This window comes from Arthrobacter sp. EpRS71, from assembly GCF_001512285.1.
Lineage (GTDB): Bacteria > Actinomycetota > Actinomycetes > Actinomycetales > Micrococcaceae > Arthrobacter.
The window spans coordinates 57,672-173,014 of sequence record NZ_LNUV01000002.1 but is presented as its reverse complement, the minus strand read 5'-3'; the positions used below and the strand labels follow the sequence as shown (position 1 = coordinate 173,014).

The 115,343-nt window shown below is 61.2% G+C and carries 104 protein-coding genes, 1 tRNA gene, 1 other RNA gene and 1 riboswitch (2 of these 107 cut by a window edge); of the genes, 39 read left to right on the top strand and 67 right to left on the bottom strand.

Features of this window, described 5'->3' with window-relative positions:
- Together AR689_RS02755 and AR689_RS02750 are read left to right on the top strand one after the other, a co-directional pair.
- A protein-coding gene (locus AR689_RS02755) for a nicotinate phosphoribosyltransferase (RefSeq protein WP_062066447.1) crosses the window boundary here: on the top strand, positions 1–705 show its 3' portion. 624 nt of this gene lie to the left of the window's left edge; the window shows 705 of its 1,329 coding nt (coding positions 625–1,329); its start codon lies beyond the left edge, outside the window; the stop codon is at positions 703–705.
- A complete protein-coding gene (locus AR689_RS02750) occupies positions 705–1,331 on the top strand; it encodes an isochorismatase family protein (protein WP_062066444.1) in 627 nt (208 codons plus the stop codon). Before AR689_RS02755 ends, AR689_RS02750 begins: the two co-directional genes overlap by 1 nt.
- 73 nt (positions 1,332–1,404) lie before the next feature.
- Here the strand turns inward: AR689_RS02750 and AR689_RS02745 are convergent, their stop codons facing one another.
- The 8 genes from AR689_RS02745 to AR689_RS02710 form a co-directional block, all read right to left on the bottom strand.
- Entirely contained in the window at positions 1,405–3,180 is a 1,776-nt protein-coding gene (locus tag AR689_RS02745) for a DEAD/DEAH box helicase (protein ID WP_062066441.1), read from the bottom strand.
- A 112-nt stretch (positions 3,181–3,292) separates the two neighbouring features.
- The gene (locus AR689_RS02740; protein ID WP_062066438.1) at positions 3,293–3,631 is read right to left on the bottom strand and encodes a DUF3039 domain-containing protein; all 339 of its coding nucleotides are present in this window, start codon (positions 3,629–3,631) and stop codon (positions 3,293–3,295) included.
- A gap of 8 nt (positions 3,632–3,639) precedes the next feature.
- Positions 3,640–4,422, bottom strand: coding sequence for a glucosamine-6-phosphate deaminase (gene nagB, locus AR689_RS02735; RefSeq protein WP_062066435.1), 783 nt, complete (start codon positions 4,420–4,422; stop codon positions 3,640–3,642).
- Between the two features lie 86 nt (positions 4,423–4,508).
- A complete protein-coding gene (locus AR689_RS02730; RefSeq protein ID WP_062066431.1) occupies positions 4,509–6,080 on the bottom strand; it encodes a hypothetical protein in 1,572 nt (523 codons plus the stop codon).
- Complete coding sequence (locus AR689_RS02725; protein WP_062066428.1) at positions 6,062–6,970, bottom strand: ABC transporter ATP-binding protein; 909 nt, start codon at positions 6,968–6,970, stop codon at positions 6,062–6,064. The genes AR689_RS02730 and AR689_RS02725 overlap by 19 nt, the downstream gene beginning before the upstream one ends.
- A 40-nt stretch (positions 6,971–7,010) precedes the next feature.
- Positions 7,011–8,111, bottom strand: a complete 1,101-nt coding sequence (locus AR689_RS02720) for an NADH:flavin oxidoreductase/NADH oxidase (RefSeq protein WP_062066425.1) — start codon at positions 8,109–8,111, stop codon at positions 7,011–7,013.
- Positions 8,111–9,112 (bottom strand): tetratricopeptide repeat protein, encoded by a 1,002-nt coding sequence (locus tag AR689_RS02715; protein ID WP_062066422.1) that lies wholly within the window; start codon positions 9,110–9,112, stop codon positions 8,111–8,113. Before AR689_RS02715 ends, AR689_RS02720 begins: the two co-directional genes overlap by 1 nt.
- Positions 9,113–9,150: 38 nt before the next feature.
- Positions 9,151–10,932 (bottom strand): DUF8094 domain-containing protein, encoded by a 1,782-nt coding sequence (locus AR689_RS02710; protein ID WP_062066419.1) that lies wholly within the window; start codon positions 10,930–10,932, stop codon positions 9,151–9,153.
- A 202-nt stretch (positions 10,933–11,134) separates the two neighbouring features.
- Between AR689_RS02710 and AR689_RS02705 the strand changes: the two genes are divergently transcribed.
- Positions 11,135–12,442 (top strand): AI-2E family transporter, encoded by a 1,308-nt coding sequence (locus tag AR689_RS02705; RefSeq protein WP_062066416.1) that lies wholly within the window; start codon positions 11,135–11,137, stop codon positions 12,440–12,442.
- A gap of 74 nt (positions 12,443–12,516) precedes the next feature.
- Here the strand turns inward: AR689_RS02705 and AR689_RS02700 are convergent, their stop codons facing one another.
- A complete protein-coding gene (locus AR689_RS02700; RefSeq protein ID WP_062066413.1) occupies positions 12,517–13,311 on the bottom strand; it encodes an alpha/beta hydrolase in 795 nt (264 codons plus the stop codon).
- A gap of 18 nt (positions 13,312–13,329) precedes the next feature.
- On the bottom strand, positions 13,330–13,674 hold the full coding sequence (locus AR689_RS02695; protein ID WP_062066410.1) for an Rv1322 family protein: 345 nt from the start codon (positions 13,672–13,674) through the stop codon (positions 13,330–13,332).
- A gap of 57 nt (positions 13,675–13,731) precedes the next feature.
- Between AR689_RS02695 and nucS the strand changes: the two genes are divergently transcribed.
- The 3 genes from nucS to AR689_RS02680 all read left to right on the top strand — a co-directional run bounded on the left by nucS (position 13,732) and on the right by AR689_RS02680 (position 16,176).
- Positions 13,732–14,427, top strand: coding sequence for an endonuclease NucS (gene nucS / locus AR689_RS02690; RefSeq protein WP_062066408.1), 696 nt, complete (start codon positions 13,732–13,734; stop codon positions 14,425–14,427).
- A gap of 44 nt (positions 14,428–14,471) precedes the next feature.
- Positions 14,472–15,719 (top strand): N-acetylglucosamine-6-phosphate deacetylase, encoded by a 1,248-nt coding sequence (locus AR689_RS02685; RefSeq protein WP_062066404.1) that lies wholly within the window; start codon positions 14,472–14,474, stop codon positions 15,717–15,719.
- Between the two features lie 253 nt (positions 15,720–15,972).
- Complete coding sequence (locus AR689_RS02680; protein ID WP_017199737.1) at positions 15,973–16,176, top strand: cold-shock protein; 204 nt, start codon at positions 15,973–15,975, stop codon at positions 16,174–16,176.
- Positions 16,177–16,353: 177 nt separating this feature from the next.
- On the opposite strand, the gene AR689_RS02675 is transcribed toward AR689_RS02680, so the two are convergent.
- From AR689_RS02675 to argS, 25 genes are all read right to left on the bottom strand, one after another.
- The gene (locus AR689_RS02675) at positions 16,354–18,870 is read right to left on the bottom strand and encodes a bifunctional lysylphosphatidylglycerol flippase/synthetase MprF (protein ID WP_062066579.1); all 2,517 of its coding nucleotides are present in this window, start codon (positions 18,868–18,870) and stop codon (positions 16,354–16,356) included.
- Positions 18,852–20,150: an alpha/beta hydrolase gene (locus AR689_RS02670; protein WP_062066577.1), complete on the bottom strand. Its 1,299-nt coding sequence runs from the start codon at positions 20,148–20,150 to the stop codon at positions 18,852–18,854. Before AR689_RS02670 ends, AR689_RS02675 begins: the two co-directional genes overlap by 19 nt.
- Positions 20,151–20,155: 5 nt before the next feature.
- Complete coding sequence (locus AR689_RS02665; RefSeq protein WP_024817278.1) at positions 20,156–20,587, bottom strand: DUF2550 domain-containing protein; 432 nt, start codon at positions 20,585–20,587, stop codon at positions 20,156–20,158.
- A 10-nt stretch (positions 20,588–20,597) separates the two neighbouring features.
- Positions 20,598–20,882, bottom strand: coding sequence for a F0F1 ATP synthase subunit epsilon (locus AR689_RS02660; protein ID WP_062066401.1), 285 nt, complete (start codon positions 20,880–20,882; stop codon positions 20,598–20,600).
- 1 nt (position 20,883) lies between these two features.
- Positions 20,884–22,335, bottom strand: coding sequence for a F0F1 ATP synthase subunit beta (gene atpD, locus AR689_RS02655; protein WP_024817280.1), 1,452 nt, complete (start codon positions 22,333–22,335; stop codon positions 20,884–20,886).
- An 84-nt stretch (positions 22,336–22,419) separates the two neighbouring features.
- Positions 22,420–23,310, bottom strand: coding sequence for a F0F1 ATP synthase subunit gamma (locus AR689_RS02650; protein WP_062066398.1), 891 nt, complete (start codon positions 23,308–23,310; stop codon positions 22,420–22,422).
- A 76-nt stretch (positions 23,311–23,386) separates the two neighbouring features.
- Positions 23,387–25,024 (bottom strand): F0F1 ATP synthase subunit alpha, encoded by a 1,638-nt coding sequence (atpA, locus tag AR689_RS02645; protein WP_011775259.1) that lies wholly within the window; start codon positions 25,022–25,024, stop codon positions 23,387–23,389.
- Positions 25,025–25,109: 85 nt separating this feature from the next.
- Positions 25,110–25,937, bottom strand: coding sequence for a F0F1 ATP synthase subunit delta (locus AR689_RS02640; protein WP_062066395.1), 828 nt, complete (start codon positions 25,935–25,937; stop codon positions 25,110–25,112).
- On the bottom strand, positions 25,937–26,494 hold the full coding sequence (locus AR689_RS02635; RefSeq protein ID WP_062066393.1) for a F0F1 ATP synthase subunit B: 558 nt from the start codon (positions 26,492–26,494) through the stop codon (positions 25,937–25,939). Before AR689_RS02635 ends, AR689_RS02640 begins: the two co-directional genes overlap by 1 nt.
- 50 nt (positions 26,495–26,544) lie before the next feature.
- Positions 26,545–26,763, bottom strand: a complete 219-nt coding sequence (atpE, locus tag AR689_RS02630) for an ATP synthase F0 subunit C (RefSeq protein WP_011775261.1) — start codon at positions 26,761–26,763, stop codon at positions 26,545–26,547.
- An 80-nt stretch (positions 26,764–26,843) separates the two neighbouring features.
- Positions 26,844–27,644 (bottom strand): F0F1 ATP synthase subunit A, encoded by an 801-nt coding sequence (atpB, locus tag AR689_RS02625; RefSeq protein WP_011775262.1) that lies wholly within the window; start codon positions 27,642–27,644, stop codon positions 26,844–26,846.
- Between the two features lie 81 nt (positions 27,645–27,725).
- Positions 27,726–28,061 carry a hypothetical protein gene (locus AR689_RS02620; RefSeq protein ID WP_062066390.1) on the bottom strand — a complete coding sequence of 112 codons (336 nt, stop codon included), beginning with the start codon at positions 28,059–28,061 and terminating at the stop codon, positions 27,726–27,728.
- Positions 28,048–28,539, bottom strand: coding sequence for a Cg1360 family ATP-synthase-associated protein (locus tag AR689_RS02615; RefSeq protein ID WP_062066387.1), 492 nt, complete (start codon positions 28,537–28,539; stop codon positions 28,048–28,050). The genes AR689_RS02620 and AR689_RS02615 overlap by 14 nt, the downstream gene beginning before the upstream one ends.
- 119 nt (positions 28,540–28,658) lie before the next feature.
- A complete protein-coding gene (locus tag AR689_RS02610) occupies positions 28,659–29,771 on the bottom strand; it encodes an MraY family glycosyltransferase (RefSeq protein ID WP_062066384.1) in 1,113 nt (370 codons plus the stop codon).
- 280 nt (positions 29,772–30,051) lie between these two features.
- Positions 30,052–31,008, bottom strand: coding sequence for a glycosyltransferase (locus tag AR689_RS02605; protein ID WP_062066381.1), 957 nt, complete (start codon positions 31,006–31,008; stop codon positions 30,052–30,054).
- A complete protein-coding gene (locus AR689_RS02600) occupies positions 31,009–31,794 on the bottom strand; it encodes a WecB/TagA/CpsF family glycosyltransferase (protein ID WP_062066378.1) in 786 nt (261 codons plus the stop codon).
- Positions 31,791–32,705 carry an L-threonylcarbamoyladenylate synthase gene (locus tag AR689_RS02595; protein WP_062066375.1) on the bottom strand — a complete coding sequence of 305 codons (915 nt, stop codon included), beginning with the start codon at positions 32,703–32,705 and terminating at the stop codon, positions 31,791–31,793. Before AR689_RS02595 ends, AR689_RS02600 begins: the two co-directional genes overlap by 4 nt.
- 12 nt (positions 32,706–32,717) lie before the next feature.
- Entirely contained in the window at positions 32,718–33,590 is an 873-nt protein-coding gene (prmC, locus tag AR689_RS02590) for a peptide chain release factor N(5)-glutamine methyltransferase (protein WP_062066372.1), read from the bottom strand.
- Positions 33,591–33,636: 46 nt separating this feature from the next.
- A complete protein-coding gene (prfA, locus tag AR689_RS02585; protein WP_014922181.1) occupies positions 33,637–34,710 on the bottom strand; it encodes a peptide chain release factor 1 in 1,074 nt (357 codons plus the stop codon).
- A 257-nt stretch (positions 34,711–34,967) separates the two neighbouring features.
- Positions 34,968–37,082, bottom strand: a complete 2,115-nt coding sequence (gene rho, locus AR689_RS02580; protein WP_062066369.1) for a transcription termination factor Rho — start codon at positions 37,080–37,082, stop codon at positions 34,968–34,970.
- A 305-nt stretch (positions 37,083–37,387) separates the two neighbouring features.
- Positions 37,388–38,362, bottom strand: coding sequence for a homoserine kinase (gene thrB / locus AR689_RS02575; protein ID WP_062066366.1), 975 nt, complete (start codon positions 38,360–38,362; stop codon positions 37,388–37,390).
- A gap of 2 nt (positions 38,363–38,364) precedes the next feature.
- Positions 38,365–39,468, bottom strand: a complete 1,104-nt coding sequence (gene thrC / locus AR689_RS02570; protein WP_062066363.1) for a threonine synthase — start codon at positions 39,466–39,468, stop codon at positions 38,365–38,367.
- Complete coding sequence (locus AR689_RS02565; protein ID WP_062066360.1) at positions 39,469–40,785, bottom strand: homoserine dehydrogenase; 1,317 nt, start codon at positions 40,783–40,785, stop codon at positions 39,469–39,471. It abuts the gene before it with no gap.
- Positions 40,778–42,250 carry a diaminopimelate decarboxylase gene (gene lysA / locus AR689_RS02560; RefSeq protein WP_062066357.1) on the bottom strand — a complete coding sequence of 491 codons (1,473 nt, stop codon included), beginning with the start codon at positions 42,248–42,250 and terminating at the stop codon, positions 40,778–40,780. Before lysA ends, AR689_RS02565 begins: the two co-directional genes overlap by 8 nt.
- Before the next feature lie 4 nt (positions 42,251–42,254).
- Complete coding sequence (argS, locus tag AR689_RS02555; RefSeq protein ID WP_062066354.1) at positions 42,255–43,919, bottom strand: arginine--tRNA ligase; 1,665 nt, start codon at positions 43,917–43,919, stop codon at positions 42,255–42,257.
- Between the two features lie 233 nt (positions 43,920–44,152).
- On the opposite strand from argS, the gene AR689_RS02550 reads away from it, so the two are divergent.
- From AR689_RS02550 to AR689_RS02525, 6 genes are all read left to right on the top strand, one after another.
- Complete coding sequence (locus AR689_RS02550; RefSeq protein WP_062066352.1) at positions 44,153–44,647, top strand: FMN-binding protein; 495 nt, start codon at positions 44,153–44,155, stop codon at positions 44,645–44,647.
- Between the two features lie 5 nt (positions 44,648–44,652).
- Entirely contained in the window at positions 44,653–45,525 is an 873-nt protein-coding gene (locus AR689_RS02545; RefSeq protein WP_062066350.1) for an FAD:protein FMN transferase, read from the top strand.
- Entirely contained in the window at positions 45,522–47,024 is a 1,503-nt protein-coding gene (locus AR689_RS02540; protein WP_062066348.1) for an FAD-dependent oxidoreductase, read from the top strand. The genes AR689_RS02545 and AR689_RS02540 overlap by 4 nt, the downstream gene beginning before the upstream one ends.
- Positions 47,025–47,133: 109 nt before the next feature.
- Positions 47,134–47,206 (top strand) — tRNA-Arg (locus AR689_RS02535).
- A 158-nt stretch (positions 47,207–47,364) separates the two neighbouring features.
- Positions 47,365–48,405: a M4 family metallopeptidase gene (locus tag AR689_RS02530; RefSeq protein ID WP_231745422.1), complete on the top strand. Its 1,041-nt coding sequence runs from the start codon at positions 47,365–47,367 to the stop codon at positions 48,403–48,405.
- An 81-nt stretch (positions 48,406–48,486) separates the two neighbouring features.
- Positions 48,487–48,789 (top strand): protealysin inhibitor emfourin, encoded by a 303-nt coding sequence (locus AR689_RS02525; RefSeq protein WP_062066346.1) that lies wholly within the window; start codon positions 48,487–48,489, stop codon positions 48,787–48,789.
- A gap of 113 nt (positions 48,790–48,902) precedes the next feature.
- On the opposite strand, the gene AR689_RS02520 is transcribed toward AR689_RS02525, so the two are convergent.
- Entirely contained in the window at positions 48,903–49,871 is a 969-nt protein-coding gene (locus AR689_RS02520) for a GlxA family transcriptional regulator (RefSeq protein ID WP_062066343.1), read from the bottom strand.
- A gap of 81 nt (positions 49,872–49,952) precedes the next feature.
- Between AR689_RS02520 and AR689_RS23265 the strand changes: the two genes are divergently transcribed.
- The 3 genes from AR689_RS23265 (at position 49,953) to hrpA (ending at position 55,257) form a co-directional block, all read left to right on the top strand.
- On the top strand, positions 49,953–50,123 hold the full coding sequence (locus AR689_RS23265) for a hypothetical protein (RefSeq protein WP_175538583.1): 171 nt from the start codon (positions 49,953–49,955) through the stop codon (positions 50,121–50,123).
- Positions 50,124–50,282: 159 nt separating this feature from the next.
- Positions 50,283–51,275 carry a helix-turn-helix transcriptional regulator gene (locus tag AR689_RS02515; RefSeq protein ID WP_062066340.1) on the top strand — a complete coding sequence of 331 codons (993 nt, stop codon included), beginning with the start codon at positions 50,283–50,285 and terminating at the stop codon, positions 51,273–51,275.
- Between the two features lie 13 nt (positions 51,276–51,288).
- A complete protein-coding gene (hrpA, locus tag AR689_RS02510; RefSeq protein WP_062066337.1) occupies positions 51,289–55,257 on the top strand; it encodes an ATP-dependent RNA helicase HrpA in 3,969 nt (1,322 codons plus the stop codon).
- A 64-nt stretch (positions 55,258–55,321) separates the two neighbouring features.
- Here the strand turns inward: hrpA and AR689_RS02505 are convergent, their stop codons facing one another.
- The 3 genes from AR689_RS02505 to AR689_RS02495 are packed head-to-tail and all read right to left on the bottom strand — an operon-like array spanning position 55,322 to position 57,815.
- Positions 55,322–55,750 (bottom strand): HIT family protein, encoded by a 429-nt coding sequence (locus AR689_RS02505; protein ID WP_062066334.1) that lies wholly within the window; start codon positions 55,748–55,750, stop codon positions 55,322–55,324.
- Positions 55,747–56,901: an NAD(P)-dependent alcohol dehydrogenase gene (locus tag AR689_RS02500; protein WP_062066331.1), complete on the bottom strand. Its 1,155-nt coding sequence runs from the start codon at positions 56,899–56,901 to the stop codon at positions 55,747–55,749. The genes AR689_RS02505 and AR689_RS02500 overlap by 4 nt, the downstream gene beginning before the upstream one ends.
- Positions 56,898–57,815 carry a sulfurtransferase gene (locus tag AR689_RS02495; RefSeq protein ID WP_062066327.1) on the bottom strand — a complete coding sequence of 306 codons (918 nt, stop codon included), beginning with the start codon at positions 57,813–57,815 and terminating at the stop codon, positions 56,898–56,900. Before AR689_RS02495 ends, AR689_RS02500 begins: the two co-directional genes overlap by 4 nt.
- Before the next feature lie 71 nt (positions 57,816–57,886).
- On the opposite strand from AR689_RS02495, the gene AR689_RS02490 reads away from it, so the two are divergent.
- Entirely contained in the window at positions 57,887–58,969 is a 1,083-nt protein-coding gene (locus AR689_RS02490) for a PLP-dependent cysteine synthase family protein (protein WP_062066324.1), read from the top strand.
- Here AR689_RS02490 and AR689_RS02485 read toward each other — a convergent pair.
- Complete coding sequence (locus AR689_RS02485; RefSeq protein ID WP_062066321.1) at positions 58,966–59,619, bottom strand: MBL fold metallo-hydrolase; 654 nt, start codon at positions 59,617–59,619, stop codon at positions 58,966–58,968. The genes AR689_RS02490 and AR689_RS02485 overlap by 4 nt on opposite strands.
- Positions 59,620–59,713: 94 nt before the next feature.
- Between AR689_RS02485 and AR689_RS02480 the strand changes: the two genes are divergently transcribed.
- Complete coding sequence (locus tag AR689_RS02480; RefSeq protein WP_062066318.1) at positions 59,714–60,181, top strand: Fur family transcriptional regulator; 468 nt, start codon at positions 59,714–59,716, stop codon at positions 60,179–60,181.
- Here the strand turns inward: AR689_RS02480 and AR689_RS02475 are convergent.
- From AR689_RS02475 to AR689_RS02455, 5 genes are all read right to left on the bottom strand, one after another.
- A complete protein-coding gene (locus AR689_RS02475; RefSeq protein WP_062066315.1) occupies positions 60,178–61,068 on the bottom strand; it encodes a metal ABC transporter permease in 891 nt (296 codons plus the stop codon). The two genes, AR689_RS02480 and AR689_RS02475, sit on opposite strands and share 4 nt — an antisense overlap.
- Entirely contained in the window at positions 61,069–61,902 is an 834-nt protein-coding gene (locus tag AR689_RS02470; RefSeq protein ID WP_197412793.1) for a metal ABC transporter ATP-binding protein, read from the bottom strand. It abuts the gene before it with no gap.
- Between the two features lie 136 nt (positions 61,903–62,038).
- Positions 62,039–63,040: a metal ABC transporter solute-binding protein, Zn/Mn family gene (locus AR689_RS02465; protein WP_062066309.1), complete on the bottom strand. Its 1,002-nt coding sequence runs from the start codon at positions 63,038–63,040 to the stop codon at positions 62,039–62,041.
- Positions 63,041–63,138: 98 nt separating this feature from the next.
- Positions 63,139–64,209, bottom strand: a complete 1,071-nt coding sequence (locus tag AR689_RS02460) for a hemolysin family protein (protein ID WP_062066306.1) — start codon at positions 64,207–64,209, stop codon at positions 63,139–63,141.
- A complete protein-coding gene (locus AR689_RS02455) occupies positions 64,206–65,606 on the bottom strand; it encodes a hemolysin family protein (protein ID WP_062066303.1) in 1,401 nt (466 codons plus the stop codon). The genes AR689_RS02460 and AR689_RS02455 overlap by 4 nt, the downstream gene beginning before the upstream one ends.
- A 486-nt stretch (positions 65,607–66,092) precedes the next feature.
- Here AR689_RS02455 and AR689_RS02450 point away from each other — a divergent pair, with 486 nt between their 5' ends.
- The 6 genes from AR689_RS02450 (at position 66,093) to AR689_RS23830 (ending at position 73,659) form a co-directional block, all read left to right on the top strand.
- A complete protein-coding gene (locus tag AR689_RS02450; RefSeq protein WP_062066301.1) occupies positions 66,093–69,887 on the top strand; it encodes a multifunctional oxoglutarate decarboxylase/oxoglutarate dehydrogenase thiamine pyrophosphate-binding subunit/dihydrolipoyllysine-residue succinyltransferase subunit in 3,795 nt (1,264 codons plus the stop codon).
- 90 nt (positions 69,888–69,977) lie between these two features.
- Positions 69,978–70,625, top strand: coding sequence for a GDSL-type esterase/lipase family protein (locus tag AR689_RS02445; protein WP_062066298.1), 648 nt, complete (start codon positions 69,978–69,980; stop codon positions 70,623–70,625).
- 2 nt (positions 70,626–70,627) lie between these two features.
- Positions 70,628–71,929 carry a serine hydrolase domain-containing protein gene (locus tag AR689_RS02440; RefSeq protein WP_062066295.1) on the top strand — a complete coding sequence of 434 codons (1,302 nt, stop codon included), beginning with the start codon at positions 70,628–70,630 and terminating at the stop codon, positions 71,927–71,929.
- Positions 71,930–72,009: 80 nt separating this feature from the next.
- On the top strand, positions 72,010–72,858 hold the full coding sequence (locus AR689_RS02435; protein ID WP_062066292.1) for a DUF4097 family beta strand repeat-containing protein: 849 nt from the start codon (positions 72,010–72,012) through the stop codon (positions 72,856–72,858).
- Positions 72,858–73,472: a PadR family transcriptional regulator gene (locus AR689_RS02430; protein ID WP_062066289.1), complete on the top strand. Its 615-nt coding sequence runs from the start codon at positions 72,858–72,860 to the stop codon at positions 73,470–73,472. The genes AR689_RS02435 and AR689_RS02430 overlap by 1 nt, the downstream gene beginning before the upstream one ends.
- A 112-nt stretch (positions 73,473–73,584) precedes the next feature.
- A complete protein-coding gene (locus AR689_RS23830) occupies positions 73,585–73,659 on the top strand; it encodes a 50S ribosomal protein bL37 (protein ID WP_369299106.1) in 75 nt (24 codons plus the stop codon).
- Between the two features lie 85 nt (positions 73,660–73,744).
- On the opposite strand, the gene rsrA is transcribed toward AR689_RS23830, so the two are convergent.
- Both rsrA and AR689_RS02420 read right to left on the bottom strand, forming a co-directional pair.
- Entirely contained in the window at positions 73,745–74,005 is a 261-nt protein-coding gene (rsrA, locus tag AR689_RS02425) for a mycothiol system anti-sigma-R factor (protein ID WP_062066287.1), read from the bottom strand.
- Positions 74,002–74,799 carry a sigma-70 family RNA polymerase sigma factor gene (locus AR689_RS02420; protein ID WP_062066284.1) on the bottom strand — a complete coding sequence of 266 codons (798 nt, stop codon included), beginning with the start codon at positions 74,797–74,799 and terminating at the stop codon, positions 74,002–74,004. Before AR689_RS02420 ends, rsrA begins: the two co-directional genes overlap by 4 nt.
- A 181-nt stretch (positions 74,800–74,980) precedes the next feature.
- Here AR689_RS02420 and AR689_RS02415 point away from each other — a divergent pair, with 181 nt between their 5' ends.
- The 7 genes from AR689_RS02415 to AR689_RS02385 all read left to right on the top strand — a co-directional run bounded on the left by AR689_RS02415 (position 74,981) and on the right by AR689_RS02385 (position 82,231).
- Positions 74,981–75,496, top strand: a complete 516-nt coding sequence (locus AR689_RS02415; protein ID WP_062066281.1) for a DoxX family membrane protein — start codon at positions 74,981–74,983, stop codon at positions 75,494–75,496.
- Positions 75,497–75,502: 6 nt separating this feature from the next.
- Positions 75,503–76,885: a 3-phosphoshikimate 1-carboxyvinyltransferase gene (gene aroA, locus AR689_RS02410; protein ID WP_062066279.1), complete on the top strand. Its 1,383-nt coding sequence runs from the start codon at positions 75,503–75,505 to the stop codon at positions 76,883–76,885.
- 2 nt (positions 76,886–76,887) lie between these two features.
- Entirely contained in the window at positions 76,888–78,003 is a 1,116-nt protein-coding gene (gene rsgA, locus AR689_RS02405) for a ribosome small subunit-dependent GTPase A (protein ID WP_062066276.1), read from the top strand.
- Positions 78,004–78,058: 55 nt separating this feature from the next.
- Positions 78,059–78,871, top strand: a complete 813-nt coding sequence (gene hisN / locus AR689_RS02400) for a histidinol-phosphatase (RefSeq protein WP_062066273.1) — start codon at positions 78,059–78,061, stop codon at positions 78,869–78,871.
- Between the two features lie 180 nt (positions 78,872–79,051).
- Positions 79,052–79,165, top strand: a riboswitch (SAM riboswitch).
- A gap of 31 nt (positions 79,166–79,196) precedes the next feature.
- Entirely contained in the window at positions 79,197–80,606 is a 1,410-nt protein-coding gene (locus AR689_RS02395) for an aminotransferase class V-fold PLP-dependent enzyme (protein ID WP_062066270.1), read from the top strand.
- A 77-nt stretch (positions 80,607–80,683) separates the two neighbouring features.
- Complete coding sequence (locus AR689_RS02390) at positions 80,684–81,508, top strand: class I SAM-dependent methyltransferase (protein WP_231745421.1); 825 nt, start codon at positions 80,684–80,686, stop codon at positions 81,506–81,508.
- Between the two features lie 9 nt (positions 81,509–81,517).
- On the top strand, positions 81,518–82,231 hold the full coding sequence (locus AR689_RS02385; RefSeq protein WP_062066268.1) for a metal-dependent transcriptional regulator: 714 nt from the start codon (positions 81,518–81,520) through the stop codon (positions 82,229–82,231).
- Between the two features lie 18 nt (positions 82,232–82,249).
- On the opposite strand, the gene AR689_RS02380 is transcribed toward AR689_RS02385, so the two are convergent.
- The gene (locus AR689_RS02380) at positions 82,250–83,710 is read right to left on the bottom strand and encodes a DHA2 family efflux MFS transporter permease subunit (RefSeq protein ID WP_082697753.1); all 1,461 of its coding nucleotides are present in this window, start codon (positions 83,708–83,710) and stop codon (positions 82,250–82,252) included.
- Positions 83,711–83,741: 31 nt separating this feature from the next.
- Here AR689_RS02380 and AR689_RS02375 point away from each other — a divergent pair, with 31 nt between their 5' ends.
- A complete protein-coding gene (locus AR689_RS02375; protein ID WP_231745417.1) occupies positions 83,742–84,110 on the top strand; it encodes a hypothetical protein in 369 nt (122 codons plus the stop codon).
- Between the two features lie 144 nt (positions 84,111–84,254).
- On the opposite strand, the gene ssrA is transcribed toward AR689_RS02375, so the two are convergent.
- The 13 genes from ssrA to AR689_RS02310 all read right to left on the bottom strand — a co-directional run bounded on the left by ssrA (position 84,255) and on the right by AR689_RS02310 (position 94,544).
- Positions 84,255–84,623: a transfer-messenger RNA gene (ssrA, locus tag AR689_RS02370) on the bottom strand.
- A gap of 99 nt (positions 84,624–84,722) precedes the next feature.
- Complete coding sequence (smpB, locus tag AR689_RS02365; protein ID WP_017198498.1) at positions 84,723–85,193, bottom strand: SsrA-binding protein SmpB; 471 nt, start codon at positions 85,191–85,193, stop codon at positions 84,723–84,725.
- Between the two features lie 76 nt (positions 85,194–85,269).
- Positions 85,270–86,685, bottom strand: a complete 1,416-nt coding sequence (locus AR689_RS02360; protein WP_062066259.1) for a M23 family metallopeptidase — start codon at positions 86,683–86,685, stop codon at positions 85,270–85,272.
- Positions 86,686–86,740: 55 nt separating this feature from the next.
- Positions 86,741–87,655, bottom strand: coding sequence for a permease-like cell division protein FtsX (gene ftsX / locus AR689_RS02355; protein WP_024817336.1), 915 nt, complete (start codon positions 87,653–87,655; stop codon positions 86,741–86,743).
- Entirely contained in the window at positions 87,652–88,416 is a 765-nt protein-coding gene (ftsE, locus tag AR689_RS02350) for a cell division ATP-binding protein FtsE (RefSeq protein ID WP_017198501.1), read from the bottom strand. Before ftsE ends, ftsX begins: the two co-directional genes overlap by 4 nt.
- A gap of 188 nt (positions 88,417–88,604) precedes the next feature.
- Positions 88,605–89,723 (bottom strand): peptide chain release factor 2, encoded by a 1,119-nt coding sequence (prfB, locus tag AR689_RS02345; RefSeq protein ID WP_062066567.1) that lies wholly within the window; start codon positions 89,721–89,723, stop codon positions 88,605–88,607.
- Between the two features lie 83 nt (positions 89,724–89,806).
- A complete protein-coding gene (locus AR689_RS02340) occupies positions 89,807–90,265 on the bottom strand; it encodes a pilus assembly protein TadG-related protein (RefSeq protein WP_082697752.1) in 459 nt (152 codons plus the stop codon).
- Positions 90,262–90,651 carry a hypothetical protein gene (locus AR689_RS23495; protein WP_502685997.1) on the bottom strand — a complete coding sequence of 130 codons (390 nt, stop codon included), beginning with the start codon at positions 90,649–90,651 and terminating at the stop codon, positions 90,262–90,264. Before AR689_RS23495 ends, AR689_RS02340 begins: the two co-directional genes overlap by 4 nt.
- 127 nt (positions 90,652–90,778) lie before the next feature.
- Positions 90,779–91,204: a TadE family protein gene (locus tag AR689_RS02330; RefSeq protein WP_062066253.1), complete on the bottom strand. Its 426-nt coding sequence runs from the start codon at positions 91,202–91,204 to the stop codon at positions 90,779–90,781.
- A 7-nt stretch (positions 91,205–91,211) separates the two neighbouring features.
- Positions 91,212–91,448 carry a hypothetical protein gene (locus AR689_RS02325; protein ID WP_062066560.1) on the bottom strand — a complete coding sequence of 79 codons (237 nt, stop codon included), beginning with the start codon at positions 91,446–91,448 and terminating at the stop codon, positions 91,212–91,214.
- An 80-nt stretch (positions 91,449–91,528) separates the two neighbouring features.
- Entirely contained in the window at positions 91,529–92,470 is a 942-nt protein-coding gene (locus AR689_RS02320; RefSeq protein WP_062066250.1) for a type II secretion system F family protein, read from the bottom strand.
- Positions 92,467–93,321, bottom strand: a complete 855-nt coding sequence (locus AR689_RS02315; protein WP_062066247.1) for a type II secretion system F family protein — start codon at positions 93,319–93,321, stop codon at positions 92,467–92,469. Before AR689_RS02315 ends, AR689_RS02320 begins: the two co-directional genes overlap by 4 nt.
- Positions 93,321–94,544 (bottom strand): TadA family conjugal transfer-associated ATPase, encoded by a 1,224-nt coding sequence (locus AR689_RS02310; RefSeq protein WP_062066243.1) that lies wholly within the window; start codon positions 94,542–94,544, stop codon positions 93,321–93,323. The genes AR689_RS02315 and AR689_RS02310 overlap by 1 nt, the downstream gene beginning before the upstream one ends.
- A gap of 290 nt (positions 94,545–94,834) precedes the next feature.
- On the opposite strand from AR689_RS02310, the gene AR689_RS02305 reads away from it, so the two are divergent.
- From AR689_RS02305 to AR689_RS02270, 8 genes are all read left to right on the top strand, one after another.
- Positions 94,835–97,564 carry a GH25 family lysozyme gene (locus AR689_RS02305; RefSeq protein ID WP_231745416.1) on the top strand — a complete coding sequence of 910 codons (2,730 nt, stop codon included), beginning with the start codon at positions 94,835–94,837 and terminating at the stop codon, positions 97,562–97,564.
- A gap of 259 nt (positions 97,565–97,823) precedes the next feature.
- Positions 97,824–99,170 carry a hypothetical protein gene (locus tag AR689_RS02300; RefSeq protein ID WP_062066240.1) on the top strand — a complete coding sequence of 449 codons (1,347 nt, stop codon included), beginning with the start codon at positions 97,824–97,826 and terminating at the stop codon, positions 99,168–99,170.
- A gap of 146 nt (positions 99,171–99,316) precedes the next feature.
- Entirely contained in the window at positions 99,317–100,114 is a 798-nt protein-coding gene (locus AR689_RS02295) for a hypothetical protein (RefSeq protein WP_231745415.1), read from the top strand.
- Between the two features lie 83 nt (positions 100,115–100,197).
- The gene (locus AR689_RS02290; RefSeq protein WP_062066557.1) at positions 100,198–100,725 is read left to right on the top strand and encodes a hypothetical protein; all 528 of its coding nucleotides are present in this window, start codon (positions 100,198–100,200) and stop codon (positions 100,723–100,725) included.
- Entirely contained in the window at positions 100,725–103,808 is a 3,084-nt protein-coding gene (locus AR689_RS02285; protein ID WP_062066232.1) for a chitobiase/beta-hexosaminidase C-terminal domain-containing protein, read from the top strand. Before AR689_RS02290 ends, AR689_RS02285 begins: the two co-directional genes overlap by 1 nt.
- Positions 103,809–104,021: 213 nt before the next feature.
- Positions 104,022–104,777 (top strand): glycosyltransferase, encoded by a 756-nt coding sequence (locus AR689_RS02280; protein ID WP_231745414.1) that lies wholly within the window; start codon positions 104,022–104,024, stop codon positions 104,775–104,777.
- Complete coding sequence (locus AR689_RS02275) at positions 104,774–105,802, top strand: lysylphosphatidylglycerol synthase domain-containing protein (RefSeq protein WP_062066226.1); 1,029 nt, start codon at positions 104,774–104,776, stop codon at positions 105,800–105,802. Before AR689_RS02280 ends, AR689_RS02275 begins: the two co-directional genes overlap by 4 nt.
- A 92-nt stretch (positions 105,803–105,894) precedes the next feature.
- Positions 105,895–108,138, top strand: a complete 2,244-nt coding sequence (locus AR689_RS02270) for a glycosyltransferase family protein (RefSeq protein WP_062066223.1) — start codon at positions 105,895–105,897, stop codon at positions 108,136–108,138.
- Between the two features lie 184 nt (positions 108,139–108,322).
- Here AR689_RS02270 and AR689_RS02265 read toward each other — a convergent pair whose 3' ends face one another.
- The 6 genes from AR689_RS02265 to AR689_RS02240 form a co-directional block, all read right to left on the bottom strand.
- Positions 108,323–109,054, bottom strand: coding sequence for an ABC transporter ATP-binding protein (locus tag AR689_RS02265; protein ID WP_062066220.1), 732 nt, complete (start codon positions 109,052–109,054; stop codon positions 108,323–108,325).
- Positions 109,055–109,912, bottom strand: coding sequence for an ABC transporter permease (locus tag AR689_RS02260; protein WP_062066217.1), 858 nt, complete (start codon positions 109,910–109,912; stop codon positions 109,055–109,057). It lies immediately after the preceding gene.
- A gap of 2 nt (positions 109,913–109,914) precedes the next feature.
- Positions 109,915–111,921, bottom strand: coding sequence for a glycosyltransferase (locus tag AR689_RS02255; RefSeq protein ID WP_082697751.1), 2,007 nt, complete (start codon positions 111,919–111,921; stop codon positions 109,915–109,917).
- Entirely contained in the window at positions 111,918–113,102 is a 1,185-nt protein-coding gene (gene glf / locus AR689_RS02250; protein ID WP_024817355.1) for a UDP-galactopyranose mutase, read from the bottom strand. The genes AR689_RS02255 and glf overlap by 4 nt, the downstream gene beginning before the upstream one ends.
- A 185-nt stretch (positions 113,103–113,287) precedes the next feature.
- Positions 113,288–114,274: a Gfo/Idh/MocA family protein gene (locus AR689_RS02245; RefSeq protein WP_062066214.1), complete on the bottom strand. Its 987-nt coding sequence runs from the start codon at positions 114,272–114,274 to the stop codon at positions 113,288–113,290.
- A protein-coding gene (locus AR689_RS02240) for a DegT/DnrJ/EryC1/StrS family aminotransferase (RefSeq protein WP_062066211.1) crosses the window boundary here: on the bottom strand, positions 114,274–115,343 show its 3' portion. It continues 22 nt past the right edge of the window; only the last 1,070 of its 1,092 coding nucleotides appear in the window; the start codon falls outside the window, past its right edge; its stop codon occupies positions 114,274–114,276. The genes AR689_RS02245 and AR689_RS02240 overlap by 1 nt, the downstream gene beginning before the upstream one ends.

The following is a 115,343-nucleotide window of genomic DNA, read 5'->3' as shown; positions in this document are numbered from 1 at the left end:
ACGCTCCTTCATGACACCGAGCGTGAAGCCTTTGAGGCACAGATCGCGACCTTCGGCCCCGGCACATCGCTGTTGGTGGATACCTACGACGTGGAGACGGCAGTGCGCACCGCCGTCGAATTGGCCGGCGACAAACTCGGCGCTGTCCGGCTGGATTCCGGCGACCTCATTGCGCAGGCTCAGTGGGTCCGGCAGCTACTTGATGAACTCGGCAACGTCAACACCCGCATTGTGGTTACCTCGGACCTCGACGAATTCGCCATTGCGGCCCTCCAGTCAGCCCCCGTGGACTCGTACGGAGTGGGTACGTCGCTGGTCACTGGATCCGGCGCTCCCACGGCCAGCATGGTCTACAAGCTGGTCAGCCGCACCAACGACGCCGGCGAGTTCATTTCCGTTGCCAAGACCGCCAAGAACAAAGCAAGCGTCGGAGGACGCAAATACGCTCTCCGAAAGCTCAACGAGCGTGGCCGCGCCACCCAGGAAGTCGTTGGAATCGGCCACCGCCCCGAAGATGACGGCAACGACCGCGAGCTGCTGCACCAATTCGTCAAGAACGGCGAAGTGCTGCCAGGGTGGACCGGACCTGAAGGCGTCATCCGGGCCCGTGAACGGCACGCGGCCACCATGGCCGAACTGCCCGCCGTCGTGAACCGCCTCCAGCGAGGCGAGGCTGCCATCCCCACCATCTACGAGGAGAACTGATGTCCAGGGCCTTGATCATCGTCGATGTTCAAAATGACTTCTGCGAGGGCGGAACGCTCGCCGTTGAAGGCGGCGCCGCTGTAGCAAGTGCCATCACGGAGTACGTGGATGCCAACCAGCAGCACTTCGACCACATCGTGGCCACGCAGGACTGGCACATAGAGCCCGGCGACCACTTCTCAGAGGACCCGGACATGGTGGATTCCTGGCCTCCGCACTGCAGGGCCAGAAGCAAAGGTGCCGAACTCCACGAAGACCTGGATCCCGACTACATCCACGCCTACTTCCGGAAAGGGCAGTACACCGCCGCCTACTCCGGCTTCGAAGGCGTTTTGGCTCCCGAAGACGACGTCCCCACGGGCGACCTCAAGGCAGGAACGGCCACCGTCGAGGTCCTCGATGAAGACGCGATCGGGCTCGACGACTGGCTGCAAAGCCACGACGTCGAGGAAGTGGTGGTGGTGGGACTTGCAACGGACTACTGCGTGAAGGCCACGGCGCTGGATGCTGTTCAGGCCGGATACTCCACCACGGTGATCGCTGAGCTCACAGCCGGAATCGCCGAGGACCTTAGCGATGCTTATGACGAAATGGAAGCCGCCGGCGTCGACGTCGAACGCGACTGAGACCGAAGAGGCTGAAGACACCGCAAGGGCGCCGCAACCGCGGCGCCCTTGCGCATTTCTGCTCTTGGTCCAGCTACTTCCGGCCGATAAACCAGTCCTGAAGCTTGCGCAGGCGGGCCTGCAGTTGCTCCTCGTTCGCTTGGGCGACAGCCGGGCCACCACATACTTCACGCAGTTTTGTATGAACAACTCCATGCGGTGTGCCGGTCCTGGCGGACCAGGCAGCCACGTTCTTGGCCAGTTCATTGCGAAGATCCATCAGCATCCTGTGGTCAGGGATGGCCGGAGATGCGGCCGCTGCCAACGGTGACTGACGCTTCTTGCGCGACTGCTGTTCGTGCTGGCGTTGACGCAGCAGCGTACCGACCTGTTCGGCGTCGAGAAGTCCTGGTATGCCAAGGAAGTCCAGTTCCTCATCAGAGCCGATATCAGCTCCGGTACCAAACTCACCGCCATCAAAAAGGACGCGGTCGAAGGACGCCTGGGAGTCCAAAGCTTCGAACTTTCCCTTGGTGAGCTCGTCCGAGGCCTTGTCCTCGCGGTTGGCCTCCGCCATGAGGTTCTCTTCAGGGTTGAAAAGACCGTCCTCGTCCTTCTCCGGGCGGTCAAGGGCGTGGTCGCGCTCGGCCTCCATGGTGTTGGCCAGGATCATCAGGGGCGGAACCGATGGCAGGAAGACCGACGCCGTCTCGCCCCTCTTGCGGGCACGCACAAAGCGGCCCACAGCTTGGGCGAAGAACAGCGGCGTGGACGTTGAGGTGGCATAGACACCCACGGACAGGCGGGGAACGTCCACGCCTTCAGACACCATGCGAACAGCCACCATCCAGCGCTGGTCCCCCGCGGAGAATTCCTCGATCTTGCTTGACGCCTTGGAGTCATCCGAGAGAATCACCGTGGGTGACTGGCCCGTTATTTTCTTCAGCTGACCGGCATACGCACGTGCGTCATCATGATCCGTGGCGATCACCAGTCCGCCGGCGTCCGGCACGGTCCGCCGGACCTCGCCGAGACGTTTGTCCGCAGCAGCCAGGACCGCAGGGATCCACTCACCGGTAGGGTTCAAAGCCGTCCGCCATGCCTGCGAGGTGATGTCCTTGGTAACAGCAGCCTCCCCCAGGGAAGCCGCCATCTCGTCACCGGCGCTGGTCCGCCAGCGCATCTGGCCCGAGTAGGCCATGAACAGAACGGGACGCACCACGTGGTCCCGCAGCGCGTTGCCGTAACCGTAGGTGTAGTCAGCCTTGGAACGGCGGATGCCGTCGCGGTCCTCGGCGTATTCAACAAAGGGAATCGGCGATGTGTCCGAACGGAACGGTGTACCCGTCAAGGACAGGCGCCGCGCGGCAGGATCAAAAGCCTCGCGCAGTCCGTCTCCCCACGACAACGCTTCGCCGCCGTGGTGGATTTCGTCCAGGATCACCAAGGTGCGGGCTGCTTCGGTCTTCGCACGGTGCAGCATGGGCTTGCTGGCTACCTGCGCGTACGTGACCGCAACGCCCACGAAACCACGGCCGTGCTGGCCATCGGAGTTCTTGAAGTTGGGATCAATCGCAATGCCCACTTTTGCTGCTGCGTCAGCCCACTGCCGCTTCAGGTGGTCAGTGGGCGCAACGATGGTGATCCTGTTGACCACTCCGCTATCCAGCAGGGTGGTGGCAATGCGCAGCGCAAACGTGGTCTTACCAGCGCCGGGGGTAGCCACAGCGAGGAAGTCCTTGGGACTACGGGTCATGTAGAGGTCAAGCGCCTCCTGCTGCCACGCACGGAGCTTGGGTGCGGTACCCCATGCGGCGCGTTCCGGGTACGCCGGAGGCAGGGACGGTCCACCAAAAAGTGTTTCTGTCATGCTGACTCCCCCGGCCTGATGGCAGCGACGATGATCTCCTGCTTTCCGGGCACACCAAGGGAAGCCGTGAACCGGTGATGATCAGACAGGGCCGGTGTTCTCTGCCCACCCACTACTTGGAGTTGCCCGGGCCGCCGTTGTTTCCACCGTCATTGCCGGGGCGGAGGCCTTCGTAAATCTCCTTGCACTCCGGGCAAACCGGGAACTTCTTGGGATCGCGTCCCGGCGTCCAGACCTTGCCACAGAGGGCAATGACGGGCTCGCCGGACAGGGCCGACTCCATGATCTTTTCCTTGCGGACGTAGTGCGAAAACCGCTCGCGGTCGCCGGGTTCCACTTCCTGGCGCGTTTCCTCGCGCTCAATGGTGGCAGTGGACGTTCCGGCTCCGGAAAGCTCTCGCATGGGGTCGTTTTCGAATGGATCCGGAGGAAGCGTAGTCATGCCAAACATCTTACCGTCTACAGTCCCTGCCACTCCGGCTTGTTGTCATAGGTGTGCCGATAATAATCGGCCAGTTTCAGCGAAGACGCGGCCGCCTCGTCCACCAAAATCGTGGCGTGAGGGTGCATCTGAAGGATGGATGCAGCGCAAATGGCAGCTACCGGCCCCTCTACGAAGTCCCGGACAGCCTGGGCTTTCTGGGCGCCTGTTGCGACCAACACCACATGGCGGGCGTCCATGATGGTCCCCAGCCCTTGGGTGACCACATGATGGGGAACGTCATCGATGCTGTCGAAGAAGCGGGCGTTGTCCTTCCGCGTCTGCTCGATCAGCGTCTTGATGCGCGTACGGGATGCCAGCGAGGACCCGGGCTCATTGAAGCCAATGTGCCCGTCGGTCCCCACCCCGAGTATCTGGAGGTCCACTCCGCCCACAGCTTTGATGGCGTCCTCATATGCCTGGCATGCGGCCTCCAGGTCCTCGGCCGCACCATCGGGTCCGTGGACGTTCTCCGGCTTGATGTTCACCCGGTTGGTGAATTCGCGCCGGATGACCTCACGGTAGGACTCAGGATGCCCTGCTTCGAGCCCGACGTACTCATCCAACGCGAAACCATGCGCCTGGCTGAAGTCCAACCCCCCGGCCTCGTAGCGGCTGGCCAATTCGTCGTAAATGGGCAACGGGGACGAGCCCGTTGCCAAGCCCAGCACCGCATGGGGCTTACGGCGGACCAACGATTCGATGGCATCGGCGGCAAGTGCACCGATCTGTTTGGTGCCAGGGAGAATGACAACTTCCATCGTCACGGCCTTTCTAGTTGTGGTCTTCGAGCTATCTGACCAAGAGGTTATCCCATGTCCCACCTATGGACATGGTTGTTACACGACTATCGGTTCACGCTGAGCTGGGCGAACATCTCAGGACCCCGGGCGTCCAGCCATTTTCCGCCGAGGCGGACGCCCGCCGCGAACAGGATGAGGCCCAGCACCGGGCCAACAGCCAAATTGATCCATCCGGCTTCCGGACCACCGCTGAACGCCTGGACTGCCACCAGCGCAAGCTCCGGGACGAGCAGAAGGGCCAGAAGTCCCATACCAACGGCCTGGACTGCCAGCGTCTGCGCGACATTTCCCGGTGGCTTCTTGAAGGGGCTGTCCCCCGGCAAAGGCACGGCGATGTTGTATCGGGCCGAGATCACCGATGAGAGTCCAAGGCCGGTAAAGAGAGTGCCCAGCGACAAACCCAAAAGGTTCGGGAGCCATTGCCACTCCCCGGTAACGAAGAGCGGCCCTATGGTGAAAACGACCACCACCGGGAGTGAGATTGCCAAGCACGCCAGCGCCCGGCCAAGGCGGTCGTCCAGGCCCCGGATCCCCGCAGAGAGATGAAGTGCAAAAGCTGTGTTGTCGTAGGAGACATCAGCGCAGATGGACCAGGCCATGACAAAGGCGGTCACCGGACCCAGAATCATGAGCAGGCCGTAGCTGCCGCTCTGTGATCCGCTGAAGAAAAAGAGGACAGGGAACAGCGGAACAATGACCAGGGATGCCGCATATCGTGGATCCTTCATCCAATAGATCAAAGCACGGGCAGCAACTGCGCCTGCCGGCGTTCCCGGGAGAAGGCCGAACAGCCCAAGTTTTCCGCCCCTCTTTGACGAGCCTCCGGAGTACGGGGGCGTCACCAACGCCCGCTGCAGCAGAACATGCCAGCACAGAAGCAGGCCGGCAATGGTCGCTGCCGAAATCAGGAATTTGAGCCCTGCGGCGGCCACATTGCCGGATTCCAGATCTCCGCCCAGAGACCATGCGGCACCCAGCGGCGTCCAGGAAACAGCCCGGGCCAGGCCGGGCAGGTAGTCAGCACTTCCGCGAACACCGTCAAAGATTCCCAGCATGATGGGACCCAGCAGCACCAGCGGGATGAACACAATGATGCTGCTGAGGTCTTTGAAGCGCCGAGACGCCGCAAGACCGGCCGTCGCTGTGGTGACCACCTTGGACAGGACGATGCAGGTAACGGCACCCAGAACGGCTCCCAACAAGGCCCCTGCCACTGCCGGAAAACTACGCCACCAGGTCCCCACCGTACCCAAGGCAGCCAGCAAAGTGGCCAACCCGGGAATGCCGATGAAGCCTGCGATGGCGAGCCCCGTCAGGAGCTGCCCCGGCGGAATGGCGAAGGTGGTGAAACGGGCGGGGTCCAGGGTCATGTCCGCCGCCGAAGCAACGAGCGGAATGATGGCCCAACCCAGGACGGCGGCCGCTCCACCCAATACCACTACAGTGTGGGCGATCTCCGGATCAGCCCACCGCAGCGCTATGAGGCCTCCAACAAGGAGGACCAGCAATCCCAATGCATAAAGTAGCCCCAGGGCCATGCCCACCAACTGCCAAGGGCTGCGCTTGAACCCGTTAAGGAGCAGGCGCCACTTGAGGCCTAGAAGGTGCGCAACCATTCCAATCCCTCCGTCCGATGTCCGCCGCCCACCAACTGCACGAAGCGTTCCTCCAACGTTGAGCCATCCCGGACTTCGTCCACGGAGCCCGCCGCCAGGACACGGCCGCCGGCCACCACTGCGACGTGACTGCACATGCGCTGAACAAGGTCCATGACGTGACTCGACACAATGACCGTACCGCCTGAGGCGACGTATCCCTCCAGGATTCCGCGGATATTGGCAGCAGAGACGGGATCCACGGACTCGAAGGGCTCGTCAAGGACCAGCAGGCGGGGTGCGTGAATCAGGGCAGAGGCCAAGGCTATTTTCTTGGTCATACCTGCTGAGTAGTCAACAACCAACGTGCCGGCGTCCGCCTGAAGATCAAGGGCAGCCAGCAGTTCAGGAACCCGGGCACCCACCACTTCACGGTCCATGCCGCGGAGCAGACCGGAATAGGTGACCAGCTGTTCGCCGGTCAGCCGGTCAAACAGACGAACCCCATCAGGCAGGACGCCCATGAGCTTCTTGGCCTCCAGCGGTTGTGCCCACACGTCCACCCCATGGATCAAGGCCGTGCCGAAATCCGGCCGCAGCAGGCCGGTGGCCATGGACAACGTGGTGGTCTTGCCGGCACCGTTAGGACCAACCATCCCGTAGAAGGAGCCCGAGGGAACCTCCAGGCTCACGCCATCGACAGCGATTTTCTCGCCGAACCGTTTGGCCAGGCCGCGAATGGACAGGGCAGCCAAAGGTGCACCGCCAAGGGACTCATGGGGCGTCGGCAGGGAGGCCTCTTGTGGCGGGGCAGCGAGTGGTGTGGCAGCCTGTGGCGGTGCCACTTGTGGTGGAGCAGAAGCTTGTGGCGGCTCGGACGTGGACGTGGGTTCATGGCGTGGTTCCGTCATGGACCCAGCCTAACCGTGCCAAGGTAAACCTGAGGAGGTCCTAGAAGCCGTGGCGGGGAACGGCCCGCTGGTACTGCGGAACCCACGGAATATCATGGCCTAATTCGTAGGCGGCCCTGAGCCACCAGTGCGGATCACGTAATGCGGCACGAGCCATGAAAACGGCATCGGCCCTTCCGTTGGCCACAATATCCTCCGCCTGCGTGGGGCTCGTCAGCAAGCCCACCGCTCCGGTGAGGACCCCGGCGTCGTTCTTTACCTGCTGGGCGAACCCTGCCTGGTAGCCGGGCACCGCCCTGATCTGTTGATGCGCCACTGCACCCCCACTGGAGACGTCCACCAAGTCAACACCCCGCTCAGCAGCGGCGCGGGCCAGGCGCACAGAGGCCTCCACGTCGACACCGCCCTCGGCCCAGTCCGAGGCGGAGATGCGGAGCAGCAGCGGCATGGAGTCAGGAATGACGTCCCTGACCGCATCCACCACCGCGAGCATCAGCCGGTTCCGCCCTTCCTCGCTGCCACCCCAGCCGTCCGTCCGTGTGTTGATGAGCGGGCTTTGGAACTGGTGAAGGAGGTACCCATGGGCACCGTGGATCTCCACGGTGTCGAAACCCGCAGCCACCGCACGGCTGGCAGCGGCGGCAAAGTCGCCCACAACACCCTGGATATCCTCTTCGCTCATCACCTCCGGTGGAGCATAGCCGTCAAAAGGATCGCTGCTTGGTCCAACGGTGGCCCAACCTCCGTCGCGCTCCGGAACCGAGCCTGATTGATCGGAAAATGGCCAATACGTGGAGGCCTTGCGTCCCGCGTGGGCGAGTTGAGCACCGATCTTGGCGTCGACGGCACCATGCCGGTGGACAAAGGCCACCATCCGCTCCCAACCGGCAGCCTGTTCATCGGAGTACAGACCGGCGTCCAGCGGGCTGATCCTGCCAGCGGCGTTCACCGCAGCTGCCTCGGTCAGGATCAACGCGGCACCGCCGGCCGCAAAAGACCCCAAGTGCATCAGGTGCCAGTCGTTTGGGACGCCTTCTCCGGTCTCCGGGTGGCAGCTGTACTGGCACATAGGCGATACCCAACCGCGGTGCGGAACGGTGAGGGATCGCAGCCGGAGCGGCGTGAACAGCGCGGACGGCACTAGAAGAGCACCCTCGCGAGCCCCTGGCGGGCCTTCGCCACTCGCTCGTCCTGGGTCCCGACAACTTCGAATAGCTCAAGGAGGCGGACGCGGGCCGTCTCCCGCTCGGGACCGAAGTTCCTGCCGATGAAAGTGATGATGCGGTTGAAGGCGTCGTCAATGTGACCGCCGGAGATGTCGAGGTCCGCAACACTCAACTGGGCCTGGAGGTTCTCAGGTTCTTTCGCGGCGAGGTCGCGGAGGGTCTCCGCCTCGGGTGCGGAGAGCTTGTCCAACCGTGACATCAGCTCAACTTGGGCCAGACCGGCTTTCGCATCAGCGTCTGCGGGCTGATCGAGAAGAGCCTGCTTGTAAGCCGCTACTGCTGCGGCGTAGTCGCCGGCCTCGATCGCGTCAATGGCTGCCTGGTGAAGTGGCGGAAGTGGTGCGGGCTCGGCATCCTCCCCCGCCGCCGCAGCGTCACCCATGCTGCCGGTGACCCCGTTGGCTGCAGCTACCTTAAGAAGTTCCTCCACCAGATTACGGATCTGCTGGTCATCGGCGGGCCCCTGGAAAAGCGGGACGGGCTGTCCCTTCACCACAGCAACCGCTGTGGGGACCGCCTGAACCTGGAAGGCCTGCGCCAACTGCGGGAAAGTGTCAACGTCGGCCGCAGCGAGCACCAGGCGGCCACCGTAGCTCTCCACAACGCGTTCGGCTGCATCGAGGACGGCGGGTGACTCCGGCGCGTAGCTCGACCAAAGGATGAAGAGCACGGGGATCTGCGCAGACAGCTGCACCAGATCCTGGAAATTGGATTCGTTGGCATCCACTCGAAGGGGCGCTTTGCCGTTGTCGCCACCTTGCGGGGTGCCACCGGCAGGCGATCCGCCGTCCGCCGAAGCAGAGGGGGCGGGCGCGGGCGGGGCGGCCGGGCGGCGCAATGACGACAAGTCAACGGCACCGCGAAGATTGAGCTGGCTGGCAGCGGCTGGAGTGGGTCGGTATCCGGGCGAACTCATACCGTCCACTCTAGCCGCTGCCCTGCCATGGGTATGTCCTACTTGAAGCTGGCTCCGATCAAGCCACGGGTAGCAGCCACGAGCTTCATGGGGTCTGCAGAACCTGCCGGCGGAATGTATACGGCCACGGATTCGGCGAAGTTCAGGACCATCCCCGTGGTGGTTTCTTTCCCACCGGCAAAGACCGCGGAATCGTCCTCAAGAAGAAGCTTGTCGCCTGCGGCCTTGGGCGTGCCCTCGAAGGCGAAGTCCAGGCGACCGACAACCACTGCACCGCCGTCGGCAGTCCGCAGCACCACAGTCTGGTCGGTGACCGGCGTGTGGGTGAACTTGAAGTTGGCGCTGGTTCCGTTCTTCACGGTGTCCGCCTGGTAAGCCAGTGCCCCTGCGATGTACGGGGAAGACTGCCCATCGGCCAGCTTGCTGCGGTTGGGCGACTCCGGGTTGGTGAGCATCTCGCTCAGGATTTCCAAAGCCTCGTTGCCGCTGTAGGCCAGCCCCGTACTGTCACTGGCCGGTACAGGCTCCGTGCCCTTGCGAGGTACCGGGAAGGACGGGAAATTGGTGCCGGGCTGAAGCGGCGCGCTGCCCCACAGCTTGTAGTTTTCGCGGGGTGAAAGCTGCACGAGTGTCAGGACCTGCGGCACAACGTTCCCCTCGCCCTGCGTGAGGGCGAAAACTGTCCGGGGCCAGTCGCGTTTGGTGCTGATAACGCTGCTCTGAAGCTTGGTGGCGCGGACCGGCATCCGCGGTTCGTAAGCGGACACCGTGGACCGGATCTTGTAATTCTGCGTCCGGATCTGAAGTTCCATCTTGTCCACGCGCGGAGCCAGCTTTGCCGCGTCCTTGGCCGCATCAGCTGCGTCCACGGTGCTTGCTACCTGCTCAAGGATCCTCTGCAGCTGGGATTCCAGCATGACCGGCGTTCCACCGTCGGCAGGAGCAGCGGCAGAGGATGTGGGCGTAGCCTCGGGAGTTGTCGTGGCTTGGGCAGCGATGGCTGTCCCTCCCACCATGACTGCTGCCAGTGTGGCTGCCAGAGCGGTGATTCGGAGGGCAGGACCTTCGGTTCCGGCGCCACGACGACGGCCTTCGTCACCCGTAGGCGACTTAACCTCAGGAGTCTGCGTTGTGGCCGGCTGGATCGGCAGGGTGGTGGTTTCTCCACCATCGCGCGGCTCATGGTCGTCGCCGTCTTTGCGTCGATTACCGAGGGCTTTGGCGATGAACGGCAACGCCGCTCCCACCAGGATGATGATGATGCCCAGAACAATCAGCGGCACTGCCCAAGGGGTGGTGGCGTTGTTCGGGAACGTCATGGAAATCGACGACGGCGCGGGCTGAGTACCGTCGCCGGCTACCAGCAGGGACCACTCGCCGTCAGCGGGAGGATTCCACGTGTAGTCCAGGTCACCACTGGCGTCCTCAGTGCTGACCCACAAGTCGGATCCAGCCGGGGAAGGCGCCGTGGCCTCGCCGTCCGCCGAAGTTACTTCCAGAGACTTCTGGTCAGCGGAGACGCCGGTCAGCGTGTTGTGGGCGGTCTCACCGACCCACGCTTCGACGTCGTCCGGGCGTCCGGTGGCGACAATGAAGTTGCCTTCACCCTGGATCTTGATCTTCACCGGCCCGTCATGGAGTGCAATCAACTTTTGGTCGATCACGGTCAGCGGGGCAGCTTTGGTATCGCTCGGAACCGAAGCCGTCACGGTTTCAGCGGGGGCCCAGAAAGTCAGCTGGCCAATACCGGCCAGCATCGTCAGCAGGCCCAGCAGCACCAGCAAGGCTGCAGTCTTCAAACGCACAGGATCACCTATCATCAGCGGTCGTTGAACTTCAAGGGTAACCGTTTTGTTATCAGAGAGTCAGATCGGGGTGATCTCCCCAACATCCCGAAAAGCCCGTCACCGCGCCGCTCCGGCGCCATTCCGCCGTCCTGATAGTGTGGCGATGATCATGATATCCGGGCCTTCCAACGCCTAAGTCCACCCTGTACCACCACTGAAAAGGCAGCTAAACCGCGTGAAAGACCACATGGAGCCCCGTCCCGTCGATAAGTCCGGGTCAGGTGCGGTGGATTCCCCTGCCAAGGGTGCCGCCTCCGATGGCACCGCTGGGACGGTTCCGGTCCGCACCGGACGATGGGCTGCCATCAGCCGAAGGCTACGTCAGCCCATCCCCGGAGCCCGGAACCGGGTGCGCTTCGAGATGCCCCCCGAAACTGAGGACGACGAAGGCAACGAAGGCTTCCGGCCAGAGGACGACCACGGCTTCGGCGCCCCGGGCCCCCGGATATCATCCCAACATCCTGTCTATGTCGGGTTCATGGGTACCGCCGGCGTCGGCATTGCCCTGGCAGTGTTCTACATAGCCAGCAACACCACCCAGCTCATTTTGTGGATCGTGGCCGCACTGTTCATCGCTCTGGGACTTGATCCCGTGGTCCGATGGCTTGAAGGCCGTAAAGTCCCCCGCCCCGCCGGCATCCTCATCTCCGTCTCGGCGCTAGTGCTCGCGGTGGCTGGATTCTTTGCAACATTGATCCCCACCATTGTTGAACAGGTATCGGAGATCGTCAGGCAAGCCCCCGAATGGATCAGGAGCTTCCTGGACTCGGACTTCTTCCGCAACGCAGACAGCCAATTCGGAGTACGGGACCGCATCACCACTGAGCTGGACAAGTTCGTCAAGGACCCTGAGGCGATGGGTGGCATCTTCGGCGGTGTGGTCGGTTTTGGTTCCACGGTGGCCAATGGCCTGTTCGGCTCACTCATCGTCCTGGTTCTGAGCCTTTACTTCCTGGCAGCCCTCCCCTCCATGAAGAAGTGGGCTTACCGGCTCGCGCCCCGGTCCCGCCGCCCACGTGTCGAAGCACTGTCCGAGGCGATCACGGATTCTGTGGGTAACTACGTCATAGGCCAGGTCTGCGTGGCACTTTTGAATGCGATCTTCGCCTTCATCCTGATGACCATCCTTGGCATCCCCTTCAGCGTCCTGCTTGCCTTCGTCGTTGCCTTGCTTGCGTTCATTCCGTTGGTAGGCGGCATGATCGCCGCTGTGGTGGTCATCCTGGTAGCACTCACCGCAGGCTGGCAGACGGCCGTCATTTACGCGATCGCTTACTTCGCTTACCTCCAGTTCGAGGCATACTTCATCTCCCCGCGCATCATGCAACGGGCAGTGGCGGTACCGGGTGCGGTGGCAGTGATCTCGGTCATTGCCGGCGGCAGCCTGCTCGGGGTGCTTGGCGCGCTGATCGCCATTCCCACGGCAGCAGCGATCATGCTGCTGATCAAGGAAGTGTTCATCGTCCGCCAAGACCGGCACTAACACTTCTACTCTCCGGGCCAGGCACCTGAAACCGGGCTAGCTGGTTGCTACCGGGCTAAGCACCTGAAACCGGGCTAGCTGGTTGCTACCGGCCCCGCCCACTCCCGAGGCAGACCGTCCGCTCCGGCACCCGCCGGAGTGACGTCGTCGACGATTTCATTCAAGACTCGCGCTGCGTACTTCTCGCCCACCCAGAGGTGCTTGGCGCCGTCGACGCCCACAAGCCGGGCCTGCGGCACCACAGCGAACCGCTGGGCTGCTTCCGCCGGCTGCAGATAATCGTCGTGCTCCGGCACCAGCACCGTGAGCGGTTTCCCGGACTCGGCCCACTCCTTGAGGTGCACGTCCGTGGCCCGGTGCAGCGGTGGCGACAACAACACGGCACCTTCGATCTCCGAGGCGACCGGCTCCACCGCCCCGTACATCAGGGCCAGTTCAGTGCCGAAGGACCACCCCACCAGCCAGCGGTGCGGCAAGCCGCGTTCAACGGCGAACCGCACAGCGGCCTCGACGTCGTACCGCTCACCAATGCCTTCTTCGAATTCCCCGTCGCTGGTGCCGCGCGGTGATTGTGTGCCGCGCGTGTTGAACCTCAGAACGGCAACTCCGGCCAGCGCCGGAAGCCTGTACGAGGCCTTCCGGTAAACGTGCGAATCCATGAACCCGCCATGCGTCGGCAGAGGGTGCAGCGTGACCAACGTGGCGGTAATTTCCCCCGATTCCGGGAGCGCAAGCTCACCCCGCAGTACCTTGCCGTCTTCGGTGGTGAACTCCACATTCTCGCGGCGGGCGGGGAGGACCGTGGAAGCACGGATCTCCGAGGGCGCATCCTGCGGGGTGAACACGAACGAGGCGGGATCGAAAGTCATGGTTCCAAGCCTAGCGAATCAGCGGTAACGGTACGTCCGGCCCGTCCAGCAGTTGGTGTGCCAGTGCCTGCGTTCGGCAAGCCCTGCGGCCTGTCCAAACAGATGGCTGTCAGACCACACCACCAAGTGGGCAATGCCCGGGACGATGGCGGTGGAGCAGCCAGGACAGATGTATTGTTTTTCCGCTTTCTTGGCCGTCATGGTCCGTACCATCCAGTCGCCGTCAGGCGCACTCTCGCGCCGGGCAATTCCGCCGCGGGCCCGCTCCAGGTCCAGTTCCGGCGTCGGTTCCGCCCATTTGCCTCCGGCATTGCCGGAGCGTGTGCTGGACGCGTTGCGACGAGGACGGTTGGAGCGGGGCATGCTTCCATTCTGCCCCAGCCAACCTGTTGTAGAGGGTGAGACGGTAATGTGGAGCGGGTGCGACTCGTCATAGCCCGTTGTTCTGTTGATTACGTTGGCCGCCTTAAGGCCCATCTCCCCCTCGCCACCCGGCTGCTGTTGGTCAAGGCTGATGGCTCGGTGCTGGTTCATTCCGACGGCGGCTCCTACAAGCCGCTGAACTGGATGAGCCCTCCGGCCACGCTCCGGGTAACCACACCGGAGGAGACGGACGTGGAGGAAGGCGTGGTGGAACAGTGGACCGTCCAGTCCGCTAAAACCGATGACCGCCTCATCATCAATATTTATGAACAACTGCACGACACGTCACACGATCTCGGCACCGACCCCGGCCTGATCAAGGACGGCGTGGAAGCGGACCTGCAACGGCTCCTTGCAGAGCAAATCGAACTGCTGGGATCCGGCTACTCCCTGATAAGGCGTGAGTACTTCACCGCAATCGGGCCCGTGGACATCCTGGCCAGGGATTCGAACGGTGCCACGGTGGCTGTTGAGCTGAAACGCCGGGGCGACATTGACGGCGTCGAGCAGCTCACGCGCTACCTCGAATTGCTCAACCGGGATCCCCTGCTGGCACCGGTACGTGGCATTTTTGCAGCACAGCAGATCAAGCCACAGGCGAAGGTGCTTGCCAACGATCGCGGCATTGACTGCGTTACGTTGGATTATGACGCCATGCGCGGCGTGGATGACAGCGAGTCACGGCTCTTCTAGGGGCTCCCCTCAGCGGGTGTGCGGCAGACCACTAGAATCAAAACATGACTGCCGCATCCCCCTTTCCCACCTCCTCTGCGCCAAGCCACCAAATCATCAAAGGAACGCTTGTCAGCGACGGCGAGGTGGTGGAAGACGGCCTGGTTGCGGTCGACGGCGACAGGATCGCCTATGCAGGGCCAGCCAGTGGCTTCGACCCCGAAGAGTTCGACGGTTTTCACAGCGCCGTCCGCCTGGGTATCCCGAGCGGGAGCTATCTCTTCCCAGGCCTCGTCGATGTGCACTGCCACGGCGGCAATGGCGGTGACTTCCCTGGCGGGGAAGAAGCTTCGGCGCGCAAGGCCGCGGATTTCCTTCATCGATCAGGAACTACAACGTTCCTTGCAAGCATGGTCACCGCTCCCCGGGAAGACCTCCTCCGGGGCATCGAGCTCTACGTAAAGCTCGCGGATGAGGGGCTTGTAGCCGGCATTCACCTTGAAGGCCCCTTCCTTTCCCACGCCCGATGCGGCGCCCAGAATCCGGACTACCTGTTGGAACCGGACCTGGAGCTCATGGACGAGCTGGTGGCCGCCGCCGCAGGCAAGCTGACCACCATGACTTACGCCCCGGAGCTTCCGGGCGCAGCTGCGTTGGTGGACCTGATGACTTCCCATGGCGTCACCCCTTCTTTGGGCCACACAGACTGCGACGACGCTACAGCCGCAGCGTCGCTGGCTGCGGCCCGCGAGGGACTCGAGTCAGCAGGGTTCGACGGCGTCAGCTCACTACCCACCGTGACGCACCTCTTCAATGGGATGCCGCCCATGCATCATCGCGCTCCGGGTCCCGTGGCAGCGTGCCTGCGCATGGCCCAGGAAGGAAAGGCCGTGGTTGAACTCATTGGGGACGGAACCCATCTGGACCCGAGCACAGTGGCCACCGTCTTCCAGCTGGTGGGGGCCGGAAACATCGTCCTGGTAACGGATTCCATGGCCGCCGCAGGATTGTCCGATGGCAGCTACATGCTCGGCCCGTCCCCCGTTACCGTCAGCGACGGCGTGGCCACACTCGATGCCACCGGATCCATCGCCGGGGGCACCTCCACCCTTCTGGAAGTCGTCAGCAAAACGGTGGCAGCCGGCGTCGAACTTCCTGATGCGATTTGTTCCGCCACTGCGGTACCAGCGGCTGTTCTTGGTCTTTCCGACGAAATTGGCGGGCTCCGCCGGGGACTGCGTGCCGACGTCGTTGTAACTAACCAGGATCTGGAACTGACGGGCGTAATGCGCAATGGGCAGTGGTTGTCCTAGTTGTCAGACGTTACCTTCTTTTTACCGAAAATTTTCCTGAATTGGCCAAAAGACCGTTGACCTCCGGAAGAGCACATGAAAGTGTTGTAGCAGTCTTTGTGTAGGTGGTTTTCATGCTCGCAAGACCAGTTGCGAGCGTGAAGCTCCTGCGAATCAATCAGGCTCCGGCCTCGTTGGTATTCAGGTCTTCTCGCGGAGTAACAAAACCGGTACGAGGTGTATCGGACTGAAGTTCCACAATGAGGAGATATACATGGCACTGGGAACCGTCAAGTGGTTCAACGCCGAAAAGGGTTTCGGCTTCATCACCCCGGATGACGCGGATGGCGACGTTTTCGTTCACTATTCCGAGATCCAGACCGGTGGCTTCAAGACCCTCGATGAGAACCAGCGCGTTCAGTTCGAGATCGGTCAGGGAGCCAAGGGCCCCCAGGCAACCGGCGTTACGGTCGTCTAGTCTTACCCGTTGATCCCTGCGTTTTGCAGAGACAACAAAGCGTTGACCCCGGCTTTCGAGCCGGGGTCAACGTGTCTTAAAGCCAGAAATCCCCGCCGCCGTCCAGGGCTTCTCAACAACGACTATTACTAACCATGAAGAAACACCAAAAGGGCCCTTCGAATTGGCGTTGACAATTCAACCAACCAGGCTTCGGAGCAGCCGCGCGGAATGCCGGACTGACAATCCCGGAAGGTACGCCCTGCTGAGCGCACGTCCTATTGCGGGAAGATGCAGTGGGTCTTGGTAATACATGTATAGGGTTCTGTACTCGGGCTGGAATCTGGACTTAAAAGACGCCAGGGACCGGAATCCGTAAACGGGTTCCAAGGCCTGACCCACCACCTGAAGTATTCCGGCCAAGCCATTGGAACGCTGGTCTATTTCGCCCTCTTCCCGGGCCAAGGGAGAGCCGGATAAGGAAATCAGTTCCACGGAATCCCGCAAGTGCAAAACCGCTGAAGCGATCAGGAACTCCATGACCCCCGGGAAAGCGTCGCCTCGCCGCCTCATAAAGTCCAGCGTCCAACTGACAACCGCGCCGTCTTCATAAACGGGTAGCCAACTCGTCACGCCAAAGACAAATCCCGTGCCATCCACCGCAACGCAACACAGGACGTCCTCATCATCCAACTCGTCCAGGCCGCCCATGGTGAAGCCCATCTCCGGGATCCTCTTTTGGGCCGCCCACTCTTCCGAGACTTCACTCACCTGGGCACGCACCCCGTGGGAGAGTTCGGAGTACCGGCCCCAGTTGGCCGTGATCCCCATCTTGGCGGCGCGGTTCAGGGACGTTCTGACGTTCTGCCACTCCTTGCCCCTGAATTCCAAGCCCCGGATCCGAAGCCGGGTTTCCTGGGCCACCGAGACGCGGCGGAATCCGCGGGCGTTGAGCATGGGCCATAGCTCGTCCGTGCAGGAATAAAGGCACGGTGTCAACGCTTGTTGGGAGCAGTAATCCAAGAAACCTTTGGCGGTGAACTCATGGTGCTCCCGCGCTCCGAAGGGCCCGGCCAACGTCAATGCCACGTGGCTATGTTGTTGGTAGGCCACTCCCCCGTTGCCTTCCGGAGCGAACCAGTACTTGTTTGGCTCCCAGAGCGCCATCCATGAGAGTGAGTCGCCACCCCTCTTCACCAGGGCACGGGCCGCCTGACGCGACTGGCCGTCAAGTCCGCCAGTGTGATGGCCACGGATCAGCAGCACCCACACGCCGAGCAACGCTACGAGCCAAAACAAGGTGCCCGAATAGGAAAAGAGGAAAACTTCCAGAACATCACGCTCAGCGAAGACCTTGCGGTAGACACCGGGCAGGGGAACGGGGAGATACTGCCTGGCAAGTTCAGCCGCCAAACCCAGCAGGCCGCCGTCGCGAACCAAGCCACCGGAGGCCAACCACACCACTGTGTATGCCAGGCCCAATCCTCCCCCGGTCAGCCCGACCAGCCAGAAAACCTTCCGGCGCAGACCATCGGAAGTCTCCACCCGGAAATGGCCCCGGTACGCGAACAGCAACAGTGCCAAGGCCAAAGGAACCAGGACCAGCGGAATAATGTGAACCACGGCCGAATTAAGCATGCCCACATGTGGGCGCCCGGCCGGCCGCGGAATACCGGCAAAAAGCCCAAGGTAGACCGTGGACAACACCACCACCACCAGCTGCACGCCGATTGCGATTCCCAACGCCAGCCGGCGTCCCCGCCTCATTCCGTCGGCACAAATCAGGAGCAAGACGACGGGGACAACAGCCAGCGCCAATCCGAACGGTCCTGTGTAACCTTGGCGGGCGATCTCAAGGCAGGCAACGTCGATGGTTCCCCCGCAATTGCTCTCCAATTGGCTCAAGGTAGGCAGTGGGTTGAGGATAACGTCCCGCAACAGAGCCAATGGTCCGGATGGGCTCTTGGCCGCAGCCGTGACGATGGGACCCACAGCGAAAATTGCCATGGTCAGCGAAAGTAGGTTGCGGATTTCCCTGCTGGTTGACCTGTGGAGGTGGAGATGGCCTTGGCTGCTTTGCATCCACCAGCCGGTGAGCAAGCCCATCAGCGCGCCCAAGAAACCCACCACAGTCTCTGCGTGCCCTACGTACAGCACCAACAGCAAGGAAACAGCGAGCACCACGGTCCGTAGGCGCCGCTGCCATAAGGTGGGCATCAGCGCACTGGCGGCCAGAACACTGGCGAGGACGGCACCGTAGGGTCCGATCAGGCGGATGCCGGCCATCCCTGAAAGCCAACCGTCGCCGAGGTACTGCGCAACTTGGGTCACGAGGAGAAACGCTGATACGCAGGCGAACTGTCCGCCGAAGAACACCACTGCCGCTTTGGCGGAGCCCAGGTGTCGCTCTGCCAGGCCGAGGAGGAACAGAACCATCAGAACGGCCGTGACATAGGCCAACGGATTGGTGGTAAAGAACAGAGACGTCCAGATTGACCACCATTCCCCGGTCCGCAGCCCCTCCAAGGACACACTGGCAAAGGGAAGCCACGGCTGCGCCGGACCCGACAGAAGACTTCCGGACACCAAGGACAGACCCACAAAAAGGGCGAGTACGGCCAGTGTGAATGGCGTCGATCGCAGATGCCGGCCAGCTTGCCCCAACGCTGGCTGAATGACGCCTTTCAGGTCAAGGCTCACCGCGGCAACTCCCAGCGGGCGGCCAGGAAGTCCAGTCCCCCGGGCATGCCACGTATCACTGCGTCCCACGAATGCCCGGCCTGAGGAATGGAATGTTCCTCGGTTTCAAAGCCGGCGTTTCTTGCAGCGTCAGCGAGTTCATGCATGTAGTCAGTGAACTCATGATCGGCCTCACCTGAAACCAGATACACGCCACTTCCAGAAAAATCGCGTTGTTGCATCAGCACCAAGGGCGTCCTGGACTCGAAAGCCTCAACATCACCATCAAACGAGTCCGATATCGTCTTGCTTCTGTCTTTGGCCAGGGCTGGTTCCCTCTCGGCGGCGAAGGGAAGAATAGACGCGAACAGGTCCGGGTGGGAGGTCCCCATCTGCATGGCGCAGGTGCCGCCAAAGGAGAAGCCGCCTACGGCCCACTGCTTGTGATCACTCGAGACATTCAGCGTCTCCGTGATCCAGGCTGGTACATCCTTCGAAAGATAGGTATCCACGGAAGCTATCTTGCTGTCCATACACATGGTGTTGGCATTGGCTGAGCCATTGGGATCCACAACTACTGTGACAGGGGCGATCCCCTGGTGCGTTTCGGCGAACTGGTCCAGCAGGGAACGGAGCTGGCCACCAGTCAGCCAGTCCGCAGGACCGCCTGGTTGGCCGGCGAAGAGGACAAGCACGGGCAAGTTGGGACGCTCTGCCGTCTGATAGGCGGGCGGCAAGTAGACGTATGCCTCGCGTGCGTCGAAGCCGGACGCCGTACCGGGAATGTCAGCTTTGCGCAGAATGCCGCTTCGGGGCATGGACTCCGGGGCCTTCCATGCTGACAGGGCAGGGCCGGGCTTTGCATCCGGAGTGCGTTTGAGGCTTGATTCGAGGGGTTGTATGCGCGCCACCGCAGTGCCCAGCAGGTCCGAGACCGTGTTGTTCAGCCCGAAGTAGAGATTTATCTGGACCACGCTCAACAGCAGAACGCCCAGCATCGCCGCTACGCTGAACGAACGTCCGCGCCAGGAATTTCGGGGGAACCGTGCAACGCACAGGAAAAGGGCGGCCACAGCCGGGACCGCCCAGGCGACAGTCTGAAACGGCAGGTTCTCCGAGAAGGTGGCCATCAGATCCACAAGGATCCAATGAACCAGCGCCACTACACCTATCGCCACCAGCAAGCTGGCGGGGACGAGCAGCAGCCAGGAACGTCGTCGCCGCCATAGGAGGTAGGCTCCGCCGGCCGCTCCACAGACGATGCTGAACCAGAGGAACGGCCCATCAACGAGGCTGACGTCCGAAAGAAAATCCATGGCGCCTAACGCCAGGTTCCGACGCCGATGACCGGCCCTGCTTCAAGCCAGGACGACAAACCAGCGTAGGCATCAAAGTTCATGGCGAGCATGAACTTCTTGCCTTCATACTGCAGTTCAACCACCACGACGCCAGGCTGAATCCGTACGAGCTCATCTTCCGTGGGCTGGCGGCGTCCCAGCAATTCAAGGGAACTGCGCGTGAACTTGTGCTTGGGAATGACGCTCAGAGACATCAGGCGGAACCACTCGAGCTCGTTGTCCTGATAACGACAAACCCCCATCTGCCAGCTGTTTCCAGCCATGCAAATGGAGGCGTCGACCGTGCCCAGGGCGCGCCGCAGATTGAAGCGACGCACCCCGAAAAGGCACAGTGAAATGATCAGCAACGTAAACGCTGTTGCCAAGGCGATGAACGGAATAAGGGAATCGTCCATCAAGGTCGTGCTATCGGGTCCCCGCTGTAGCCGCTTCGCCCAATTTGGCGTTGTCAGCAACAATCACCACGCGATCGTTGTCGACGGAGAAGAAACCGCCGTCAACAACCACTGCAATGCGATCACCGGATACCGGCTGGATTGCCAGCTCACCCGCGGCCATGATGGCCAGAAGGGGCGCGTGGCCCGGCAGGATTCCGATTTCACCATCACTGGTGCGGGCCTTCACCATCTTGGCCGCACCGGACCACACAAAGTGGTCCGCTGCGACAATCTCAACCTCGAGCTCAGCCATACTACTTGGTCTGTTCCTGGATCTTAGCCCACTGACGCTCGACGTCATCCAGGCCGCCGACGTTGAAGAACGCCTGCTCTGCGATGTGGTCCAGCTCGCCGTCACAGATGGCGGTGAAGCCTTCAACAGTGTCCTTGATGGACACGGTGGAGCCCTCGACGCCGGTGAACTGTTTGGCGGTGTAGGTGTTCTGGGAGAGGAACTGCTGGATACGACGTGCACGCGACACGACGATCTTGTCCTCTTCAGACAGTTCGTCAACACCGAGGATGGCGATGATGTCCTGGAGTTCCTTGTTCTTCTGCAGGATCTGCTTAACACGGACAGCCGTGTTGTAGTGGTCCTTGCCGATGTACTGGGGATCCAGAATACGGGACGTGGACGTCAGCGGGTCAACGGCCGGGTACAAACCACGGGAGGCGATTTCACGGGAAAGTTCCGTGGTCGCGTCGAGGTGTGCGAAGGTCGTTGCCGGAGCCGGGTCGGTGTAGTCATCAGCCGGCACGTAGATGGCCTGCATCGACGTGATGGAGTGACCCTTGGTGGAGGTGATGCGCTCCTGGAGCAGACCCATCTCGTCAGCAAGGTTCGGCTGGTAACCCACAGCAGACGGCATACGGCCGAGCAGTGTGGAAACTTCCGAACCTGCCTGCGTGAAGCGGAAGATGTTGTCGATGAAGAGCAACACGTCCTGGTTCTGAACATCGCGGAAGTACTCCGCCATGGTCAGGGCAGACAGCGCCACGCGAAGACGCGTTCCCGGCGGCTCATCCATCTGGCCGAACACAAGGGCGGTGTCCTTAAGAACGCCTGCCTCTTCCATTTCAACCCAGAGGTCGTTACCTTCACGGGTACGCTCGCCAACACCGGCGAATACGGAAGTACCACCGAAGTTGCGGGCAACACGGGTGATCATTTCCTGGATCAGAACGGTCTTGCCAACGCCGGCGCCGCCGAACAGGCCGATCTTTCCACCCTTGATGTACGGGGTGAGAAGGTCGATGACCTTAATGCCGGTCTCGAGCATCTCCGTGGAGCCCTCGAGGGAAGCGAAGGACGGAGCCTTGCGGTGGATCGGCCAGTAGGCGTCCGCCTTGATCTCGGACTCGTCAACGTCCAGCGGCTTGCCGAGAACGTTGAAGATGTGGCCCTTGACGCCGTCGCCGACAGGCACGGAGATGGGAGCACCGGAGTCCCGCACGGTGGTGCCGCGGACCAGGCCGTCGGTCGCCTGCAGGGAGATGGCGCGAACGAGGTTGTCACCCAGGTGCTGGGAGGTCTCGAACGTGATGGTCTTCGTCTGGCCGTTGAGAGTAATCTCAGTGGTCAGAGCGTTGTAAATCGAGGGGATTGCGTCAGCCGGGAATTCGACGTCGACAACCGGACCAATAACACGGGCAATGCGGCCGGTGGCACCGGCCGTAGCTACGTGTTCGGTAGCAGTGGCAGTCATCTCTCTCACTTCACTCAGTAGATGGCGTGGATTTAAGTTTATCTGTTTGGTGCAGGTGCGGCTTCGAGCCGAATCCGATGCAGGCTAAGACGCGAGGGCGTCTGCGCCGGCCACGATTTCGGAAAGCTCCTGCGTAATCTCGGCCTGGCGGGCCGTGTTGCGAAGGCGCGTGTACTTCTTGATCAAATCGGTAGCGTTGTCACCGGCCGACTTCATAGCGCGCTGGCGGGCTGCGAGCTCGGAAGCTGCTGCCTGCAGCATGGCTGCGAAGATGCGGGACTCGATGTAACGCGGAAGCAGTGCGTCGAGCACCTGCTCTGTTTCCGGTTCAAACTCGTACAACGGCAACAGCTCGGATTCCGAGGCTGCTTCCTCTTCGACGACCTCCAGCGGGAGCAAACGGATAACCGTGGGCTCCTGCGTCACCATGGACTTGAAGCGGGTGTAAACAACGTGGATTTCGTCCACGCCGCCCTCTTCGAAGTCATTGGAGAAGTCTTCAAGAAGTGCAGCTCCGACTTCCTGCGCGGTTTCGAATTCCGGTGCGTCCGTGCCACCAGTCCATACGCGGGCGTAGGACCGGTTGCGGAAATCGAAGTACGCCTGCGCCTTGCGGCCAACCAGGTACGCCTTGACTTCCTTGCCTTCTGCGTGAAGAAGCTCGGTGAGACCTTCAGCCTGCTTGAGCACGCTCGCGGAGTAAGATCCTGCAAGGCCACGGTCCGATGTAATGATCAGGACTGCGGCGCGGCGGATCTGCTCCGGCTCGGTGGTCAGCGGGTGGTCGATTTCGCTCTGAGTTGCGACAGCAGAAACGGCGCGGGTAATCGCGTTCGCGTAAGGCAGTGAAGCTGCTACGCGGGCGCGGGCCTTACCGATGCGCGAGGTAGCGATCAGTTCCATCGCCTTGAAGATCTTGCGCATCGACGTCGTCGAGCTGATCTTCTGACGGTAGACCCGAATCTGGGCTCCCATACTTATCCTTTCCTAAGTTCCCGATGTGCTGCCCTGCCGGGGCCCTTTCGGACCCCGGCAGAGCAGGTGATCGGAACTAGCGCTTCTGCTTGACGATCTTTTCCTGGTCGACGTCGCCGCCGGAGATCGCTGCGTGCTCCTCGTGGCCAGCGCCAACCAAGTGGTTGTCGCCCTCGCCGAAGAAGCCCTTCTTGAAGGAAACAATGGCTTCCTTCAAGGCTGCAGCGGTGTCGTCATCCAGGACGTTGGTCTGAGCCAGCGTGGTCAGGATGGAGGACTTGTGCGTGAGGTGCTCCAGGAACTCGGACTCGAAGCGGCTGATGTCCTCAACCGGAACGTCATCCAAGTAACCGTTGGTGCCGGCCCAGATGGAAACAACCTGGTTCTCAACAGGGAACGGTGAGTACTGGCCCTGCTTCAGCAGTTCCATCAGGCGTGCACCACGGGTCAGCTGCTGACGGGATGCAGCATCCAGGTCAGAGGCGAACATGGCGAATGCCTGCATGTCGCGGTACTGAGCCAAGTCCAGCTTCAAGGTACCGGAGACCTTCTTCATGGACTTGACCTGTGCAGCGCCACCCACGCGGGAGACGGACACACCAACGTCAACAGCAGGACGCTGGTTGGCGTTGAAGAGGTCCGACTGGAGGAAGATCTGACCATCGGTAATGGAGATCACATTGGTCGGAATGTAAGCGGAAACGTCGTTTGCCTTGGTTTCGACGATCGGAAGACCGGTCATCGAACCCGCACCGAGCTCGTCGGAGAGCTTGGCACAACGCTCCAGCAGGCGGGAGTGCAAGTAGAAAACGTCACCCGGGTATGCTTCGCGTCCCGGCGGACGACGCAGCAGCAGTGATACGGCGCGGTAGGCTTCGGCCTGCTTGGACAGGTCATCGAAGATCACCAGAACGTGCTTGCCGCCGTACATCCAGTGCTGGCCGATGGCCGAACCTGCATACGGTGCCAAGTACTTGAAGCCAGCGGGGTCAGATGCCGGAGACGCCACGATGGTGGTGTACTCCAGTGCGCCGTGGTCCTCGAGGGTCTGACGGACGGCCGCGATGGTGGAAGCCTTCTGGCCAACACCAACGTAGACGCAACGAACCTGCTTGGTGACATCTCCCGAAGCCCAGTTGGCCTTCTGGTTGATGATGGTGTCCACAGCGATGGCAGTCTTGCCGGTCTGGCGGTCACCAATGATCAGCTGACGCTGACCGCGGCCGATCGGGATCATGGCGTCGATAGCCTTGAGACCGGTCTGCATCGGTTCGTGAACCGACTTGCGTTCGGTAACGCCCGGGGCCTGAAGTTCCAGTGCACGGGTGGCTTCAGCCTTGATCTCGCCGAGATCATCGATGGGCTGGCCCAAGGGGTCAACAACGCGTCCCAGGAAGGCGTCGCCAACCGGAACGGACAGGATCTCACCGGTACGGTGAACTTCCTGGCCTTCTTCAATACCGGTGAAGTCACCGAGGATAATGACACCGATCTCGCGGACGTCAAGGTTCTGGGCCAGGCCCAGCGTGCCATCTTCGAAGCGAAGCAGCTCGTTCGCCATGACCGAGGGAAGACCCTCAACACGGGCGATGCCGTCACTTGCGGTGGTCACACGACCAACCTCTACGCGCTCTGCGTTACCGGGTTCGTAGGACGCCGCGAACTCGTTCAACGCATTACGGACGTCGTCGGCGTTGATGGTCAATTCGGCCATCTGCAGTCCCTGCTCTCCTGTTTTCGTGATCATCGTTGCTCACGATGACCGGGTTTTATATCAGTTAAGTTGTGCTTTGTCTTCGCTAGCCAGCGAGCTGGCGGCGGAGCTCAGTCAGACGGGCGATAACCGAAGCGTCAAGCACTTCGTCACCCACCTGGACCCGGATTCCACCGATCAGTGCGGGGTCAACATTGACGTTGACCTTCAGTTCGCGGCCGTACAGGGCATCCAGCCCGGCCTGCAGACGACTGGCCTGCGTTTCCGTCAACGGACGGGTAACGCTGACAGTTGCAATCCAGCGCTGCTGACGCTTGGCTGCAAGCTTGGCGAATGAATCGACGAGCTTGCTCGGCTTGACACCGCGCGGCTGCGTAACTGCCTGGCTGATGAGAACTTTTGCTTCCTCGCTGATGCCAGGAACAAGTTTCTCAGCCAGTGCAATCTTCGCCGCGGGAGATGCCTGCGGCTCAGACAGAGCACGTTGTACTTCGTGGCTGGAGGCGACGGTCTGGTTGAAGGCAAACAGATCGTTTTCCAGCTCTTCCAGCCCCGTGATACCGGAGGCAGAAACGGCCGACTTGTTTTCAGCTACGGCAATGACAACCGTGGCGGCAAGCGTCTCGAGTGCATCGCCGATATCGCGTGCCGATGCCCAGCGCGAGCTGGCCAATCCGCCTGCAATTTCAGCAGCATCAGCGGAGACTTTTCCGCCAACCAGCTGCTTGACCAGCGCCGACTTCTCGTCACCGGAACGGGACGGGTCAGTCAGGGCGCGGCGCAAGCCAGCCGAGCTGTCCACCGTTCCCAGGATTCCGAAGAGGTCCTTAGCCAACTGCAGCGAGGCGAAGGGAAGCTTGGCTTCCAACTGCGCCAGCGCTGTGGTCAGCGATTCGCTCGATATACCTGCCATTACTTAGCTGCACCTGCGCTCTGGGTCTCCAGATCTGCCAGGAAACGGTCCACTACGCGTGCGGAGCGCTGGTCGTCGGTGAGTGCTTCCCCGACGATGCGGCCTGCCAACGTGGTAGCCAAAGTGCCAACCTCGGAACGAAGCGAGACAACAGCTGCCTGGCGCTCCGATTCGATGGCAGCGTGTGCCTGCTCGGTGATGCGTGCAGACTCTGCTGCAGCCTTTGCCTTCAGGTCCGCGAGGATCTGTGCGCCCTCGGCGCGTGCTTCTTCGCGGATGCGGTTGGCTTCGGCACGGGCATCGGTGAGCTGCTGCTTGTACTCTTCAAGAGCTGCAGAAGCTTCCGCCTGGGCCGCTTCGGCCTTTGCAATGCCACCTTCGATTGCTTCGGCGCGCTCTGCGAAGGTCTTCTCGAACATCGGGACAACAAACTTGACCACGATGTACATGAGGACCGCAAAGCCTACGAGGACTACGCCCATTTCCCAGACGTTGGGAACGAGCGGATTAGCCTCCGCAGCGCCTTCAGTGGCGGCTGAGATGATCAGCTGATTCATATTTCACCCGTCCTATCTACTCGTGCTTGGGATTCGCTTGGTTCTAAGGACTAGGAAAGAACGAAAGCGAAGACCAGGCCGAGGATGGCGAGAGCTTCAGTCAGTGCCAGACCAAGGAACGCGATCGGCTGCAGCACACGCTGAGCTTCCGGCTGACGTGCAACACCGTTGATGTACGCGGCGAACACGAGACCCACACCGATACCACCGCCGATGGCCGAGAGACCGTAGCCGATGAGGTTGAGGGAGCCGTTGATGGTGCCTTCCATTTTTTCTTCCTTTCAAGATGCCGCCCGTGCGGCAGGTTGTTTGGGTTGCTTCATCCCCGCGAGGGGAAGTTTTTGGGAGCCTAGTGGCTGTCGGCGTGCAGGGCGCCTTCGATGTAGATCGCGGTCAACAGTGTGAACACGTAAGCCTGCAGGGCCATGATCAGTGCTTCGAGCATGTACATGGCTACAGCACCTACCAGGACCAGTACCGATGCACCCTTGAGCAGGACGTTCTCCTGCATGACGAGGAACTCGATGCCGGAACCGGCGAGCATGACGATCAAGTGACCGGCCAGCATGGTCGCAAACAGACGGAGGCTGTGCGTGACCGGGCGGACCAGGAAGTTGGAGATGATTTCGATCGGTACCACGATGGGCAGGATGTACCACGGGACGCCGGAAGGAACGGTGGCGAGCTTGAAGTACTTCAGGCCGTTCTTCTTGATGCCGATGATGATCCAGGTGAAGTACACGATGCCGGCCATGACGTAGGCGCCGCCTACGTGCGAGAAGCTCGGAAGCTGGATCACCGGGATGGCGCCGTAGATGTTGTTCACCAGAATGAAGAAGAACAAGCTGAACAGCAGCGGCACGTACTTGATGAAGTCCTTGCCGCCGATGATGTCCTTGGCGATGCCGTTACGGACGAAGCCGTAGGCCATCTCGCCTGCGAACTGCAGCTTGCCGGGAACCAGCTGCTGCTTACGTGCAGCGAGGATGAAGAATGTAGCGATAATGACGACCGAAAGGATCACCAGCAACATCTGCTTGGAGAAGCCATCGTGCGCACCCCAAGGCAGGATTGCCGGCAGGTGCATTTCGTCGATTCCGGGTGGGGTGAATGACCCCGAATCCTGGGCGGGGAGCGCAAGCGCGATCAACGCGTTTCCTCTCTGCTGTGTCCATCATTGGGCATTGGGTGGAATCCGGACGCGTTGGACGCATCTGTATTCCTTGTGAAATTATTTGGCATTACTGTCCCCGTCCGTGGACGGACCGCTGTCTGCGTTGCTCTCGCCAGAAGAGGAGCTTTGCCTGGTGAGGCCGTGCATATGGGAAAGATAGAACCCTCCTGCGGCTCCCAGCAGAGCGCCAAGGAGCACAATCCAGCGGGTCCCCCACAGATTATCCAGACCCCAGCCTATCAAACTCCAGACAATGATCCCGCCAATGATGTAGCTGAAGACGGCAATGCCGGCGTTGTATCCACCGTCGTTTCCGGCTTCTGCAGATTCACCGCGGTTGACAGCTTGCTGAGCATCGACGGCCGGACGTGAATAGCGCTTACGCGGAGACATCCGGGCCACCTTTCTGCTCATCAGGATCGTTGTAGATCTGCAGGCGGGCCTTGCTGAAGGCGTAGATTTCGGCGGCTTGCCAGAAGACAACCGTGACCACGGCACCAATAAGGAACCACCGGCCGTGGAGCCATTCCGGGGCGCCGAGGACAAATAGCACAACGGCAAACCCAACCACCTTGATGAAATATGTCGCAACAAAGAGGCCGATTGCGCCGGAGGGATTGTTACGGCCAACAAGGTGACCGATCAGAAGGCTGATTCCAAAAAAGAGCATGACCAGCACGGCACCGAACGCTACTGAGAGCGCGCCCTGCCCGCCATTCATGAAGGCCGCAATCACGCAGGTGATGGCGGTGGCCGCTACGGCTGCAGCTGCGCTGATGACAAGCAACCGGAGCCACAACGAGGACGGTTTACCGACGGATCCAACACCACGTTTACCGGACGGGCGTCCGGCTTCGGCGTTGGATGTCATGGGGATACCAATCCTCGTGGCACAGGTGCCATATTCTCAAAGTGGGGTTACGGGCGAGTGACTGTCCGCAGAAAGAATTCTACATGAGATAGAACTGTGACCATAACCAGCCGTCTCAACTACTCCCCCGGCCGCGCCGAGTTCCGGGTGAAGTAAGGCCACGCCGTCACGGCAGCCATGACAAGCGCTGCCACGATGAGGACTATGAGCACGATTTGCCAGGGGAACACGGCGAAGGCAACGCCGCCAAAGGCGAGAATGCACGTCCAGACGTAAAGCATGACGACGGCGCTGCGGTGCGAATATCCGAGGTCCACCAACTTGTGGTGGAGGTGCCCGCGGTCAGCCGACCAAGGCGACTGGCCCCGGGCTGTCCTGCGCACGACGGCCATCCCCAAATCAAGGAGGGGAAGCGACAACACGGCGAAGGGCAGCAAGATGGGGACGATGGTGGGGATACCGTTGGCGCGGTCGTAAAGGCCGGATCCGATCTGTCCTGTTGCCACCACACCGGCGGAAGCCATGAGCAAACCAATAAGCATGGCCCCGGAGTCGCCCATGAAGATCTTGGCCGGGAACCAGTTGTGCGGCAGGAACCCGATGCAACTGCCCACAAGGATGGCCATCAGGAGTGTTGCGAGATCCGAGTTGTCCGTGGACGGGTTGTTGCGGTGAACCCAGTACGCCGTGAGGAAGAAGGCTCCTCCACCGATGATGGCGACGCCGGCTGCCAACCCGTCCAGTCCATCAATGAAGTTGACGGCATTCATGGTGGTGACAATGAGCCCGGCGGTCAGGACAATCTGGACGACTTCGGACTCAAGGAAGATGGGTTCCGGGATGAAGGGCACAACTGACATCCGCACGCCCCAGATGGCCACGATGAAGGCAGCTGCGGCTTGGCCCAGCAGCTTGATCCACCAGCGGATATCGAGGATGTCGTCCGCGACCCCCACAGCGACGATCACCACAGCACCGGCCAGAATCCCCCATGGCGCATCGTTGTGCCTGAAGATGTCCTTGACGAAGAAGGAATTGCTTGCCACCACCAAAGCGGCGAAAAAGCCCACAAAGATGCCCAGTCCGCCAAGTTTGGAGATCAGGGCCGAATGCATGTCACGGCTGCGGATGGGCTGGTACAACCGAAGCTTGTTTCCCACCACGCGCGCGCCCCACGTCCCGGCGTACGCCACAACGGCCGCCGTGAGGGCCATCAGCATGTACATGATCATGACGCGGCCCCGGAGAGCAGCCTGCACACCAATCGGTTGGACTGGACCATCGAATGCCGCCGGCGGGATCGAATGCCGTCGGGTTGTGGGCAGCTCAAGGTGTGGAAATCTGTCTTTGGATAAATGGAACTACTCCGTCGCCATGCCTGCACCGGCTGTGCCGAATGTTGCGGGATTTCTGTGGACTCTAGTCACGATACTAATGCCATTGGACGTGACCACCCTGTGATGCAGCCGCCAAGCCCCAGCGTGTTTGGCTGGGATTCAAGCCGCGTAACTGCTACCTGACGGGCTCTTGGACGTTACGCAGCGCGTAGATCCCGTCCAGTACCTGAGCGTTGGATCGGGGGGCTTTCAGGCTGTGGCGCAGACCCTTGAGAAGCCCGGTCAAAAGCACTTTGCGATTCGGCGAGGCAGCAATCGTGCGGGTCCAGTTTCGCAGTGAAGCTCCGGTAAACAAGATCTTCTCCCACGGCGCCAAAGCGTTCGAGCGGGTGTAGACCCACAGCTTGTTGCGCACTTCGTAGTAGAAGCGCGGACCCGGATCCGCACCGGCGTCTCCGAACACTTTCGTGTGGTGATTGGCCACCGAGGCGTTGGTGGTCAGTGCGGTCCCCCGACGGGAAATCCTGGCGGTGTACTCCAAATCGTCGTTCCAGATGAAGTAGTCCGCCATGGGCAGGCCGTGTTCTCGGATTTCCTCGGCGCGAATCAGCACCGACACGAATGAAGCACTTCGAATTTGAGTCGCTCCCAGCCGGGCAGCAGCGCTGCGCTGGTTCTCACTGGCTCCCATCCGTGGCCGCATGCGGTTCATAGGATGGTCGCGGCCATCAGTCCACACCACACGGCTGGCGATGAATGCCGGGGCGTCCCCGGTCTCCTTGAGGTAAGACTCGGAGGTATCCAACGCCTCGCGGAGGGCATGTGGCTGCGGTTCCGTGTCATCGTCCATGATCCACACGTGGTCCGCCCCGTGGTCCAGTACGGCCCGTTCCATGCCGACGACGAAACCACCGGCACCGCCCACGTTCGTGTTCAACGAGACCACATCAATGATCATGGGGCTGTGATAGTGCTGGAGGAACTCCGCGGTTCCGTCCGTGGAGGCGTTATCCACGACGACAACGGCGTCAGGTACCCGGGTACCTGACGCAATGCCGTCCAGGGTGGTCTGGAGGAGTTCACGCCGGTTATATGTCACTACGACAGCGACCACGACAGGGTGGGACGTCATTTACTTGCCTTTGGTCTTGGATAGTTGGAACCGGCGCCTGATCAGCAGGCTTGCCAGCTTCCACGGTTCAACGAAAACTCTGTAGGCCACACGGCCCGGGTGGAGGACCAGCCGCCAGGCCCACTCGAGTCCTAAGCGCCCGAGCCAGCGCGGCGCCAGTTTTTGGATGCCCGCAGCCTGCTCAATGGCTCCACCGACCGCGCAATAGACGGCGGGAGGCATATCTGCAAGCCTGCGGTGAAGCACAGTTTCCTGGAGGGGCATACCCAGTCCCAGCAGGACCACTTGCGGACGGAAATCCGTCAGCCAGTCCACCACCGCGTCTTCCAGAGTGCTGTCCCACCCCTCACCGGGCATCCCGTCCACTGTTGCACCGGGGATAATGGAGCGCAACCTGGCCACAGCCTTCGTATTAGCAGCCCGTCCGGCACCGACTACGGCGATACGCTCCAGACCGTTGACCTTTCCCAGCTCCGGGATCCAATCCATGGAACCGAGCCGGTAGGCCATGGTTCCTTCACCCAATGGTTGGAGTTGACGCTTGTGCGCGAGCCCCCACAACATGGCCACCGGAGCGCCGTCCAAGAGGACCATCGAGCTGTTTCCGTACAAAGAACGGACATCCGGACGGGAGTGGAGCAGCGTGATGCTGTGAAGATTGTGTCCAAGAACGGTGGCGGTTGTTCCGGCCGCGATGAGCCCGCCCATGGCAGCAATAACCTCATGGACGCGCATCGGAGTGGCGTCAACGTCAAGGATGGGGACGCGTTGGCGCTCCGGAATCATTCGGACTTGGCTTCTCTGGAGGCCTCCGGTTTTACCGTGCCTTGGGTCGGGTCCTCGACGACGGCGGCTTCGGTCACTTCGGCTGGCGCGTCGTCGGCTGTTGGAGCCTCATCGCGGACCACAGCGTCAACGGCAGACGGAGATGCACCCTCTGCAACAGCATCTCCCGTGGCTTCTTCGACGGCAGATTCTTCAGCTGGGGGTTCTTCAGCTGCCACGTCGTCCGCAGCCGGCGCCTCTGCAGGAAGGGCTTCTCCAACACCGAGGATCGAAGGAACGATCTCGCGGAGCCGCTCCAGCTCAATCGCTCCTTGGCGCACCACCCGGAACGGAGTGGATGTGGCGTCAACAATCGTCGAGGGCAAGGCAGCGGTCCCCTTAACCGGGCGGAAGCCGCCTTCAAGGTAGACCTCAACGGACTCCGCCAATTGAAGCCGGGCTTCGGATGCCGTCTGGGCCGCTTCCTGGCCTGTCCGGTTGGCGGAAGAAACAGCCAAGGGGCCGGTGAGGCCGAGGAGCTCCAAGGCAATTTGGTCATCGGGCATTCGGAGGGCCACGGTGCCCTTGGTTTCGCCGAGGTCCCAGTCCAAGGATGGCTGTGCGTGCAGGATCAGTGTCAGGCCGCCTGGCCAAAAGGCCTGAGCCAGTGCCCGGGCATCGGCAGGTACGTCGGTGGCGAGCCCGTCCAGGGCGTTCACCCGCGGAATCAGGACCGGAGGAGGCATTTGCCGGCTGCGCCCTTTGGAAGCCAACAACATGGTCACGGCCAGGGGCGAGAAGGCATCTGCGGCAATACCGTAGACGGTGTCCGTTGGCATCACGACGCACTTCTTCTCGCTGATGGCGCGTTGGGCATGCTGAAGCCCTTCAGTCCGCTGGTCGTCGGAAGTGCAGTTATAGGTTGTGGTCACAGCGCTATTCTTTCACTCATCAGGAGACAGACTGGCCAGAATCGCGCTGGTTGCACGTTCCTTGCCGTTCAGGTCGTAGTGCGTGGTGACGTCGTTCCAACGTCCGGTTCGTTGAAGCATCCCGGCGATCCAGGCAGATTGGACTTCCGCGTGCTCCATCACGAAGTAGCCACCGGGTTTTAGGAGGCGGGCCGCGGAAGCCGCTGCCGCCGTCGGAAGTACCATGCCGTCCGCTCCCCCGCCGTACAGTGCCTCCGGTGGATCGTGGAGAGCAACTTCGGGCTCTGTGGGGATCGCTTCGGCCGGAATATACGGCGGATTGGATACCACCACGTCGAAAGTTCCGTTGTGCTCGGGAAGGGCATCCCGAAGGTCGCCTTCAACAAGTACCACTCCGAGTGGTTCAAGGTTCCTGGCAGCCCAGGCATGCGCCAGCAAGCTGAATTCCACCGCATGAACCTCAGCACCCGGAACCTCGTAGGCAATGGAGCCGGCTATCGCGCCGGATCCCGTGCCGAGATCCACTACCTTCGGGTTGGGTAATTCCGAGACGTGATCGATGACCAGCTGCACCACCGATTCCGTTTCGGGACGCGGTATGAAAACGCCGGGTCCCACGCGCAACTCCAGGTGCCGGAAATATGCAACTCCCGTGATGTGTTGCAGGGGTACGCGTCCGGCCCGTTCCTCCACCAGCTCCCGGTAGCCGTCGGGAGCCGGGGCATCGCCGAGCATCATGGCGCGCAGGCGTCCGAGACCGACGCCGAGCAGGTGATCGGCAAGCAACTCGGCGTCCACACGCGGGCTGGGCACACCGGCGTCGGATAATACGGCAGTAGCCTCACGAACAGCGTCCGCGAGGCTCTGGCCCTGGTAAAACGTCATGTATGTACTCTGCTGTGTTCGTCCGGCGCCGCTGTACTGCAGCTCGTTATTCGCCGATTGCGTCCAGCCGCGCCTGCTCGTCCGCTTCAATGGCAGACTGGATCACCGGCTCCAAGTCGCCATTCATCACGGCATCAAGGTTGTAAGCCTTGTAACCGGTGCGGTGGTCCGCGATGCGGTTTTCCGGGAAGTTGTACGTGCGGATTCGCTCCGAACGGTCCATGGTGCGGATCTGTGATTTGCGCTGTTCCGAGTTGGCGGCGTCGATCTGTTCCTGCTGGTGGGCAAGGAGACGGGCGCGGAGAACGCGCATGCCCGCTTCACGGTTCTGCAACTGGGACTTTTCATTCTGCATGGCCACCACAATGCCCGTGGGCAAGTGGGTGATTCGGACCGCCGAGTCCGTGGTGTTAACGGACTGTCCACCCGGACCTGATGAACGATAAACGTCGATCTTGAGATCGTTCTGGTTGATCTCAAGTTCTTCCGGCTCATCAACTTCGGGAAGCACCAGAACACCAGCCGCGGACGTGTGGATGCGCCCCTGCGACTCAGTGACGGGAACCCGCTGCACGCGGTGTACGCCGCCTTCAAACTTCAAACGGGCAAACACGCCCTGTGCGGGGTCATTGGAGTTGCCCTTGATGGCCACGGCAACATCCTTGTACCCACCCAGGTCAGATTCGGTGGCGGAGATCATTTCGGTCTTCCAACCACGGGATTCGGCGTACCGCATGTACATCCGCAAAAGGTCGCCGGCGAACAACGCGGCTTCGTCGCCACCTTCGCCACCCTTCACTTCAAGGATGACGTTGCGGGCATCGTCAGGATCACGCGGAATCAGCAAACGACGCAACCGCTCCTGTGCTGCGGGAATCTGCTCTTCCAACTGCACAACTTCAGCAGCAAACTCCGGATCCTCGTCCGCCATTTCCTTGGCAGCTTCAAGATCGTCATTGAGCCCGCGCCACTTGTTGTACGCCTCCACAATGCCCTGAAGCTGCGCAGACCGCCGCCCCAGCTTCCTGGCGGCAGACTGATCGGCATAAACGGCAGGATCACTCAACTGCGCCTGAATAGCAGCATGCTCATCAAGCAATCCCTGTACGGACTCAAACATTTTCAAACCTCTTTCGACTTCTACAAGTCTAATAACTGCTGCGTGGGGTCACGCACAGCCCATCTCGGCAGGCCCACATGGGCCGAATCGACCTCACGTGGTGTCGGGTCAAGGATTCCGTTTAAACAAAGACCGCTCAAAATATGCCGGCCAGGGAGTGGCTTCGGGCCTGCCGGAGCCGGGCAGCTTCCGATCGTAGATCGGAAGCTGCCCGGCGTAGGGGCGGGGCCGGCATATTTCGAGCGGTTAGAGCACAGCTATTTGTCGTTGTCCGACTTCGCTCCGAGCGTCGTCTTCTGAACCTGCATGAGGAACTCGACGTTGCTCTGCGTCTCCCGGATCTTGTTGGTCAGCAGCTCAAGGCTCTGCTGCTGCTCCAGGCCGGAAAGGACGCGGCGCAGCTTCCACATGATCTTGACTTCTTCAGGCGATAGCAGGTTCTCTTCGCGGCGCGTGCCGGACGCGTTGACGTCCACGGCCGGGAAGATGCGCTTGTCTGCCAGCTGGCGGGACAAGCGCAGCTCCATGTTGCCGGTGCCCTTGAACTCTTCGAAGATGACTTCGTCCATCTTGGAGCCGGTCTCCACCAGAGCGGTAGCCAGGATGGTGAGCGAGCCACCGTTTTCGATGTTGCGGGCTGCACCAAAGAAGCGCTTGGGCGGGTAGAGGGCTGCAGAGTCAACACCACCGGACAGGATGCGGCCGGAGGCCGGTGCTGCCAGGTTGTAGGCACGGCCCAGGCGGGTCATGGAGTCCAGGAGGACCACCACGTCCATGCCCATTTCCACCAGGCGCTTTGCGCGTTCGATGGAGAGTTCCGCCACCGTGGTGTGGTCGTCGGCGGGACGGTCGAAGGTGGAGGCAATGACCTCACCCTTGACGGTGCGCTGCATGTCCGTGACTTCTTCAGGACGTTCGTCAACCAGCACCATCATGAGGTGGACCTCAGGGTTGTTGGTGGTGATTGCGTTCGCAATGGACTGCAGGATGAGCGTCTTACCGGCCTTGGGCGGGGAAACGATCAGGCCACGCTGACCCTTGCCGATCGGGGCCACGAGGTCGATGACACGGGGACCGATCTTCTTGGGGTCGGTCTCGAGGCGCAGGCGCTCGGACGGGTACAGCGGTACCAGCTTGGCGAACTCGACACGGTCCTTGAGCTCTTCCGGCGTCTTGCCATTGACGGAAGTGACGCGGACGAGCGCGTTGAACTTCTGGCGGGCGGACTGCTGGCTGCGGTCTTCACCGTCACGCGGTGCGCGGATGGCACCGACGACGGCGTCGCCCTTGCGAAGGTTGTACTTCTTGACCTGTGCCAAGGATACGTAGACGTCGTTGGCGCCGGGCAGGTAGCCGGACGTGCGGATGAACGCGTAGTTCTCCAGAACGTCCAGGATGCCTGCTACGGGGAGCAGGACGTCGTCTTCAGTGACCTCGACGTCGTCAACGTCCGGTCCCTGCGCACGGCCACGGCGGCGCTCGTTGCGGTCGCGGAAGCGATCGCTGCGGGTGTTTCCGTCACGGCTGTCCTGGCCGCCCCGACGATCGCTCCGGTCGTTCCGGTCAGACTGGTCATTGCGGTCACGACGATTGCGGCGGTTGCGGCGGTTGCCGGTGTCGTCGCCGTCGTTGTTGTCATCACGGCGACCGCGGGTGTTGTCGCGACGTTCGCGCTGGTCGCCCGAATCGGACTGCTCGCGCTGCTCACGCTGTTCGCTGCGGTCGGCACGCTGCTCACGCTGTTCCGTACGATCAGCACGCTGCTCACGCTGCTCTGTGCGATCCGTGCGCTGCTCCGTGGCCGGTGCTTCTGCTGCTTCGGCAGGCGCTGCGGCAGCTTCGCCACGGCGACGGTTACGGGTGCGAGGCTGACGACGCTCCGTAGCGGCCTCAGTGGTCTCGGCGACGGCCGGTGCTTCAGCAACCGGCGCGGCTGCGGGCTCGGCGGGCGCAGCAGCGGTCTCAGCGGCTGCCACCACTCCGTCGCTGGTGGCACGGCGGCTGCGGCCACGACCGCGGCTCCGAGGTGCTTCCTGGGCGGGGGCCTCAGCGGCTGCATCGGCCGGTGCGCTGCTCTCCTTGGAGGCCTTGGGCGCTGCGGCCGGGGCTTCCTTGGCCGCAGTTGCCTTGGCCGTGGCCTTGGCAGGCGCCTTGGTGGTGGACGTTCCTGCACGATGTGCAGAAATGGCCGTCACCAAGTCCCCCTTACGCATACGGGATCCCCCGGAAATGCCCAGCTGGCTCGCAAGAGCCTGAAGCTGGGCGAGCTTAAGGCCTGCAAGCCCGCTGCTCTTGGTGGTTGCTGCAGTTGACGAATCAGCAGCAGAAGATGTTGTGTCCACAGCTGAAGCCAGCTCAGTGGTTTCTGTCACGAAGGATCCTTCCCCCTCGACGGCGTCCAGAGCGAGAGCTGGACGCGATGATTTGTTCTGGGCTGCAGTTCAGATCTGCAGCCGGTGATTTGGGCCGTGCCTGATGGATTGTGGCCAACAGGGCCGGATACTGATCGTCATCACTGAATCCAGTTACCCGGACAGCCGGCGTAGCGTTCAGGGAACAGAGAGATTTCTGCGGCACCTGAGACATGCCGGAAAGAGACGACACCACCAACGTTGGCACAGTTGACGAAAGGTACGGCAAAACACCGAGATCCAAAATCAGGGAACTGCCCGCGGCTTTACCGGCGGTGCACTTCCACTCTAGCACCTTGAACGTCCACAGCCAGCGTCATCACACGCCAACCGACGTCGGGTGTGTTGACCGCCGTGAACGCCTCAATGAATTCAGCAACCGCGGCGGCTTGGTCGGCACCATGTGCCAGCACCATCACCGTAGGACCGGCGCCGGAGACAACGGCCGCATGGCCCGCACTCCGGAGAGCAGCGAGGAGGTCGGCGCTGGGGCGCATGGCCTGCGCGCGGTAGCTCTGGTGGAGGTAGTCTTCCGTGCCGGGAAGCAGGAAAGCCGGATCCGCAGTGAGCGCATGGATCAACAGTGCTGCACGTCCGGAATTCATTGCCGCCGCGTGGTGGCCAACCGATGCCGGGAGCAGTCCGCGCGCAGTTTCCGTAGCAAGCTCATAGTCCGGGACGGCCACAACGGGAATGACCGACGATATGACGTCAGCGCGCGTGCTGCTGTACTGCTCGCTGTCCTGCCACGACAGCGCCAGTCCGCCGAAAATCGCGGGTGCGACGTTGTCCGGGTGTCCTTCCATCTCGCTGGTCAGCTGCAGGATCCAGTCACGGTCCTGCCGGGATTCTGCGGGAACCAGTGCATTGGCGGCAGTTACAGCGGCCACCACAGCCGAGGCAGAAGACCCCAGTCCCCGACCATGCGGGTTGACGTTATCCGCAATGATTTTCAGGCCGGAACGCTGGTAGCCAAGGCGATCAAGCGCAAGATCAATGGCGCGCACCACCAGGTGACTGGCATCACGGGGAAGAGAGTCGGCGCCCTCACCGGAGAGCTCGAACTCGAGCTCTCCGGTGTTGTGCGTTTCCACCGTCAAGGTGTCGTAAATAGACAGGGCCAAGCCAAGGCTGTCGTAACCGGGGCCCAGGTTGGCACTCGTGCCGGGGACCTTAACGGTCAGCCGCTGGCCTGCCGCGACAAGAGCACGATTGGTCGCGGTGGGCTGCGTTGATTCCACTCTTAGTTTTCTTCCAGTCCCAGTTCTGCGGCAACGGTGACGACGTCGTTCGGCACTTTGACGGGCTGGACATCGCTGCCATCTTCGGTGCGGAGGGCCCACTGCGGGTCCTTGAGTCCATGGCCGGTAACAGTAATGACGATGGTTTTGCCGGACGGAACTTCGCCTGCGGCGTGCTTCTTGATCAAGCCCGCGACGCCGGCAGCGGAGCCGGGTTCGACGAAAACGCCTTCCTTGGCGGACAACCAGCGGTGGGCGGCCAGAATCTCATCATCGGTGACAGCCTCGATCAGTCCGCCCGATTCGTCACGGGCCGCAACTGCAGTCTCCCACGATGCCGGGTTACCGATGCGGATGGCTGTGGCGATCGTGTCCGGTTCAGTGATGGGGTGCCCCGCAACGAACGGCGCGGCTCCTGCGGCCTGGAATCCCCACATGACCGGAGTCTTGGTGGATACAGCCGGAAGTGTTCCGTTGGCGGTCTCGAAGGGCGCGGAGTATTCCTTGTAGCCCTTCCAATAGGCAGTGATGTTGCCGGCGTTTCCCACGGGCAGGACGTGGATGTCGGGGGCATCGCCCAGGCTGTCCACCACTTCAAAGGCGCCGGTCTTCTGGCCCTGGATTCGCGCCGGGTTCACGGAATTCACCAAGAACACGGGGTAGGCTTCGCCGAGTTTCCGGGCGATGTCCAAACAGTTGTCGAAGTTGCCGTCAACCTGGAGCAACGTGGCGCCGTGGGCGATGGCTTGGCTCAGCTTGCCCATGGAGATCTTGCCCTCTGGTACCAGCACCGCGCACTTGAGGCCGGCGGCGGTGGCGTAGGCCGCAGCTGAAGCGGACGTGTTGCCAGTGGAGGCGCAAACCACAGCTTTGGCGCCGGCTTCCACAGCAGCGGTCATGGCCATGGTCATGCCGCGGTCTTTGAACGAACCCGTGGGGTTCATGCCTTCGACCTTCAGGTAAACCTCGGAGCCGGTGAGTTCGGACAGCTTCTGCGCGTGGACGAGCGGCGTGCCTCCCTCGCCGAGGGTGATGACCTTGGTGGCTTCCGTTACAGGCAAACGATCAGCGTATTCGCGGATTACTCCGCGCCATTGGTGAGCCACTTAGACCCCTTCTACCCGCAGTACGGATGTTACGGAATTGATGACGTCCAGGCCTTTGACGGCCTCGACGGTTGCCGCAAGTGCAGCTTCGGACGCACGGTGCGTCACGATTTTCAGTTCGGCTGACTCAACGTTGGAGGAGGAGTCCCGGTGGATCGTCTGGCGCATGGTTTCGATCGAAACACCGTTGTCGGCAAAAATGTGCGCAATCCTGGCCAGCACGCCGGCTTGGTCAGCGACATCAAGGCCGATGTAGTAGCTCGTGGTGGATGCATCGATGGCTAGTGCCGGGACGTGGCCCGTGGTGGTCTCCGTGCGCCCCGGACCGCCAAGGACCAAGCGCCGCGCAGCGGACACGAGATCGCCCAGCACGGCAGATGCGGTGGGAGTTCCGCCCGCGCCCTGGCCATAGAACATCAGTTCACCGGCGTTCTCCGCCTCGATGAAGACGGCGTTGAAAGCACCACGGACAGCGGCCAGCGGGTGTTCACGCGGCAGGAGGGTGGGGTGGACCCGCACGGAGATGCCGCTGCCGTTATCCGATGAGTCGATCTTCTCGGCAATTGCGAGCAGCTTGATCACAAAGCCGGCTTCCTTGGCGGAGGCGATGTCGGCAGCGCTGACCTTGGTGATGCCTTCGCAATAGACATCGTCCAGCGAGAAGCGGGTGTGGAATGACAATGACGCAAGGATCGCTGCTTTGGCTGCAGCGTCATGGCCTTCCACGTCGGCAGTGGGGTCCGCTTCCGCGTATCCCAGACGCTGGGCCTCGGCCAGTGCATCGGAGAACTGCGCACCAGTGGTGTCCATCTGGTCCAGGATGAAGTTTGTGGTTCCGTTGACAATGCCCAGCACGCGGGTGATGCGATCTCCGGACAGGCTGTCGCGGATGGGGCGCAGGATGGGGATGGCTCCGGCAACGGCGGCTTCGTAGGAAAGCTGGACTCCGGCCTTGTCAGCCTCTTCGTACAGAGTGGGGCCATCCTGCGCGAGCAGGGCCTTGTTGCCGGTGACGACGCACGCGCCGTTTTGAATGGCCGTCAGGATCAGTGAACGGGCGGGCTCGATGCCGCCCATGAGCTCGATGACCAGGTCTGCTTCCTTGACCAAAGTATCGGCATCAGTGGTGAACAGTTCGCGCGGCAGTTCAACGTCGCGCGGAGATTCGATATTGCGCACGGCGATGCCGGAAAGTTCCAGGCGTGCACCGCTGCGGGCAGCGAGGGCCTCGGCGTCGTCAATCAGAATCCGCGCAACCTGGGCCCCAACGTTGCCACAGCCCAGCAGGGCCACCTTCAAGGTTCGCACTTCAGACATTCGCCACTCCCATGTCGCGGTTCAAGAGATCTTCTTCGGTTTCCCCGCGGACAATCAGCCGGGCGGCTCCGTCGCGTACAGCGACAACGCCAGGCCGGGCCAGGTAGTTGTAGTTGCTGGAGAGGGCCCAGCAGTAGGCGCCGGTACCCGGTACTGCGAGCAAATCACCGGCTGCCACATCCGCGGGCAGATATACATCTCTAACAACTATGTCGCCGCTCTCGCAATGTTTGCCCACTACTCGGGACAGCTGCGGAGCCGCATCCGAGTCCCGGGAGGCCAAAATTGCCGAATAATCCGCGTCGTAAAGCACCGGGCGGGCGTTGTCGCTCATTCCGCCGTCCACCGACACATAGCGCCGTGGATACGTAACGTTCTCTTGCCCTTCATCACCTGCAGGGGCGTCAACGCGGACGGTTTTGAGAGTGCCGACTTCGTACAGCGTGAAGGTAGTGCTCCCCACGATCGCGCGTCCGGGTTCAATGGAGATGCGCGGCGGCGTGATGTTCAGCTCGGCACACGTGGACCGTACGACGGCGGCCATCGCCTCCGCGATCTCGGCCGGCGGCCGCGGCGTATCCACCGGTGTGTAGGCGATTCCGTAGCCTCCGCCCAGGTCCAGCTCGGGCATGACGATGGAGTACTTGGCCTGCATGGCAGCAAGGAAGCCCAGCAGTTTCTCCGCTGCTACTGCAAAGCCGTCGGGCTCGAAGATCTGCGAGCCGATGTGGCAATGCAATCCCAGGAGCTCGACACTGGCGTAGGAGGTCGCAGCAGCCACTGCTTCTTCGGCGGCGGACAGGCCCGCTTCCTCGGTGGAGTCTTCTGCCATGGAAAGGCCGAACTTCTGGTCCTCGTGTGCGGTGGCAATGAACTCGTGAGTATGCGCGTGAACACCGGGGGTCAGGCGAAGCATGACCTTGGCAACCTCGCCCCGGCTGGACGCTATCTTGGCGACCCGCTCCAGTTCATCGAGGCTGTCCACCACGATCCTGCCAAGCGACATGTCCAGGGCGCGGTTGATCTCGGCGTCAGACTTGTTATTGCCGTGCAAGCCGAGGTTGGAGCCGTCGATCCCGGCGCGGGCGGCGACAGCGAGTTCGCCTCCGGAACACGTGTCCAGGCGGAGGCCCTCTTCTGCCACCCAACTGGCCACTGCGGTGCACAGGAAGGACTTCCCTGCGTAATAGACGTCCACTCCCCCGCAGATGTCGGCGAAGGCGGCGTCGAAGGCGTGCTTGAAGGCCCGGGCCCGGGAGCGGAAGTCCGATTCGCTCATGACAAACAGCGGAGTTCCGAACTGTTCCTTGAGCTCACTGACGGAGAGACCATCAACGGTGACCTCACCGGAAGCGTTCTTCTCAACGCCGGCGGCCCACAGGGGCTCCTGTAGTTCGTTGAGGTCCCCGGGAACGGCCAACCATTCAGGAGCAAGCGGAGATGCGTGATCAGCGGCTTGGTTCATTGCCCTACATCCGTTCCGGCGCCGAAACGCCCAGCAGTTCGAGTCCGTTGAAAAGCACCTGGCTGGTGGCGTCATTGAGCCACAGGCGGGTCCGGTTGACGTCCAAGACGGGGTCATCACCCTGCGGCGACACCCGGCAGGCGTCGTACCAGCGGTGGTAGGCGCCGGCAATGACCTCAAGGTGGCGGGCCACACGGTGCGGCTCGCGCAGTTCTGCGGCTTTGGCCACGATGGAAGGATAACTGCCCAGGTAGGAAAGCAACTCGTTTTCCGTGGCGTGGTCCAGGAGCGAAGCGTCGAAAGCATCTACTCCATCAACCTGGCGCTCCACCCCGGCCTCGGCAGCATTGCGTGCCGTGCCACGAGACCGGGCGTGGGCATACTGCACGTAGAACACCGGGTTCTCGTTGCTGTGCTTCTTCAGCAGTTCCGGGTCCAGCGTCAGGGGCGAGTCGGCCGGGAAACGGGCCAGGGAATACCTGACGGCGTCCTTGCCAAGCCAAGAGATGAGGTCCTTGAGCTCAATGATGTTGCCGGCACGCTTGGACAACTTGGCACCATTGACGGACACAAGCTGGCCGATCAGGACCTCGATGTTGACCTCGGGGTCATCCCCCGCACAGGCCGCAATGGCCTTAAGGCGGTTGATGTACCCGTGGTGGTCTGCACCGAGCAGATAGATCTTTTCAGTAAACCCGCGGTCCTTCTTGGAAAGGTAGTACGCGGCGTCCGCAGCGAAATAGGTGGGTTCACCATTGGCGCGGATCATGACGCGGTCTTTGTCGTCACCGAAGTCTGTGGTGCGCAACCAAACAGCACCGCCGTCGTCGAACACGTGGCCCTGCTCCCGAAGGCGGGCTACTGCGGATTCGATGGCACCGGCGTCGTGCAGTTCTTTCTCCGAGAAGAAGACGTCGAACTCCACGCCGAACTCAGCCAGGGTGGTCTTGATGTCCGCCATCTGGGCCTCGTACGCAGCGGCACGGATAACGGGCAAAGCTGCCTCGTCCGTCAGCTCGCGGATGCCGGGGTGGGCCTTGAGGACTTCGTCGCCAAGTTCACGGATGTATTCGCCCGGGTAGCCACCCTCCGGAACACCGCGGCCGTGAAGCCGGGAGAGGACAGAGTTGGCAAAGACGTTCATCTGCGAGCCGGCGTCGTTGATGTAGTACTCGGCGGTGACGTCCGCACCGGAGGCGCGCAGGACTCTGGCAATCGCATCGCCCAGGGCCGCCCAGCGGGTGTGACCGATGTGGAGCGGACCCGTGGGATTCGCTGAAACGAACTCCATATTAACTACGCGGCCCGCGAGCGCCTGGTTGGTGCCGTAGCTGGTTCCGGCCTCAACAATGGCCTTGGCGAGGACACCGGCCGTGGCGGCATCCACGGTGATGTTGAGGAAGCCGGGACCGGCGATTTCGACGCCGGTGACACCGGGAATGCCCTGCAGATGGTTGCTGAGGATTCCCGCGAATTCGCGCGGATTCATGCCGGCCTGCTTGGAGAGCTGCAGGGCGATGTTGGTGGCCCAGTCTCCGTGGTCCCGGTTCTTGGGTCGCTCCACTCGCACGGAATCGGGCACGGCAGATTCCGTCAAGGTAATTTCGCCGGTAGAGACGGCGTCCTTAAGGCAGGCGGATATGGCAGCAGAGAGTTCTTCGGGAGTCACGCATCTAGCCTACCGGGGGCCCGCAAAGTCGCGGAATTGAGGGTCTCTTATGTGGACAATGTGGACACAGCCACCGCACAGGAACGGCTATCCGGTCCCACAGACTGAACCATTACGCTGAATTCAACGTTGTGAACACGTAGGAGGTGGCCTTGTTGGTCACCCCGGTACACGCAGTAACCCTGACAAAGTGACCATTGACGAATTCTTGTCCAGTTGAAACGAGCAGAATCATGACTACGCCACTCCGCAAGAGCCTCTACGTTGGTTTCGCCGGCCTCTCCATCATCGGAACAGCCGCGGCATGCGCCCCCACAACAGACGCCCCCACAACCCAGACCCCGGCCACCCAGAATGGTGGCCAGGCCGCAACAGGCAATCCGACATCTGCGGCCACGTCGTCATCATCGGCTGTCGCTTCCACCGGCGAGTCCACCTATAAGGACGGAACCTACAGCTCTGACGGCACCTATACCTCGCCCAATGGCCAGGAAACGGTGGGTGTTGAACTGACGCTGGCGGCCGATAAGGTTTCTGCGGTCAACATCACGGTCCACCCTTCCAACCCCAATACCAAGAAGTTCCAGGGCGAGTTCGCCAGCGGAATCGCAGCGCAGATCGTGGGCAAGGACATCGACGAACTCAACGTCTCCAAGGTGGCCGGCTCTTCATTGACCTCCGGGGGCTTCAATGAAGCCGTGGAACAGATCAAGTCCCAAGCCAAGTAGCAGCCATGCCACACCCTGGCTGGAGGACCTTCAGTTTCGAAGGGATCGGTACGCAGTGGGAGATTTCGACCCCGGTGGAGGTTACTCCTGCAGTCCGGGGCGAAGTGCTTAACACCGTTGCAGAGTACGACCAGACGTGGTCGCGGTTCAGGCCAGATTCCCTGGTCTCTGGAGTGTCCCGCGGGCCAGGCCGGATAACGCTGCCGGAGCATGCCACCGCCCTCCAGGAGGTGTACTCCGCACTGTATCGCCTCAGCGATGGCGCCATGACCCCGCTCATCGGCAGCAGCCTGGAGCGGTTGGGGTATGACTCCGCCTACACTCTTACTCCTGCCGGAAATCCCCTGGCCCCACCCCGGTGGGAAGACGTCCTTGACTGGAGCGGCACGGAGCTGGCCGCACAAGAGCCGGTGGTCTTGGACGTGGGGGCCGCCGGCAAGGGCCAACTTGTTGACCTGCTGGGCGAAGTCCTGCAGGAGAGCGGCCACGCCGATTTCCTGGTGGATGGAAGCGGCGACATGCTGCACGCCGGCGATCATCCGGTCACCGTTGCTCTGGAGCATCCCTATAACCCGCGGCAGGCCGTAGGCACTGTGGAGTTGGACAACGCGGCCCTCTGTGCTTCGGCTTCCAACCGCCGTACATGGGGCGATGGTCTCCATCATGTCCTGGATGGGACCACTGGCACACCAATTATCACCACAGTGGCTACTTGGACCATTGCGGCGAGCGCCCTGGTAGCGGACGCACTGGCCACGGCATTGTTCATGCTTGAGCCTCCTCGGCTGGAGGAGGAATTTGAATTCTCCTGGCTTAAGGTGTCCTCCAGCGGTGCTGCCACGTTTTCGACCCGTTTTGAGGGGAGACTGTTCACATGATTGCCGCTAAGTCCCGAGTGGACACCTGGTTGGGCCGCTTCACCATGTACCGCTTGATTCTCTGGGTGTTGGGCGTGCTGGCGGCCTACAGCATGATCCTGAACATCCTGGGGTGGTTGACCTTTGGCCTGCCCGAGATGCTGGTTCATTTGGTGCTGTGCCTGGCCGTGACCTACGCGTCCGGCCGGCTTCTTGCCTTGGTCTTCGGAGTCAAACCCCATACGGAGTCCTCGCTGATCACCGGGCTGCTGCTGTACTTTCTGTTCTGGCCTGCCTTTGGAGTGACGGACATGGCGGGCGTCGCTTTGGCGTGTGTGCTGGCCAGTGTCTCCAAGTACGCTCTGGCCTTCCGCGGGCGCCATATCTTCAACCCGGCCGCGGTGGGCGCGTTCATCACTGGGCTGACCGGACTGAACATCGCCACATGGTGGGCCGCAACGCCAGCCATGCTCTGGGTACTGGTTCCGGGAGTGGTGATGGTCCTGTACCGGACCCGGAAAATGCTGATGGCCACCGTTTTTCTGGTGGCAGCCACCAGCATCATCACTATGGAGCTGCTGGGCCGCAACATGACGTTGGGCCAGGCCCTGTGGCAGTCCCTGGCGCAACGGCCGCTGCTGTTTTTCGTGGGTTTCATGCTTTCGGAGCCACTCACTCTGCCGCCCCGTCGCTGGCAGCAGTTGGCGCTCGCCGCCGTCGTGGGTGTTGTCTTCGCGGTGCCCTATAACTTCGGTTTCATTGCCAACTCCCCGGAACTGGCACTATTGCTGGGCAATCTCATGGCCTTCTTCCTGGGACAGCGCGGTGGCGTCCATCTGACGTTCAAGGGATCGCGTCCCCTCACCTCTGCCAGTACAGAGTTCAGGTTCGAACCGCAGAGGCCGGTGCGCTTTGAAGCCGGGCAGTTCATGGAGCTGAACCTTCCCCATGCTGGCTCCGATGGCAGGGGGCGTCGTCGGGTCTTCAGCATTACCAGCCCGCCCGGAGCGGAGGACATCACGTTCGGCGTGGGGACGTCCGAGCCGCTTTCCACAGCCAAGAAAGCGCTTTTTGCGCTTCGACCCGGGGACAGCATTTCGGCAACCGCGGTGGGTGGGGACTTTGTTCTTCCGAACGACGCCGGGAAACCGGTCCTGCTCATTGCTGCGGGAATAGGCATCACACCTTTCCTCTCGCAGCTGGCGGCCAAGGACGCCGCCCGCGACACCGTGGTGCTGTACCTGGCGAAGGGTCGCGATGAGTTGGCCTGTGTGGAGGAACTGGAAGCGTCCGGCGCCAAGGTAATAGCCCGTCTCGCGGACGGGTCCGCTCCCCCGGAGTTCATGCTCGACGCCGGCGCCTCCAGAATCGAGGCCGCGCGCCTGAAGGAGCTGGTTCCGGACATTGGGGATCGGGAAGTGTTCGTCTCCGGTTCCCCGGCAACCGTCGACTCCCTGCGGGCGGCGGCACGCGGTGCAGGAGCCCGCCGGGTCCACGTGGACTCGTTCGCGGGCTACTGATGGGCGCAGCCCGGGCCGGGCTCGCCGCAGTGGCCGTCGGGTTTTCATTTGCGGCGCAGTGGCTGCTAAGCTCTAGGACGTCCCACCGGCAACGGAGGGAACCCCGGATGCCCTCGTAGCTCAGGGGATAGAGCGTCTGCCTCCGGAGCAGAAGGCCGTAGGTTCGAATCCTATCGAGGGCACAAACAATTACCCCGTCAGCTTTGCTGGCGGGGTATTTTTGTGTGCCGGATACTGACTATCAGTTCGGGGCTTGCCGGTCCTGAACCGCAATAATGTCTGTCCCTGCTCCTAGGCTGAATTTAGTTGGTCATACAGATAGCCAAAGGGGTTTGCCGTGATGTGCTCGATCGTCCCGCCGTACATGCTTCGCAAGATAGCCGCCCAGAACGAGCCTCGGCTGCGTGCCGTCGCCCGGGCAGCCAAAGAGTCGCTGCTGCACATCAAAGACTTGCAGGCCATCCGCACTGCGCCCATCCCGCCGGCGCCACCCAGTGCCCGCCAGGCCAAGCCCGGCCCGCCGAAGCGGACTATTTACGACGCTGAGTCGTCAGAAGTGTTGCCCGGACGTGTGGTCCGCAAGGAAGGCGCGGCACCTGTTGGGGACGTTTCCGCCGATGAGGCCTATGACGGCCTCGGCAACACGCATCGCCTGTACGGCGAGGTTTTCGGCAGGGACTCAATAGACGATGCCGGTCTCGCCTTGGATGCAACTGTCCATTACGGGAAGCTCTACGACAACGCCTTTTGGGATGGCTCCCAAATGGTGTTTGGCGATGGCGATGGGCAGATCTTCCAGCGATTCACCAAGTCCCTCAGCGTCATCGGCCACGAATTGGCTCACGGGGTTACCCAATACACCGCCAACCTGGCGTACCGGAACCAGGCCGGTGCGCTCAACGAGTCCATGTCTGACGTCTTCGGCGTGCTTGTGGAGCAGTACCTAAAGAAGGATTCCGCGGAGCAAGCCAGTTGGCTCATCGGTGAGGGACTCTTCACCGACCAGGTGCAAGGCGCCGCCTTGCGCTCCATGAAAGCACCGGGCACTGCATACGACGACGACGTCCTCGGCAAGGATCCCCAACCGGACTCCATGGATACGTATGTGCGGACCAGTGCCGACAATGGCGGAGTTCATATCAATTCGGGAATCCCCAACAAGGCTTTCTACGTGGTGGCCACAGAACTTGGTGGCAATGCGTGGGAGGCGCCGGGCCAGATCTGGTACGGCACGCTGACCAGCGGAAGCCTCCCCGCGACGTGCACGTTCGGAAAATTTGCCAAAACCACCGTGGCCACCGCCGAAGAACTCTTCGGTTCCGGTTCAGCGGAGCATGACGCCGTCCTGAAGGCGTGGGAGACTGTGAAGGTCAAGGTTTAGTCAGCTGGCGGGACCGGACTGTCCGCTTCGGTCCCTGGCGGTTGGCTGACTACGGTACAAAAGAACGAGAAGCAGCCGGTCATGAAGATCACGGTCCAACGCAGTGGGGGAATCGCAGCGATGACTCGCGTCTGGAGCGTGGACGCAGTGACCCCCGATGATAAAGACCGATGGGTTCCGATCGTGGAGGCGTGCCCTTGGGATGAGGCCAAGAGCCAGGCGCGGTTGGCCAACGAGCCGGACCGGTTCATGTACTCCATCAGGGCCGGCCAACGCCGTGCCACTCTCCCGGACCGCGCCGTCACGGGCCCTTGGCAGGAACTCGTGGAATGCGCCAAAGCTGAAGGTTCAGAATCACAAGGCCGTTTGGGTAGCCGCCGCTAAAGCCAAAGAGCCGCTGCTCAGCCAAAGAGCCGCAGCGCAGCCAAAGTGCGGCTGCTCAGCCCGGCGGCCACCCCGGCACAGCACGCAGCAAACGTCTCCCCCAAAAAGCTCTCTCAGATGGCTTCTGCCAACTGCCCCCGGAAGGCCCGCCTGTAGCTTTGTGGACTTGTGTCCAGCACCTTGGTGAAATGGTGGCGCAGCAGCACCGAATGGCCGAATCCTGCTTCCCTGGCAATTTCGTCGATGTTCAGCTCAGTGGTTTCCAGCAGTTCCTGCGCACGCAGCACGCGTTGCGAGTTGAGCCAGGCGGCCGGAGTCGCCCCGGTTTCCGCCCGGAAACGGCGCGCGAACGTCCTGGGAGACATGTGGAGCCGTGCCGCCAGATCGTTCACGCTGTGCTCTTCGTCGAGGTGCTCAACCATCCAGCGCAGCAAGGCCTCCATGGGTGCTGAACCGCAGCGGGGCATGGGCCTGTCAATGAACTGGGCCTGACCGCCGTCGCGATGTGGCGGGACCACCATGTCCCGCGCGATCGCGGCAGCCACGTTCGCCCCCAACTCCTGACGGACAAGGTGGAGGCAAGCGTCGATTCCTGCCGCTGTTCCAGCACTGGTGATGATGGTCCCGTCCTGTACATAGAGGACGTTCTCATCCACGATCGCGGTCGGGTATCGGCTGGCCAGGTCCTGGGAATAGTGCCAATGCGTGGTGCACCGGCGGCCGTCAAGTAGACCTGCTCGGGCCAGGGCGTAAGCACCGGAGCAAATGGACATCACCCATGCACCCCTGGCATGTGCTGCGCGCAAGGCATCCATCACAGATTCCGGGACGGGTTGGTCCCTTCCGAACGGTGCCATGATGACGAGGTCCGCATCGGCTGCTGCTTCGAGGCCAAGGTTTACATGCAGGGACAGTCCGGACTTCATGCTGACCTCACCCGGCTCCGGGGCTACAACACGGAAATCGAAGGCCGGCACGCCGCCACCACGGTCCGATCGGTCGATGCCGAAGACTTCGAAGGCCGTGCCGAATTCGAAGATCGAGAAGTTGGGTACAACGATCACCGCCACTGATTTCAACATATCTCCAGTGTGGCAGAAAATTGTTCATATAGGGCATTTCTGCCACTGTTTCTTGGTTCGCCGCAGGAGCAGGCTAGAGGCATGGAAATCTTCGGAATCATCCTCTTCATCGTCCTCATCACCGCCGTCGCAGCAACCATTTCAGCCCTGTTGAAGGATGGGCGCGGACACAACCCGCCCATCAACTCCAAGGAACCCTGGAGTGCCTTCGACGCTCCGAGCAGCCCCTACTGGAATCCCCGCATCTACTAGGGGCATGCCAGGCCACTGCAAGGTCCACCACGCCACAACCATCCGACGCCCGCCCGTTCACGGAATTCTGCAGGATTCTTCGAACAGGCGGGCGTCCCTCCTTAACGCCCCATGATTCCTGTCACCACCGCGTCGGACACATGAGCTAGATTCACTGGCATGATCCAAACGTCTGCCCGGCTCCTCCAACTGTTATCGCTCTTGCAGGTGCGTCGGGAATGGACGGGCCCGGCACTCGCTGATCGGATGGGCGTCACCGAGCGGACCGTCCGCAGGGATATCGACAAACTGCGCACTCTCGGGTATCCCATTCACGCATCTCCGGGAATCGCGGGCGGCTATCAACTTGGTGCGGGTGCGCAACTCCCTCCGCTGCTTCTCGATGACAATGAAGCCCTGGCGGTGGCCCTGGGGTTGAACTCCGTGGCGGCAGGGCCCGTAGCCGGCATTGGCGAGGCCTCCGTCCGCGCATTGGCGAAGCTGGAGCAGGTCCTGCCGTCCAGGCTGCGTCCCAAGTTCGCCATGCTGAAGGCCGCCGTCACCACCCTTCCCAGCAATGCAGGAACCGTTGATCCTCAACAACTGACGGTCGTCTCCGCCGCAATATCGGACCGGCGGCAAATCTCCTTCGAGTACGTCAAGTCCGATGGTGAATCCGCACGACGATTGGTGGAGCCCTACAGGTTGGTGGACACCGGCCGTCGCTGGTATCTGGTGGCGTGGGACGTTGAGCGGGAGGACTGGAGAACCTTCCGGGCGGACCGTCTCGCGTCGCTGCCCTCGGAACGCAAGAGATACACACCCCGCCCCCTGCCCGCGGAAGACCTCGCCGCCTACTTGCAGCAGTCCATCACCCGCTCGCCGTACAGGTTCGACGTCGTGGTGAGGCTCCGCGCGCCCCTGGCCGAGGTGGCCGCCGTCGTCAATTCCCAGTACGCCACGCTGACAGCCGATGGTGCGGCGGCCACGATACTGAGGTCCGGATGGGACAACCTGGCCGCCCCGGCGGCCTATCTGGCCGCACTGGACATGGACTTCGAGATCCTCGAGCCTGGTGACTTCAAGTCCTACGCCATGGAGCTTTCGCACCGGCTGAGCGCCGCAGCGGGGACTGTGACGAACTCAGCGGACCCGGCACCCAAGCCACAGTAGACTGGCAGCAGCCATGACACTTCATATTTCCTACCCCGCAGAGCTGCCCGTCTCCGAGCGCCGCGAGGATCTGATGGCGGCCATCGCCGCACACCAGGTCACCATCATTGCCGGCGAGACCGGTTCAGGTAAGACCACGCAGATCCCCAAGATGTGCCTCGAACTTGGCCTTGGAGACAAGGGCCTGATCGGGCACACCCAGCCACGCAGGCTGGCGGCCCGTACTGTGGCCGAGCGCATCGCCTCCGAACTGGACGTGGAGATTGGCCAGGAAGTTGGCTTCCAGGTCCGGTTCACCGGCGAGGTCAGTGCGTCCACCAAGATCAAGCTGATGACGGACGGCATCCTCCTCGCGGAGATCCAGCGGGACAAACTGCTGCGGAAGTACAGCACCATCATCATCGATGAAGCCCATGAGCGCAGCCTCAACATCGACTTCATTCTGGGCTACCTCAAGCGCATCCTTCCCCAGCGCCCGGACCTCAAGGTCATCATCACCTCGGCCACCATCGATCCCCAACGGTTCGCCAAGCACTTCGGCAGCGAGGAGGATCCAGCACCGATCATCGAGGTGTCGGGACGGACGTACCCGGTGGAGATCCGGTACAGGCCTTTGTCCCAACCCGCCGGCGGGGACGACGACACCTCGGACGACGAACTCGAAGAGGACCGCGATCCTCTGGACGCCGTATGCGATGCCGTGGACGAACTCGCCAAGGAAGCACCAGGCGACATCCTCATCTTCTTCTCCGGTGAGCGCGAAATCCGGGATGCCGCAGAGGCAATCAACGGCCGCATCCAGACAAACAGGCGCCTTGCAGGGACGGAAGTGCTGCCCCTCTTTGCCCGCCTGAGCCTGCAAGAGCAGCACAGGGTATTCAACCCCGGCGGAAAACGTCGCATTATCCTGGCCACCAACGTGGCGGAGACGTCGCTGACCGTTCCGGGCATCAAGTATGTGATCGACACCGGCACCGCCCGCATCTCCCGGTATTCACACCGGACCAAAGTCCAGCGGCTTCCCATCGAACGCGTTTCCCAGGCCTCGGCCAACCAGCGCTCGGGCCGCTGCGGGCGCGTGTCGGAGGGCATTGCCATCCGTTTGTACTCCGAAGAGGACTTCGAGTCGCGTCCGCTGTTCACGGACCCGGAGATTCTCAGGACCAACCTCGCTGCCGTCATCCTGCAGATGACAGCCATGGGCGTGGCCCGTGGACCCAAGGATGTAGAGAACTTCCCCTTCGTGGAACCACCGGACTCACGGGCCATCAACGACGGCGTCACCCTCCTGCGCGAACTCGGCGCCCTGACCTCGCCCAAGTCCGGTGACGCGGGCGGCAACGGCCGCAACGGTAGTGGCCTGACCGCCGTCGGGCAAAAACTTGCCCAGCTGCCCGTGGATCCACGGCTGGGCCGGATGATCGTGGAGGCGGGCAAGCGTGGCTGCGTCCGCGAAGTCATGATCCTGGCGGCAGCGCTGACCATCCAGGACCCCAGGGAACGGCCAACAGACAAACAACAGTTGGCCGCGGAAAAGCACGCCCGGTTCCGTGATGAGCTCTCGGACTTCACCGGCTTCCTCAACCTGTGGAACTACGTCCAGGAAAAACAGCGTGAGCTCTCCTCAACCCAATTCCGCAAGCTGTGCCGGAACGAGTTCATCAATTACCTGCGAGTCCGTGAGTGGCAGGACCTCTTCACCCAACTCCGGCAAATGGCCAAACCCCTCGGCATTGCCCTGGACAACAAGCGCGAAGCCGATCCCGTAGGCAATTACGAGGGCATCCACATCAGCCTGCTCTCCGGATTGCTGAGCCACATCGGTCTCTTGGATGAGCGCAAGCGCGAATACGCCGGTGCACGAGGCAGCCGCTTCGCGATCTTCCCAGGCTCGGCGCTGTTCAAAAAATCTCCGGCGTTCGTGATGGCGGCCGAGCTCGTGGAAACCAGCCGGTTGTGGGCGCGTGTTGCTGCCAAGTTCGATCCTTTGTGGGCCGAGCAAGTAGCACCGGACCTGGTGAAGCGGTCCTACAGCGAACCGCATTGGTCTTCGCGGCAAGGCGCCGTCATGGCCCATGAGAAGGTGACGCTGTACGGCGTGCCGATCATTCCCAACCGTCGGGTCAACTACGGGCGCATCGATCCCGAACTCTCCCGGGAAATGTTCATTCGTCATGCCCTGGTGGAGGGCGAATGGAAAACACACCATAAGTTCTTCCACCGCAACCGTGCCCTGCTCCAGGAAATCGAAGAACTCGAAACCCGCATGAGGCGCCGGGACATCCTGGTGGACGACCAGACCTTGTTCGACTTCTATGATGTGCGCGTAGGCAAAGAGGTGGTGTCCGAGAGGCACTTTGACAAGTGGTGGAAGGACGCCCGCCAGGCAGACCCCGATCTCCTGGACTTCGACCAATCGTTGCTGATGAGCGAAGACGCCGAGTCACTGGATGACTCCGCCTATCCGAAGAGTTGGCTGCACAAGGGCTTCGAACTCCCTCTGAGCTACGAGTTCCATCCTGTGGCGCCCGGCTCGGCCCCCAATCCCTCCGATGGCGTCACCGCTGAAGTTCCGGTGCTGTTCCTCAACCAGTTGGACGATGCTCCTTTCCGCTGGCAAATCCCCGGCCAGCGGGTAGAGCTGGTCACAGCACTGATTAAGTCGCTGCCCAAGCAGGTGCGGAAGAACTTCGTGCCCGCCCCGGACGTTGCGAGGCAAGCAACTGCGGCCCTTGAAGCAGACTTCGATCCCGCCACCGACGAGCTCGAGCCCTCCCTGGAACTGGTTCTTCGCCGGCTCCGCGGTCACGTCATTCCACCTGGATCCTGGAACTGGGATGCAGTGCCACCGCACCTCAGGGTGAGCTTCAAGGTGGTGGACAGCAAGGGCAAAGTCCTGGACGAAGGCAAAGACCTCCCAGAGCTTCAGGAAAAGCTGGCACCGGCCACTCGTCGTGCCATCGCAGAATCGCTCGGCGCCACACCCGCGACCACGTCACGCGGCAAAGGCGTCAACGGCGCAAAGGGAAGCGCCAAAGGAACAGATGCATCCGGTGCGCCCAATGGCCGCACCCCGGCGTCCGGGGAAGCTCCCGGCGTGGATGGAGTTCTTGCCGAACGCAGCGGCATCACCACGTGGGACTTCGGCACCGTGGAGCGTCAAGTGACGCGAACCGTGAAAGGTCACGCAGTCACAGGATTCCCTGCCATCGTGGACGAAGGCAAGTCCGTTGCCCTCAGGGTTTTCCAGAGCCGGCCGGAACAGGAAGCCGCCATGCGTGGCGGCGTCATCAGGCTGCTCGCCTTGCGGATCCCGGCACCTGACCGTTATGTGCTGGAGCATCTCAGCAACACCGAGAAACTGACGTTCAGCCAGAATCCGCACGGATCCGTGAGTGCGCTCATCGCTGACTGCGCTTTAGCGGCGATCGACAAACTGGTCCCCCAGGATCTGCCATGGGACACGCAATCTTTCGATGCGTTGTACGAGGTTGTCCGGGCAGAACTGATCGACACCGTCTTCACGGTGACTGCGATCGTCGAACGTATCCTGGCCAGTACCCGCCGCATCCAGAAGCAGCTGAAGTCCAACACCAGCCTGCATCTGATCAGCGCCCTCAATGACATGAAGAGTCAGCTGGAGCAACTGGTGTTCCCGGGCTTTGTGGCACAGACGGGCTATGCGCAACTCAGCCAAGTGCCGCGGTATCTTCAGGGGATCGAGAAGCGGCTGGAAAAGCTTCCGGGGAACGTCCAACGCGATGGACTTAATATGGCAGTCGTTCAGGCTTTGGAGGATGACTATGACGACGCCGTATCCGCACTGCTTCCTGGGCGGCGCGCCGGCGCCGAGTTAACCCGTGTGCGCTGGATGATCGAGGAACTGCGGGTGAGCCTCTTCGCCGTGGAGTTGGGCACCGCCTATTCCGTGTCGGAGAAGCGCATCCGCACTGTCCTGAACCAGGCACTCGCCCCGGCCTAGCGCCAGTCACAGAAAAACCCGGCAGTGCGGATTCAGCACTGCCGGGTTAAATCTTGTAGGGGGCTCAGTCCTCCGGGACACTATCCCCGTGGCCAGCCGTCCGGAGAGCGGCGCGAAGCTTAACGGCAGTAGCATCCATGACCGCGGGATCCGGGTTGTGGTCCACGTTGTGAATTTCAAAGTCTGCCGTGGAATAGGCAGGCCACACGTGGACGTGCAGATGATCCACCTCGAAACCTTCCATCAACACGCCAACACGCTTGGCATCGAAGATCGACTCCTGCACCTTGCCGATTCGCTGGGCCACGTCCATGACCTTGGCCAGCAGCTCGGGGCTGGCGTGCGTCCACGAGTCCACTTCTTCACGCGGGACCACCAAGGTGTGCCCTTGGGTGATGGGCGAGATGGTCAGGAACGCCACCACGTCCTGGTCCTTCCAGACGAAGCGGCCCGGGATTTCCCCATTGATGATCTTGGTGAACAGCGTGCTCATGCGTCTGCCCTTTCGGATGGTTCCTGAAGTGTTGCTGTGTCCAGAACGAAACGGTACTTCACATCTCCGGCCACCATGCGGTCATAAGCTTCGTTGAGTTGCCCGGCCGCCACTACCTCAATGTCGCTCACAACTCCGTGTTCGGCACAGAAATCCAACATCTCCTGCGTTTCCTCAATGCCGCCGATCAAGGAACCTGCATAGGCGAGCCGACGGCGGATGAGCAGGCCAGGGCTGACCGGTGGCATGTCATCGGCGGGGAGCCCCAGTTGGAAGAGTGCGCCATCCAGGCGAAGGGTCCGGAAGTAGGGGTTGAGATCATGTGGCGCTGCGACGGTGTCGATGATGACATCGATGCTCCGGTTTGCAGCGTCCATGGCCTCGTCATCCTTGGAAAGGACCACATGGTCAGCGCCCAGCTCCCGGGCAGCCTCGAACTTGGATTCGGACGTGGTGAAAACGGTGACCTCGGCGCCCATGGCTTTGGCGATCTTGACCGCCATGTGCCCCAGCCCGCCCAAACCCACCACGCCAACAGAGTCGCCTTCTTCGACATCGAAATACCGCAGTGGAGAGTAGGTGGTGATTCCGGCGCACAGCAAAGGAGCTGCCGCTGCGGCGTCCAAGGTCTCGGGAACCCGCAGCACAAAGCGCCTGTCAACCACTACCGACGTCGAATAGCCACCCTGGGTGATCTCATCGCCGTGGCGGGGGTCGGCCGCGCCGTACGTCCCGATGTTGCCCCGTTCGCAATACTGCTCCAGTCCGTCGAGGCAGCTCTCACATTCGCGGCAGGAGTCCACCATGCAGCCGACGCCGACGCGGTCGCCCGGAGCGAAGTCCTCCACAGCGGAACCCACGCGGGTTACTTTGCCTACGATTTCGTGGCCGGGCACCAGCGGGTACGGCGGGACCCGCCACTCCCCACGCGTCGCATGGACGTCTGAATGGCACAGACCGCAGAATTCAATCGCGATCTCGACGTCGTCCTCGGTGGGGACCCGGCGCGCGACGGTCAGTGGCACCAAGCCACTATCGGGCGAGGTTGCGCCGTACGCTGCAGCGAGCGTCCTGGGTTCGGCGTCAGACCCACCCGCGTCAAGAGTGATGGATTTGGCTAAGGGCGGAGGTACGGGGCGTCCGGGAGTCATGCTCCGACGCTACTCCCGGCAGACGTGCCGGTGCCACTCGAGGCGGCGTGATCAGCGGCACCATCAGCGCCTTCATCAAAGGGATCCTTTCCAATAGCCACCGTATTCGCGGCGTTATTCGACCATTGCGAGAACGAGCCCGGATACAGCGCAGCCCGGTATCCGGCGATCTCCAAAGCAGCGATCTCATGGGACGCCGTCACTCCGGAACCGCAATAGACCGCCACCCCGGACGACTCCGTCAGGCCCAGCTCCTCAAAACGCCTCCGCAACTCCTCCGCTGGAAGGAACCTTCCATCAGCTGTGACGTTCCCCGTTGTGGGCGCGCTCACTGCGCCGGGGATGTGCCCGGCCCTGGGATCGATTGGTTCCACCTCACCGCGGTAGCGCTCCCCCGCCCGGGCGTCCAGCAGCACACCCTTGCGGTGCCACTGCCCCGCCTCCTGCTCCGTGATGGACGGCATGCGGCCCGCGCCCAAAGTGACATCTCCGACGGCGGGACTCACCTCACCGGATTCCACCGGGTAACCCGCCGCACGCCACGCGGCCAGGCCGCCGTCGAGCAAGTACACCGAGCCAAAGTCAGCATTCCGCAGCATCCACCAAACGCGTGCCGCGGCCATATTGCCGCTGTTGTCGTACGCCACCACGGTGTCGCCGTCGTTGATCCCCCACTTTCGGGCGGATTCCTGAAAGCGATCAGGGGCCGGCAAAGGATGGCGCCCTTGCCGGGGCTGCGCGTGGTCAGCCAGCTCTGTGGGAAGATCCACGAACACTGCGCCCGGAAGATGGGCGCTCTGGTACTCAGCGCGCCCATCTGAACGGCCAAGGACCCAGCGGACGTCCAGAAGTACGGTGCGTTTCCCAGATTCGAGGCGCGCGTGCAGTTCCGACGCGCTGATCAACGTGGCCATAAGTTCTCCTTCGTTCCGGCGGCTTTGGCTTCCTTGCTGCCGGTGCCTCAATTCCAGCCTAGGCTTATCCGGTGAGCAATTCGTGTATTCAGGACAGGGCATGGGCCAACGAGGCCATCCGTAAGATCGAGGCTGAGAATAACCGCTCGGCCGACACCCACCTTTATGCGGTTCCACTCCCGGAGCACTGGGGAGTCCACCTGTACCTCAAGGACGAATCGACCCACAGATCCGGCAGCCTCAAGCACCGTTTGGCCCGGTCCCTGTTCCTCTATGGACTGGTCAACGGCTGGATCACCGAAGGCACCACCATCGTTGAAGCCTCAAGCGGGAGCACCGCCGTGTCCGAGGCCTACTTTGCCCGGCTCATCGGGTTGCCCTTTATCGCGGTCATGACCAAGACCACCAGCCCGGAAAAGATCGCACTGATTGAGGACTTCGGAGGTGCATGCCTGCTGGTTGACCATGCTTCAGAGGTCTACGCCGTTGCCGAAGAGACCGCAAAGACCTCCGGTGGCTACTACATGGATCAATTCACCTACGCCGAACGTGCAACGGATTGGCGCGGCAACAACAACATCGCGGAATCGATCTTCGAACAGCTCTCCCTGGAAGAACACCAGATTCCGGAATGGATTGTGGTCGGAGCGGGTACCGGCGGTACCAGCGCCACCATTGGCCGCTACCTTCGATACAACCGATATGACACCCGGCTGGCTGTCGTGGACCCCGAAAATTCGGCGTTCTACCCGGCGTGGCGCGACGGGGACGCGGCCGCTGCCACGGGCCTGCCGTCCCGGATCGAGGGGATCGGCCGGCCTCGGTCTGAGCCCAGCTTCGTCCCGGCAGTCATCGACCACATGATCCAAGTGCCCGACGCCGCCTCGGTCGCCGCCATGCGCCACCTGCGAAAACTCACCGGCCTGCACGCAGGGCCATCCACAGGAACCAATCTTTGGGGCGTCTGGCAGCTGGTGGCCGCGATGGTGGCGGAGGGCCGCAGGGGCAGCATCGTTTCACTCATGTGCGACGCCGGCGATCGTTACGCGGGCAGCTACAACGACGCCGGATGGTTGGGCGCACACGGCTTGGACCCGGCACCCCACGAAGCTGTGCTGGAACGTTTTCACAGCGAAGGGGTGTGGACCGGCTAGAGCTCCACAGACTCCTTCGGGGCCAGACGCGTGTAGGTGGTTCCATAACGGGCGCCGATCCGGGTGACATGTCCCTCAACGATTCCCCGGCCGAGTTCGTTGAGCAGACCGTCGTGGACCGGAAATGCCCTGGGAGCGCGGACGGAGATCACGAAGTCCACTACCTCGCCCACTTTGGACCAAGGGGCATGGATGGGGACCAGGAGGGTTTGAACATTGATACCGTCGGGGACCACAAACGAATCTCCGGGGTGGAAGACGTTCCCATCCACCAGGTAGCCGACGTTCGCCACTACCGGGATCTGTGCGTGGATGACGGCATGTTGTCCACCGAAAGTCCGGATGCTGAATCCTGCCGCCTCAAAGCTGGAGCCGGGCTCCACAGCATGCACCCGATCGGTTACATCGGCGTTTTCCTTCAGAGCAGCGGCCACCCCGGCCGGCGCGTGGACCTCCAGCGCAGTGTTGCTCCGCAGGGCTGCCGTCACCGCCGCATGATCGATGTGGTCATTGTGCTCGTGCGTAACAAGCACGGCATGGGCTCCGCTCAACGCTTCCTCGGACTCGGAGAAAGTCCCGGGGTCGATCACCAGGACCTTTCCCTCCTTCTCCAACCGGACACAGGCGTGGGTGTACTTGGTGAGCTTCATGGAGACAGCCTATGGGCGCCGGCTGACAGTTTCCAAGCCTCCCCTACTGGTAAAATTGGGGTTTGCCAGCATCCCCAGGGAAGTGAGTCTTTTAATGCCACAGGGCACCAATTCCGCCACGACCGGCACCGCAGCGCCGGCCACCAGCGGTGTCAAGGAGCAGCGTGTCACCAAGCAACGCTTGGCCGTCAGCGCCGCCCTGGACGAATTGGATGACTTCGTCAGCACCCAGGAGCTCTACCGGCTGCTGCAGAACAAAGGCATCTCCGTGTCGCTTGCCACGGCGTACCGGATACTGCAGTCCTTGGCCGACGACGGCCTCATTGATGTCCTTCGAAACGGCGACGGCGAGGCAGTGTATCGACGCTGCGCGGTCACCGGGCATCACCACCACTTGCTGTGCCGCAACTGCGGCAAGGCCGAAGAAGTGGAAGCGCCCGCCGTCGAGACCTGGGCGGCGCGCACCGCTGCTGAACATGGCTTCACCGAAGTGGCGCACACCGTGGAAATCTTCGGGCTGTGCCCTGAGTGCACCGCTAAGAAAGCCGCCGGAAAGCTCTAGAGGGCACCTGCGGGCTGGTCCCGTGACACCCGGCCGTTGAGGCCCTTATTGGTACGGACACGTCCGATCACCCGGCACACCACGTAGATCAAGAACGACAACGTGGTGACGTAAGGGCTGATGGGAATCCGACTTCCGAGGGCCAGCAGGATTCCACCCACCGTTGCAGTCAATGCGAACACCACGCTCAACAGCACCACCAGCCGGGGTGACGTGGTGACCCTCAACGCGGCAGCCGCCGGCGTGATCAGCAGGGCAAGGACCAGCAACGCGCCAACAATCTGGATGGACAAGGCCACACTGACACCCAGCAGCACCATGAAGCCGATGGCCAAACCACGGACCGGAACGCCCCGGGCCTCTGCCATCTCAGGGTCAACACTGGCGAAGCTCAGCGGACGCCAGATGGCCGCCAACGCGATCATCACCACCACAGCTGTGCCGGCGAGGACCTGTAGCTGCACCGTGTCAACGGAAACTATCTGACCGGTCAGCAGACCAAATTTATTGGCCGCACGGCCCTCATAGAGAGCCAGAAACAGGATGCCCAGGCCCAAGCCGAACGGCATGATCACCCCAATGATCGAGTTCTTGTCACGTGCCCTGACTCCCATAAAACCCAGAAGCACAGCCGCGGCCACGGAGCCAATGAGGGAACCGAAGATGATGTCGGCACCGATCAGCAGGGCAAAGGCCGCACCCGCGAAAGAGAGCTCGGAGATGCCGTGGACCGCGAAAGCGAGGTCCCGCTTCATCACGAACGTGCCAACAAGCCCACCCAGGAGCCCCAGCACGGCACCTGCCCAAATGGAATTCTGGACGAGGACCAGCAATTCACCGTAATTCTCGAAGTTGAAAATGGTCGCCAGGATGCTCTCGAGGTCCATCTAGAACTCCTCCCCGGCTTTCGCATGGGCTTCGTCATGGAAGTGGGTGGTTGCATCAGGCAGACCCACCACCACAATCCTTCCGTTGGCGTGGATTACTTCCACATGGCTGTCGTACAACTCGGAGAGAACTTCCGTGGTCATGACTTCCTTCGGCGTGCCCACACGGAATTTTCCACCGGCCAGGTAGAGCACCCGGTCCACGTAGTCGATCACCGGATTGATCTCGTGGGTCACGAAGACCACCGCACTGTTCCGCTCGTGGCATTGCTTGTTGATCAGCGAGCTGACCCCCTGCTGGTGATGCAGGTCCAGGGACAGCAGCGGCTCGTCACACAGGAGGACCTGTGGCTCCGTGGCCAATGCTTGCGCCACCCGGAGACGTTGTTGCTCGCCACCGGACAATTGTCCCACCGGCACCTTTGCGTAATCTGACGCGCCTACTTGCTCCAGCAATTGGTCGATCCGCTGGTTGACAGTGCCGGACGCGAACCGCATCCCCCATCGGTGACCATCGATTCCCAGCCCCACCAGGTCTCGGGCGCGTAGTGGGGTGTCAGGGGCAAACGACTTCTGCTGAGGTATATAGCCAATTTTCTTGCTTCCACGTTCCACCGGGTGGCCCCCCAGCGAAACGGTCCCTGAATGCAATTCCTGCAATCCAAGCAGAACCTTGAGGAAGCTGGTCTTGCCGCTGCCGTTGGGCCCCAAGACGGCGAAGAACTCTCCAGGATTGATATCGAGGTCGAGATCCCGCCAGAGCGCCCTCTTGCCAAACTGAAGGCTTGCTCCGCGGAGGCTCACTACCGGTGTCAAAAGTTGTCCTCGATCCATGCGCTGCTGGGAACGCTGTCAGTTGTGCCGCAGGTATTCGCGGCCGTGCAGGTGGCAGGCAAAAGGCCCCGCAGCCATCCTGAATATCTTAGGACGTAGGCAGGGCCCTTCACCGCATGCGGGGTGTCGGGAAATGCTACTTCTTGAGTGCGGAGGAGACCGCTTCCACATTGTCGGACATCCACTGGACATAGTCCTTGCCGTCAGGCAGTGTCTCAGTGAAGTTCACCACCGGCACGCCAGCGGCTTCTGCGGCCCGTTTGACGCTTTCAGTCTGGGGCCCTTCCGTCTGCTCGTTGTAGGCAAGGAACCTCACTGACTTGGCACTGACAAGGTCAGTGGTTTCCTTCAGCACAGCGGCCGGGACATCTGTTTCCTCTTCAATGGCAGCACTGTAAGCCTCGGGGGTCTTGTTTTCCAGGCCGGCAGCTTCCAGGAGGTACAACGGCACGGGCTCGGTCACGGCTACCGGAGCGTGCTCATTGGCGGCCTTGACGGCGTCGAGCTTTCCGGTGAGGTCAGCAAGTTTGGCTTTGAAGGCTTCGGCATTCGAGGTGAAGGTGGCAGCCGATCCCGCATCCAGGCTGCCCAATTTGGTGGCAACTGCATCGGCAAGCTTGCCCATGGCGTCCAAGCTGTACCAGACGTGCTCGTTGAACTCACCATGGTTATGGGTGTGGCCCTCTTCGCTGTGGGATTCTTCGCTATGGCCCTCCTCCTCAGGAGCAAGGCCTGAGATCTCGACGGCGCTGATCATGTTCTCGTGGCCGACCTTCGTCTCATCCGCTATCTTGTGCAGGAATTCGTCATAGCCCCCGCCGTTCTCCACCACAAGCTTGGCCTTGGAGATCACCAGCTTGTCCTGGGCGCTTGCCTCGTAGGAGTGCGGGTCCTGGCTTGTCTTGGTGATGATGGAGCTCACCTTGACCTTATCCCCGCCGATTGCCTTCACAACATCCCCGTAGACGTTTGTGGAAGTGACAACCTCAATGGCGCTTGCTGACGACTCGCTGTTTGCCCCGGCGGTACCGGCACAAGAAGACAGCAGCAGGGCGGAAAGGGCTGTTGAAGCGGCCACGGACAGGCGGGTGGCGGAACGACGCACGAAGACCTCGGATCTACTCAAAATGAGAATCAAACACAATTACTGGCAGATCTCAGTGTAGCCCTAAATAGGAATGATTCCTATTTAGACTTGTCTGGCGTCACCCGAACCCGGGCAACGCCAGACTCGTTCTACTGCACCTGCTGGCCTCCATAGCGACGGATACCGGTGGCCTGAGTGGCATCGCGGATCTCACCCACCAACTGCTCGATCACGTCCTCGAGGAACAGCACGCCCTGAGTCTCCCCACCCGTACCCACAATGCGGGCCAAGTGCGAACCAGTGCGCTGCATGACGGACATGGCCTGCTCGATTTCGTCGTCCGGGGCAAGGTTGGCCAGCGACCGGATCCGGCCCTCGGCAATCGGGTGCTTCCTGCCCTCGTCCGGAATGGACAGAATGTCCTTCACATGCAGGTATCCGGCGAGTTCGCCGTCGTCGTCGATCATGGGGAACCGGGAGAATCCGGTGCGGCTGACCGCCTTCTCCAAGTCGACGGGGGTGGATGCAGTCTTCAGCACCACCAACTTGTCCAAGGGAACCATGATGTGCGAAGCAGTGTGCTCCGAGAATTCCAGGGCACCGCTCAACAGCCCCGCGTCGTCATCCACCAATCCATGGCGTGTGGACTCCTGAACAATCGACTGCACTTCCTCAAGCGTGAAGGACGAAGACACTTCATCCTTGGGCTCAATCTTCATCAGCCTCAGGATGTGGTTTGCCAGCCAGTTCAGCGACCAGATAATCGGATTCACCACCCGCGCGATGAACATCAGCGGCGGCGCCAACAAGAGTGCCGCCTTGTCCGCGACGGAAACCGAGATGTTCTTGGGAACCATCTCGCCAAAGGTGACGTGCAGGAACGTGACAACCAGCAACGCAATGGCAAAGGCAATGATGTCCGCCAGCTCAACCGGAACACCCACCAGCTCAAGGGGCTCAGCCAACAGATGATGGATGGCAGGCTCCGCTACCTGCAGGATCAGGAGGGAGCAGACGGTAATACCCAACTGCGCACAGGCGAGCATCAGCGAGACATTCTCCATGGCGCGCAGTGTTGTTTGTGCTCGTTTGGACCCGGCTTCGGCCAACGGCTCAATCTGGCTCCGACGAGCGGACATGACCGCGAACTCAGCACCCACAAAGAAGGCGTTGCCAATCAGGAGCACCACGAGCCAGACGATTCCTACCCAGTCACTCACAGTGCACCTGCTTCATGGCGCGAATTCCCGGCGTCCTCGGAAGTCGACGTTTCAGTCTCAGTCTCAGTCTCAGTCTCAGTCTCAGTCTCAGTCTCAGTCTCAGTCTCCACGTGATGGAAACAGATCCGGTCGATCCTTCGGCCGTCCATCCTGGTCACAGTCAGCGTCCCGCCGACTGTATCTACGACGTCGCCCGTCCTGGCAATGCGTCCCAGCCGGCTCATGACGTAGCCTCCCACGGTCTCGTAGGCAGATTCGTCGGGGACGGTGAGGTTGGGAATTTGCTCGGAAACCTCATCCGGCCTCAGCAAGCCCGGGAAGTACCAGTCGCCGGATGCACTCTGCAGCACTCCCGGCCGGACTTTGTCGTGCTCGTCAGCAACTTCCCCGACGATTTCCTCCACAAGATCCTCAAGGGTGGTGATGCCGGCAGTTCCGCCGTATTCGTCGAGCACCACCGCGAGTTGGAGGTTGCCTTCCCGCAATTCAGAGAGAAGGGCGTCCAAGTGGATCGTCTCCGGGACCTGCAGCACGTCCGTCATGATGGCACCGGCCTCAAGCTTGGTCCGACGCTCCGCGGGCACAGCTACCGCCTTCTTGACATGGACCACGCCTCGGATGTCATCGGTGGAATCACCAATGACAGGGAATCGGGAGTACCCGGTTCGCCGTGCGGCGTCCAGGACATCGGAGACCGGCTGGTTGGCGTCGATCGTTTCCATGCGGATACGCGGCGTCATGACATCGGCCGCAGTGCGTCCGGAAAAGTTCAAGGTGCGGGCAACAAAGTTTGCCGTGCCCGCATCCAACGTCCCCAATTCGGCGGAGCGCCGCACCAAAGAAGCCAGTTCTGCAGGGGTCCTCGCACCCGAGATCTCTTCCTTGGCTTCCAGGCCGAACAGGTTCAGGACTTTGTTCGAGAAACCATTCAGCACCACGATCGCCGGTTTGAAAACAGCAGTAAACATCAACTGGGGTCGCGCAAGGCGCTTACCCAAAGGGAAAGCGAGGGCAATGGCCATGTTCTTGGGGACCAGCTCGCCCAGAAGCATCGACAGGAGCGTGGCGAAAGCCATGGCAACAATCAGCGCCACCGAATGAGCTATTTCAGGAGCCAGGCCCAACAAGCCGAGGGGGCCCACCAACAGCTGGCCGACAGAAGGCTCCATCACGAAACCCGTCAACAGGGTGGTCAGGGTAATGCCCAACTGGCAACTGGAAAGCTGAGTTGAGAGGGACTTCAGGCACTTCAGCAGCGGAGCAGCAGCGTGATCGCCGTTATCTACTGCGCGTTGAACGCTGGCTTGGTCCAAGGCAACAAGGGAAAACTCAACTGCTACAAAGAAGCCGGTGCCAAGAATCAAGGCAAAGCCGGCAAGGAGAAGAATCCATTCCACTTAGCGCATCACTCCAAGAGTGGGCACGTGCAGTGGTGATGATGCCTGCGGCGCGGGCATTCGCCCCGGCGGAGGCTTGTCGGGTCCCGCAGACGCACGGTCCGCGGCACCGCCGGGAGGGAGCGCCGGCGCGTGATGGGCATGTGAACGGGTGTTGCCGGCTCGACGGGCACGCTGTGCGGAGTAGCCAGAATGACTCCCCCGACAGTTTCCAGGCCGGCACCTAGATTTACTGTCCATAAGAATTTCAGTCTACAGTCCGCAGACCAGCGACGCCTCGCTGGTGTCACGTACGCTTCCAAGAAGAAGGACATGCCCATTAAGTCAGCCGCAACATGATTTAGGTCACCACTATTGGCAGTTAACCAACGATGCTAACTAGACTGACATGGGTCTGAGTTCGCGGGACCCGGACCCTGGCCCGTCATTGTGGAGAGCATCTGTGGCCAGCGGGAAAACAACACTCATGGAAGAGGCGTATTTCAAGTGCCAGAGCAGCCCAGCCACCGTCTACCAGAGGAATTTGGCGGAAACGAGTGGCTCGTTGACGAACTGTACGAGCGGTACCAACAGGACAAGAATTCGGTCGACGCCAAGTGGTGGCCGCTCTTCGAGTCCTTTGCTTCCGGTGACGGCACTTCTTCCAACGGATCCTCCGCAGCCGCTTCGGCTGTCAATCCCCCTACACAAGTACTTCCAGTGGTAGCTCCGGCCGCAGCGGCACCGGCACCGACGCCGGCCGCTCCCCCAGCTGCCCCCGAGTCTGCACCGGCGGCACCCGCCCCGGCTAAAAAGGCACCCGCCACGGTTGCCCGGGACGGAGCAAAGAAGCCCGTCGCCGGCGCCACGGCCCAGCCCATCCCGGCACAGCTGCCCAAGAGCACCAAAGCTCCCACGGCACCCGAGGAAGACGTTGTTTCCGTCCTCCGCGGTCCGGCCAAGGCTATTGCCACCAACATGGTCACCAGCCTGGAAGTGCCTACAGCCACGAGCGTCCGGGCAGTTCCTGCCAAGCTGCTCATTGATAACCGCGTGGTCATCAACTCCAACCTTGCCCGCGCCCGCGGTGGCAAGGTGTCCTTCACGCACCTCATCGGTTACGCCGTTGTTCGCGCTCTTTCCCAGTTCCCGTCCATGAACGTCTACTACGACGAAATTGATGGCAAACCGAGCGCTGTGCAGCCCGCGCACGTCAACTTTGGCATCGCCATTGACATGCCCAAGCCCGACGGTACCCGGCTCTTGATGGTTCCCAACATCAAGAAGGCGGAGACCATGGACTTCGCCGAGTTCTGGCACACCTACGAGGACCTCATCAAGCGCGCCCGCAACGGCAAGCTGACGGCTGACGACCACGCAGGCACCACGGTTTCGCTGACCAACCCCGGCGGCATCGGTACAGTTCACTCTGTGCCGCGCCTCTCCAAGGGGCAGGCTGCCATCATCGGTGTCGGTGCCCTTGACTACCCGGCAGAGTTCCAGGGTGCCAGCGAGAAGATCATCGCCCAGAACGCCATCAGCAAGATCCTCACCCTGACCTCCACCTACGATCACCGGGTGATCCAGGGCGCAGGCAGTGGCGAGTTCCTCAAGCTGGTCCACCAACTCCTCCTCGGCGCGCAGAACTTCTACGACGAGATCTTTGAGGCCCTGCGCATTCCGTACGAGCCCGTTCGCTGGAGCCCGGACCTTCAGGTGGACCCGGCCGACGAAATCAACAAGGTCGCCCGTATCCAGCAGTTGATCCACTCCTACCGCGTGCGCGGCCACCTGATGGCTGACACCGATCCTTTGGAGTACGTGCAGCGCAAGCACCCGGACCTTGACGTCCTGACCTATGGGCTGACGCTTTGGGACCTGGACCGTGAATGGCCCACCGGCGGGTTCGGCGGCAAGCCTCAGCTCAAATTCCGCGACATCCTTGGCGTTCTTCGCGACGCTTACTGCCGCACCACGGGCATCGAATACATGCACATCCAGGAGCCTGCCGAACGCAAGTGGTTCCAGGATCAGCTGGAGCACCCGTATTCCAAGCCGAGCCGCGAAGAGCAGCTGCGCATTGTCTCCAAGCTCAACGCCGCAGAGGCTTTCGAGACGTTCCTGCAGACCAAGTTCGTTGGCCAGAAGCGCTTCTCCCTTGAAGGTGGCGAGTCACTGATTCCGCTGCTGGACGCCGTCATCTCAGACGCGGCCGACGACGGACTGGACGAAGTTGCCATTGGTATGGCCCACCGTGGCCGCCTCAACGTGCTGACCAACATCGCCGGTAAGACTTACGCACAGGTCTTCCGCGAGTTCGAGGGTACCCAGGACCCCCGCTCGGTCCAGGGTTCCGGTGACGTCAAGTACCACCTCGGCACCGAAGGAACTTTCACCTCGGACAACGGCAAGCAGACCAAGGTCTACCTTGCCGCCAACCCGTCTCACCTGGAAGCCGTGGACTCCGTCCTTGAGGGCATCGTCCGGGCAAAGCAGGACCGCTTGGACCAGGGCGAGTCATTCCCTGTTCTGCCCATCATGGTCCACGGTGACGCCGCATTCGCCGGCCAGGGTGTTGTGGCCGAGACGCTCAACCTCTCGCAGCTGCGCGGCTACCGCACCGGCGGCACCATCCACGTGATCGTCAACAACCAGGTTGGCTTCACCACCGCGCCGTCATCCTCGCGCTCGTCCACGTACTCCACGGACGTTGCCAAGATGATCCAGGCACCGGTATTCCATGTGAACGGCGACGACCCCGAGGCCGTGGTGCGCGTTGCGCAGCTCGCCTACGAGTTCCGTCAGCGTTTCCACAAGGATGTCGTCATCGACATGGTCTGCTACCGTCGTCGTGGCCACAACGAAGGCGACGACCCTTCGATGACCCAGCCGCTCATGTACAACTTGATCGAAGCCAAGCGCTCCGTCCGCAAGCTGTACACCGAGTCGCTCATCGGCCGCGGCGATATCACCGAGGAAGAAGCAGAGCAGCTGCTCCGCGACTACCAGGAGCGTCTGGAGCGCGTCTTCGCTGAGACTCACGCCGCTCAAACATCGCCGATCCCGATCATCACTGCTGACTCCGCTGCCGTCTCTGACATTGAGCGGCCCATTGCCCAGCAGGCTGACTTCGGCACGAATTCGCCGGCTTCCACCGCGATCTCCACTGAGACCTTGGCCCGCATCGGCAGGGCTCACTTGGAAATCCCGGAAGGCTTCACCGTTCACTCCAAGCTCAAGCAGCTTCTGGAGAAGCGTGAGCAGATGTCCCGTGAAGGCGGCATCGACTGGGGCTTCGGCGAAATCGCTGCTTTCGGTTCACTGATCATGGAAGGCGTGCCCGTGCGCCTTGCGGGCCAGGACTCGCGCCGTGGCACGTTCGTCCAGCGCCATGCCGTGTTCCACGACCGCGCCAACGGTAACGAATGGCTGCCTCTGGGCAACCTTTCCGACGACCAGGCAAAGCTGTGGATCTACGACTCCCTGTTGTCCGAATACGCGGCCATGGGCTTCGAATACGGCTACTCGGTGGAACGTCCGGATGCTTTGGTTCTTTGGGAGGCCCAGTTCGGTGACTTCGTCAATGGCGCCCAAACCATCATTGACGAGTTCATTTCCTCCGCTGAACAGAAGTGGGGCCAGCGCTCTTCGCTGGTGCTCATGCTCCCGCACGGCTACGAAGGCCAGGGGCCGGACCACTCGTCGGCACGTATTGAGCGCTTCCTTCAGATGTGCGCCGAGGACAACATGATCGTGGCCAACCCCACGACTGCTGCCTCGCACTTCCACCTGTTGCGCCGCCAGGCCTACAGCCGTCCGCGGAAGCCGCTGATCATCTTCACGCCCAAGCAACTGCTCCGCCTCAAGGGTGCCGCTTCGGCTGTTGAGGACTTCACCACCGGCGGCTTCAAGACGGTTATTGGTGACGCGGATGTGCAGCCGGCCAATGTGGACCGCGTTATCCTGGTCTCCGGCCGGTTGTACTACGACCTCCTGTCCAACCGTCAAAAGTCCGGCGATACCTCGACGGCGATCATCCGCGTAGAGCAGCTGTACCCGCTGCCCAAGGCTGAGATTGACGCGGAGCTCGCCAAGTACCCGAACGCCGACATCGTGTGGGCACAGGACGAGCCTGCCAACCAGGGTCCCTGGCCGTTCATGGGCCTGAACCTTGCGCCGGAACTTGACCGCAAGCTCCGCCTGGTGTCGCGTCCGGCTTCGGCATCCACCGCTGCCGGATCCATGAAGCGCCACGCCGCTGAACAGGATGCCCTGATAAAGCAGGCGTTCGAACGCAAGTAAGCAAAACTGCCCGGCCTGAGGAGCGATGTGCGCGCCTTGGGCCGGGCAGTTCTGTTTAATGGGACAGGTACCCGGTTTCCAAACCGGCGCATGATCCGGAAACTGTGCAAGGACCGCAACGAGTGTGAAGAGGTAACCGTGGAAGACAGGAAGCTGCGCATCGCAGCTGTAGGAGATGAACTACTCGCGGGCCTGGGGGATCCCCGCGCCTTGGGCTGGCTCGGAAGAGTGCTGGCCCGTACGCCCCAGGACTCCGTTGTGGTGGAAAGTTTCCCGCTCCCCTGCCCCATGGAAGGTACCGAGGGCCTTGCCTCGCGCTGGCAGGATGAAGCCGGAAGGCGCTTCAGCGATCAGCATGAGAATCGACTCGTGATCGGCCTTTCGGGACGCGACCTTGAGTTTGGACTGTCCACGGCACGCAGCCGCCTGAATCTTGCCAACATCCTTGACGGCGCCTCGCACAGCAGCGTAGAGGTCTTTGTGGTGGGCCCGCCGCCCACCTTGGATCCCGCCCGCAACAAGCGGCTGGCCGAGCTGAACACCGCCTTTGCCGACGTCACCACCAGGCGAAATCATCATTACGTTGACACGTTCTCTCCCTTGCTCAATCATGAGCAGTGGAGGACGGACCTCGCAGCCAATGGGGGCACACCGGGCCAGGCGGGCTACGGATTGATTGCGTGGCTCGTCCTGCACCGCGGCTGGTTCCAGTGGCTTAATATCGCTCAACCGGAGTAGCCATGACGCGGAACATGCAGGTTTCTGTCAGAGCAACAGTCACAGCGGCCGTCGTGGCCGCCGTCGCAGCCACAGTTTCCTGCAGTTCCGGTCCTCCCTCCCCTGCCATCTCGTCCTCGGCTCCCGCGTCGTCCACAGCACCGGCATCATCCACACCGACGTCGGGCACCACACCGGCTACAGCTGCCCCTGCAGCCTTGCAGCCCTTCGATGCCGCGAACTTACGCGCGGAGTTCGAGCGGGCAGCGAAGGATGTCCTGGTACCCGGTGCCGTTGTGCTGCTTGAAACGCCCGAGGGGACGCTCAGTGCTTCGTACGGCACGGGCGTCCGTGGCTCCGAGCGGCCGGTAACCGCGGAGGACCATATCCGGGTAGGTTCCGTCACCAAGACCTGGACCACCACCGTCATCCTGCAGTTGGTTCAGGAGGGCAAGCTCGCACTGGATGATCCCGTGTCCAAGTATCGCCCCGACGTTCCCAACGGGGGCGCAATCACCTTGGACCAGATGCTGACCATGCGCAGCGGCTTGTTCAACTACACGGAGACCCTTGAGCTCAATACGGCCATGGACAAAGAGCCGCAAAGAGCCTGGCAGCCGGAGGAACTCATAGCCCTGGCCTTCGCGCACCCCCCGTATTTCGCCCCGGGCCAAGGCTTTCACTACTCCAACACCAACACGGTGCTGCTGGGGCTGATCGCCGAGAAAATTGAGGGAAAGCCTCTTGCAACCCTTTTCAAGGAGCGCATTTTCGAGCCACTGGGATTGAAGGGAACGGTCTTTCCCGAGGTCTCTTCCAACGCAGTTCCGAATCCCCATCCTCAAGGATATTTCTACGGTGACAACGTCCTCACCATGACCAATCCCGCCCTTCCGGAGGACATGCAGAAGGAAGCAACGGCGGGCACCCTCGCACCGAACGACGTCACTGACGTCAACCCGTCATGGGCTTGGGCTGCCGGTTCAGGGATTTCCACGGCAGCGGACCTGAAGACGCTGGGCGAAGGCCTTGTCAACGGAAAGCTCTTGAAAGCGGAACTTCAGCAACAACGGCTGGACAGCGTCACCCCGACCACTCCGGATAACCCAACCGGCGCTTCGTATGGTTTGGGGATTGCAAAGTTCGGCAACCTGTACGGCCACACTGGGGAACTCCCGGGCTTCAACACCTTCATGGGCAGCGATCCAGCCAATGGCGTCACCCTCGTGGTGTGGACCAACCTGGCACCGACCGCCGATGGCAAGGACCCGGCAGTGATCATCGCCCGCTCCCTCATCGATAAGGTCTACCGCCCGTCTTCCTGACGTCGCCAGGCTATTGCGTCCCTTTACTTCGCGATATATCGTGTTCTCATCAACGCGATATATCGCAACTTGGAGGGATCATGTCAGACGAATTATGGACCGTGACGGGTCCGCAAACCATTGATGTGGACGACGTCCGCTCCCTGAAGCTGGGAATCGTCAAAGGCCGCTTTGACGTCATGACCCACGACGAGCCCTTCGTCCGCATCGAAATCAGCGAGATCACAGGCGACCCCCTCACTGTCACGCTGGTGGATGGACGCCTGGAAGTACGCCACCAACTGCAGGGGCCGCAAGGCTGGTTCCGCAACCTGATGGGAACTGTCAACAACACCAGCACCAACTCAGTGGTGGTCGGCATCGCGCTGCCACCCGGCGTCGACGTCGAAGCGGGGACGGTGAGCGGCGACGGCATGGTCTCCGGCATCAGCGGCCGCTCGCGGCTGAACACCGTTTCCGGTTCCGTCATGGCAGACGGCACCAGTGGCGAATTGCATGTCAACACCGTCAGTGGTGAAGTGATCGTCAGGAACCACGACGGCGTCCTGACCGCCAAGAGCGTCTCAGGTGAAGTGACCGCCTCAGGGACGTTCAAGAACGTCCGGGCCAGCACGGTGAGCGGCGACCTCAGCTTCGACCTCCAGGACTACACCAACGACCTCGGGGCCAACTCCGTGTCGGGGGACCTGACCATCCGGCTGCCGCATGATGTGGGCCTGGATATCGTGGCAAAGTCAGCCAGCGGAACCGTGGTGATCGACGACCAGATGTACGCCCAGCCGGGCAGCAACGTCCACACCATTGTTGGCCCTGACGAGCGGCTGATGCTGGTGCGGACCAACACCGTATCCGGCAAGACCTATATCCTTCACGGCTCAGCGCCCGCACCGGATAACAGTCACCCCGTCCCCGGGGAAGCGGGTCTCTAATGCCTCCGGTCTTCGCGCACGGCGCGCTGCGGCTATACCTGCTTGCACTGCTCGAGACGGGTCCCAAACACGGTTATGAATTGATCAAGGCACTGGGCGACCGCTTTGGCGGCACGTATTCGCCCAGCGCCGGAACCATCTACCCGCGCTTGGCCAAGTTGGAGGAAGAAGGTCTTGTTGCCACCGAGACAGACGGGCGCCGTACCAAGTACTCCATCACGGAAGCCGGCCGGTCCGAACTGGATGGCCGTCGCCAGGAACTGGCGGATGTCGAGGACACCATATCGGCCTCCGTCAGGCGGCTGGCCGACAACCTCCGGGAAGATATCCAGACCAACATGCGGGGCCTCCGAGCAGATCTGGCAGCAACTGCTGAAGCCGCACGCACCAGCGCAACCACGGGAACATTCAGAAGCCGGACTGCGGGCTACTCTCCCGAAGGCCAGCGCATCCTCAAGGAAGCGGAGCTGATGGTTCAGTCCTTCAGGGACGACATCAGGGTTGAATTGCGCCAACATGGCGCCTCGCACCCATTGACCCACGTAGCCCTGGAAACCGTTCGCACAGTCCTGGACCAAGCAAGGATCTCCATCAGGAATTCGCTGCGGAACTGACCGCCGTGCCAACCCGCAACACCACAAACCCGCCCGGTTCGCGGCGCGGCACCCGGATGTGCGAAACTGGAGGGCAGCTTTATTGAGTATCAATCCTTGAAGGAGGCCAGCTATGAGCAAGCGTGCACGTAAGCGTCGTGACCGTAAGCGCGGCGGCGCGAACCACGGCAAGCGTCCCAACACCTAAGCCACGGGCTTAGCGTTACAGGCTTAAAAGCGAAGGCCCCGGAAACCATGCGGTTTCCGGGGCCTTCGACGTTAAGACGGGATCATCAGGCGTCCACGGGCTTGATGGCGTGGATCCTGTCGAGTATCGAGTTCTTCAGGTTCTCCGGGGCAGATTCGGTGCATGAACGCTTAACCATGGTGCGGATGAGGCACTCAAGGTCATACTGCTCGGCACACTCCCCGCAGGTGTCCAGGTGCTGCTTGATCTCCGTGAGATCCTCCCGGGTCAATGCACCGTCGAGGTACTCGTAGATCCGCTGCATTCGCGTATCGTCGCAATCGCCCAATCCCTGGCAGTCGCTCATTTCTCTTTCTCCTGATTGTTGCTTCCGGCCGCGGCCTGATCTTCGGTTTGGGCCCTGAAGCCCCGTTCGGCGGCATAGTCCGCCAACATGTCCCGCAGCATCTTCCTGCCGCGGTGCAACCGTGACATGACCGTGCCGATCGGGGTGTTCATAATCTCTGAAATTTGTTTGTATGCGTAGCCCTCAACGTCCGCGAAGTACACCGCCAGGCGGAATTCCTCGGGAATCGACTGCAATGCGTTCTTCACGTCGGAGTCCGGAAGGTGATCCAGAGCCTCGGTCTCTGCTGACCGCAGGCCGGCCGAGGTGTGCGACTCTGCCTTGGCCAACTGCCAATCTTCGATCGTGTCCGAGTTGGACTGCAGAGGCTCGCGCTGCCGCTTCCGGTACAGGTTGATGTAGGTGTTGGTGAGGATCCGGTAAAGCCAGGCTTTGAGGTTGGTTCCCGGCTTGTACTGATGGAAGGCCGAAAACGCCTTCGTGTAAGCCTCTTGGACCAGATCTTCAGCATCGGATGGGTTTCGCGCCATTCGCATGGCGGCTGAGTACAGCTGGTCAACGTACTGCATGGCGTCACGTTCGAAGCGCGCCCTCCGCTGCTCGGGAGTCTCCGAAGCAGGATCGACGTCGTTTACCGCCGTCGCGTCGTCATCCGCGCCGGCCGTCTGGTACATGGCCGCTGCGGCCGGTTCAGTGGTGCTCATCGTTGCCAAGTCTACTGTCAGCTGCCGGGATTCCGGCTGCATTCCATATCCAGGCTCCGGAAGCACCAACCGGTCCTTAACCAAAGTCAAAAAACCAACTCCGTTCAACAGGCGGCATACACCATGCCGCAGTCCGGTCTCCACCGCACCTGTGGTTCACAACGGTCGCTGCCGGGTAAATATTCCGCAAAAGTGCAAGACTAGAGCAGACTGCACCCTTTGAACACAACATTCATCGAACTAATGTGGCAAGCCATCCAGGAGGCAAGACATGTCTGTTATCCGTTTTCTCGCACGTCCCATGCTCGCGTCCAGCTTCGTCGTCGCAGGGCTGGACAAGCTCAGGAACGCGGACGACACTGCGAAGCAACTCTCACCCGTCCTTCGTCGCGCCTCCGAGTCCCTGCCCTTCAAGGCTGACGAAAAGACCCTTGCGCGCCTGATCGGCGGAGCCCAGCTGGGAGCCGGAGCCCTCCTCGGGCTCGGCAAGCTTTCCCGCTTCGCCGCTACGGTTCTCACCGTCACCTCGGCGTTGAACTCCTACGTCGAGTGGCGTTCTGCCGACATCAGCACCAAAGAAGGCCGCAGCGCCCGCAAGGCCCGGTTGCTGAAGAACATTTCCCTCACGGGCGGTGTCCTTCTGGCCTCGGTTGATACCGCAGGGCGCCCCAGCATCGCTTGGCGGGCAGAGCATTTGGCCGCCGATGCCAAGGAGGTGACGGGCAAGCAGATCAAGCGTGCAGACAAAGCAGTTCGCCAGGCCGTTGACAACGCAGTTGGAGCATAAGGAAGCATGACCGGTACCACCGCCGCAAACACCGAACCACGTAAACCCGCCACCACGCTGCCACTCTGGCCGGCCCCGTACGCCCAAGGGCCAGTGGACGCAACAGTGACGGTCCCCGGTTCAAAGTCGCTCACCAATCGGTTCCTGGTGTTGGCGGCTTTGGCGGATGGTCCCTCAAGATTGCGTGCTCCGCTTCATTCCCGCGACTCTGCCCTCATGATCCAAGCCCTCCAGCAGTTGGGCGCCACCGTCACCGAGGTACCCGGCGACGGCCATTTCGGTCCGGACTTGGAGATTTCGCCCCTGGACCCGTCTGCGTCAGGCCCTCAGACGGCGATCGACTGTGGACTTGCGGGAACCGTCATGCGGTTCGTCCCGCCGCTGGCTGCGCTCCGTAACGGCGTCACAGTCTTCGACGGCGACCCTCACGCCCGCAAGCGGCCCATGGGGACCATCATCGAAGCCCTGATCGCCCTCGGAGTCCCGGTAGCAGCAGATGGCGGCAGGACGCCGTCGTCCCTCCCCTTTGCCGTAGACGGTACCGGCGAGGTCCGGGGCGGCCACCTGGTGATTGACGCCAGCGCTTCCTCGCAGTTCGTTTCCGCGTTGCTGCTGGTCGGCGCCCGGTTCGTTGAGGGTTTGCATCTGGAGCACGTGGGCAAGCCGGTTCCCAGCTTGGACCACATCACCATGACTGTGGAAGTGCTCCGCAGCGTCGGCGTGGTCGTGGATGATTCAGTGCCCAACCACTGGCGGGTCTCGCCCGGCCCCATCCGGGCTTTCGACCAGCGGATCGAACAAGACCTCTCCAACGCAGGACCTTTCCTGGCCGCGGCTCTGGCCACTCGTGGCACCGTCCGCATTCCAAATTGGCCTGCCGGCACCACGCAAGTGGGCGATCAGTGGCGCACCATCCTGGCGGCCATGGGAGCAGAGGTAACGTTCAAGGACGGAACACTGACGGTGACCGGCGGGGCCGAAATCAAGGGTGCCGACTTCGATGAAACCAGCGAACTGGCACCCACTGTGGCCGCCTTGTGCGCCTTGGCCACAGGGCCCTCGCGACTGACCGGTATTGCCCACCTCCGGGGCCACGAAACTGACCGGCTCGCCGCGTTGGTTGCCGAGATCAACGGGCTCGGAGGCGACGCTGAAGAAACCGCCGATGGCTTGGTGATCCGCCCGGCTGCCCTGCACGGTGGCGTGGTCCACAGCTACGCCGACCACCGCATGGCCACCGCCGGCGCCATCCTTGGGCTCGCAGTCGAAGGCGTGCAAGTCGAAGACATCGCCACGACGTCCAAAACCATGCCGGAGTTCCCGCACATGTGGGGAGCTATGCTGCGGCGAACCGATGACACCGACGATCTCGATGAGGCCAGCAACTGACCATGGGCCGTGACGCACGCTCCTGGGACGAATCCGATGTCCGGATCCGTCCCAGCAAAAAAGGATCCAGGCCTCGCACCAAAGACCGCCCCAGCCACGATGACGCCGTGATTGGCAGGATCATCACCGTGGACCGCGGACGGTACAGGGCAATTGTTGGCGAAGATTCCGCCGAAGAACGCATCGTTATTGCAGCCCGTGCCCGTGAACTGCGGCGTAATCCCGTTGTCCCTGGCGACTTTGTCGCCTTGGTCGGGGACGTCTCCGGCTCACCCGACACTCTGGCGCGCCTGGTCCGGGTGGAAGAGCGGAAGACGCTGCTCCGCCGCAGTGCTGACGATACCGACCCCATTGAACGGGTTGTGGTGGCCAATGCCGATCAACTCGTGGTGGTTGTTGCAGCAGCCAACCCCGAACCGCGTACCGGATTCATTGATCGTGCGCTGGTGGCAGCATACGACGCCGGTATTGAGCCGCTGCTGCTCATCACCAAAGCGGATGTCAAAGACCCGGCCGAACTCCTTGCCAACTACTTGAGCTTGGACTTTCCCGTGATCATCAGCCGCACCGCTGATTCCGAGGCCGGCGGCATCGATGCCCGCTCGGACGACGGGCTCTCAGCCCGCCTGGACAAGGACGCAGTATCCCAGCTGCGCTCACACCTCGGCGGAAAAGTCACGGTCATGCTCGGCCACTCCGGCGTGGGTAAATCCACCATGGTGAATGCCCTGACAGGTGCGGAGCGCGCCACGGGCGGTGTCAACGCGGTGACAGGCCGGGGCCGGCACACCTCATCCTCGGCTTTGGCACTCAAACTTGACGATGCTCCCTCCGGCAGCTGGATCATTGACACTCCCGGCATTCGATCCTTCGGCTTGGCCCATGTGGACCCTGACCGGATCCTGCATTCTTTCCCGGATCTCGAGCCCGGCACGGAGACCTGCGACCGCGGCTGCAAGCATGGTGCCAACGCCACTAACTGCGGTCTGGATGCATGGGTGAACGATGGCCATGCCGGCCCATCAGGGGTAGCACGCCTGACCTCCCTGCGCCGCCTGCTCGGTGCGGACCCAAGGCTCGAAGCGAAAGAGACCAAGGAGCTGGGAACGGTCAACTAATCGTTGCCGGCTTCACCTCCCCACTGCAGCGAACGTTTCAGGATAGTTTGGTGGCATGACCCAACCCGTTTCCACCTACAACGATGACCTGCGCCTTGCCCATGTCCTCGCTGATTCAGTCGACGCCCAGACCATGGATCGCTTCAAGGCACTGGACCTGCAGATCGAAACCAAGCCCGACCTCACGCCGGTTACTGACGCTGACAAGGCCGCCGAGGAAGCAATCCGCGGCCAATTGTCCCGTTCCCGTCCGCGGGATGCGGTCCTCGGCGAGGAGTTCGGCAGCAGTGGACACGGTTCGCGCCGTTGGATCATCGACCCCATTGACGGCACCAAAAACTTTGTCCGCGGCGTGCCGGTCTGGGCAACGCTGATCGCCCTCGTCGACGAAGGGGAACCAGTGGTGGGCGTAGTCAGTGCGCCGGCCTTGGGCAAGAGATGGTGGGCTGCCAAGGACATGGGCGCCTACATGGGCCGCTCCCTCGCCTCGGCAACGCGGCTCAAGGTGTCAAATGTTTCCCGCCTGGCCGATGCTTCGATGTCATATTCCAGCCTCTCGGGGTGGAAGGAACGCGGCAACCTGGATGAATTCATGGGGCTCACCGAAGACATCTGGCGCACCCGCGCCTACGGTGACTTCTGGTCTTACTGCCTCGTGGCCGAGGGCGCGGTAGACATCGCCTGTGAGCCCGAGTTGAACCTCTACGACATGGCAGCCCTCGTCCCCATCGTCACTGAGGCCGGCGGCCGGTTCACGTCCTTGGAGGGCGAAGACGGCCCCTTCGGCGGCAATGCCCTGGCCACGAACTCGATCCTGCACTCGGAGGTCCTCAAGCGGCTCAACCCCGGCCTGGACGACCTTCTTTAATCCTTGCCCTCCTCGCTCGTCAGACGTGCGACGGAATTTTCGACGGCGGAGGCCCTCTTTGAGGAGCCTTCGCCGTCTTTTATTCGGTCAAGTGGGCGATTGCCATTCGACGTAACAAAAGGCTTAACAAAGGGAAGCGGCTTTGGAAGGGCGCCCGGACGTGCCTTAGCCTTTTTTACAGGTCACGAGTGCCAGCGCTAAACCCCGGTTTGCTGGCCGGCAACCCTCCATTCGCGGTGGGGTGCCCCGGGTGACGACCCGGCCGGTCCGGAACGGATGCGGCAAGCGCGGATCCCCTATGGGGGTCCCTCTTGAGTGAGGTCCCATGAGCACTGTCACGTTCGACTCAAACCCCCTTCCGTCTTTCGTTGAGGAGACCGCCGCAGAGGCGGCTGCGGCGGCACGTCCGCTCGCCGCGGTCACAGGCGCCGAGCTGCAGGCCCCACTGATTCAGGGTGGGCACGTCCGCTACGCCAACCTCGACTACGGCGCTTCGGCGCCGGCCTTGACCATTGTCTCGGCCCACCTCAACGAGGTCCTGCCCTACTACGCCAGTGTTCACCGGGGAGCCGGGTACGCCTCCCAAATCAGCACCTCGGTGTACGAGAATTCACGGAACATCGTCCGGGATTTCGTCGGCGGCAGGCCTGATGATTCCGTGATCTTCACACGCAACACCACGGACTCCTTGAACCTCCTGGCCGGATGCCTGCCGCAGGTGGACGGCGAATTCACCGGCGAGGTCCTCTACCTGGACATCGAGCACCACGCCAACCTGCTTCCCTGGCAAGGAGTCCCCCACCGCAGCGTCGTCGCGGCGCCAACTTTGGCCGAGACGCTGGACAAGCTCCGCGCCGAGCTTGCCCAAGGCGGAGTCAGCCTGCTGGCCGTCACCGGCGCCTCGAACGTTACAGGCGAAATCCTTCCCATCGCCCGGCTTGCTTCGCTGGCCCACGAACACGGCGCACGAATAGTGGTGGACGCAGCCCAGCTCGCGCCGCACCGCCGAATCAACATCACCGAGGCTGACGTCGACTACCTGGTCTTCTCCGGACACAAGCTCTACGCCCCCTTTGGCGCCGGCGTCGTGGTGGGCCGTTCGGACTGGCTCGACGCCGGGACTCCGCACCTTGCCGGGGGCGGCGCTGTTCGTGAAGCCCGTTTGGACTCGGTCAGCTGGGCCGCTGGACCCGCGCGACACGAAGGCGGCTCCCCCAATGTGCTGGGCGCCGCGACACTCGCCCGGGCCACCCAGGTGCTGGCAGGGCTGGACCAGGACGCGTGGCACGCCCATGAATCCGCCATCCGCTCCTACCTGGTCAAGGGCTTGGAAGCGATCGACGGCGTGACTGTCCACAAGATCTTCAGTGACTCGCTGGACACCATCGGCGTGGTCAACTTCTCGGTAGAAGGATTCGACGCCGGATTGGTGGCTGCTTATCTCGCGGCGGAGCACGGCGTGGGCCTGCGTGATGGCCGCTTCTGCGCGCACCCGCTCCTCAAGCGCCTCGGCCTTCCCTCGGGATCCCTGCGCGCCAGCTTCGGCGTCGGCTCCCGGTTGGAGGATGCCACCAGACTGCTCGCAGGCATCGAAGGACTCAAGCGCAACGGACTCGGCTGGGACTACGTGGTGGACGAAGGCCGCTGGGTTCCGGCCAACGACCACCGCAGCTACCCCGAGTGGGCACCGAACACTCCGGGCACTGCAGGCGCAGCGCCTTGCACTGTCGACTAGAAGCAGTGGCGGCCAGATTCCATGCGGTAAATTCGTAGGGTACTTTCAGCCACCCTCCGAAGGAGTTCTGCGTGTCCCTGCCCTCCCAGGGCGTCGCGAGCGATGCGGCCGGCATCCCCGGACCAGCAGGACCGCGAGGCCCAAAGCTGCATGCCACCCGCAGGCTCGAACTTGGCCAGAGCTTTCAGGACGGCGGGGAACATTACCACCGCGTGCGTCCGGGTTATCCCGCTGATTCAGTGGACTGGCTCGTCCCGCCGGAGGCGCATTCCGCGGCTGATCTCGGAGCGGGCACCGGCAAGTTCACGGCTCTCCTCGTGGACCGCGGACTGGAGGTTGCCGCCGTCGATCCTTCCACGGACATGCTGGAGCAACTACACAAGGCCTACCCCCACGTCAATGCGCAGGAGGGAACGGCAGAGGCAACTGGACTGGCGGACTCAGCATTCGACGTCGTCAGTGTTGCCCAAGCCTGGCACTGGTGCGAGCCCCTCGCAGCGAGCACGGAGATCGCACGGATCCTGCGGCCACATGGGGTCCTGGGGCTGATCTGGAACCAGCTGGACACTTCACATCCCTGGGTACATCGCCTTTCCCGCATCATGCATGCGGGCGATGTCCATAAGCCCGGATTCCGGCCAGTCATCGGCCCGGAATTCAGGGGGCTGGAAAGCCACCTGACCACGTGGGAGGATGCACTGACTCCGGAGGACATCATGGAACTGACCAAATCCCGCAGCTACTATCTCCGTGCTAACGACGCCACCCGGGCAAAAGTCATGGGGAACCTGACATGGTACTTGTACGACCACCTTGGTCATGCCCCCGGCGAAGCCATCCCCGTGCCCTACATGACGCAAACCTGGCGGGCATTCAAGATTCAGGGTCCAGCGCCACGGTAGGCTTGGGGTGTGAAGACCAGTACGCCCTCCTCCTCGATTGAGGACTACGTCAAGGTCATCTACTCCTACACGGAGTGGCAGGACAAGCCGATTACCTCGTCCCAGCTCGCCCAGCGGCTGGGAGTGGCTAATTCATCAGTGTCCGAGATGGTGCGCAAGCTCAAGGACCAGGGCCTGGTTGACCACCAACCCTACAGCGCCATCAGATTGACTTCCGATGGCATGCGCCTCGCGCTCTCCATGGTGCGCAGGCACCGCCTCATTGAGACGTACCTGGTGGAGGAGCTCGGCTACAGCTGGGACGAAGTCCACGACGAAGCCGAGATGTTGGAACATGCGGTGTCCGATACCTTCATCGAACGCATGTCGGCCAAACTCGGCCATCCTCTCCGGGACCCTCACGGAGACCCGATTCCGTCCGCTGACGGTTCGGTTGAGTTGCCGCACGCCTACCGAATGATCGAATTGGATCAGGGCCACTCGGGCCGTATCACGCGTATCAGTGACGAGAACCCTGACTTGCTCCGGTACCTTGCCTCGGAAGAGATCGCCTTGGATGCCCGGGTTGAAGTGGTGGGTCGTAAGCCCTTCGGCGGTGCACTGGTGGTACGTATCGGCAGCGGAGCCCAAGGCCGCGAGTTCGACCTCGCGGACGAAGTCTCCTCGGCGTTGTGGGTCCAGAGCTCCGAGACGCACGAGGGGTGCGTTCTTCCGGCCCGCTAAGCCGACTCATGACGCCGGTCAGCCGCGCTGCCCGGCCGCACCGCCGTCGTCGTCGTCGGACTCTTCAGCAGGTTCGCCAACAACTGGCGCGGTGCCCTCCCGCACAGGATTGCGAATCCCTGCCGCCGATGCCAAGGCACCGATCAGGAATAGACCTGCTGTCACCAGCAAGGCGTTGTAAAGGCCATCCCGGGTAAAGACCGGCCCCACAATGACCCCGGCGAAGGCTATGGAGATCAGACCCGCAATACGCGCTACGGCGTTGTTTACTGCAGAACCAATTCCGGCCTCCTCCGGCGGGACGGCACCAAGAATTGCGGCCGTAAGCGGCGCCACCAGAGTCGCCAGTCCAAGGCCAAACACCATCTGGCCGGGCAGCACCTGTGTCCAGTAGTTGAGGGGCTCTTGAACACTGAGCGACATCAGGAAACCCACCGCGCACAGCAGCGGGCCGATCGTCATGAACCATCGTGGGCCGTATTTCCCTGCAAGGCCGCCAAAGTAGGACGCACCCAGCATCAGAATGACTGTGCCGGGAAGCAGCGCCATACCCGCCACAGTCGCTCCCACGCCGCCCACCTGCTGCAGATAGATGCCCAACACGAAGAACCCCAGGGAGATGGCGGCATAGATGGCCAGGGTGGCGAGATTACCCCAGGCAAAATTGCGGATACCGAAGAGCCTGAGCGGCAACATGGGCTCAGCAGTACGGGACTCGTGGATGAGGAACAGCACCATGGCCGCTAAGCCCAGCAGGAGCGGAACCCAGACTTGAGGGCTGCTCCACCCCATCCTTCCCTGTTCGATAAACGCATACACCGCCCCGCCCAAGCCCACCATGGCCAGGACAGCTCCCAGGTAATCAATGCTCTTGCTCTTGTCCCTCGCAGCATCGGACGCCCGGAGCCCGGCAAGCATGGGCCAAATGGCCACCGCGGGAATGACGTTGATGAAGAAGATGAACCGCCAGGAAAGCAAGTCCACAGCGACACCACCGATGAGCGGACCCACAATGGCCGCCGCGCTTGTCCAGCCGGACCACTGCCCAATGGCCTTCGACTGCGCCGGGCCTGAGAACGACGAGATGATCATGGCGAGCGAACTCGGAACCAAGAGGGCACCTGCGATTCCCTGCAGTGCCCGGGAAACCACCAGCACTTCGCCGGTCCACGCCAACCCGCACATCACCGACGTCAGGGCGAAACCGGCCAGTCCCCATTCAAGGATCCTTGCTCTGCCGAAATGGTCGGACAACGAGCCCGCTACCAGGATCAGCGCCCCCAGCGTCAGCAGATACGCATCCACCACCCACTGCTGGATGACCAAGCCACCGCCCAGTTCACGTCCGATGGCCGGGAGTGCGAGATTCACCACAAAACCATCAAGGATGGCGATGAATGAAGCCACAATTGCCACCACGAGGACGCGCCGTTGGAGCGGGGTACTCGGCAGCAGGGCCGCTGCGTCAGTCATGTGCACAGCCTACGCCGCGAAAGTCCCGTATCGTTGAATGGTGATTAGCAGACGTGACGCCGCATTGGCCCTGGATATTTCGATGGAAATGGCCCAGCGCCACGGCATTCCGTCCCGCCTCTCCGAGACAGATCTCAGGGACATGCAGGACAACCCGCCTGCGTGGCTGGTACAGTCCCGGGCCAACCGCACCGGCAAACGACCTGTCTGGGTCCACCTGACGTGTGCCGTGTGTGGATACACCGAGGCTGTACGTCCCAAGAAATGGTGGCCGGACTTTTCCTTCGTTTTCTGTGGAACCCACCGGAACAGCGAACTCCCCGAACTGTTCCTCGGTGACGTCCGCAGCGAATATGAGGGCGTCGGCAGCAGATTCGTCGGTGTGGTGGACGTTCGCAAGGACTAGCCTGGAGCTTGCCTTCCCACTGCGCCGAAGCGTCTATCCACTACAAGCGCCAAGCCCTGGCTCGTAGTCTCTACGCCGCAGGTGAACGCTGCTGCAGTCTACACAAAGAAAGCCCCCGGATCACAAGGATCCGAGGGCTTTCCGGGGTGGAGATGGGGGGAATTGAACCCCCGTCCGATGTCGTTTTGTCAGGGCTTCTCCGGGCGCAGTTCGCGTCGGAATTTCTCGGCCCCAGCCATCCTGCGAACAAGTGGCTGATCCGGGCCCAGTCATCTAAGAGTCCCGTTTACCTCAATGACGAAGGCAAACAGCAGTGGCTATCTAAATGACGCCAGGAACCGGGGCGATAGCAACCCCGGGCTGACGGACTGTCTTACTGCTTAGGCAGCGAGAGCGAAGTCAGTGCGCTTAGATTCGGCACTTATTGGTTTGCAGACAGCGTTTACGAGATAATTCTGCATCCTCGGCCCGCTTCACCTGTCGCGACTAACATCGTCGAAACCGATCATCCCCGTTATTTTGTTACCAAACCCACCAGGAGTCTTTGGACTCCCGTCGGACTACCTATCATAACGCATTCATCCGGTGGATCATTCCCCGGACACAGTGTTGCTAGCGTCGGTTGCGTTCCCGCAACTCGCGCAGTGATTCACGCTTATCCTGCTGCTCGCGGAGGGTCTGCCGCTTGTCGTAATCCTTCTTGCCGCGGGCAATGGCGATTTCCACCTTGGCCCGGCCGTCCAGGAAGTACAACTGGAGAGGTACAACGGTAAAACCGGACTCGCGGATCTTTTGCGAAATCTTGTCCAGTTCATCCCGGTGCAACAAGAGCTTACGACGCCGACGGGCGGCATGGTTGGTCCAGCTCCCCTGGTGGTACTCGGGGATGTGGATGCCCTCCATCCACAGCTCGTCGTTGTAGAACGTGCAGAAGCCATCAACCATGGAGGCATGGCCTTCACGGAGGGACTTCACCTCGGTTCCCATGAGGGCAATGCCTGCCTCATAGGTATCCAGGACATGGTAGTTATGCCGGGCCTTCCGATTGGTGGCCACTACCTTACGGCCACTTTCCTTGGGCACGGTAGAACTCCTTGTTAGATGCGAATTTCAACTAGTGTACGCCAGCGCGGCGGAGCCTCCGCGCGCTGTGAGCACTCTACAGGAGGGTCATGGGGTCCACTGCGGCACTGTTGAGCCAGGTTTCGAAGTGTGCGTGGCACCCTGTCGAGTTACCTGTGCTCCCCGAGTAGGCGATGAGTTGCCCCGCCGATACCTGCTGGCCATTCGCCACCACAATGCTGCTGTTGTGGTAATAGATGGTGGTCAGCGAGTTGCCTTGCACCACGCCGTGGGAGATTTTCACTCGCCATCCGCCGCCATCGGCCGAGTTCCATCCAGAATTGAAGACTTCACCCGCAGCCGCGGCATAGACAGGCGTGCCGCACGCCGCCCCGAAGTCGATCCCCGTGTGCATATAACCGCCGGTGCCATAGAAATCAATGGTGCCTGGCGGTGTTGCCCGCCAACCAAATCCGGAGGTGATGGGGACAGCACTTGCGAAGGGGTGACGGAGACCGAACGCTGACGGCGAACCCGCGGGCGGAGGAGAATACGGCGGCTCAGGAGGCGCAGGCCTTCCTTGGGCGGCTGCAGCAGCCGCGGCAGCGGCCGCGGCAGCTTCTGCAATCCGCCGCTGTTCCGCCTCCCAGGCCTCCCGCAGCTTACGGTCGCGCTCCACGATTTCGGCAGCGACCGTACTCTGTTCAGCCTTGACCCGCGCAAGGTTGGCTTCGATGCCGGGCTTGGCAGCTTGAAGTTGTCCGTTCAGGCGGGTGGTGTCCTCAATCAGCTTGTCGACTTCAGCTTTCTTGCTCGCAGCTTCATCCCTTGCCGACTTCTCGCGTGCCAGCGCGGCTTCCGCCTTGCTCTTCAGGTCCTGGATTTCTTCTTCCACGGCAACAAGCCTCGCCTGCGAGTTCACGTTGGTGGCGTTCTGCTGGGTGAGTTTAGTCATCGCCGCGTTTTGGCTTCGCATGGCCTGATCAGCCAAGTCCATGGACTCAGTCAGGCTGCCGGATTCGCTGGACCCGAAGAGAAGCGCAATATTGGTGGGCACGCCACCGGACTTGTAAGCCTGGGAGGCGATCTGACCGATCAGCTTCTTCGTGTCAGTGATCTTCTGCTTATCGCTCTCCAACTGCTCCGTAATCTTGGCCTTGTTCTGCTGGGCGAGCTCTACCCTTGCAGCAAGCGCCTCTACTTCCTTGACCGCGCTTGCAACACGCCCCTGCGCCTCAAGCAGGGCCTGCTGAGCGCCAGGAAGCCGGCCTTGATAGATCACAAGGTCCCCGGCGGCCTTCGCGATGTTTGAGTCAACGAACTCCAGCGAAGCTTGGACCCGGGCTGCTTCTGCCTCCAGGGCAGCCTGCTGGTCCTCGAGGCTGTCTGCTTGCGCAGTTGGAGCTCCGGACAGCAGGCTGACTGCCAGGCCCACGGCAAGAACCGCCCCCAGAAACCGAGCATGGCCGGACGCAAAGCGTCGGCGCAGGGGGTTCGGGTCCAACGTGGTCATCAGGAGTCCTTTTCGATTGTCAGCATGGCAGTTGTTTCAGTCAGGGCGTCCACAGCTACACCTTCAGGTAACGCCGAAGGGTCAACAGTGAAGAGATACCAGCCAGCCCGGCGCCGAGTGCCACCAGCACCGGCGCGATCACCAAGACCTGAGTGGAAGAGATGAACGGGGTATTCAGGAATTGCCTCGACAAATCACCGTTGAGCCAGAAGTGCGCCATGAGCCAGAGCGTGACGGAGGCAAGGAGCGCCCCCACAACGGCGGCAATGACACCTTCGAGGATGAACGGCAACTGGATCACCATCTTTGACGCTCCCACCAAACGCATGATTCCCGTCTCTCGCCGTCGGCTGAACGCCGACAACCTGATGGTGGTGGTGATCAGCAGGACCGCGCAGAAGATCATCACCGCCGCGACACCTATGGCCGCAACTGAGGCCCCGTTCATCCAGGAAAAGATACGTTCCAGCACCTGCCGTTGATCGCTGACCGTTTCAACACCTGGCTGCGAGGAAAACGTCTCGCTGATGATCTCGTACTTCTCAGGGTTCTTCATGTTGATCCGGAAGGAAGCCGGGAGCTGGTCTTCAGAAACGGAATCCACAATCGGCGAATTGGAGAACTGCTCCTTGAAATGCTTGTACGCCTCGGCTTGGGATTCAAACTGGAAATCGTTGATGTACGGTTTGACCGCCGGAGATTCAAGCATCGCCTGAAGGTTCGCCTGCTGTTCCTTGGTGGCCGAACCCGAAGCACAGCCGACCGCCGTCGAACCGTCATTGCAGAGGAAGACGGCCACTTGGACTTTGTCGTACCAGAAGCCCTTCATCTGATTGATCTGCATCTGCAGCATTCCTGCCGCACCGACGAACGTCAGGGAAACAAAAGTTACCAGGACCACGGAAATTACCATGGAGAGGTTTCGGCGCAGCCCACTGCCAATTTCCCCCAGGATGAACAAGAGCCTCACAGCTGTGCCCCCTGCGCGCGGTTGAGTTCCTCGCCGCTGGCATCCCTCAAGCGGCGCGACTCCCCAACTACCGGAATCATCGAGGTGTACAGGGCCTTCGCTTCGTCGCGAATAACCTTGCCGTTCTTGAGTTCCACCACGCGGCGGCGCATCTCGTTGACGATGTCGTCGTCGTGGGTTGCCATGACAACAGTGGTCCCGTTCTGGTTGATTTTGTCCAGGACTCCCATGATTCCCATCGAGGTGATGGGGTCCAGGTTTCCGGTCGGTTCGTCGGCCAGCAAAATGCCAGGGCGGTTTACGACGGCGCGCGCGATCGCCACGCGCTGCTGTTCGCCACCGGAAAGTTCATGGGGCATACGGCGTTCTTTGCCCTCCAAGCCAACGGTCTTCAAGACCTCCGGCACTGTCTCCCGAATAATCGAGCGGCTCTTTCCAATCACCTGCATGGCAAAAGCCACATTCGCGAAAACATTCTTCTGCGGGAGCAACCGGAAGTCCTGGAAGACAACGCCGATTCCACGCCGGAGCTTCGGCACACGCCAGCTCGATATGTTGGCAACGTTCTGGCCAGCAACGTACACGGAACCGGACGAGGCTTTGTCCTCTTTCAGGATCAACCGAAGGAAGGTGGACTTACCTGAGCCTGAGGCACCCACCAGGAAGGTGAATTCGCCGCGGTTGATCTCAAGGCTCACAGAATCGAGTGCCGGTCGGGCATTCTGCTCGTAGACCTTGGTGACATTCTCAAATCTGATCATGGCCCTTTAGAACCCCGCCGGACATGACGTAGCCGCCCAGTCCAACAGCCGGAGCACGGGCTTTCGATGGGGGAAGTGAGAGCACCGGCCACTCGACTATACGCACGAGTGAGCCGTGATTCCGCAGCTTTCACAGGCGTGTCGCAGAATCCGAAGCATCACGTGGCCCAAGTCACGCTTTACGTCTCCTAGTTGGCTGCTGCGTTTCGGTTGCCCGTACGCCAGCGAATACCGGCGTCGATGAAGTCATCAATTTCTCCGTCAAGAACCGCCGAAGTGTTGCCCACTTCGTGTTCCGTACGCAGGTCCTTGACCATTTGGTAGGGGTTGAGAACGTAGGAACGCATTTGATCGCCCCAGGACGCCTTAACGTCTCCGGCAAGAGCTTTCTTTTCCGCGTCCTGCTGTTCCTTCTTAACCAGCAGCAATCGCGACTGGAGGACCCGCATGGCGGCGGCCCGGTTTTGAAGCTGGGATTTCTCGTTCTGCATGGAGACCACAATGCCCGTCGGGATGTGCGTCAACCGTACGGCGGAGTCAGTGGTGTTGACGGACTGACCACCCGGACCTGAGGAACGGAAGACGTCCACACGGATCTCGTTATCCGGAATGTCGATCGAGTCTGTCTGCTCGATCAACGGGATGACTTCAACTGCGGCGAAGGACGTTTGGCGGCGCCCCTGATTATCGAAGGGACTGATGCGGACCAGTCGGTGCGTGCCGGCCTCGACACTCAACGTGCCGAAGGCGTAGGGTGCTTTCACTTCGAACGTGGCGGATTTCAGGCCCGCTTCTTCAGCATAGGACGTGTCCATAACAGTGGTGGGATAGCCGTGGCGTTCCGCCCACCGGAGGTACATCCTCATCAGCATCTCGGCGAAATCAGCAGCATCGACGCCACCGGCTCCCGCCCTGATGGTGACAACAGCCTCGCGTTCGTCATACTCCCCTGACAAGAGGGTGGTTATTTCAAGGTCCGCAAGAGCCTTGCGGATGGACGAAAGTTCCTTGGCGGCTTCCGCCATGGAATCCTCATCGCCCTCGTCCTGGCCGAGTTCCACCAGGACTTCGAGGTCGTCAATCCGGGAATCAAGTTTGGAGAGGCGCTCAACTTCAGACTGCCTGTGCGACAAACGCGAGGTGATTACTTGCGCGGAAGCAGGATCGTCCCAAAGGTCCGGGGCCCCGGCCTGCTCGCTCAGCTCAGCGATCTCAGCCTTGAGGGCTTCGACATCGGTGACGTTTTCGATGGAGCTGTACGTTGCTCGAAGTGCGCGGATTTCCGCGGGAAAATCAATTTCAGCCATGGTCATCCCAGCGTACGCTATCCGTTGCACTCTCTGACGGCTCCCCCAAGCTGTGCCCGAGGGTTGGCTCCCTGCCGTGCGGATCATTCCTGGGTCAGCCGGGATCGGGCCGTTGCCTTCGCCTCTATCAGAATCCCATCGGGCAACAGAAAACTGATCACGGGAGGGTGCGCCACGGCGGTGAGGACTACAACCGCCGTCCCGCCGGGCTCGCTTCCTGTACCTCCCGCGACAGCCAGGTCCTGGTGCCGTGAAAAAGCCTGGCTGGCCTCGAGGTACGAGGATGTTGCCGCCAGCACTCTCCCATCCACCAAGGAAGTAGCAGGAATACTGCCTCGCCCGATATCCCCCACAGTGTAGGAGTCCGCGGCCGCGAGCGCCGCTCCGTCGGCCAAGGACAGCAGCTTCTTATGCTCCAAGTACACGGCTGAAGCAGCCATCACCACGGAAGCGAGCAGGAGGGACAAGAGCACGAAGCCCACGATGAGAACGGTTATTTGACCCTCTTCCCGTGGATTGTTTCCTGACAAGACCGCCGTCACTGGTAACGCCCCACGACCTGCGATGCCGAAGCACTCACCCGGATTGCCTCCAACTGCAGCGAGTCCCCGAACGGCATCAAAGGCAACGAAACATCCAGATTCACCGTCACGGTCACCGTTGTACCGGCCGATGAACAACCCGCTCGATCACAATCAATCGATACGGTGGCAAGTTCGGGTGAATGACCATAGTCCTTCAGGGCAACAAGCACGCTGCGCTCCGCAGCAATCCTCGCACTGTCCGGGTCCCCTTGAGCTACGAAGACCTTTGCGGCCTGATCCGCAGCGCCCACCACCGCAAACGACCCGCCTTGGATGTGGCCGACAGTCACCACGAAATAGACCACGGGGACCATGAGCAGCAATGCGAGGAATGTGAATTCCACGACGGCGCTACCCTGCTGTGCTGCGGGATGTGCAGAGCTACCAGCAGTGCTGCCAGAAGACCTGGCCGGCAAACACAGGGCCTCCCGCACCCTGCGCCGGAACGCGGTCACCCGTTCCTTGGACGGCTCATCCCGGAAGATCCGCATGCCCTTTGACCTCCAGTAGCTCACCAGGACCGATCAGGCCAACAACCGGCAACGGGGCCCTCACCGTCACTTCCAGGGTTCGGATCCCATCAATGGTGATTTCCGTCGACGTGATGTCACGCGCGAAATCACTGTTCAACGCACCACCGATCAACTCAGCAGTCCTCGTCCGGGCATCATTGAGCGTGCGGTCCGATAACGCTCCATACCGTGCTCCGGAAGCAGCTGCATCGATGAGTGTGTTCCGAACATGCAGGACCACCATGAGTTGAACAATCGACATAAAGAACACGGTCAGCAGTGCACTGACCAACACGAAGTCGACAACCGCTGATCCACGCTCGTTCACGGTTGCCACTGGCTTTGAGTGAGGCCGGTCGTGGCCGATCCATGCATGGTTCTTCATCCCATGCCTACTTGCCCACCTTGCTCATGGCCTGATTGAAGAGGTCGGTCAGCGCCGGTGTGGCGATGGCAAGAAGTCCTGCCACGAGAATCGCGGACATGAGTGTGATCATCACCCAACCAGGCACATCGCCACGCTCGGGGCCGTCGTGTGCGGGCAACGCCCTCCGGGCCACAACAAACAACCAGACAGAGCAGCAGAGCTGGATGGAGACAACGGACGGTTTAATTGAAATTCGTTTCATGGTTTTCCCCAATTTTTTGAGTAGTTGCTGACTTGACATGACTTCTTGGAGGGCGGCCATGGCGGATGGCGCCATGGGTGTTAAAGGCTCATTTCCAAGGCGGCGATGGCAGGGAAAGCGGCAAACACAACGGTCAGTGGAAGCACCCCGAAGACGAGCGGAACCATCATGGCAATCTCTTTTCGGCCCGCAGACTCCATGAGGTCCCGCTGTGCGGCATCGCGAACGTCCGCTGCCTGCGCCCGAAGAACGTCTGCCAAGGGAGTCCCGCGCTCCACAGCCACCACCAGACCGTCGATGAACCTGACCAAGGGCGGAAGTTCAGCCCTTGCGGAGAAGGCCTGGAGCGCTTCCGTCAGCGGCCTGCCGGATCGGGCATCCGCAAGGATGGTGGCGAACTCCCCGGAGAGCTCACCCTGGGAACTCCGGCTCACCCTGTCCATCGCGCCCATGGCACTCTCCCCCGCAGCAACCGCGAGCGCCATCAGCTCCGCGAGGCTGGGAAACTCAGACAACATCCTTGACTCCCGCCGTTTGATGGTCTGCCCCAGGAGATTGTCACGAAGTAAGTAGCCGCCCAGTGCGCTGCCGATGACAGCGATGCATGACACGGCCGGGCTGAAGCGGCCTGCGGTGGCGCCGGCTGCAACCACCAGCACAGCAAGCACAAAAGCGACACCGGCCCACAGGAGCTGCTCGGCCCGAAAGTCCAGCGTCGATTTTGTTGAACCGGCACGGGCAAGCCGCTTCGCCAGGGCCGTGGACCCCACATTGAAGCGCGACATGGAGGTGATGGCATCGCGGATGAACGGTCTGAGGATTCGTTCCAACGGCCCAAACGGCGTGAGGTTGTGCGTGGGCCTGCGAAGAAGGCGCGATTCGAGATTCTGCGACTTCAACTGCGGTTCGATCCGATCGGAGAATCTCCGTCCCCGCATAAACGGGAGCCGCACCAGGATCAACCACCATCCGGCACCCAGAAACAGGCCGCACAGCACGGCGAAGGCGGTTGATGTGTTCATCCGAAAACCCGCTCATCCTCTGGCAAGGCGCCGACACGAAGCATCACGGAGTAGCAGAAAACAGAGACCAGGAGGCCTCCAAGCAACACCATGGCGCCAAGGCCGGAGTTGAAGGCCAGCATGGCCTCCGGCCGGCTGGCCATGACCACCAAAACTATCCAAGGCGCAGCGACAGCAAGCCGGGCGGCATTGATGGTCCACGACTGACGGGCTTCAAGCTCACTGCGCGTCCGCGCACTGTCCCGCAGGAAACCCGACAATGTTCCCAACATCCGACCGAGGTCGGAGCCACCTACTTCGCGGGTCATTCGCAAGGCCTCAATGATGCGGTCGGCCACGGGATCTGCAAGGCGTTCTTTGAGTTTGTTCACTGCGGCCTCAAAATTACCGGCGGCTCTGTAGTCGGCCCCGAAATCCAGGAACAGTTCCCTTAATTCTTCGGGCCCGTTGTGTCCCAGCTGGATCAGGGCCTCCGGCAGTGCGAGGCCGGCACGGATGGCCGAGCGCAAGTGGTCAACGACGTCCGGCCACAACTGCCGTAGCGCATTCCTGCGCTTTCGCGCCCGCCAACGCACAGTTGCAAAGGGAATCCAGGATCCGAAAAGTGCAAAACACAGGGCAACTGGCGGGGATCCTGTCAGCACATAGAACACCAGCAGCGCAAAAAGGCCGATACCGGCGCAGGTGAGAAGGAGCCCTGCACCGGAGACTTTCTCGATCCCAGCTGACATCAGGAGGAGGTCCAAGCGTCGGGGCCTCTTTCTTTTTGGCTCAGAAGGTGGCTGGACCCAGGCCGACCACCACACGAGGAATACTCCCAAACCACCGACGATCCCAAGGAGCGGCGCCATCAGTTCGACTCCAGGAGGGCAGCGACGTCGAAGCCTGCCCGGGCAAACTTGTCCGCTGCCGGCATGGAGTTGGCCCGTGGCTGTAGTTGGCCCGCAACCATTCCGAAAACACCCGAGGACTCGATGATCCCGCTCTCCACCCTGCGTCCCAGGGACAGGATCTCGGTCACTTGCCTGCGCCCGGTGGCATGGCGCCCGCAGTGCACTACGAGGTCAATGCAGGATGCGACGGTGGGCACTACGAAAGCACTCGAAATATTCGCCCCGGCCAGGAGCGGGAGGGTGCAGATCTTAGTGACGGCGTCGTGGGCGGAGTTAGCGTGCACAGTGCACATCCCGGGCAAGCCGGAATTCAGTGCAATGAGCATGTCGAGGCTTTCCGCTTCGCGAACCTCTCCCAGGATCAGACGGTCCGGACGCATCCGCAGCGCTTCCTTGACAAGACGCCGCAGGGGTATTTCGCCTTCACCTTCGAGATTGGGTTGGCGGCATTGCAATCCCACCACATCACGCAGGGGAAGCTGCAGTTCAAAGATTTCCTCAACCGTGATGACGCGTTCGCGCGATCCGATGCTCGAAGCCAGGCAATTCAACATGGTGGTCTTCCCCGCTTGGGTTGCCCCGGAGACCAGAATGTTAAGTCCGCTGGCTACCGATGCACCCAGGAATCTGGCGGCTTGGGGCGTCAGGCTCCCGAGCTCCACCAAATGTTCGAGCCGGCTTGCCCTCGCGATGAATTTCCTGATGTTGACAGCCCAGTGCTTCCTGGTGATGTCCGGGATAGCGACGTGCAGCCTTGACCCGTCCGGAAGGGCCGCGTCCACGAAGGGGGACGAGACATCCACGCGGCGCCCGGAACTCTTGAGCATCCTTTCCACGAGATCGCGCACTTGCTGCTCAGTGAGGCTGATGGCCGTCAGCTCGGATTCCCCGTTGCGAGCCACGTAGATTTCGTGCGGAGCGTTGATCCATACCTCTTCTACTGCCGGATCATCCAGGAGTGGTTGCAGTGGGCCAAATCCCGCCACCGCATCAAAGATGTGTTGCCGGGCCGCCTCCAGGTGTCCTAGCGAAGGCAGCGGCCCCAGCAGCGCACGTTCGTCGTAATCGTTGACTGCGGCGTCTACGAGGAGCCGCACGTCTTTGGCTTGTTCCAACGGATCCAATCCGCGGCGTCGGATGAGTTCCCGGACTTCACCTTCGACGATTTTTACAGCATCCACATCTCTCCCCGATGATCGCGAGCACGTAAACGAGAGGCGCATCTCGAGTTGTTCACGCTAGGCCAGCGAATTCAGTGCCTCAAGTCGCCGTGAAGCACATGTGGATAACTCTCACCATCAGTCACCTCAGTATCCTCAATCCCACTAGTCACTCCAGTCCCGGAATGTTAGGGTAAAGCCCGTTAGGAGCTGGCCTTTGGTCTCATGCGCAAGCGCCCGCCCCGGAGCTTGTCCGCAAGCCACACCATGCGCCGCTGAGCCGCGGTACAGGGCCTGATGTGAAAATGGAAATGAACTCTATGGACCCGGTCCGCCGCATCCCGCTGGCACGTGCGGCCTTGGCGCTGACTATCGCGTTGGTGGGAGGCAGTTGCCTCGGAGTACCGGCATGGGCCCAAGCCTCCGGCCCCCAACCTGCTCCAAGGTCGGATGTTCAGGAAACGTCGCCCTCACAGGGCCCCCGCCCGGCCGGAAATGGCCCCGGTTCAGGGACCCCCGGCAGCGAGTTGCCGAGTAATACGTCGGTGTCCAAGCAGCAAGAGCCGCTTCCCGCCGTCGGACCTTCACCAGCAGTTACTCCAGCGCCAACGTCAAAAGCCTCCGGTCAGTCAGCTACGCCAACGCCCCAGGCATCGCCTGGCACCGCACCCGATGCCGACGCCATGAAAGCGGCAATGCGGGCGGCTATTCCGGCCGGTGGTGCTGAGATGGGCCAGAGATCACCAAGAGTCTTGTCGGCAAAGCAACAGAGCGCCACTGCACCCCCATCAGGCACCAGAGCAGTCGGCGGTTCAGTGAATTCCGTGGTCCCCATGGCTGCCGACACGGGACACTGGCGCCCCACCATCGGCATCGCCGGACAGGACGTCAGCGCCCACCAAGGCAACGTCAACTGGCAAAGCCAATGGAACCAGGGTTCCCGATGGGCGTACGTCAAGGCGTCCGAGGGCAACTACTACCTCAATGAAAATTACACACAGCAGTACAACGGCTCCCGTAACGTAGGCATGGTCAGGGGCGCCTATCACTTCGCAATCCCCAACTGGTCCTCGGGTGCGGATCAAGCCAGATACTTCGTGGCCAACGGCGGCGGATGGACTGCCGACAGTTACACTCTTCCGCCTGTACTGGACATCGAATACAACCCCTACGCCGGACGCACCATCAACGGCTTCTACTTCGGCAACACCTGCTACGACATGTCCAAGGCCCAGCTCGGACAATGGGCGGCCGATTTTGGTAACACAGTCAAGGCCCTCACCGGCCGCTTCCCGGTCATCTACAGCACCACTGATTGGTGGAACACCTGTGTTGGGAACTCCACCTTCGGAAACTATCCGCTGTGGATCGCGTCCTACTGGAACAACCCCACGAACTCCCCGGGGGACATGCCTCTCAGTTGGGGCAATTACACCATGTGGCAGTACAGCAGCACCGGCCCCTTTGAAGGGGACTCGAACATCTTCAACGGCACCTATGACCAGCTGCGCACCTTTGCCCGCGGAGTCTCCCGCCCTTCCAGCCCCTCTATCCGGTCCGGGGCTGACGTGCTCGCTGCCATGCCATCAGGACGGCTGGACAACTTCCCGGCTGACGGACAGGGCCGCATCACAGGACCCGTAGCTATCGGCTCCGGTTGGGGAACTGCGCAATCCGTGCACGTCGTTGACTGGAACCAAGACGGGATCCAGGATGTTCTTGCCCAGTGGAAGGATGGCTCACTCCAAGTCTTCAGGGGGACGGCCGGCGGCGGTTTCCTCGCCCCCATACTTGTCGGAACTGGCTGGCAGGAAATGTCACTCACTGTTGGGTGGTGGAACTCCAGGGACGCATACCCGGGTGTTATCGGTCAGGATGGCAAAGGAAACCTCTACCGCTATGCGAATTCCGGCGCTGGTGCCCTCAGCGGAGGCGTGCTGATCGGGTCAGGATTCGGGGGGCACCAGTTCAACCAACTGGACTTCGACGGGGACGGAAACCAGGACATCGTCTCGAGAACGAGCGATGGCATCATGCGCCTTTACCGCTCCAACGGGGTGGGATCGTTCATCTCCGAACCGAGCCGGGTGATTGGCAACGGCTGGTCCGCTATGACGTCGATCAGCTCCGCAGCCGGTTTCAACGGCGCCGGTTCGCAAGGGCTTCAAGCCCGGGCGGCCAACGGCGACCTGTATTACTACCCGGCAGTGTCCGGGACCTGGGGCAACCGTTTCCTCATCGGCGTGGGATGGAATGACGCGAACGTCATCAGTGGCGCGCCCGTCGATGTTGAAACGACGCTCGGCGTGGACGCGCCAGACGTTGTGGCTGTTCGCCAAGACGGCAATCTGTACCGCTACCCGGGGTCAGGTTCCACCTCCTTGTTGCCCACCGAACTTATCGGTACTCAGTGGACCGGCCTGAAGGCAGGCTTCCTCACCGACTGGAACAACGACGGCGCCCTGGACATCCTCGCGCAATGGAGTGATGGGCGACTCAGCGTCTACCCCGGATTGAAAGGTCGCGGCTATGGGACTCCGATCAGTTTGGGAACCGGGTGGAAGGACTGGACGCTCACAGCCGGTAAGTGGAAGAAGTCCGATGCCCGGCCAAGCATTGTGGGATACGACCCCTCAGGTCGCCTGTTCCAGATCAGCAACCCGTCCGGCACTGGATTAGGAGCACGCGTTCAGATTGGTACGGGTTGGGCCGGATTGGACATCCTGCAGATGGACTTCGACAAGGACTCGAACATGGATCTCCTGGCAAAGAATGCTGCCGGCGATTTGATGCTCTACAGATCAAATGGCAGCGGAGCATTTGTGCAGGAACCAGCCGAGACCGTAGGAATCGGGTGGAACGTGATCAACAGCTTCGGATCCATCCGCGGATTCGCCGGAGCCGGATCGGCCGGAATTTTGGCGCGGACAAGCACCGGAGACCTGCGCTACTACCCCGTCGGACAGAACGGGAGCTGGGGTACTCCCACACGAGTCGGCACCGACTGGGGCGGCCTGAAAATCCTCGCCCCTGCCAGCTAGGCCCCGGCAAGCACAGCTCCCGAAATTCGCGAATGGGGACTGCACACTCTGAAAAGAAGTGTGCAGTCCCCATTCGCATTCAGAAAACTCTGCTAAGGAAACAAATAATGTTTCGAGCGGAGGACCGGGTCTAAATCACGGGGTTGCGTGATCTAATGAAGGTGGTCTCACGTATTGGCTGTTCAGCACATTCGGGAAACGGGCTTTGTTTGGGGGCAAACGAAGGTCACCACTGTGCACAATCAAGGAGTGATCTTTCATGGCGTTTACCGTTTCAACGGCCAAGGTCAGCATTTCGCCACCGCTTGACGTCAATCCCTACATGGCGGGATACGGGACCCTCGACGGCGGCCGGGAGGCCACCAGCAGCGCACCCTACGAATCACTATGGGTTCGTGCAATCGTGCTGTGGGAAAACGGCTCCCCCAACCTGATCATGAGCGTGGACATTCTTGCCCTGCCCAGGTCAATCCACCAGCGGGCACGGCAAAGGATCCTGGCGCTGGCGGGCTGGTCCAACGGCGATATCCTGATCCAGTCCACCCACACCCACAACGCACCGGCAGTCATCGACACCCTCCACCCGTTCATGTGCTACGGGTTGTCGGACTTGTCGATGGTGGAGACTTACAGTCAGCACTTGGAGAACGATCTCGTGGACGCTGCCAGTGAAGCGCTCAACGCCTCCCAAACCCCCGTCACGTTGGACTACAAGGTCACCTCAGCCAGCATCGCGTACAACAGGGTGGGACTGCCCTATCTCGAGAACACCGTTCCGGTCATCGTCGCGCGTAAGTCAAACGGCAACGCCGCCGCAGTTATTTTCAACTACGCTTGCCACCCTGTGGCGGCTGGCATGCGCACGCTATTCGACGGCGATTATCCCGCCGGGGCTTGCAATTACATTGAAAATACCAATCCGGAATGTTTTGCGTTGTTCCTCCAAGGAGCAGCCGGCGACCAGAACCCTATGGGGGTGCCGAGCTGGGAGTTGCGGGACGAGTACGCCACTAAACTGGGCGCTGCTGTTGACGTGGCCATGCAGACACCGGGGAGGTCCATTGGCAGCCCCCTCCAGACCAGCTACCAGGAAGTGAAGATTCCCCTGGACATCACGGCCACAGCCGGCAACATGGCCGCTGTTCGCGCCGCGTACGCATCCCGGCTCCCCAACCTGGACGGGAATCCCGCCTGGTACGGTCGCCATGCCCAGGTCATGATCGGGCGAATTGACAGCGGCAGCTACGAGACGTCGGTTGTCTGTCCTTTCCAAGTGTGGAAATTCGGGGGCAGCCCCCAACTGAGGATCGGAATCGTCGGTGGCGAGTTGGTGAGCGGCTACGCCGCCTATTTCCGGGCAAGGTTCGGCGGAGCCAACGGAGTTATCGTTGGCGGCTACGGAAACGAGTCCTGCTACTACGTGCCCAGCGCGCAGTTCCTTCCACCCTATTCCTCCGGGGGCAGCTATGAAGGCGGCTGGGACCCGGACCATCCGGGGATCGCGGGTGGTTCCATGACCGTATACGGACACATCGGGCACTTCCGGGGCGGAACGACGGGCGTGGAAGCGACTGTCATCAACACCCTGAATTCGATGTTCGCCTAACAAACATCATCGTCGAAGGCCTTGATCTCCGGAGCAGGGCCTTCGACGTTTGTTCAGCAACATTTGTAGCGGTATCGATACCCGATTTGCGGGCAAATCCATTGACCGGCACCCGGGTTCTGACAACCATGGAGGTGGAGGTCACCATGAGAACCTTGTACCCGGCCGCTGCGGCGCTGATACTGCTTCTTGCCGGATGCTCTGGCACAGCAACTCCCTCAACCACGGCGCCATCCCCTTCCTCCGCGTCGGCAAGTCCGACCACGACACCTTCGTCACCGGCAACGTCGGATCCCGGACCAACAACCCCCGGCAATGGCAGCGGGCAGGGCGCCGGTGCCCCCGATGATTCGGGCCGGTTCACGTACGTGTGCTCAAACCTCAACGAGGCTGTTCCAGAAGTGACCTACAGCAGTCTTGCTGAAGTTTGGGCTTCCACCGAATATGTCCGGTTGGCTACTTGCGCCGCCAGCTACGAAGGCCCCCTGCCCTTTGAACCGACCGAGGACGAGGCAAGAATCATCTCCATCGCAGAGCCCGGCATCACCCCCTCGGCCGGCCTCGACGCCTACTTAACGGCCCTGGCGCTGTGCACCCGTGTCAGCGACGATGCAGCGTCGGATCTCTTCGGACGCAGCAGCCGGCAGATGCTGCTAGCCGCCAGCGAGCTGTGCCCCAGGGCGCCGCAAGGAAGAATCATAGGACTCTGGGCGGCCGGTGAACGAGCCGGGGACGGTGAGTCTGCCGTGGCAAGCGGGGGCTTGGTTGCAGGTAAGTTCCATCTTCGGAAGACCCCGCCCGAGGGCTGCGCATGGTCAGTGTCGGCCGCTGACGGCAGCAAAAAGGCCAGCGGCGGAGCGACCGAAGGTCAATCCGGAATAATCCTTGAAGAAAAAGACGTCCTAACTAGTGACAAATGCGGAATTTGGGAGAAGATGGAGTAATGCAGCCGTAACGGCTGGGGCGAAAATCCAACTGCATGCGGAGCTGGGGAGCATCCGAATGAAGTGGGGATCCCTCGGTGGACATGCCAAGACGCGTCGTCGTCCAGCTTGGCCTAGCCGGTCTCGTTCTAACAGGCTGCTCGGTCAAGGTCGTTGAAAATGTTGAGCCATTCAAACTGGGCGTGACGAATGCCGGCGATGCCGACAAACCACGCGTCGAAAGACCTGAACCAGTAAAGCGCTACCAATTCGAGTGTCGCGGAGTCAATGGAAATCCGCTCATCATCTTGTCGAGCCTTGAAGAGGTTTGGGCAAACACTCAATACAAGAAATTCGCCGACGTCGTAGTGACTTACGTGGGCCCACAGCCCCAAGTATTAGTCGCGGAAGAAAATGCCGCGATAAATGTCGCCATGGAAGCCGGAGCCACAGGCACCCGCAATGACATTTGTCTTGCAATTATCAAAGCGTGCACAAGAAACAACCCGCCAACCATCAGTACCGCCCTGTATGGACTTGGCGGTGTTCCCATCGTTAAGGGAGCGCTAACGCTGGCGCCCATGGCACCACAGTCCGCAGTCCTGACCAAGTGGCTGAAGGAAGTGGCGTGATGGAACACCAAGCAACGCACGACGCCGGTTGGCGGCTTCGCGGACACAAGGTCATCACAGCATTGGCCGCGGTTGTCCTGACGGTCGCAGGCATGACAGCGGTGGTATCAAGCACCCCCGCCCACGCAGACCAACAGAAGCAAATCATAGGTATTGGGCTCACCAAGCCTGCGGGGACCGTACTGGACCCCATCGGCCGGATGTGGGTATCAGACAGCGTGGCCGGATTCTGCCGGATGTCCGAACCAGTCAACGGAAACGCAGGCACCATTGAGCTAGACACATGCCTGGGTGGGACCTCGCCCGATGCTGGGCCCGGGCCGAAGGTTCCGGGCGTCTCCATCGTGCTCGATCCGACACCTGGCTCCGTTGGCAGCGGTGATGAAACCGCCTTTATCCCGGACTCAGCTGTTGGGAGTTCCCATCTCGTACGGGCAGTGTGGAATCCGCCACAGGACCTCTTCGAGTACAGCAGCACACTGACGGTCCTCGACGGCGATGTCCGGCCTAACGCAGTGTCCGACGGTCCGGACGGCAACATCTATTTGTCGTTCGCCAATGCCCGCTCAATCATCAAGATTGTTGATCCGACCATCATGCACCCCAGCATTGAATCCATCGCATCGGTCACCACCCGTGCGCTGGGCCTGGTAGCAGCGGGCTGGGACAACAACGGACATGTCAGCGTGTACGTTCTGGAAAGCACTGGCCTTAGGGCATTCTCTGCCCCGGGAAACGGTGAAATGACAGACTACGTTCCGTTGACCTCTTATAACGTGGGTGTCGCGGCATCGATCTTCTACGACTACAACGCCCACGTTATCTATACGGGTACGAGCAGCGGCACCACGGCCGGCACAGACAAAGTGTCACGTCTCAACCTCAGCACCGGCGCCGTAGAGAACCAATGGGCGTTGGGATTCAGCAAGATTAGCGGACTGGGTATGCGGGGCGGTCAGCTCCTGGTCTTGGACGATCCGGGTCAGCTCGGCTCTACCCCGGGAACCGGCCGAGGCAGTATCAGCCTCTTGGGTGGCGCAGTGGCCAAAATTACTTCAGGTCCCACGCTGGCAAGTGGTGCACAGGCTCCCAACCCCGAGTTCACTAATGACACCACTCCGACGTTCGGCGTGGCTGCGGAGCCGGCCGGCACAGCTCTGGAGTGCTCCATGGGCGGAACGTGGACGGACTGCACTGGTGGAACCTACACGTCAGCTCCACTACTCAACGGACCGCAGACATTCTCTGTAAGGCCCGCCCCGGGCGGAGTTCCGGTTTCACGGACCTTCACGGTGGACACCGTTGCACCTGCTGCGCCTGTCTTCACTGCTCCAAACAGTGGCCAGGTGGTCAACGGCAAACCTGTCCTGGGAGCCACTTTCGAGCCAGGAACAATACTCAGCTGTTCAGTTGATTCAACGGCCGATGCTGCGTTCCAAGTTTGTGTGCCGGGTGATACTTTTACGCTCACCACAGCAGGTACCCACACTTTGCGGATCCGCAGCACTGACTCGGCCGGCAATGTCAGCTCCGCTGCCGCGCAAACAGTGACAGCTGATCTGACGGCCCCCCAGGTTGCCATCTCAGCTCCCGCCAGCGGAGCCACTGTAGGCGCCGGCTACCAGTTCCAGTTCAGCTCCACGTCCTCAGACCTAGCGGGGTTCCGTTGCCGGTTGGGAACCGATGCCTTTACCGCTTGCACCTCGCCTAAGGTCTATGCGGACATCGCGAACGGAGCAAAGAGGTTCGAAGTAGAGGCCCGGGATGGGGCAGGTAACACCACAGTTGCCGGCGTCAACTTCACGGTCTTTGTAGCTGACACCACTGCACCTACCGTGACAGCCAGTCCCGTAGGCGGAACGTATGGTCCTGCAACCAAGATCACACTGACCGCGAATGAGGCCGATGCCAAGATTTACTACACGGACAATGGCACAACTCCCACTGCGGCCAGTACGCTCTACACCGGTCCCATCACCATGGGAAGCAAGACCATCAAGTACATAGCCGTGGACGCAGCCAACAATGCTTCCTCCGCCCAGTCCCAGGTGTACGTTCTGGACAACGTGGCGCCAACGGTGACGGCGAATCCCTTGGGTGGAAAACTGACGCTGGGCCAAAAGGTCACTTTGACCACAGAATCCGGAGCGAAGATCTACTACACCACGGACAACTCCACTCCAACCGTTTCAAGTCCTTCCGGAACCACAACGGTGACAGTTACTCCGGCGGCCACCACCACGGTCAAGTACTTCGCCGTTGATGGTGCCGGAAACCAATCCGCAGTGGCCTCGCAGACATACACCTTGCCTGCTGCACCGACCAACACTTGGAAGGACTACAACTCCGATGCCAAGAATGACGTCCTCGCCAGGGATGCTGCCGGTACGTTGTGGCTTTACCCGGGCAATGGCACCGGCGGCTGGTTGGGCAAAGTCAACACCGGTACATCGTGGAATAACTACAACCTGATCGTCCCTACGCGGGACTTCAGCGGCGATGGACGAAGTGATGTCCTGGCCCGCGATACCGCCGGCCAGATCCTTCTCTTCAAAGGCAATGGCGCAGGCGGGTGGCAGCCTCCTGAGGTTGTCGGCTCCGGCTGGAGCGGCTTCACGGCGGTGACAGCACCGGGCGACTTCAGCGGAGACGGCAAATCCGATGTCCTGGCCCGGGATGCATCCGGCGTCCTGTGGCTCTACAAAGGTGACGGAACGGGGAAGTTCAGCGCTGGCCGGACTCAGGTCGGTGCGGGGTGGAACGTCATGAATGCCATCTTCAGCACCGGTGACTTCAACGGCGACTCGAAGACCGACATTCTGGCCCGTGACACGGGGGGCGCCTTGTGGCTCTACCCCGGTAACGGAAGCAGCGGGTGGGGCACCCGCTCCCAGATTGGCAGCGGGTGGAACGGCATGACCGCACTGCTCGGGCCCGGCGACTTCAACGGCAACGGCAAAGCCGATGTCCTCGCACGGGATGCCAGCGGCAATCTCTGGCTCTATCCCGGAAACGGTACCGGCGGCTGGCTGGCTTGGGGCCAAGTCGGCAACGGATGGCAAGGATTCACTTCACTCCCCTGATATGGGGCGAACCTGGCTTGCCGTTTTGAGGGGTGCATCGGAGAATATCCGGTGCACCCCTTTCGTCTGAATCCAGCGGTGAAGCCGTTGGCCTTCCGCAGAAGGCATTGCACGATGAACTAGACTGAGGGTTTGCAAGGATCTCGTGACACCAGCGTTGCGGGCTGCGGCTGGCGTCCAAGAATTCGTCGGCACGAACTACCGAGGAGAGTCTTGACTTTCGACCAGGCAGGCCAACCGGATCTCTCCGTTGTGATCCCGGTCTATAACGGAGAACGGATTTTGGCGGCTACAATGGCCCGTCTTTCCGGCTACTTGAACAGTGGCACCTCCGAGATCATCATCGTGGAGAACGGTTCTTCCGACAAAACATTCGAGGTAGCCCTCAAGAACGCAGTGGACACGCCCAACGTGACGTTCCAGGTTCTCCAGAGCCAAAAGGGCATGGGGAATGCGTACCGCAGGGGCATAGAGGCAAGCTCCGGACGCAGGGTACTCCTCACGGCGGACGACCTCCCTTTCGGTACTGACGATCTCGACGAAGACAAAAAACTCACCACCAAACCGCACGTTGTCATCGGTTCGAAAGCCCACAAGGACTCCGTCACCGAACGGAGTGCAATCCGGGGAATTACCACCTTCGGCTTCAAGACACTTCGACAGGTAATCCTCGGATCCAAAATCGGTGACTCCCAGGGAACCCTGATTGTTGACGGCGAATGGCTTCGAAGCATGGTTGACCGCTTTGACGATCCCGGGTTCCTCTTCAGCACCCAGGTCGTCTACGCCGCTGAAAAACAAGGCTTCAAGATCGTCGAAGTGCCCGTCACACTGGCACCCGACGACGAGCCGGGCGAAACCACCATCCGGACTGCCGACGTCGTTAAAATGTTCAAAGGACTGGTGGCTATGCGCCGCCGTCGGCGGGAGTTCGCAGCGTCACCCAGCACGGGAACGCACGCCTCATGACGGATTCAATCGCCGAAACACCGTCGAACGACAACGACACCAATCAGGAACAGCCGCCTGCAAAGACCACCAAGGCCAAGCTGGTCGACTTTGCACGTCGTGCGCTGGTGGTCATAGTTTTCGCCGCCGCTGTGTATTTCATTGCCGTCCAATGGCCACAAGTTCAGGCCACTGTTTTCGCCCTGCAGTGGTGGCAGGTTCTGCTGTCCCTGCTGGCACTCATCCCTGGTGTTCTTCTGGGGATGTTCATGTGGCGGGTGGTCATGGCAAGCCTGCTGAGATCAGTGGATATTGAACCCCAAGGTTTGGTGCTCAACCAGATTTACCTCGTCGGCCAAATTGGAAAGTATCTGCCAGGTTCCGTGTGGGCGTTCGTGCTGCAGATGGAGCTTGGCCGCAAAAACGGCATTGCGCGTGCGCAAGTCTTCGTTGCTTCCTTGGTGAGTACCGGAATCACCATTGGAGCGGCTCTGGTCGTTGGTGCTTCGGCCCTTCCGATCCTGGTCCAGCGTCAGCCCAATCTGCAGTGGTTGTACGTCATCCTCCCTGTGGTGATCCTGGCCATGAACCCGAACGTTGTGACCTTCCTGGTCAACATCGTCCTGCGGGTCTTCCGCCGCCCGCCGCTTCCCGAGCGTATCCAGGCCAACACCATGGTGAAGGCCTTCATCCTTGGCGTCCTGATGTACCTGTGCTTTGGCCTGCACCTGTGGATCCTCGTGGGCCACGAAGCCACTTTGGACCTCGCAACTTTCCTGGTCCTCACTGGTGCGTTGGCTCTTGGCATGACGCTGGGAGTCCTGGCATTCCTGCTTCCTGCCGGCGTTGGCGCCCGCGAGGCCATCCTCATCCTTGCCCTGGCCGGAATGATGAGTGCCGGAGCTGCGACGGCGATTGCAGCCTTGTCACGCATCATGTTCACAATCGCCGACCTGCTGTGCGTCGGTATCGCTTTTGTTCACTTCCGGTGGCGTCAACAATCCGCCTCCAAAACCCCCGCGGACTCCACTTCCGAGGTCAAATAGCGGGTGCCGGATGCCCGGGCTTCCCGAACTCCCGGTAATTCCTCAGGCCAATATTCACACTTATGCCGCGCGCTAAGGAGCAAGCTAAGACCATGACAGCAGGTACCTCCGGGGCCACTGCCCAGCGCCCGCCGGTTACCCGGCGGCGTTACTTCTTGCAGCACGACTGGCATTGGGGCATTATTACTGCCGCAATCGCAGCTGTTGCCTCCATCATCCCCCGGCTCTTCAACCCCACGTTCTACTACTGGGACGACATGATGCAGTCCTTCCTCCCTTTGTGGCGGCATATGGGTGAGGAGATTCGCTCCGGACGATTCCCCTTGATGGAGCCAGGTGGCTGGGTGGGCGGCAACATCGTGGCCGAGGTGGGCTACGGTATTTTCAATCCCGTCAACATCGTCAACTCAGTTATTGTTTCGAACTTCGAGAATCTCTCTCTGGCCAGTTACTTCATCATCGTCCAGTTCATCGCGTTGCTGGCTTTCGGTACGTTTATGCTGGCCCGGGACTATGGTTCCAACAGGCCGCTTGCACTGGCCGCCGGCGTAGCCATCCCTTTCAGCGGTTTTACGCTCTTCTACGAAGCAGCCCGCTGGCCGGGAGGTCTGATGGCCTTCGCATGGATTACCGTCTTCTGGTGGTCCGTCCGGCGCTACGCGCGTCGCAACACGTCACCGTTCCTGCCGTTCCTTTTGGGCTTCCTCACCATGACGGCCGGAAACCCCTACGGTGCCATTGGCGTCATCCTGGTCCTCGCGGCAGTCGCCGTCGAATTGATGCTGATGAGGCACTGGCGTCGGCTCATTCCGATCGTCATCGTCGGCGCCTTGGTGGGTTTGACCGCTGTCCTGGTGTTCTTCCCGCTGCCGCTCAGCTCCGCCGTCACCGTGCGTCAGCAGAATGAAATCCTGAACGACCTCTTCCTCTCCCCGGATATGTCATCGCTGCTGACCATGAGCACGTCGTCCATGACGCCTCGAATCAATAACTTCTGGGCTCCCATCGACAACGTCCCCTCAAGTTACCTGGCATGGTTCGTCCTGCCGTTGCTGCCGTGGCTTGATTTCCGCAGCTTCCGGAACCGTTCGCGCCAAATATTCAGCCTCTACGTCATCACTGGAATCTACTTCCTGCTGACCTTTGCTCCTTCCCAGGTGCTGGTGTTCCGTTGGCCCATCCGACTCATCGAATATGTGTACCTCGGCATCATTGTCCTGGTCGCAGTAGTGGCTTCTGCCGGGTTGAAGACCTCATCGTGGAAGAAACGGTTGTTCATCACCGTGGCCATCCTCGGCTTTGGAACCTACCGGGCCTGGTCCATGGTGCCGGGCGGCGGCAAATGGCAGATCTTCACCTTGGCCGTCACGCTTGTTCTGGTGGTTTTGGCGCTTCTTGGCTGGAAGCGGTTCGGCTACCGGGGCTTGGCAGCAGTGATGGTGGTGGGAACGATCGCCACTCTTGGAATGCAATCCAGGCAGTTCGTCCCCAACAATGCCGTTGCCGGGATCGGTTCGCCCGTGGATGCGGAGACGCTGCGTGACTCAACCAGCAATTACCGAGGTAACACTCTTCAAATCTTCAACACCATGAAGATCACCGGCGAGGAATTCACTGAAGGCCGCCTCCTCTATGGCAATCAGATCCTCAATGCCGACGTCAACAACAGCATGGGCCGCTATAGCGGCATCAGCTTCACCACGTACGTCAACGCCTTATGCATGAACTACCGGGGCGAGACGTGCCCGCTGGCCTACACTGAACTGTTCAAACAGGCCTCCGGAGAAATCGACGCCACCCTGGCGGACGTCCTCCAAGTGGAGACAGTGGCCGTCCAAAAGACCTTGATCGCCCCGGACCAACTCACCGTGGCCCCGGGTTGGTCTATTGTGGCTTCAGATGAGACCAGGACGATCCTTCAGCGGGAGAACCCGTTGCCCTACCCGGGCACCGTTTCCTGGGCCTCAGAGGGCATTTCCGTCAAGGATGCCGTCAGGAATGGCAATGATGAACACGTCACCCTGTCCGGTGACGGCAGCGCCGGCAAACTTACCCTCGCCCGCCTCGCGTGGCCCGGTTATACGGTCTCAGTCGATGGTGAAGCCCAGAAGCTTACGCAGGGTCCTGCTGGCGTAATTCTGGTGGATGTGCCAGCCGGTGCCACGTCGGTGGACATAACCTTCACGACGCCGGGCCTCACCATGGGCCTTGCCGCTCAAGCGGCGGCGTGGTTCGGGATTCTGGTGTTCACTGTTTTCCACTATGTTCGTCGGCATCGCCGCGCTAAGACGGAAGAACACGTGACCACGGAGTCAGCTGAGAAGGTCTCTGTCTAGGGCAGCTGGCACATACCCAGACACGACTCCAAGGCGCAAGAGCGTCCGTCCCAACCGGGACGGACGCTCTTTTTGGTGAGTCGCATGGTGGTCCAGATACGGCAAGGCCACCGCACATCTTCCGAAGAAGTTGATGTGCGGTGGCCTTTGCGCAACCTCGTATGGATCACATGCTGAAAGTCATTTAGTTGCTATCCCGCAGCCACGCTACAGCCTGGTCAGCGGGGCCTTCGAACTGCACCGTACCGGAGGCGAGGACAACTCCCCTGTCGCAGATACGCGCGATCATGTCGAGGTCATGACTAACCACCACCAGGGTTCGTCCTTCATCCGAAAGTTGCTTGATCTTAGCCAAGCACTTCTTCTGGAACGGCTCGTCGCCCACGGCCAGAATCTCGTCCACGAGGAAGATGTCCGGCTGCGTGTGGACGGCTACTGCGAAGGCCAACCTAAGGAACATACCCGAAGAATAGAACTTCACTTCGGTGTCGATGAACTGTTCAATTTCAGAGAAAGCGACAATTTCGTCGAATTTGTCGTTGATTTCCTGCTCAGTCATTCCCAGGATCGCTGCGTTGAGGAAGACGTTCTCACGCCCGGACAGGTCAGGATGGAAACCTGCGCCGACCTCGATAAGGCCGGCTACGCGGCCCTTGGTGCGTACCGTTCCTTGATCCGGCAGGATCACGCCGGATATAAGTTTCAACAGAGTGGATTTTCCCGAACCGTTGAACCCCAACAGAGCCACGGTTTCACCCGGCTGAATCTCGAAGCTCACATCATGGAGGGCATCAAACTTCTTGCTGAGGTCGCTTTTCCGACCCTTCACCAGCCACACAAGAGTCTCCTTGAGGGAGTGCGAATGGCGAAGATTGAACGTTTTCTTAAGGCCTTTGACGATTATTGCGGCGCCCATCTAGACCTCCTGCGCAAAATGGCCCTCAAGTCGTCGGAAGACGAGCTGGCCGATGATAAGGAACAGAGCTGCCATGCCCAGACCGATCAGTCCCGTCCACATCAGATGCGGAGGCAGTTCGACTGGACGATCCACGGTGGGATACCAGAAGGCCCAGTGGAACAATTCGACGGCCACGGTGATCGGGTTGAGCTGATAGATGAACAGCACCCACGGGGGCGCCAGCCGACGGATCATGGTCCAGTCATAGAGCACCGGCGATGTCCAGGTAACAATCATCATCAACATATCCACGATGTTTTCTGCATCGCGGAAGAACACATTGATGGCCCCGGCCAGGAGCCCCAAACCGGTCGCCGTTACCGCCACAATGACGAAGCCTAAAACGGCTCCAATGAGCTGCATGAAGTCGGGTTTCCACCCGCTCAGCAGCGCAGCCGCCAACAAGACCACCAGTTGAGGGAGAAAGTGGACCGCTGCCACCCACACGGAGGCAACCGGGAACAACTCCCTTGGCAGATAGATCTTTTTGACCAAGGCAGCATTGGACACAATGGATCTCGTAGCATTCGAGAACGCTTCCGAGAAGAAATTGATGACGATGACGCCCGAGAACATGTACAGCGCGTAATTGGGAATCTGATCCCCCACGCGAAGGACAATACCCAAAGCGAAAAACAGCACTACGTACTGAACCAGTGGCTTGACGTAGGACCAGGCAAGACCAAGGACAGAACCCCGGTATCGCACTCGGAGTTCCTTACGGACTATCAATTTGAGGAGGTAGCGGCGTCGGTAGACATCCAGCAGCCCCGCACCTACCCCGGGAACAGCATACGTATCAGTGGAAGTCGTCATTGTTACTTGTTGGGCTCCGAGGCTTCAAAAGTTTCCCGCCACGATTCCATGGAAGTAATCTCAGGAAGGGCGTCTCGGTACTGGGCACGGAGGGTCTCCCAGTTGGAGAAGAGCTGAGCATGGAGTTTGGCGGATTCAACCACCAGCTGCCGTGCCATCTTGGGATCCCTGAGGTGCCAGGAGGCACCTGTGCCGTCGGCGTTCGACACCACGGCACTGTCCAGGTGTGCCAAGCTCCACCACTTACCGTCCTGGTGTGCTACATGAGCCTCAGGGTTAGCCTTCGCGGTATCACGCACGGGGGCCAGCGTTTGCTTCAGGACAGTCTTGACGGCCCAAGGAAGCAGGCCCAGTGCTCCCGGCTGCTTGTAAGACTGCGGCTTCTTGGGAGGACGCTTGCGGAAGACTTCCGGGAATGCCCCAGGATCGGTTTTGACCTGCGAGTCCGGGAACTCTTCGCGCATGGCACGGAGCTTCGGCATCGTCGTGGGCAATTGCTTATGCAGATTACCCGGTCCGGCCAGCACATCGCGGAGAGCCATCACGCGGGCTTGCTCCGGGTAATACTGCATGGAGACCAAGTGCTTGACGTCCGTGTTCAGGCTCTCCCGCAGGATCCGCCCGCCCTTGGGGAACGGTGAGTGCAGCAGAGTCGCAATGAGTCGGTTACGTTCGTGGTAATAGGCCTGCCAGTCCACGGAGTCGTCCTTGTCGGCCCAAGAGACATGCCAGACTGCGGCCCCGGGGAGAGTCACAGTGGGGAAGCCGGCTGCGCGACCCCGGAGGGAGTACTCAGCGTCGTCCCACTTGATGAACACGGGAAGGGACAGGCCGATGGTTTCAACGACAGTCTTGGGGATAAGGCACATCCACCAGCCGTTGTAGTCAGCATCCCAGCGACGGTGGAGTTGCGGCGTGGAGCGCAAACCCGCATTCGAGAAGTCGTGATTGCCCAGTCCTTCCACCGGTCCCCAAAGGAATCGGTAGAAGTTGACGACCTCTGAGTAGGCATGCAGTACGGACTTGTTGTACATGTCGAACATGTGACCGCCAACAATGGTCGGCTTGCGGCAGAGGTCGGCAAACGCGACTGCGCGCATCACGCCCTCTGTTTCGAGCTCGATGTCGTCGTCAAGCAGCATGACGTAGTCGCTCTTGTCAGAAACGACCATCTCGTACATGTTGCGGGCAAAGCCACCAGAGCCGCCCAGATTGCCCTGGTTGATAATCCGAAGTTGATCACCCATGGACGCTGCAACTGCGTCGAAGCCGGCTTCGTCAGCTACCTTCTTGTTGCCCTGGTCCACAATGATGAGCTCTGCAAGGATCTCGCGGAGACCTGCGTCAGCATCGATCGATTTGATGGTCTCAAGGCAGTAATCGGCGCGATTGAACGTCGTTACGCCGAGCGTGACGCGGCCCTGCGGGCGCCCCTCATCCGGAACCGCCCAATGAGCGCTCTTGAGCGCCATGCCGTCGCCGCCCGCAATGAGGTCGAACCAGTACCAGCCGCCGTCGCCAAAGGGCGCCAACGTGAGTTCGAAATCATTGGTGGAGGAGCCGTCCACCAGAATCGAGTCAACACGCTGGGACGCGCCCCGAGCGTTGGAGCGGTATACGATGACCGTCCCCTCGCCCTCGGTTTCAATGTGAAGCACGGTCTTAGTGGCAATGGTCCATTTGCGCCAATAACTGGCAGGAAAAGCGTTGAAATAAGAGCCGAACGAGAGACGCTCACCGCGGCGAACCTGGACTGACCCACGTCCCAAGATGTCCTCCGGGTGGAGCTTCCGTGCCATGCCAATGGCCTGCACTTCCGTACTTTCGCCGCTCCTTTGGACCTTATTGGTGTCAGGATCAACGTACAGGGGCAGGGTGTCGAGGTCACGGTTGGCCGGGAAAATCACGCGCTGGACAATCCGCAGGTTCTGTTCCGTCGATGCCGGGGCTTCAGCGGCAGTGTTGGCCGTCATGGCAATCTCCTGGCTTTCATTTGTTGTAGCGGTCATGCGTCCACTCCACCGCTTTCAAGCTTGGCGCCGCCGGTGAAATGCGGCTTGATCTTGTTGTCGTACATCGACAAAGCGGACCCGATGGCCATGTGCATGTCGAGATACTTATAGGTTCCAAGACGACCACCGAACAGGACCGACTTTTCACCCCTGGCAAGATCACGGTAAGCCAGCAGCTTCTGACGGTCATCAGAAGTGTTCACGGGGTAATACGGTTCGTCACCCTTCTCAGCAAAACGCGAGAACTCGCGCATGATGACGGTGGCGTCCTTCGTGTAGTCGCGCTCAGGGTGGAAGTGACGGAATTCGTGGATGCGGGTGAACGCGGCATCAGCATCCGGGTAGTTCATCACGGCACAGCCTTGGAAGTCCTCGATGGGCAGGACCTCTTCTTCGAGATCGATGGTGCGCCACGAGAGATCGCCTTCGGCATAGTCGAAATAGCGGTCAACCGGACCGGTGTAGATGACCGGCACCTGACCGAGAACAGAAGACCGACCAAACTCGCCGTCGTCGAAGAAGTCCGTGTTCAGGACCACCTCGATGTTCGGGTGATCCGCCATACGCTCAATCCACGCGGTATAGCCGTCCACCGGGAGGCCCTCGTAGGCGTCGTTGAAGTACCGGTTGTCATAGTTGTAACGCACGGGAAGCCGCGAGATGATTTCGGCCGGCAGGTCCTTCGGGTCCGTCTGCCACTGCTTTCCCGTGTAGTGCTTAATGAAAGCCTCGTAGAGGGGGCGGCCAATCAGCTGAATACCCTTGTCATTGAGGTTCTGGGGATCGGTACCAGCCAGTTCGCCAGCCTGTTCGGCGATGAGAGCCTTTGCTTCCGTTGGGCTCATTGCCGAACGGAAAAACTGGTTAATGGTGCCCAAGTTGATGGGCATCGGATACACCTCACCTTTGTGGCTGGTGTAAACCTTGTGCTGGTAACTCGTGAACTTGGTGAACCTGTTCACGTATTCCCACACACGTTCATTCGAGGTGTGGAAGAGGTGGGCGCCGTAGCGGTGTACCTCGATTCCGGTCTGCGCCTCATTCTCGCTGTAGGCGTTTCCACCAATATGGTGGCGGCGATCAAGCACCGCAACCTTCAGCCCCAACTCGGTAGCGGCGCGTTCTGCAATGGTCAGGCCAAAGAAACCCGAGCCGACGACGACGAGATCAGCGTTCACAAACTCTCCTGTGTATTGGCGTGCGGGCACAGAGATGCCCACGTCTACTGGTCAAGGCTACCCGACGTTACGATCGTTCCCCGATTCGGCGGTACGCCGCAGCAAGGCAGTAATTGTCCGCAAAAAACGAACGGGAGGCCCGGCACATAGCCAGCCTCCCGTTCAATGCTGCTAAGACTACAAAGCTAGAGCGAGATCACTGAGCCTGTTTCCGCGGACTCAAGTACGGCCTCAGCAACACGAAGGGTCTCAAGTCCTTCGGCCATTGTGACAATATTCATGGACTTTCCGAGCACAGCATCACGGAATGCCTCGTGTTCCATCTTCAAGGGTTCCCGCTTTGCCAGGGCAAAGCGGGTGGAGGAACCCTCGGACACGCCACGGAATGCCGCGACGGAGTCCCAATCGGTCTGGAAAGTGCCGTTCTCGATGAATGTCAGGTCCGCCGAGATGGTATCCGCGATGTACGCACCCCGCTCACCCAAAACAACGGTGGTGCGCTCCTTCATTGGAGAGAGCCAGTTGACGATGTGGTTAGTGACCACACCGCTCTTGAGATGGCCAATGGCGGTGACCATATCCTCGTGCTCGCGTCCACTCCTTGACGTTGTGTGCGCCACTACGTTCACGAAATTGCTCTGTGCAAGCCACGCCGTGAGATCGATGTCGTGGGTTGCGAGGTCCTTGACCACACCCACATCTGCAATGCGGGAAGGGAACGGACCCTGGCGGCGGGTCGAAATCTGGTAAACCTCGCCGAGGTCGCCGTTACCGAGCCGTTCGCGAAGGCTCTGCAAAGACGGGTTGAAGCGCTCAATGTGTCCAACCGCCCCGATCAATCCCCGTGAGTCGAAGGCGTCCGCGATACGCCGGCCCGATTCGGAGTCGTTGGCAATCGGCTTTTCCACCAAACAGTGCACTCCGGCTTCAGCCAACTGCAGCGCCACTTCTTCATGAAGCACGGTGGGCACTGCGGCCACTGCCATGTCGATTCCCTGATCAATGAGCTGTTCGACCGAACTGCAGACCTCAAGTCCGCTGGCGACGTTGTGAGGATCCCCGAACGAGTCAGCGACTGCAACGAGGTCGACGCCTTCAAGCTCGCGAATAACGCGGGCGTGGTGGCGGCCCATCATCCCCAGTCCGATGAGGCCTGCACGCAAATTTGCCACTAGCTTCCTGCCTTCGCAATGGCGTTCACAGCGGCAACGATGCGGTCAAGGTCGTCCTGGCTCAGCGACGGATGGACCGGAAGTGACAAAACGCTGGCCGCGGCTTCCTCTGTGACGGGCAGGTCATCTGAGGTTTGGAAAGGGGCGAGGCGGTGGTTCGGGATGGGGTAGTACACGCCACAGCCTACGTTGTATTCCTCACGCAGTGCCTTTGCGAAACCGTCACGGTCCTCAGCAATGCGAATGGTGTACTGGTGGTAAACGTGCTCGTAACCCTCAGACACCTTGGGAGTGACAACACCCTCGATGTTGGCGTCGAAGAACGCGGCGTTCTCCTGGCGGGTCTTGGTCCAGGCATTGATCTTGGTCAGCTGGACGCGACCGATTGCAGCGTGGATGTTAGTCATTCGCGCGTTAAAGCCAACAAGCTCATTTTCGTACTGGCGTTCCATGCCCTGGTTGCGCAGCAACCGGAGCCGACGCTCGACGTCGGCCAGGCCCGTGCTGACCATGCCACCTTCGCCAGAGGTCATGTTCTTGGTGGGGTACAGGCTGAACATAGCGAAGTCACCGAATGTACCCACTTTTCGGCCGTTGACTGCCGCACCGTGTGCCTGGGCTGCGTCCTCGAAGACCTTCACGCCGTGCTTGGAGGCAACCGCGCCGATTCCATCTACGTCAAAGGGGTGGCCATAGAGGTGAACGGGCATGATGGCAGCCGTGCGGTCCGTGATTTTCGATTCAACGGACGCGGGATCAAGGGTGTAGTGATCCAGGTCCACGTCAGCGAAGACAGGAGTGGCTCCGGTCAAAGCCACGGAGTTAGCCGTGGCAGCGAAAGTAAACGATGGAACAATCACTTCGTCGCCCGGACCGATGCCCGCAGCCAGCAGTCCGAGGTGCAGACCGGAAGTGCCGGAGTTGACTGCTACCGCAGCCCTGCCATCGAGGAGGACCTGAGAGAATTCCTGCTCAAAGGATGCAACCTCCGAACCCTGCGCGAGTTGGCCGGAGGCCAAGACAGCCTCTACTGCCTTGCGCTCGTCATCTCCAATGATGGGTTTAGCGG

Coding starts and splice junctions, on each gene's coding strand:
- aroA (WP_062066279.1), top strand. CDS start 75,503: ATGACCGGTACCACCGCCGCAAACACCGAACCACGTAAACCCGCCACC.
- AR689_RS23265 (WP_175538583.1), top strand. CDS start 49,953: ATGGAAATCTTCGGAATCATCCTCTTCATCGTCCTCATCACCGCCGTC.
- ftsE (WP_017198501.1), bottom strand. CDS start 88,416: ATGATCAGATTTGAGAATGTCACCAAGGTCTACGAGCAGAATGCCCGA.
- AR689_RS02440 (WP_062066295.1), top strand. CDS start 70,628: ATGACGCGGAACATGCAGGTTTCTGTCAGAGCAACAGTCACAGCGGCC.
- AR689_RS02275 (WP_062066226.1), top strand. CDS start 104,774: ATGACGGATTCAATCGCCGAAACACCGTCGAACGACAACGACACCAAT.
- AR689_RS02565 (WP_062066360.1), bottom strand. CDS start 40,785: ATGTCTGAAGTGCGAACCTTGAAGGTGGCCCTGCTGGGCTGTGGCAAC.
- AR689_RS02665 (WP_024817278.1), bottom strand. CDS start 20,587: ATGGACGATTCCCTTATTCCGTTCATCGCCTTGGCAACAGCGTTTACG.
- AR689_RS02445 (WP_062066298.1), top strand. CDS start 69,978: ATGATCCGGAAACTGTGCAAGGACCGCAACGAGTGTGAAGAGGTAACC.
- AR689_RS02360 (WP_062066259.1), bottom strand. CDS start 86,685: ATGACCACGTTGGACCCGAACCCCCTGCGCCGACGCTTTGCGTCCGGC.
- AR689_RS02295 (WP_231745415.1), top strand. CDS start 99,317: ATGAGAACCTTGTACCCGGCCGCTGCGGCGCTGATACTGCTTCTTGCC.
- AR689_RS02715 (WP_062066422.1), bottom strand. CDS start 9,112: ATGAGTTCGCCCGGATACCGACCCACTCCAGCCGCTGCCAGCCAGCTC.
- hrpA (WP_062066337.1), top strand. CDS start 51,289: ATGACACTTCATATTTCCTACCCCGCAGAGCTGCCCGTCTCCGAGCGC.
- AR689_RS02325 (WP_062066560.1), bottom strand. CDS start 91,448: ATGAAACGAATTTCAATTAAACCGTCCGTTGTCTCCATCCAGCTCTGC.
- AR689_RS02315 (WP_062066247.1), bottom strand. CDS start 93,321: ATGGCGCCGCTCCTTGGGATCGTCGGTGGTTTGGGAGTATTCCTCGTG.
- AR689_RS02285 (WP_062066232.1), top strand. CDS start 100,725: ATGGAACACCAAGCAACGCACGACGCCGGTTGGCGGCTTCGCGGACAC.
- AR689_RS02530 (WP_231745422.1), top strand. CDS start 47,365: ATGTGCTCGATCGTCCCGCCGTACATGCTTCGCAAGATAGCCGCCCAG.
- AR689_RS02330 (WP_062066253.1), bottom strand. CDS start 91,204: ATGAAGAACCATGCATGGATCGGCCACGACCGGCCTCACTCAAAGCCA.
- AR689_RS02540 (WP_062066348.1), top strand. CDS start 45,522: ATGATTGCCGCTAAGTCCCGAGTGGACACCTGGTTGGGCCGCTTCACC.
- prfB (WP_062066567.1), bottom strand. CDS start 89,723: ATGGCTGAAATTGATTTTCCCGCGGAAATCCGCGCACTTCGAGCAACG.
- rsgA (WP_062066276.1), top strand. CDS start 76,888: ATGGGCCGTGACGCACGCTCCTGGGACGAATCCGATGTCCGGATCCGT.
- AR689_RS02685 (WP_062066404.1), top strand. CDS start 14,472: ATGACTGCCGCATCCCCCTTTCCCACCTCCTCTGCGCCAAGCCACCAA.
- AR689_RS02550 (WP_062066352.1), top strand. CDS start 44,153: ATGACTACGCCACTCCGCAAGAGCCTCTACGTTGGTTTCGCCGGCCTC.
- AR689_RS02620 (WP_062066390.1), bottom strand. CDS start 28,061: ATGTCTCCGCGTAAGCGCTATTCACGTCCGGCCGTCGATGCTCAGCAA.
- AR689_RS02435 (WP_062066292.1), top strand. CDS start 72,010: ATGTCAGACGAATTATGGACCGTGACGGGTCCGCAAACCATTGATGTG.
- AR689_RS02670 (WP_062066577.1), bottom strand. CDS start 20,150: ATGGATTTTCTTTCGGACGTCAGCCTCGTTGATGGGCCGTTCCTCTGG.
- AR689_RS02290 (WP_062066557.1), top strand. CDS start 100,198: ATGCCAAGACGCGTCGTCGTCCAGCTTGGCCTAGCCGGTCTCGTTCTA.
- AR689_RS02600 (WP_062066378.1), bottom strand. CDS start 31,794: ATGATTCCGGAGCGCCAACGCGTCCCCATCCTTGACGTTGACGCCACT.
- AR689_RS02750 (WP_062066444.1), top strand. CDS start 705: ATGTCCAGGGCCTTGATCATCGTCGATGTTCAAAATGACTTCTGCGAG.
- AR689_RS02650 (WP_062066398.1), bottom strand. CDS start 23,310: ATGGGAGCCCAGATTCGGGTCTACCGTCAGAAGATCAGCTCGACGACG.
- atpA (WP_011775259.1), bottom strand. CDS start 25,024: ATGGCCGAATTGACCATCAACGCCGACGACGTCCGTAATGCGTTGAAC.
- prmC (WP_062066372.1), bottom strand. CDS start 33,590: ATGACGTTTTACCAGGGCCAGAGCCTCGCGGACGCTGTTCGTGAGGCT.
- hisN (WP_062066273.1), top strand. CDS start 78,059: ATGACCCAACCCGTTTCCACCTACAACGATGACCTGCGCCTTGCCCAT.
- AR689_RS02710 (WP_062066419.1), bottom strand. CDS start 10,932: ATGATAGGTGATCCTGTGCGTTTGAAGACTGCAGCCTTGCTGGTGCTG.
- rsrA (WP_062066287.1), bottom strand. CDS start 74,005: ATGAGCGACTGCCAGGGATTGGGCGATTGCGACGATACGCGAATGCAG.
- AR689_RS02395 (WP_062066270.1), top strand. CDS start 79,197: ATGAGCACTGTCACGTTCGACTCAAACCCCCTTCCGTCTTTCGTTGAG.
- AR689_RS02635 (WP_062066393.1), bottom strand. CDS start 26,494: ATGAATCAGCTGATCATCTCAGCCGCCACTGAAGGCGCTGCGGAGGCT.
- AR689_RS02430 (WP_062066289.1), top strand. CDS start 72,858: ATGCCTCCGGTCTTCGCGCACGGCGCGCTGCGGCTATACCTGCTTGCA.
- AR689_RS02725 (WP_062066428.1), bottom strand. CDS start 6,970: ATGACGGAACCACGCCATGAACCCACGTCCACGTCCGAGCCGCCACAA.
- AR689_RS02470 (WP_197412793.1), bottom strand. CDS start 61,902: ATGGATCGAGGACAACTTTTGACACCGGTAGTGAGCCTCCGCGGAGCA.
- AR689_RS02260 (WP_062066217.1), bottom strand. CDS start 109,912: ATGACGACTTCCACTGATACGTATGCTGTTCCCGGGGTAGGTGCGGGG.
- atpD (WP_024817280.1), bottom strand. CDS start 22,335: ATGACTGCCACTGCTACCGAACACGTAGCTACGGCCGGTGCCACCGGC.
- AR689_RS02495 (WP_062066327.1), bottom strand. CDS start 57,815: ATGGCCACGTTGATCAGCGCGTCGGAACTGCACGCGCGCCTCGAATCT.
- prfA (WP_014922181.1), bottom strand. CDS start 34,710: ATGTTTGAGTCCGTACAGGGATTGCTTGATGAGCATGCTGCTATTCAG.
- AR689_RS02730 (WP_062066431.1), bottom strand. CDS start 6,080: ATGGTTGCGCACCTTCTAGGCCTCAAGTGGCGCCTGCTCCTTAACGGG.
- AR689_RS02520 (WP_062066343.1), bottom strand. CDS start 49,871: ATGTTGAAATCAGTGGCGGTGATCGTTGTACCCAACTTCTCGATCTTC.
- AR689_RS02300 (WP_062066240.1), top strand. CDS start 97,824: ATGGCGTTTACCGTTTCAACGGCCAAGGTCAGCATTTCGCCACCGCTT.
- nagB (WP_062066435.1), bottom strand. CDS start 4,422: ATGGAAGTTGTCATTCTCCCTGGCACCAAACAGATCGGTGCACTTGCC.
- atpE (WP_011775261.1), bottom strand. CDS start 26,763: ATGGAAGGCACCATCAACGGCTCCCTCAACCTCATCGGCTACGGTCTC.
- AR689_RS02605 (WP_062066381.1), bottom strand. CDS start 31,008: ATGACGTCCCACCCTGTCGTGGTCGCTGTCGTAGTGACATATAACCGG.
- AR689_RS02610 (WP_062066384.1), bottom strand. CDS start 29,771: ATGATCATGTACATGCTGATGGCCCTCACGGCGGCCGTTGTGGCGTAC.
- AR689_RS02695 (WP_062066410.1), bottom strand. CDS start 13,674: ATGCCCCGCTCCAACCGTCCTCGTCGCAACGCGTCCAGCACACGCTCC.
- AR689_RS02745 (WP_062066441.1), bottom strand. CDS start 3,180: ATGACAGAAACACTTTTTGGTGGACCGTCCCTGCCTCCGGCGTACCCG.
- AR689_RS02270 (WP_062066223.1), top strand. CDS start 105,895: ATGACAGCAGGTACCTCCGGGGCCACTGCCCAGCGCCCGCCGGTTACC.
- lysA (WP_062066357.1), bottom strand. CDS start 42,250: ATGAACCAAGCCGCTGATCACGCATCTCCGCTTGCTCCTGAATGGTTG.
- AR689_RS02320 (WP_062066250.1), bottom strand. CDS start 92,470: ATGAACACATCAACCGCCTTCGCCGTGCTGTGCGGCCTGTTTCTGGGT.
- AR689_RS02415 (WP_062066281.1), top strand. CDS start 74,981: ATGTCTGTTATCCGTTTTCTCGCACGTCCCATGCTCGCGTCCAGCTTC.
- AR689_RS02475 (WP_062066315.1), bottom strand. CDS start 61,068: ATGGACCTCGAGAGCATCCTGGCGACCATTTTCAACTTCGAGAATTAC.
- AR689_RS02660 (WP_062066401.1), bottom strand. CDS start 20,882: ATGGCTGAGCTCGAGGTTGAGATTGTCGCAGCGGACCACTTTGTGTGG.
- AR689_RS02525 (WP_062066346.1), top strand. CDS start 48,487: ATGAAGATCACGGTCCAACGCAGTGGGGGAATCGCAGCGATGACTCGC.
- AR689_RS02615 (WP_062066387.1), bottom strand. CDS start 28,539: ATGACATCCAACGCCGAAGCCGGACGCCCGTCCGGTAAACGTGGTGTT.
- AR689_RS02740 (WP_062066438.1), bottom strand. CDS start 3,631: ATGTTTGGCATGACTACGCTTCCTCCGGATCCATTCGAAAACGACCCC.
- AR689_RS02265 (WP_062066220.1), bottom strand. CDS start 109,054: ATGGGCGCCGCAATAATCGTCAAAGGCCTTAAGAAAACGTTCAATCTT.
- AR689_RS02545 (WP_062066350.1), top strand. CDS start 44,653: ATGCCACACCCTGGCTGGAGGACCTTCAGTTTCGAAGGGATCGGTACG.
- AR689_RS02640 (WP_062066395.1), bottom strand. CDS start 25,937: ATGGCAGGTATATCGAGCGAATCGCTGACCACAGCGCTGGCGCAGTTG.
- AR689_RS02500 (WP_062066331.1), bottom strand. CDS start 56,901: ATGACTCCCGGACGCCCCGTACCTCCGCCCTTAGCCAAATCCATCACT.
- AR689_RS02480 (WP_062066318.1), top strand. CDS start 59,714: ATGCCACAGGGCACCAATTCCGCCACGACCGGCACCGCAGCGCCGGCC.
- AR689_RS02515 (WP_062066340.1), top strand. CDS start 50,283: ATGATCCAAACGTCTGCCCGGCTCCTCCAACTGTTATCGCTCTTGCAG.
- AR689_RS02680 (WP_017199737.1), top strand. CDS start 15,973: ATGGCACTGGGAACCGTCAAGTGGTTCAACGCCGAAAAGGGTTTCGGC.
- AR689_RS02375 (WP_231745417.1), top strand. CDS start 83,742: ATGGTGATTAGCAGACGTGACGCCGCATTGGCCCTGGATATTTCGATG.
- AR689_RS02485 (WP_062066321.1), bottom strand. CDS start 59,619: ATGAAGCTCACCAAGTACACCCACGCCTGTGTCCGGTTGGAGAAGGAG.
- AR689_RS02305 (WP_231745416.1), top strand. CDS start 94,835: ATGAACTCTATGGACCCGGTCCGCCGCATCCCGCTGGCACGTGCGGCC.
- AR689_RS02700 (WP_062066413.1), bottom strand. CDS start 13,311: ATGACTTTCGATCCCGCCTCGTTCGTGTTCACCCCGCAGGATGCGCCC.
- AR689_RS02505 (WP_062066334.1), bottom strand. CDS start 55,750: ATGAGCACGCTGTTCACCAAGATCATCAATGGGGAAATCCCGGGCCGC.
- AR689_RS02255 (WP_082697751.1), bottom strand. CDS start 111,921: ATGACCGCTACAACAAATGAAAGCCAGGAGATTGCCATGACGGCCAAC.